At 60.0% G+C, this 83,985-nt stretch carries 69 protein-coding genes (1 of these 69 cut by a window edge); 24 read left to right on the top strand and 45 right to left on the bottom strand.

Annotated elements, in window-relative coordinates:
* Positions 1 to 435: 435 nt before the first annotated feature.
* The 14 genes from groL to ABD819_RS09355 all read right to left on the bottom strand — a co-directional run bounded on the left by groL (position 436) and on the right by ABD819_RS09355 (position 14,383).
* The gene (gene groL, locus ABD819_RS09420) at positions 436 to 2,082 is read right to left on the bottom strand and encodes a chaperonin GroEL (RefSeq protein ID WP_345123474.1); all 1,647 of its coding nucleotides are present in this window, start codon (positions 2,080 to 2,082) and stop codon (positions 436 to 438) included.
* Between the two features lie 51 nt (positions 2,083 to 2,133).
* Positions 2,134 to 2,424, bottom strand: coding sequence for a co-chaperone GroES (gene groES, locus ABD819_RS09415; RefSeq protein WP_345123472.1), 291 nt, complete (start codon positions 2,422 to 2,424; stop codon positions 2,134 to 2,136).
* A gap of 263 nt (positions 2,425 to 2,687) precedes the next feature.
* Entirely contained in the window at positions 2,688 to 3,092 is a 405-nt protein-coding gene (gene secG / locus ABD819_RS09410) for a preprotein translocase subunit SecG (RefSeq protein ID WP_345123470.1), read from the bottom strand.
* Between the two features lie 27 nt (positions 3,093 to 3,119).
* The gene (locus tag ABD819_RS09405; RefSeq protein ID WP_345123468.1) at positions 3,120 to 4,643 is read right to left on the bottom strand and encodes a hypothetical protein; all 1,524 of its coding nucleotides are present in this window, start codon (positions 4,641 to 4,643) and stop codon (positions 3,120 to 3,122) included.
* Between the two features lie 149 nt (positions 4,644 to 4,792).
* Complete coding sequence (locus ABD819_RS09400; protein ID WP_345123466.1) at positions 4,793 to 5,215, bottom strand: LptE family protein; 423 nt, start codon at positions 5,213 to 5,215, stop codon at positions 4,793 to 4,795.
* 91 nt (positions 5,216 to 5,306) lie between these two features.
* Positions 5,307 to 6,599 carry a sigma-54 interaction domain-containing protein gene (locus ABD819_RS09395; RefSeq protein WP_345123464.1) on the bottom strand — a complete coding sequence of 431 codons (1,293 nt, stop codon included), beginning with the start codon at positions 6,597 to 6,599 and terminating at the stop codon, positions 5,307 to 5,309.
* Positions 6,600 to 6,621: 22 nt separating this feature from the next.
* Positions 6,622 to 6,843: a type II toxin-antitoxin system HicB family antitoxin gene (locus tag ABD819_RS09390; RefSeq protein ID WP_345123462.1), complete on the bottom strand. Its 222-nt coding sequence runs from the start codon at positions 6,841 to 6,843 to the stop codon at positions 6,622 to 6,624.
* Between the two features lie 20 nt (positions 6,844 to 6,863).
* On the bottom strand, positions 6,864 to 7,130 hold the full coding sequence (locus ABD819_RS09385; RefSeq protein ID WP_345123460.1) for a hypothetical protein: 267 nt from the start codon (positions 7,128 to 7,130) through the stop codon (positions 6,864 to 6,866).
* Positions 7,127 to 8,563, bottom strand: a complete 1,437-nt coding sequence (gene miaB / locus ABD819_RS09380; RefSeq protein WP_345123457.1) for a tRNA (N6-isopentenyl adenosine(37)-C2)-methylthiotransferase MiaB — start codon at positions 8,561 to 8,563, stop codon at positions 7,127 to 7,129. The genes ABD819_RS09385 and miaB overlap by 4 nt, the downstream gene beginning before the upstream one ends.
* A gap of 200 nt (positions 8,564 to 8,763) precedes the next feature.
* Complete coding sequence (gene pabB, locus ABD819_RS09375) at positions 8,764 to 10,056, bottom strand: aminodeoxychorismate synthase component I (protein ID WP_345123455.1); 1,293 nt, start codon at positions 10,054 to 10,056, stop codon at positions 8,764 to 8,766.
* 69 nt (positions 10,057 to 10,125) lie between these two features.
* Positions 10,126 to 11,706 carry a DUF3808 domain-containing protein gene (locus ABD819_RS09370; protein ID WP_345123452.1) on the bottom strand — a complete coding sequence of 527 codons (1,581 nt, stop codon included), beginning with the start codon at positions 11,704 to 11,706 and terminating at the stop codon, positions 10,126 to 10,128.
* Between the two features lie 97 nt (positions 11,707 to 11,803).
* A complete protein-coding gene (locus ABD819_RS09365; RefSeq protein ID WP_345123450.1) occupies positions 11,804 to 12,565 on the bottom strand; it encodes a zinc ribbon domain-containing protein in 762 nt (253 codons plus the stop codon).
* Positions 12,555 to 13,676 carry a Nif3-like dinuclear metal center hexameric protein gene (locus tag ABD819_RS09360; protein WP_345123448.1) on the bottom strand — a complete coding sequence of 374 codons (1,122 nt, stop codon included), beginning with the start codon at positions 13,674 to 13,676 and terminating at the stop codon, positions 12,555 to 12,557. The genes ABD819_RS09365 and ABD819_RS09360 overlap by 11 nt, the downstream gene beginning before the upstream one ends.
* Positions 13,677 to 13,723: 47 nt before the next feature.
* Complete coding sequence (locus tag ABD819_RS09355) at positions 13,724 to 14,383, bottom strand: DUF6992 family protein (RefSeq protein ID WP_345123446.1); 660 nt, start codon at positions 14,381 to 14,383, stop codon at positions 13,724 to 13,726.
* Between the two features lie 119 nt (positions 14,384 to 14,502).
* On the opposite strand from ABD819_RS09355, the gene lpxK reads away from it, so the two are divergent.
* From lpxK to ABD819_RS09340, 3 genes are read left to right on the top strand one after another with little or no spacing between them, the layout of a single operon-like run.
* Positions 14,503 to 15,579, top strand: coding sequence for a tetraacyldisaccharide 4'-kinase (lpxK, locus tag ABD819_RS09350; RefSeq protein ID WP_345123444.1), 1,077 nt, complete (start codon positions 14,503 to 14,505; stop codon positions 15,577 to 15,579).
* 53 nt (positions 15,580 to 15,632) lie between these two features.
* The gene (locus tag ABD819_RS09345) at positions 15,633 to 17,678 is read left to right on the top strand and encodes a putative porin (protein ID WP_345123442.1); all 2,046 of its coding nucleotides are present in this window, start codon (positions 15,633 to 15,635) and stop codon (positions 17,676 to 17,678) included.
* A 10-nt stretch (positions 17,679 to 17,688) separates the two neighbouring features.
* Entirely contained in the window at positions 17,689 to 18,285 is a 597-nt protein-coding gene (locus ABD819_RS09340; protein WP_345123440.1) for a MiaE family protein, read from the top strand.
* Positions 18,286 to 18,391: 106 nt separating this feature from the next.
* Here the strand turns inward: ABD819_RS09340 and fahA are convergent, their stop codons facing one another.
* The 3 genes from fahA to ABD819_RS09325 all read right to left on the bottom strand — a co-directional run bounded on the left by fahA (position 18,392) and on the right by ABD819_RS09325 (position 21,231).
* A complete protein-coding gene (gene fahA, locus ABD819_RS09335; RefSeq protein WP_345123438.1) occupies positions 18,392 to 19,678 on the bottom strand; it encodes a fumarylacetoacetase in 1,287 nt (428 codons plus the stop codon).
* 182 nt (positions 19,679 to 19,860) lie between these two features.
* The gene (locus tag ABD819_RS09330) at positions 19,861 to 20,076 is read right to left on the bottom strand and encodes a NifU family protein (protein ID WP_345123478.1); all 216 of its coding nucleotides are present in this window, start codon (positions 20,074 to 20,076) and stop codon (positions 19,861 to 19,863) included.
* 51 nt (positions 20,077 to 20,127) lie between these two features.
* Positions 20,128 to 21,231 carry an Mrp/NBP35 family ATP-binding protein gene (locus tag ABD819_RS09325; protein ID WP_345123436.1) on the bottom strand — a complete coding sequence of 368 codons (1,104 nt, stop codon included), beginning with the start codon at positions 21,229 to 21,231 and terminating at the stop codon, positions 20,128 to 20,130.
* 588 nt (positions 21,232 to 21,819) lie between these two features.
* Here ABD819_RS09325 and ABD819_RS09320 point away from each other — a divergent pair.
* Positions 21,820 to 22,122 carry a hypothetical protein gene (locus ABD819_RS09320; RefSeq protein ID WP_345123434.1) on the top strand — a complete coding sequence of 101 codons (303 nt, stop codon included), beginning with the start codon at positions 21,820 to 21,822 and terminating at the stop codon, positions 22,120 to 22,122.
* Positions 22,123 to 22,162: 40 nt separating this feature from the next.
* Here the strand turns inward: ABD819_RS09320 and ABD819_RS09315 are convergent, their stop codons facing one another.
* The 3 genes from ABD819_RS09315 to ABD819_RS09305 form a co-directional block, all read right to left on the bottom strand.
* Positions 22,163 to 23,986 carry a glycoside hydrolase family 2 TIM barrel-domain containing protein gene (locus ABD819_RS09315; protein ID WP_345123432.1) on the bottom strand — a complete coding sequence of 608 codons (1,824 nt, stop codon included), beginning with the start codon at positions 23,984 to 23,986 and terminating at the stop codon, positions 22,163 to 22,165.
* Between the two features lie 191 nt (positions 23,987 to 24,177).
* The gene (locus ABD819_RS09310; RefSeq protein ID WP_345123429.1) at positions 24,178 to 24,945 is read right to left on the bottom strand and encodes a phosphatase PAP2 family protein; all 768 of its coding nucleotides are present in this window, start codon (positions 24,943 to 24,945) and stop codon (positions 24,178 to 24,180) included.
* Between the two features lie 178 nt (positions 24,946 to 25,123).
* On the bottom strand, positions 25,124 to 26,401 hold the full coding sequence (locus tag ABD819_RS09305; protein WP_345123426.1) for an asparagine synthetase B: 1,278 nt from the start codon (positions 26,399 to 26,401) through the stop codon (positions 25,124 to 25,126).
* 174 nt (positions 26,402 to 26,575) lie between these two features.
* On the opposite strand from ABD819_RS09305, the gene ABD819_RS09300 reads away from it, so the two are divergent.
* Both ABD819_RS09300 and ABD819_RS09295 read left to right on the top strand, forming a co-directional pair.
* Positions 26,576 to 27,814: an ABC transporter permease gene (locus ABD819_RS09300; protein ID WP_345123423.1), complete on the top strand. Its 1,239-nt coding sequence runs from the start codon at positions 26,576 to 26,578 to the stop codon at positions 27,812 to 27,814.
* Between the two features lie 261 nt (positions 27,815 to 28,075).
* Entirely contained in the window at positions 28,076 to 28,852 is a 777-nt protein-coding gene (locus tag ABD819_RS09295) for a helix-turn-helix transcriptional regulator (protein WP_345123421.1), read from the top strand.
* On the opposite strand, the gene mtaB is transcribed toward ABD819_RS09295, so the two are convergent.
* On the bottom strand, positions 28,849 to 30,183 hold the full coding sequence (gene mtaB / locus ABD819_RS09290) for a tRNA (N(6)-L-threonylcarbamoyladenosine(37)-C(2))-methylthiotransferase MtaB (protein WP_345123418.1): 1,335 nt from the start codon (positions 30,181 to 30,183) through the stop codon (positions 28,849 to 28,851). The two genes, ABD819_RS09295 and mtaB, sit on opposite strands and share 4 nt — an antisense overlap.
* 31 nt (positions 30,184 to 30,214) lie before the next feature.
* Positions 30,215 to 32,041, bottom strand: a complete 1,827-nt coding sequence (locus ABD819_RS09285; protein WP_345123416.1) for an LTA synthase family protein — start codon at positions 32,039 to 32,041, stop codon at positions 30,215 to 30,217.
* Between the two features lie 422 nt (positions 32,042 to 32,463).
* Here ABD819_RS09285 and ABD819_RS09280 point away from each other — a divergent pair, with 422 nt between their 5' ends.
* Positions 32,464 to 34,653: a glutamine synthetase III family protein gene (locus ABD819_RS09280; protein ID WP_345123414.1), complete on the top strand. Its 2,190-nt coding sequence runs from the start codon at positions 32,464 to 32,466 to the stop codon at positions 34,651 to 34,653.
* A 226-nt stretch (positions 34,654 to 34,879) separates the two neighbouring features.
* On the opposite strand, the gene ABD819_RS09275 is transcribed toward ABD819_RS09280, so the two are convergent.
* Complete coding sequence (locus tag ABD819_RS09275) at positions 34,880 to 35,452, bottom strand: hypothetical protein (RefSeq protein ID WP_345123411.1); 573 nt, start codon at positions 35,450 to 35,452, stop codon at positions 34,880 to 34,882.
* Positions 35,453 to 35,866: 414 nt separating this feature from the next.
* Here ABD819_RS09275 and ABD819_RS09270 point away from each other — a divergent pair, with 414 nt between their 5' ends.
* Entirely contained in the window at positions 35,867 to 36,844 is a 978-nt protein-coding gene (locus ABD819_RS09270; protein WP_345123409.1) for an NAD(P)H-quinone oxidoreductase, read from the top strand.
* Between the two features lie 128 nt (positions 36,845 to 36,972).
* Here ABD819_RS09270 and ABD819_RS09265 read toward each other — a convergent pair whose 3' ends face one another.
* Both ABD819_RS09265 and ABD819_RS09260 read right to left on the bottom strand, forming a co-directional pair.
* Positions 36,973 to 37,581: a thioredoxin family protein gene (locus tag ABD819_RS09265; RefSeq protein WP_345123406.1), complete on the bottom strand. Its 609-nt coding sequence runs from the start codon at positions 37,579 to 37,581 to the stop codon at positions 36,973 to 36,975.
* Positions 37,582 to 37,617: 36 nt separating this feature from the next.
* Complete coding sequence (locus tag ABD819_RS09260; protein ID WP_345123404.1) at positions 37,618 to 38,103, bottom strand: redoxin domain-containing protein; 486 nt, start codon at positions 38,101 to 38,103, stop codon at positions 37,618 to 37,620.
* A 139-nt stretch (positions 38,104 to 38,242) separates the two neighbouring features.
* Here ABD819_RS09260 and ispG point away from each other — a divergent pair, with 139 nt between their 5' ends.
* Both ispG and ABD819_RS09250 read left to right on the top strand, forming a co-directional pair.
* A complete protein-coding gene (ispG, locus tag ABD819_RS09255) occupies positions 38,243 to 40,297 on the top strand; it encodes a (E)-4-hydroxy-3-methylbut-2-enyl-diphosphate synthase (protein ID WP_345123402.1) in 2,055 nt (684 codons plus the stop codon).
* Positions 40,298 to 40,316: 19 nt separating this feature from the next.
* On the top strand, positions 40,317 to 40,607 hold the full coding sequence (locus ABD819_RS09250) for a hypothetical protein (RefSeq protein WP_345123400.1): 291 nt from the start codon (positions 40,317 to 40,319) through the stop codon (positions 40,605 to 40,607).
* A gap of 8 nt (positions 40,608 to 40,615) precedes the next feature.
* Here ABD819_RS09250 and ABD819_RS09245 read toward each other — a convergent pair whose 3' ends face one another.
* A complete protein-coding gene (locus ABD819_RS09245) occupies positions 40,616 to 41,083 on the bottom strand; it encodes a nuclear transport factor 2 family protein (protein WP_345123398.1) in 468 nt (155 codons plus the stop codon).
* Between the two features lie 137 nt (positions 41,084 to 41,220).
* Here ABD819_RS09245 and ABD819_RS09240 point away from each other — a divergent pair, with 137 nt between their 5' ends.
* Together ABD819_RS09240 and ABD819_RS09235 are read left to right on the top strand one after the other, a co-directional pair.
* On the top strand, positions 41,221 to 41,394 hold the full coding sequence (locus ABD819_RS09240; protein WP_216688951.1) for a DUF6728 family protein: 174 nt from the start codon (positions 41,221 to 41,223) through the stop codon (positions 41,392 to 41,394).
* An 11-nt stretch (positions 41,395 to 41,405) separates the two neighbouring features.
* Complete coding sequence (locus ABD819_RS09235) at positions 41,406 to 41,756, top strand: MmcQ/YjbR family DNA-binding protein (protein ID WP_345123395.1); 351 nt, start codon at positions 41,406 to 41,408, stop codon at positions 41,754 to 41,756.
* Between the two features lie 125 nt (positions 41,757 to 41,881).
* On the opposite strand, the gene ABD819_RS09230 is transcribed toward ABD819_RS09235, so the two are convergent.
* Positions 41,882 to 44,497 (bottom strand): M14 family metallopeptidase, encoded by a 2,616-nt coding sequence (locus tag ABD819_RS09230; RefSeq protein ID WP_345123392.1) that lies wholly within the window; start codon positions 44,495 to 44,497, stop codon positions 41,882 to 41,884.
* A gap of 132 nt (positions 44,498 to 44,629) precedes the next feature.
* On the opposite strand from ABD819_RS09230, the gene ABD819_RS09225 reads away from it, so the two are divergent.
* Positions 44,630 to 44,863, top strand: a complete 234-nt coding sequence (locus tag ABD819_RS09225; RefSeq protein ID WP_345123389.1) for a hypothetical protein — start codon at positions 44,630 to 44,632, stop codon at positions 44,861 to 44,863.
* Positions 44,853 to 45,185 carry a type II toxin-antitoxin system RelE/ParE family toxin gene (locus ABD819_RS09220; protein ID WP_345123387.1) on the top strand — a complete coding sequence of 111 codons (333 nt, stop codon included), beginning with the start codon at positions 44,853 to 44,855 and terminating at the stop codon, positions 45,183 to 45,185. The genes ABD819_RS09225 and ABD819_RS09220 overlap by 11 nt, the downstream gene beginning before the upstream one ends.
* Positions 45,186 to 45,255: 70 nt before the next feature.
* On the opposite strand, the gene ABD819_RS09215 is transcribed toward ABD819_RS09220, so the two are convergent.
* Positions 45,256 to 48,219, bottom strand: a complete 2,964-nt coding sequence (locus tag ABD819_RS09215; protein ID WP_345123384.1) for a leucine--tRNA ligase — start codon at positions 48,217 to 48,219, stop codon at positions 45,256 to 45,258.
* Positions 48,220 to 48,473: 254 nt separating this feature from the next.
* Between ABD819_RS09215 and dnaG the strand changes: the two genes are divergently transcribed.
* The 5 genes from dnaG (at position 48,474) to ABD819_RS09190 (ending at position 55,622) form a co-directional block, all read left to right on the top strand.
* Complete coding sequence (gene dnaG / locus ABD819_RS09210; protein WP_345123382.1) at positions 48,474 to 50,579, top strand: DNA primase; 2,106 nt, start codon at positions 48,474 to 48,476, stop codon at positions 50,577 to 50,579.
* A 159-nt stretch (positions 50,580 to 50,738) separates the two neighbouring features.
* On the top strand, positions 50,739 to 51,794 hold the full coding sequence (locus ABD819_RS09205; protein ID WP_345123380.1) for a potassium channel family protein: 1,056 nt from the start codon (positions 50,739 to 50,741) through the stop codon (positions 51,792 to 51,794).
* A 109-nt stretch (positions 51,795 to 51,903) separates the two neighbouring features.
* Positions 51,904 to 53,160 (top strand): glycosyltransferase family 4 protein, encoded by a 1,257-nt coding sequence (locus ABD819_RS09200; protein ID WP_345123377.1) that lies wholly within the window; start codon positions 51,904 to 51,906, stop codon positions 53,158 to 53,160.
* Positions 53,157 to 54,347, top strand: a complete 1,191-nt coding sequence (locus tag ABD819_RS09195) for a glycosyltransferase (RefSeq protein WP_345123374.1) — start codon at positions 53,157 to 53,159, stop codon at positions 54,345 to 54,347. The genes ABD819_RS09200 and ABD819_RS09195 overlap by 4 nt, the downstream gene beginning before the upstream one ends.
* Before the next feature lie 48 nt (positions 54,348 to 54,395).
* Entirely contained in the window at positions 54,396 to 55,622 is a 1,227-nt protein-coding gene (locus tag ABD819_RS09190; RefSeq protein WP_345123371.1) for a bifunctional 3,4-dihydroxy-2-butanone-4-phosphate synthase/GTP cyclohydrolase II, read from the top strand.
* Positions 55,623 to 55,720: 98 nt separating this feature from the next.
* Here the strand turns inward: ABD819_RS09190 and ABD819_RS09185 are convergent, their stop codons facing one another.
* On the bottom strand, positions 55,721 to 57,094 hold the full coding sequence (locus tag ABD819_RS09185; protein ID WP_345123369.1) for a competence/damage-inducible protein A: 1,374 nt from the start codon (positions 57,092 to 57,094) through the stop codon (positions 55,721 to 55,723).
* Positions 57,095 to 57,207: 113 nt separating this feature from the next.
* On the opposite strand from ABD819_RS09185, the gene ABD819_RS09180 reads away from it, so the two are divergent.
* Positions 57,208 to 58,029, top strand: a complete 822-nt coding sequence (locus ABD819_RS09180; protein ID WP_345123366.1) for a DUF4197 domain-containing protein — start codon at positions 57,208 to 57,210, stop codon at positions 58,027 to 58,029.
* A gap of 93 nt (positions 58,030 to 58,122) precedes the next feature.
* Here the strand turns inward: ABD819_RS09180 and ABD819_RS09175 are convergent, their stop codons facing one another.
* From ABD819_RS09175 to ABD819_RS09145, 7 genes are all read right to left on the bottom strand, one after another.
* The gene (locus tag ABD819_RS09175; RefSeq protein ID WP_345123364.1) at positions 58,123 to 58,485 is read right to left on the bottom strand and encodes a hypothetical protein; all 363 of its coding nucleotides are present in this window, start codon (positions 58,483 to 58,485) and stop codon (positions 58,123 to 58,125) included.
* Between the two features lie 156 nt (positions 58,486 to 58,641).
* Positions 58,642 to 59,823, bottom strand: a complete 1,182-nt coding sequence (locus tag ABD819_RS09170; protein ID WP_345123362.1) for a hypothetical protein — start codon at positions 59,821 to 59,823, stop codon at positions 58,642 to 58,644.
* Positions 59,824 to 59,866: 43 nt separating this feature from the next.
* On the bottom strand, positions 59,867 to 60,499 hold the full coding sequence (locus tag ABD819_RS09165; RefSeq protein ID WP_345123359.1) for an ABC transporter ATP-binding protein: 633 nt from the start codon (positions 60,497 to 60,499) through the stop codon (positions 59,867 to 59,869).
* Positions 60,500 to 60,657: 158 nt separating this feature from the next.
* Positions 60,658 to 61,464 carry an acyl-ACP--UDP-N-acetylglucosamine O-acyltransferase gene (lpxA, locus tag ABD819_RS09160; protein WP_345123357.1) on the bottom strand — a complete coding sequence of 269 codons (807 nt, stop codon included), beginning with the start codon at positions 61,462 to 61,464 and terminating at the stop codon, positions 60,658 to 60,660.
* A gap of 123 nt (positions 61,465 to 61,587) precedes the next feature.
* On the bottom strand, positions 61,588 to 62,982 hold the full coding sequence (locus ABD819_RS09155) for a bifunctional UDP-3-O-[3-hydroxymyristoyl] N-acetylglucosamine deacetylase/3-hydroxyacyl-ACP dehydratase (RefSeq protein WP_345123354.1): 1,395 nt from the start codon (positions 62,980 to 62,982) through the stop codon (positions 61,588 to 61,590).
* A 99-nt stretch (positions 62,983 to 63,081) separates the two neighbouring features.
* Positions 63,082 to 64,122, bottom strand: a complete 1,041-nt coding sequence (lpxD, locus tag ABD819_RS09150; RefSeq protein WP_345123352.1) for a UDP-3-O-(3-hydroxymyristoyl)glucosamine N-acyltransferase — start codon at positions 64,120 to 64,122, stop codon at positions 63,082 to 63,084.
* Between the two features lie 92 nt (positions 64,123 to 64,214).
* Entirely contained in the window at positions 64,215 to 65,444 is a 1,230-nt protein-coding gene (locus tag ABD819_RS09145) for an HD domain-containing protein (RefSeq protein ID WP_345123350.1), read from the bottom strand.
* Between the two features lie 261 nt (positions 65,445 to 65,705).
* Between ABD819_RS09145 and porX the strand changes: the two genes are divergently transcribed.
* Positions 65,706 to 67,274, top strand: a complete 1,569-nt coding sequence (gene porX, locus ABD819_RS09140; protein WP_345123348.1) for a T9SS response regulator signal transducer PorX — start codon at positions 65,706 to 65,708, stop codon at positions 67,272 to 67,274.
* A 104-nt stretch (positions 67,275 to 67,378) separates the two neighbouring features.
* On the opposite strand, the gene ABD819_RS09135 is transcribed toward porX, so the two are convergent.
* The 4 genes from ABD819_RS09135 to ABD819_RS09120 form a co-directional block, all read right to left on the bottom strand.
* The gene (locus ABD819_RS09135; protein WP_345123346.1) at positions 67,379 to 67,612 is read right to left on the bottom strand and encodes a hypothetical protein; all 234 of its coding nucleotides are present in this window, start codon (positions 67,610 to 67,612) and stop codon (positions 67,379 to 67,381) included.
* 10 nt (positions 67,613 to 67,622) lie between these two features.
* Entirely contained in the window at positions 67,623 to 67,946 is a 324-nt protein-coding gene (locus ABD819_RS09130; protein WP_345123343.1) for a hypothetical protein, read from the bottom strand.
* Positions 67,947 to 68,002: 56 nt separating this feature from the next.
* The gene (locus ABD819_RS09125) at positions 68,003 to 69,259 is read right to left on the bottom strand and encodes a pyridoxal phosphate-dependent aminotransferase (RefSeq protein ID WP_345123341.1); all 1,257 of its coding nucleotides are present in this window, start codon (positions 69,257 to 69,259) and stop codon (positions 68,003 to 68,005) included.
* A 162-nt stretch (positions 69,260 to 69,421) separates the two neighbouring features.
* On the bottom strand, positions 69,422 to 71,881 hold the full coding sequence (locus ABD819_RS09120) for an outer membrane beta-barrel protein (RefSeq protein WP_345123339.1): 2,460 nt from the start codon (positions 71,879 to 71,881) through the stop codon (positions 69,422 to 69,424).
* Between the two features lie 213 nt (positions 71,882 to 72,094).
* Here ABD819_RS09120 and tsaE point away from each other — a divergent pair, with 213 nt between their 5' ends.
* Both tsaE and ABD819_RS09110 read left to right on the top strand, forming a co-directional pair.
* A complete protein-coding gene (gene tsaE / locus ABD819_RS09115; protein ID WP_345123337.1) occupies positions 72,095 to 72,532 on the top strand; it encodes a tRNA (adenosine(37)-N6)-threonylcarbamoyltransferase complex ATPase subunit type 1 TsaE in 438 nt (145 codons plus the stop codon).
* An 87-nt stretch (positions 72,533 to 72,619) separates the two neighbouring features.
* Positions 72,620 to 73,846: an alanine dehydrogenase gene (locus ABD819_RS09110; protein ID WP_345123333.1), complete on the top strand. Its 1,227-nt coding sequence runs from the start codon at positions 72,620 to 72,622 to the stop codon at positions 73,844 to 73,846.
* 1,232 nt (positions 73,847 to 75,078) lie between these two features.
* On the opposite strand, the gene ABD819_RS21535 is transcribed toward ABD819_RS09110, so the two are convergent.
* The 3 genes from ABD819_RS21535 to ABD819_RS09100 all read right to left on the bottom strand — a co-directional run bounded on the left by ABD819_RS21535 (position 75,079) and on the right by ABD819_RS09100 (position 81,100).
* Complete coding sequence (locus ABD819_RS21535) at positions 75,079 to 75,282, bottom strand: PID-CTERM protein-sorting domain-containing protein (protein ID WP_425553961.1); 204 nt, start codon at positions 75,280 to 75,282, stop codon at positions 75,079 to 75,081.
* Between the two features lie 92 nt (positions 75,283 to 75,374).
* Positions 75,375 to 79,220, bottom strand: a complete 3,846-nt coding sequence (locus ABD819_RS09105) for a DUF4331 family protein (protein WP_345123331.1) — start codon at positions 79,218 to 79,220, stop codon at positions 75,375 to 75,377.
* Between the two features lie 32 nt (positions 79,221 to 79,252).
* Positions 79,253 to 81,100, bottom strand: coding sequence for a DUF4331 domain-containing protein (locus ABD819_RS09100; RefSeq protein WP_345123329.1), 1,848 nt, complete (start codon positions 81,098 to 81,100; stop codon positions 79,253 to 79,255).
* Between the two features lie 14 nt (positions 81,101 to 81,114).
* Between ABD819_RS09100 and ABD819_RS09095 the strand changes: the two genes are divergently transcribed.
* Positions 81,115 to 81,486 (top strand): hypothetical protein, encoded by a 372-nt coding sequence (locus ABD819_RS09095; protein WP_345123327.1) that lies wholly within the window; start codon positions 81,115 to 81,117, stop codon positions 81,484 to 81,486.
* Between the two features lie 347 nt (positions 81,487 to 81,833).
* On the opposite strand, the gene ABD819_RS09090 is transcribed toward ABD819_RS09095, so the two are convergent.
* Positions 81,834 to 83,501, bottom strand: coding sequence for a formate--tetrahydrofolate ligase (locus ABD819_RS09090; RefSeq protein ID WP_345123324.1), 1,668 nt, complete (start codon positions 83,499 to 83,501; stop codon positions 81,834 to 81,836).
* 103 nt (positions 83,502 to 83,604) lie between these two features.
* A protein-coding gene (locus tag ABD819_RS09085; RefSeq protein ID WP_345123322.1) for a flavin reductase family protein crosses the window boundary here: on the bottom strand, positions 83,605 to 83,985 show its 3' end. It continues 552 nt past the right edge of the window; the window shows 381 of its 933 coding nt (coding positions 553–933); the start codon falls outside the window, past its right edge — the gene reads right to left on this strand; its stop codon occupies positions 83,605 to 83,607.

The raw sequence follows: 83,985 nt of genomic DNA, 5'->3' as shown, positions 1-83,985 counted from the left end.
GGAACGGCCCCACCTGGCCCTGAATTACTTAACCCCCAATCAAGTCCATTTGCAAGGAAAAAGCCCCGCCGGAAAATCCGAGCAGGGCCCTTGCCTTATTCCTGTCAACATATAGCCGGACGAGACATAATTACTGGCGTTTAAATTTCTGCACATTAAAGAACGGTCATGCTTCATCTTGCGTCCGCGAAGCCGAGGCATCTCTACCGCTTCGTCAGGATAATTCAACGAAGCGGTAGAGATGCTTCGACAAGCTCAGCATGACGTTCAAGATTGAATGCGCTCACCCCTCCATGACCGCCTGATTAAACTCTTGAAGCGCTGCTCTGGCACGTTCAATGACACAAGAAAGCCCCGCCGGCACTGCCAGCGGGGCTTTCTATTTGAGCTTATATCGAATCTGCGTAATCCGTCAAATCCGATATAATCAGCGGTCTACATCATGCCGCCCATGCCACCCATACCGCCCATGCCGCCGTCGCCGTGGCTATGGCCAGCATCCTTAGGCTCGGGCTCGTCCGAAATCACGGCCTCAGTCGTCAGCAGCAGGCCGGCGATGGAAGCAGCGTTTTCGAGGGCCAGACGGGTCACCTTGGTGGGGTCGATGATACCAGCGGCCACCAGGTTTTCGTAACGGTCCTCGCGGGCGTTGTAACCGAAATCACCGCTGCCTTCGCGCACTTTCTGCACCACTACCGAGCCTTCGCCGCCGGCATTGGCTACGATGGTGCGGAGGGGCGACTCCAGCGCCGTGCGAATGATGTTCACACCCGTCCGCTCGTCGGCGTTGTGGGTATTCACTGCGGCCAAAGCCTCGATGGCACGCACCAGGGCTACGCCGCCGCCGGGTACCACGCCTTCCTCAACGGCGGCGCGGGTGGCGTGCAGGGCATCGTCAACCCGGTCTTTCTTCTCTTTCATCTCCACTTCGGTGCTGGCACCGATGTAGAGAATGGCCACGCCGCCGCTCAGTTTGGCGAGGCGCTCCTGCAATTTCTCCTTGTCGTAGTCCGACGTCGTGGTTTCCATCTGCGCCTTAATCTGGCTGATGCGGCCGGTGATGGCCTCTTTCGAGCCCTTGCCGTTCACGATGGTCGTGTTGTCCTTGTCGATGATGATTTTCTCAGCCGTGCCGAGGTACTCCAACGTCGCGTTTTCGAGCTTGTAGCCCTGCTCTTCGCTGATGACGGTACCGCCCGTGAGGGTGGCAATGTCTTCCAGCATGGCCTTGCGGCGGTCGCCGAAGCCGGGAGCCTTTACGGCCGCGATTTTCAGCGAGCCGCGCAGCTTGTTCACCACCAGCGTAGCAAGGGCTTCACCGTCCACATCTTCCGAGATGATGACGAGGGGCTTGCCAGTCTGCAGTACCTGCTCCAACACGGGCAGCAGCTCCTTCATGGTGCTCACTTTCTTATCGTAGATGAGAACGTAAGGCGATTCGAACTCAACCTCCATTTTCTCGGGGTTGGTCACGAAGTAAGGGGAGAGGTAGCCGCGGTCGAACTGCATGCCTTCCACCGTTTTAACTTCGGTTTCGGTGCCACGCGCTTCTTCTACCGTGATAACGCCTTCTTTGCCCACTTTCTCCATGGCATCGGCAATCATCTGGCCGATTTCGGCGTCGTTGTTAGCCGAAATGGTACCTACCTGAGCAATTTCTGCGGAATTCTCAATCTTCTTCGACTGCGACTTCAGGTTGGCTACCACGGCGATTACCGCCTTATCGATGCCGCGCTTCAAGTCCATTGGGTTGGCCCCGGCGGCCACGTTTTTCGAGCCGGCCGTGTAGATGGCCTGGGCCAGTACGGTAGCCGTGGTGGTGCCGTCGCCAGCCTGGTCGGCCGTTTTCGACGCCACTTCTTTCACGAGCTGAGCGCCCATGTTCTCGATGGGGTCGCGCAGCTCAATTTCCTTGGCTACGGTCACGCCGTCCTTGGTAATCGTGGGGGCACCGAATTTCTTGTCGATGATGACGTTGCGGCCTTTCGGGCCGAGGGTCACCTTCACGGCGTTCGCCAGTTTGTTCACACCGGCCTGCAAGCGGGCACGGCCTTCGGTGTCGAATTGGATGTTCTTAGCCACTTCTGGGGGAATTAAAAATTAAGAATTAGGAATTGAGAATTCTCAACCGGCTTAGAGCACGGCGAAAATGTCCGACTCGCGCATGATGAGCAGGTCTTCGCCGTCAACGGTGATTTCGGTGCCGGCGTACTTGCCGTACAGAACCTGGTCGCCTACGTGCACCTGGGGCTGGATGAGCGAGCCGCTGTCGGCAAATTTGCCATCGCCAACTGCTACTACTTCACCGCGCTGGGGTTTTTCCTTAGCCGTGTCGGGGATGATGATGCCGGATTTGGTTTTCTCCTCGGCGGCGGCAGCGCGGACAATGACGCGGTCGGCCAGCGGTTTCATGCTAAGTGCCATTCTGTGTGTGTTTGGTTTGAATTAGGTGGAAAATCTCAGTGTGCAGCCCTGTCTCATTTCCCGTGCCAGCCCCGCAAACCTGACAAAATGGGCAGTTCCGGGGTGCAAGTGGTGGCAGAAGTGGCGCAATCGCCAATCGAGGTTCTATTAAATCAGTCGGAGTTCACCGTGCCCGCAACTGCCAGCGTAGCCCAGCGAACAACGAAAAAGCCGGTGCCTCCCGAAGGAAGCACCGGCTTTCAAATTCGAATGATTATCCGCAATTACTGAGCGGGCGTCGAAGCCGGGGCTGGCGCGGGAGCAGCGGGCTGAGCCGGAGCCGTATTGGCGGGAGCCGGAGCAGTAGCGCCCGGGGCCGGGGCGCCAGGAGCGGGGGCCGGAGCGGGCAGCCTGGTTTCCAGGGCGCGCTCCTGGTTCACGCTACGCACGGGGCCAGTGGTAGTGCCGGTGAGCATGTGGGTGCTCAGCGACAAGACTACCAGGCCGATGGCGAAACCCCAGGTGAGTTTTTCGAGCAGGTCGCCAGTGCGTTTCACGCCCATCATGCTGGCGGCACCGCCAGCGCTAAACTGGCTGGAGATTCCGCCGCCTTTGGGGTTTTGCGCCAACACCACGAGGGCCAGCAGGAAACACACAACGAGAATGAGGATTATGATAGCAGTGTACATGAGGGGCAAAAAAGCTGAAAAAGCGAATTACGCAGAAGGTTGCAATTGTTGGATTTGGGCCGTAAAGTACGCCATTTTTTCCGGCTGTTTCACTATGAGCTTTTCATAAATCTCAATAGCGCGGGCAGTTTTGCCCTGCCGCACGAAGATTCGGGCCAGGTTTTCAGATACCAAATCAGGCTCGGCCCGGGTGCTGCGCACGCTCAAATCGGCCTGATGGCTGGCGGCCGGGGGCAGCATGGCCGGCCGGGTAAGGCGCGGCTGGCGGCGCAGGAAGTTGTTGATGAGGTCGACCGTCGAAGGCAGGGCCACCACCGGCGGGCAGTGCGCAGCCCAGTGCTCGCACAGCAGCGGGTCGGGCTCGAAGAAGGTGCCGGCCGGGGGCAGCGGGGATGCGGATGGCTGCGCGGCGGCGGCCTGTCGGGCCGCGTTATCAGCGTTTTCGGCCTTGTCGGTGAGCAGGTTAAGCCATTGCAGGGAGAAGCCCAGGCGGCTGCTTTCGCCAAAGCCGTACCCCAATTCCTCGTCGCCGGTGAAAGCGTTGGGCGTGAACACGGCCACGGCCGCAGTTGTGGCCTGAATGGCCAGCGTCAGCGCCTCGGGGGTGCCCATGCTGCGCGTAACGGCCGAGGCGGCCCACTCATCAATAAGGCCCGGCAACTCATACGAGGGCAGCGCCGGGGGAATCGGCTCGGCTAGTCCGAACTCGAAGCGGGCGTCGCCAACTTCCACCGGCGGGCGAATAGCCGGGGCCTGGGCCGGTAAAATCTTCTCGGTTTCGGAGGCAATTAGTTCGGGAATACTTGCTGACACCACCTCCTCGCTGGAGGTCACCGATTCAATAACTACATCTTCCCGGTCAATGAGTAGCGGCGCTGCTTCAGGTTCCACCGGCACCAGGTCAGCTATTGGAGTCGGGGTGGCCAGTTCAGCCGGAGTGGCATCAGATGCTGCGATTTCTGCAGCAGGGATGGTCGCTATTTGGGGCTCTGATGCAGCTTCCCCTTCCATCACCACGGGCGTAGCCTCCGGTTCTGGCTCTGGTAAGGCTGCGTGCGGCGCTGCTGGCACCTCTACTTCTGATACAGGCTCCACCGCAACTACCCGGGCTTGCACGGCTGCTGGTACAACAGGCGTGGCGATTGGCAGAGCTTCGAACTCGGGAGTAGGCGCCAGGAACGCCGGAGCATCCGGAGCAGGAAGCGACAAGGCATCAGGTGCTGCAGCGGCTGGGGAAACCGGTGTTTCGGTGTCGTAGTAAGCCACTGCTGGCTCATCTATTGGCTCTCCCGCCGCCAAAGCGGCAGGTTCAGGGTAGGCAGCGGCCGGGGCGGGCTCCACCTGCTCGATGAGGCGGCGGAGCAGGGTGCGGTCGGCGGCGTAGGTGGCGGCGCGGCGCAGGCGCTGGCCAGCCAGCATGGTGCCCTGGTCGTGAGCCGCTTTGGCTAGTAGCAGGTGGGCGGTTTGGCAGTAGGGAAAGGCCTGGACCAGCTGTTCCAGCTCGCGCACTTCTGCCGGGCCAAGAGCAGTAGGGCGGTCCAGAACGTGCAAAAGCGTGGCGCGGGTCACAGTAGTACTGTTGAGATTAAAATGTGGAGCGTTGAGTCTGTAAAATAACAAGCAACGACGCGATAAACCCGCACCCAAGCATCAGAAACCCGGAAATTACTCAGACTACGTTCCGCAGTCAATAGGTCAACTTACCAGTTGGCCACCGACTTATTAAAGATGTCGGTAATGATTTTATCAGTGGTCGAGCGCACGGCCGTTGGGTCGCTGTTGATGGTGGCAATGTTGCGGTTGGCCTGGTAGTCATCGAAGTTCTGGAATACCTGCTCGAAGCTCTGCTTGTCGTCCTTGGTATTGGTAAACCGGATTTTAACCTGAATTGTCAGCCGGTTGGTGCCCGCCTGCTCCACGCCATTGACCTGCTGCACCGTGGCTGGCGCGAAGTCATAGGCCACAATATTGCCTTCGAACTGCAGGTCGCCATCGCGCGGTACCTGCTTGAGGTTGGTGTTGCGCTGAAAGTAGTCCTTCAGGTCCTCGGTGAAACGCTGGGTGAGGAAGGAAGGCCCGGTGGGCGAATTATTCTGAATGGTGCCAATCGAAATAGTTCGCACCGCAGGGTCGATGTTGGTCCCGCTGAAGGAATATACACCGCAGCCGCTGAGCAAAAAGCTAATAGCCAGTAGCTGAAAGCTGACAGCAATTTTACACTTGCTCCAGGTCATATTGCTTGAGTTTACGATACAGCGTACGTTCCGAAATGCCGAGGTCATGGGCGGCGTATTTACGCTTGTTGTTGTGTTTTTTCAGCGCTTTGAGTATCATTTCCCGCTCCTTCACGTCGAGGGACAGGGTTTCCTCTTCGGTTTCGTGCGAAATGTCCTCCACCGGGGTTTCGTCGTCGTAGCCCGTCGCCGGCTCGTTTTTGTAGGTGCTGGCGGGAGCGGGCAGGAAGTATTCGGCCGTCTGATTGCCCTCAAACGCAGCAGTCGGGGCAGTATTGCTGAACAGGTGGCTGTTCTGGCGCAGCAGCTCCTGAGCTTCGTGCGGGCGCTGGCCGGTGGCCAGCTCCAGCACCATTTTCTTTAGGTCCGTCATGTCGCGGCGCATGTCGAACAGGATTTTGTAGAGCAAATCCCGCTCGGAGTAGCCGGCCGTGGCACCGTCGGCCGCGCCGGGGCCCAGGAGCATTGGCAGGCGGCTGGCCTGGTCCTGCGGCAGGTAGGGCGTGAGGCGGCGGGCGTTTACGTCGCGCTCGGTTTCGAGCACCGACATCTGCTCGGCGATATTCTTGAGCTGGCGAATGTTGCCGGGGAACCGGAAGCGGGTAAGTACCGGCACCGCATCGGGCAGCAGCGTGATGGGCCGGGAGCGGTACCGCTCGGCCGCATCCGAAGCAAACTTGCGGAACAGTAGGTAGATATCCTCGCCCCGCTCGCGCAGCGGCGGCACCGTGATGGGCACCGTATTGAGGCGGTAGTACAGGTCCTCGCGGAAGGTGCCGGACTGCACGCGGTCAAGCAGGTTCACGTTGGTGGCGGCCACCACGCGCACGTCCGTTTTCTGCACCTTGGACGAGCCCACGCGAATGAACTCGCCGTTTTCGAGCACGCGCAACAGACGTGCCTGCGTGCCGAGCGGCATCTCGCCGATTTCGTCCAGGAAAATGGTGCCACCGTTGGTTACTTCGAAGTAGCCCTTGCGGGCTTCATTGGCCCCGGTGAAGGAGCCTTTCTCGTGGCCAAAGAGCTCAGAGTCAATGGTGCCTTCCGGAATTGCGCCGCAGTTGATGGCGATAAACTGCCCATGCTTGCGCGGCGAGAGAGCGTGAATAATCTTGGAAAACGACTCCTTACCCGACCCGCTTTCGCCGGTAATGAGCACCGTCATATCAGTCGGCGCGACCTGCGCGGCTACCTGAATGGCGTAGTTGAGCGCCGGCGCATTGCCGATAATGCCGAACCGGAGCTTGATGGATTGGATTTCCTGGGTGGTCAATTTCTAGTAGGTTAAAGTGCCGTTAAGCAGCGATTTGCAGACGTTCGCGCGGAGCCGGAATCTCACGGCCTAGTTCCTGGGCAAAATCCATCCATTCCTGAATCACAACTATTGCGTTGGCCAGCGCGGCTTCTTGCGTTGGGCCGTCGGCCATGCAGCCCGGTAGGTCGGGCACTTCCACGATAAAGGCCGTGTCCTCGGCACTCCAGGATATGATTACCGGATAATGGTGGGGGTCAAACATGGCTTGCGAAAAAGCTGAAATTAGATAGTTTCTAAGCCAAGTGTCGAGTGGTATTTCAACAATACAGCTCGGACTTGTTTGGCTTGATACGGCTTGACAGAGCTGCCATTTGCAGGCTGGAGGTTGATTATTTCTTCGATTACAGTTTTAGTGAAAAGGTGATGGCTACCACGAATTCGTTGCTCGAAACCGAGAAACAGCAATAGGTTAACCAGCGCAGCAAAATCCAGGTTTGAAGAGTTTTGCGCACTCAACAGCTGCGCCAAAAACTTCTGCCGCTGGCTCATATCACCGTCCCCAGGAGCGTGCTGGCCGATGCGGAATGAACCATCACATCCACGTAATCACCTTTCTTAAAGTTTTGCTTGGGAAAAATAACCACTTGGTTCTGACTGTTGCGGCCGCTGAGGTCGTCCTTCGAGCGTTTAGAGAAATTCTCAACCAGCACCCGGTGCACCCGGCCGATGCCGCGCTTATTGCGCTCGGCGCTGTGAATCTGCTGCAGGTCGATGATTTCCTGGAGGCGGCGCTTCTTGGTTTCCAGCGGAATATCATCGGCCAGCTTGCGGGCGGCCAGCGTGCCGGGGCGCTCCGAGTAGAAGAACATGTAGGCCATGTCGTAGCGCACGTAGTTCATCAGGCTCATCGTGTCCTGGTGCTCCTCCTGGGTTTCAGAGCAGAAGCCCGAAATCATATCGGAGCTGATGGCGCAGTCGTCGCCCAGAATGCGGCGGATGGCCTGCACCCGCTCCTCGTACCAGGCGCGGTCGTAGGTGCGGTTCATGAGGGCCAGCACGCGCGAGTTGCCGCTCTGGGCGGGCAGGTGAATAAACTTGCAGATGTTTTCGTGGCGCGCCATCGTGTGGAGCACCTCGTCGGTGATGTCCTTAGGATGCGAGGTGGAGAAGCGCACGCGCAGCTCGGGGCTGATGAGGGCCACGCGCTCCAGCAGCTGGGCGAAGTTGACATGTTCGGTGCCGTCGGCGCTGGCCCACTTGTAGGAGTCCACGTTCTGGCCTAGCAGGGTCACTTCCTTGTAGCCGGCGGCCACTAGGTCGGCGGCCTCGCGCAGGATGCTGTGGGTATCGCGGCTGCGCTCGCGGCCACGGGTGAAGGGCACCACGCAGAACGAGCACATGTTGTCGCAGCCCCGCATGATGCTGATGAAGGCCGACACGCCATTGGAATTCAGGCGCACCGGCGTGATGTCGGCGTAGGTTTCTTCGCGGCTCAGCAGCACGTTCACGCCCTTCTGGCCGCCATCAACCTGGCTGATGAGCTGGGGTAAATCCCGGTAGGCATCGGGGCCCACTACGAGGTCGACAATCTTTTCTTCTTCCAGAAACTTGCTTTTCAGGCGCTCGGCCATGCAGCCGAGCACGCCTACCAGCATGCCAGGGTTGCGCTTCTTGTGGGAGTTGATTTGCGACAGCCGCATGCGCACCGTCTGCTCGGCCTTTTCGCGGATGGAGCAGGTGTTGAGCAGCACCAAATCGGCACTGGCCAGGTCCTCGGTGGTATCGAAACCCTCGTCAAAGAGAATGCTCGACACGATTTCGGAATCCGAGAAATTCATCTGGCAGCCATAGCTCTCGATGTAGAGCTTGCGTTGCCGGCCCGTGCGGGTAGCGGCGCTCACGCGGACTTCGCCACTCGGCGTAGCCTCCGCAGCGGGCGCTTCTTTGTCTAGAAAATCAAGGGTTAGCAGGGCTTGGGACATAATAAAGTCGCGTTTCGGCGGGGCACAAAGATACGTCGGTAAGGGCAGAAATGACAGAATGGCAGATGTAATCACAACCAAGAAGCCCGTCATGCTGGGCGCAGTCGAAGCATCTCTGTAGCAGTTGTAATCTAATTGCAATGATTAGCTGCCCGGTAGAGATGCTTCGACTGCGCTCAGCATGACGGGCTTTTTGCTCATTACTCATCAATAATTGTCCCCAATACTTCCAGCAACGCCTTGGCTTTCAGTAAGCACTCTTCGTATTCGCGCTCGGGGTCCGAGTCGTAGGTGATGGCCGAGCCGACCTGGAAGCTGAGGTAACCGGTGTCCTGGCGGTATTGCAGGGAGCGGATAACCACGTTGAAATCGAAATCTCCGTTGGGCCACACGTAGCCAATACTGCCGCTGTAGAGGCCCCGTCGGCTGTTTTCGTAGTGCTCGATGAGCTGCATGGCCCGAATTTTCGGGGCCCCAGTCATCGAACCCATCGGGAAGGTGGCGCGCAGCACGGCTGCGAGGTCCGCGTCGGGCCGGAGGTCAGCGGTGACGGTCGAAATCATTTGCCAGAGGTGGCGGAAGGGGTAAAGGCCGAAAAGCTCCGGCACGCGCACGGTGCCGGTTTGGGCCACACGGGCGAGGTCGTTGCGCACCAGGTCCACAATCATCAGGTTTTCGGCGCGCTCTTTTTCGTCATTGAGCAGGGCTTGGCGCTGCTGCTCGTCTTCGCTGGGGGTGGCCCCGCGCCGGATGGTGCCTTTGATGGGTTGGGAAATAATTTGGGGCCCCTGACGCGCCAAAAACCGCTCGGGCGAGGCGCAGAGCAGGAAATGGTCGTGCCAGCGCACAAAACCGGCAAAAGGCGCGGGCGAAGCCTCCATCAAGCGCAAGAACACGTCCACGGGGGCCAGCGTCACGTTCTCGGCGTAGAATTCCTGGCAGAGGTTCAACTCGTACACTTCGCCATTGAGAATGTCTTCGCGAATGGCCGCAACGGCGCTCAAATAATCTGCTTTGGGTAAGCGGGGGCGCATGGTGGGCACCTGCGGGGCCGGCAAGTCCGGTACCGATTGCGCCAGAATCTGGTCCATAACTCCAGCTGTCTGCCCATGGATTTCCACCTGCTCAGCTCGCCAATACAGCCAGGTTTGGGGCGTGAAAAAGTGCAGCGACGGCCAGCTCAGCCCATCGAAATTGTGGCTGGTCAGTGCCTCAATATCGTTTTTAACGTCGTAAGTAAGAAAGCCGCAGCGAGGTCCTTGCTCCGGCGACGACTCGGCTAATCCGGCCAGCGAGTCTACGCCGGCGGCTCCGGCGGGAGCCACCGCCAGCAGTCGGCTAAAGGGATTGTGCGGATATTCCAACCCATTGGGCTCGAAATACGCGCAGTGGGCAAATCCGGCTGCCCACTGCAAGGCCCGCCCCCGGAAATCGGCGGGCAGGTCAGCCAGCGCGATGCTTAGGGAAGGAGCAATGGATGAGGTGATAGTCACAGAAAATCAATCAAAGAATACCCCTCGGGGGCTGCGCTTTCAATCAACAAATAAGTGTTCGGTTCGGCCCTACTTGAGCTCGCGCAGGGCCAGGTTGGCCTTGGCGTCGGTGCTGTTTTTGTATTCGTGCCAGGGGTAGTGCAGCGCTTTCTCGAAATAGAAGCGGGCCTGAACGTTTTTTCCCGCATTCTTAGCCATGTAGCCCTGCTGCAGCGCCGCCTGAGGGGCGAAATAATAGGGAGCCCTGTGGCCGGCCACGGTTTGGGTGCGCTCAAAATAAAACCAGGCCGAATCGAGCCGACCCAGGCCCTGAAAGGCGCGGGCGCGGCGATAGGGCTCCTCAATTCGGTCGCGCCACAGCGTGGTGGGCGTGACGTGGAAGCTGCGCAGCGTACCCAGGGCCTGCTGGTTGTAGCCGCCATCGGATTGCAGGCGGGCGCGGGTGAGAACGGGGTTTAGCGCCTGGGCCTCGTGGTAATAGTGCTGGGCGTAGTTGTCCTCCTCCACATCGGTGGGGCCGGGACGGTTGATTTGTTCGCGGTAGCGGGCAACCGCGGCAGCCGGCTGCCCGTCCAGCCACGCCGCCAGATAGAGCTTGAACGCCGCATCCTTGCGGTAATGCCGGCCTTTGTGGTCACGCAGAAACGCCAGGTTTTCGCGCTCCGAGGCCGCATATTCGCCCTTGTAGAGCAGCAAATCGGCGGCCATGTGGTGCAGGTAAGGCACGGGCAGGTAGCCGGGGGCAGTGGGCCGGGCACGGTAGGCGGCCAGGGCTGCTTCGCCATCGTGCTGGCGTTTATTCACGCTCATTGCCAGGTAGGCAAACAGCAGATTATCGGGTTGTTGGGTTCTTAGGCGCTCCGTGAGGCGCAGACATTCTTCCGGCTTTTTATAGTAGCTCTCCCGAATAAGGGACTGGTAAATTTGGCTTTCGGTTTGGAAGTCGCTGGGCTGGGCAGCGGCCAGGGCCAGGTTTTTCAGGCCGGTATCTACGTTGGCGGTCAGGCCCAGCAGGCGCAGCAGCCAATGGTAGCCTTCGGGTAAGGAGCCCACCGCAAACTCGCATACGCCCAGCGTCTTGCGGGCCGGCGCAAAGGCTGGGTAGTGCCGCACCACATCCTGCATCTGGTGGTAGCCGCTCCGCAAATGGAACCCGCCCATCACCAGATGCCGGAACAGCAGCTGGCTCAGGCCCAGGTGCAGGGTTATTTCGGCGCGGGCATAGTCGCGCATCGCGCTGGCAGGCGCTTTATCGAGCGCCGCCAGACGGGCCTCCTGCGCTTGTTCCAACGCCTCGTAACGGCCGGCATCCTGCGAAACCACGAGTTCGACAAAGTCGGCGCAGTTGGCTACTAACAGGGGAGCGGGGGCCGTTGGGGTACTGGCCAGCTCCAGGCGCAGCAGCTCCCGGGCTGGACTTAGGCGCAGTTTCAGCACTTCCGCGTAGGCGCGGCGGCTATTCGGGGAGAGTTGAACCGCTGCCGGGGCCGGCAAGCTTGTGGAAGCAGTGGCTGGCGTAGTAGCCTGCGGCGGGGCAATAAAGCCCGAAACCAGCGCCCAGCCCACTACGCCCAGCGCCGCTTGCACCCGCCGCACCGGTATTTGGCTAAGCCCCCGCAGATTTCGTAATAATTCGGCCAGCATTGCCATCAGCTACTTGCTTACAATAAAAAAGGAACGGCACCGGGCCGTTCCTTTTCACAACTTCAATCAGCAAATCAGCAGTTGAATTTGCCCAAGCCTGCACTTAAACCGCGCGGGCTTCCACGTCGGCCAGAATGCGGCCGCAGTGCTCACACACGATGATTTTCTTGTGCGAAATGATGTCGGCCTGGCGCTGGGGCGGCACCGTGTTGAAGCAGCCGCCGCAGGCATCGCGCCGCACCAGCACCACGGCCAGGCCGTTGCGCACGTTGCCGCGGATGCGGGTGTAGGCCGTCAGCAGGCGGTCTTCCACCACTTGGGTAGCCTCCTCGCGCTGCACCATGATGCCGCGCTCTTCTTCCTCGTTCTCGCCCACGATGGTGTCGAGCTCGCCTTTCTTGTTGTCCAAGTCCTTGCGGCGCTCGTCCAGCTTCGACTTCGTACCGCTGATTTCGGCGTTTTTCACGTCAATCTGGTACTGCGACTCCTTGATTTTCTTGTCGGCAATCTGGATTTCCAGGCGCTGAAGCTCAATTTCCTTGGCAATAGCTTCGAATTCGCGGTTGTTGCGGACGTTCTGCTGCTGCTCGTCGTACTTTTTAATGAGCGTTTCGGCGTCTTTGCTGGCCTGCTTGCGGCTCTTGATGAAGTCGTTCAGACCCTGAATTTCTTCATCAAATTTCTTCACACGCACCTCATAACCAGCAATTTCGTCTTCCAAATCCCGGACTTCCTCGGGCAAATCACCGCGCACGCGCCGGATTTCATCGAGCTGCGAGTCGAGGTGCTGCAAGGTGAGCAGGGCTTCGAGCTTGGCGGCTACGGGAACGTCGGCGGGGGCCACGGCGGCACTTTTAGCAGTCATACTGAACGGGGTTCGTAGGGGTTTCGGAGATTAAGACCGCAAAAGTACGCCCAAATCCGGCCGTTAGCAAATCTCGGAACACCTCGCTCGTGAACTGTTCGCTCTCGAAATGGCCCACATCGCAGAGCATAAGCTGCCCCTCGGCTCCAAAAAACTCGTGGTATTTCACATCGCCGGTCACGTAAGCATCGGCTCCGGCGGCCCGCGCAGCCCCAATCAGGAAGGCCCCCGCGCCGCCGCAGATGGCCACGGTCCTGATGTCTTTTTCGAAAGCTGTGTGCCGTACCATTGGCACCAGGAGTTGCTGCTTCAGCAGCTGCCGAAACGCGGCCGGTGCCAGTGCGGCGGGCAGCTCGCCTACCAGCCCGGCTCCCACTTCGGGATGCCCGTTTTCCAGCTTAATCAGCTCGTAGGCCACTTCTTCGTAGGGATGCGCGGCGCGCAGGGCCCGCAGCACGGCCGCCTGACGGTGCAGCGGCAGCAGCACTTCGAGGCGCATTTCGGGCACGGTTTCGGGCTGATTTACCGCGCCAATGGCTGGTTGGGTACCCGCGCCGGGCGTGAACGTGCCGGTGCCTTCGGTGCGAAAACTACAGTCGGCATACTGGCCCACCTGGCCGGCTCCGGCAGCGTAGAGCGCGGCCAACACGCGGCTGGCCAGGTCGGCTTGCTGGTCCTCGGGCCGATTGGGGACGTAGGTAATGAGGCGGGCCAGGGTGCCGCTCTGCGGGGCCAGCACGCGGGTTTTTAGCAGGCCCAGCTTCTCGGCCAGCTTGTCGTTCACGCCGCCGCGCACGTTGTCGAGGTTGGTGTGAGCCGCGTAGATGGCCACGTCGTTTTTGAGGGCGGCGATGATGGTTTGCTCCACTTCATTGGCCCCGGTGAGCCGCTTCAGGGGCCGAAAAATAACCGGATGATGCGCCACTACCACGTTGCAGCCGCGCCGCAGGGCCTCGGCCACCACGGCGGGCGTACAGTCCAGCGTTATCAGCACGCCCGTAATTTCAGCTTGAGGGTCACCGCATTGCAGGCCGGCATTGTCGTAGCTTTCCTGATAGGCGAGGGGGGCGGCGGCTTCCAGCAGGCGGGCCAGGTCTTGAACGGCGGGCATTTTTTTCTGTTTTGATTTTTATCCAGCGGATGCAAATTACCGGAGTTTTATCTCCCAACCGGTCCCAGCGGCCAGGTTATAGCCACCGCGCCGGGGCCGAAGCTCACGCGGCTGAGCAGCGGATATAGTTTTTGGCCGTGCCGGTGGTGCGTGGCGTACTGAAACCCGTCAAAAAGCAGCAGAAAGCCGCCTTGCAGCAGCAGCGACTGGCCGTAGCCCCGCCAGTGGTCGGAGGAGCCGGAAGCGGTGGGGTTGCGGCCTTTTTCCAGAAAATACGCCCCCGTGGCCAGGTAAGCCACGTCGAGGCCGGCATTGAAGAGGTACAGCTTTTCGGTGCGGAACTGGGCCCGTACATTGCCGGCGCGGTCGGTGGGTGGCTGATTAGCGGCCCGCCGTGCTGCCCGGTAGCCGGCTCCGGCTAGCACGAGGTTCACCGCGCCCCAGCCGATGTTCATCTGGTGGAAATAGTGGGCCGAACCGTCGGTCTGCCCCATGGCAATGCCGCTCACGAGCAGGTTGCCCACGGCCCATCCGCCCAGTACGGCCAGGCCGCGCTGGTCGAGGCGGGTGCGCTCAGTGGCGAAATTGGCCAGGGCTGGGGGCAATGCCGGGCCCGCTCTACGCACCGTATCGAGGGCGGATTGGGCCCGGACGGACTGCCCGGCCCACAGGCTTAGCAGGGAAAAGAGGAAGAAAGCGGGGCGCATAGGTTGAGGAAAGTGAAAAACGAGCGGCGACAATAAGCAACCACTTCGGGGCAGTTTTGTGCCGCCGGGAACCGGCCTCCGTACTTTTGCAAACCGTTGCTTTGGCTTACTGCCTACCCATGTCGTCCGTATTAGCTTTTTTGTTGCTGCCTTTTTCCTGGCTCTACGCCGCGGTAATGGCGGGGCGCAACTGGCTGTACGACGCGGGCTGGAAACAGTCCGAAACCTTTGCCGTACCGCTGCTCAACGTGGGCAACCTGCGGGTGGGCGGCACCGGCAAAACTCCCCACGTAATGTGGCTCGTGGAGGAATTGCTTCGCCAGGGCCACCGCCCGGCCATACTGAGCCGGGGCTACGGCCGCCGCACTAGTGGCCCTCGCTTGGCTGGCCCCACCGATTCGGCCGCCACCGTCGGCGACGAGCCCTGGCAGTACGTGGAGGCTTTCGCGGCGCAGGGCGTGCCCGTGGCAGTGGCCGAGGAGCGCCGCTTGGGAGCCCAGCTGCTATTGCTGCAACATCCCGAAACCACGGTCATCGTTCTCGACGACGCCTACCAGCACCGCGCCGTGCGCCCCACCCTGAATGTGCTGCTGACCGAGCTGGCCCGGCCGTTTTACGACGATGAGGTGCTGCCGGCCGGCCGCCTGCGCGAAAGCCGAAGTGGCGCGATTCGGGCCGATATTATCATCGTAACCAAGTGCCCGCCCGCCCTGCCGATGGCCGAACAGCAAGCGGTGGTTCAACGCGTTCGGCGGTATAGCCAGCCGGCGGCTCCGGTTATTTTTTCAGCGTATGACTATGGCCAGCCGGTCGCTGTACTGCCCGGAGCGCTGCCGTTAGCGCCATCAGCCGCAGGTTCCGGGCCGGTCCCGGCGCTGCTGCTCACGGGCATCGCGCAGCCTGGCCCACTGCGCGAACACCTCGAACATCGGGGCTATTCCATCCAACACCAGGCTGCTTTTCCCGACCACCACGCCTTCCAGCCCGCCGACCTGGTGGCGGTGCGGGCGCATTGGCAGGCGGGTTGGCCTATTTTTACGACCGAAAAGGACGCCACGCGCCTGCTCGCCCCCGAACTGCGGGCCGCCCTGACCGGGCTACCCTTCTATACCATTCCGGTGCGGGTGGCGTTTTTGGGTGACGGGGCCGCAGTAGTGCGCCAGCTGCTGCCCGGTGTCCTGGCTTCGAAAATCTGATTTCCCTTACGCAGCCGGCTGCTTCTATAAAGCCCGGCGTATTTGTTACCTGCTTGAAGGCACCGCAACGAAACTATCCACTGCTGTGGCCGCTCCGGCGCCTCGTAGCCGCCTGGCCCCTGCTGCTGCTGGCGCTGCTGGCCACCCCCGCCGCCCGGGCCCAGGTGCTCGACGACTCCACCAAAGTCCTCTACGGCCCCAAAACCACGCGCGTCATCTACGAGGCCGAGGTGCTGCGCGACTCCACCGGCGGCACCCTGCTCGATACCACGCTCACCCGGTTTCCGCAGTCGCGGTTCTGGCTGCATGATACCACCTTTCAGCAGGATTTGGGGGCTTTGGGCACCGCTTCGCGGCCGCTGCTCTACCAGCCCAATCTGCAATTGGGAGCCCGCTTCGGGCGCAATGTATTTGACCGGTACGCCCGCAACGCGACCACCGTGCCGTACTACGATTCCCGCTCGCCCTACTCGTTTTTTCGGGTCATCCAGTCGGGCTCGGGCGAGCAGGTGTTTGAGCTCAGCTACAGCCGCAGCCTGCGAAAGAATTTCAGCATTGGCTTTGTCTACGAGCGGATTGCCTCCAACAAAATTCTGGCGGCCCGCTCCTCGCGGGATGCCCTGGTGGAGCACTCCAACCTGCTGCTTTTCGGGCGGCTGCAATCGGATAATGAGCGGTATCACCTGCTCTTTAACTTTAGCAACGTGCGGCACCGGGCCATCGAGCAGGGCGGCATTCGCCCCATTACCCGGCGCGAGAAAAACCCTGACCCTACTAAACGCGACAGCATCACGACGGGCGAAACCTTTCCCCGCGACCTGTTCAACTACGGCCAGCAGCGGGTATACCTTGCTCAGGCCTCCAACACCGAAGCCCGCGACGAGCTGTACTTCACCCAAACCTACCGCCTGCTCGGCCGGGGCCTCACGGTGTATCATACCTTCGATGCCAAACGGCAATACAACAGTTATTTAGACCAGGCCTTGGTTCGATTAAATACACGCGAGATTTATTACCCGCGCGTACTATTTTATCCTAACGTATTGCGCAACACGAATGCCATCCTGGACCGCGCCGAATACCGGCAAGTAGAGAATACCGTAGGCGTGCTTGGTCGTACCGAAGCCGTGGAATACCGCCTCTACGGCCGTCTGCGCAATGCCAATTTAACTACCCAGGCGCTAGCCATCAATCAGTTTTCGGCCACGCCGGCTACCACCGGTCTGGCCCTGGTGGAGGCAGCTCCCACGCGCAATTTTTTGCAGGGATTTGTAGGTGGCACGGCGGCTTTTAATTACCGGAAAGTCTACGCTATTGAAGCGGCGGGCGAATACAAATTCCTTGATGAATACTGGCTGCGGGCATCCGTGCGCACCGGTCCGCTTTCGGCTGAAATACTGCGCTCATCCTATTCCCCCACGCTCACACAGCAGGAGTTTGTGGGTAATAATTACGAATGGCACCACTTGCCCGACAGTAGTAGCGGTTTTGCAAATACATCTACTACTCAACTCACGGGCCGTCTGCGCCTCAAGCTGCCCAATTTCGGCAGTTTCACCCAGCAGCGCTTCGAAGCCAGCGCCAGCCTCATCAATATCACCGACCTCGTGTTCTACAACACGCGGGGCGTGCCGGAGCAGGCCAGCGTTGCCCGCAATTTGCAGGTGGCCCACGCCCGGCATCAGGTGCGGCTGGGCCGGGTTGGGATTGATAACGAGGCCACGTACACCCGGGGTGGCGATGTGGACGGGGTGCGTATTCCCAGCCTGGTTACCAATTCGCGAATTTATTACGAGAGCTATATTTTCCGCAAAGCCATGTTCAGTCAGGTAGGTGCCGAGCTGTATTACCAGTCGCGCCTACGCGCATTCGATTACAGCCCCAGCACGCAGCAGTTTTATCAGCAGGACCATTTCACTATTCGTAATTATCCGGTGGTCAACGTGTTTTTTGTAGCTGACATTAAAGCCGTTTCCATTTTCCTCAAAGCATCCTACGTCAACCAAGGGATATACCGCGACGGCTATTTCACGACGCCTTATTACAGCGGTTATCCGCGGCGTTTTACCCTGGGTTTAAAATGGAACTTCTTTAATTAGAAATCAGCACATGAAAGAAAAAACAATCCTTAAATTAAAGCTGAATACCGACCCGCGCTGGGTAGATATCGCTGAGAAAAATATCGAAGATATTTTGGTCGACCACGCCTGGTGCGAGCAGAAAGCTGCCAGCACGGGCATCAGCATGATTATCCATTATCCCGAGAAAACCCGCCTCGTGGATGAGCTCACCGACCTGGTGGCCGAGGAGTGGAGCCACTTCGAGCGCGTGCTGCTGGAACTGCGAAAACGCGGTTTTGCGCTGGGCCGCCCGCGCAAGGATGAGTACGTGGTGCAGCTATTAGCGCACGTACGGAAGGGCGGGGCCCGCGACCGCCAGCTCATGGACCAGCTCCTGGTTTCGGCCCTGATTGAAGCCCGCAGCTGCGAGCGGTTCAAATTATTATGGCAGAATATCGCCGATAAAGAACTGAGTAAATTCTACTACGAATTAATGGTTTCGGAAGCCGCGCATTTCGTCAGCTACGTTGATTTAGCCAAAGAATACGCCGACCCGCAAGTAGTAGATGAGCGCCTGCAGGAATTGCTGAAAATAGAGGGCGAAATCGTGACTAATTTGCCCGTGCGTGATGACAGAATGCACTGAGCGCAAAGTTTCGCGAAGGTTAAAAATTAAGTCTCGCTAAGTGCAAAGGTGTTTTCCTTACTTAGCGAGACTTAATTTTTAACCTTCGCGAAACTTTGCGCTATGCTTATTCGGCTGGCAGCACCATTCCGCTTACCTCCCCAAAACCGATGCGCACGCCATCCTTTTCGGCGTAGCCGCGCATGGTCACCGTGTCGCCGTCGAGCAGAAACTTTCGCTCGGAGCCATCGGGTAGCGGCAGGGGGCGGGTGCCGCGCCAGGCCAGCTCCAGCATCGAGCCCAGCGAGTCGGGCGTGGGGCCGCTGATGGTGCCGGAGGCGTACAGGTCACCCACTTCCAGATTGCAGCCATTGGAGGCGTGATGGGTGAGCTGCTGCGCCATGCTCCAGTACATCAGGCCGAAATTGGCACGGCTGATAACCGTTTCGGTTCCGTGAGCGGGCGTGAGGGCTACTTCGAGGTTCACGCTGAAGTTGTGCTCTCCCGACTGGGCCAGGTAGGGCAGGGGCGTGGGTTCCTGCACCGGGCCGGCTATCCGGAAGGGCTCCAGCGCATCGAGCGTGACTACCCAGGGCGCGAGGCTGCTGCCGAAATTCTTGCCTAGAAAGGGACCCAGTGGCACGTATTCCCAGCTTTGCAGGTCGCGGGCGCTCCAGTCGTTGAACAGGCACAGGCCGAAAATATGGTCTTCGGCATCGGCCAGCGGCACGGTTTCGCCCAGGGCGGTGCCGGTGCCTACCACGAAGGCCATTTCCAGCTCAAAATCGAGCTGCCGGCTGGGGCCGAAGGTGGGCGTGGCCTCATCCGGGGCCTTGCGTTGGCCATTGGGACGCTTGATGGGCGTGCCCGATACCACGATGCTGCTGCTGCGGCCGTGGTAGCCAATAGGCAGGTGCCGCCAGTTGGGCAGCAGGGCATTGGCCGGGTCGCGGAACATAGTACCCACGTTGGTGGCGTGCTCGATGCTGCTGTAGAAGTCGGTGTAGTTGGCGGGTTTCACGGGGCGCAGCATGCGCACTTCGGTTTGGCGCAGCAGGCAGTCGCGCACGGCTTCTTCGTGGTCGCGCAGGCGGGGCTCGTCGTGGCGCAGCAGCTCACTTACGCGCTGGCGCACGGCCCGCCACGCCGGGCGGCCCAGGCGCAAAAAAGCATTAAGCGAGCGGCGGCGAAACACCTTGGGCTGCGCATCACCCAATTCCGTCAGGTCTTCAAAAAAGCCTAGCTGACTGGCCGCGTACAGGTCGAGCACATAGCCCCCAATAGCAACTGCCAGGCGTGGGCCGCGCTCATCGGTTTCGAACACGCCAAAGGGTAGGTTTTGAATGGGAAAGTCGCTTTCCGGGCGAATGTCAATCCAGGAGCGGAGGGCGGGCGAGTTGAGCGCGTTGGGCATGAAATGCGGATGAGTGTGGGGCAAAAATAGGCAGTAGTGCGAAACCATAAAAAAGAACGTCATGCTGAGCTTGTCGAAGCATCTCTACCGCAGAAGTAAATAGTTACTTATGCGGTAGAGATACTTCAACAAGCTCAGCATGACGTTCCAATTATTCTTCGACCAGAATAGCCGAAAAGCGCTTACCGCGCTTCGACGGCCGTGATTTCGGGTACGGCTTTCTTCACCGTGTCCTCCATGCCGGCGCGGGTCATCGGCGACATGGGGCAGGCCCCGCAGGCCCCTTCCCATTCCAGCTGCAGCACGCCCTCGGGGGTGATGTTGGCCACGCGCACGTTGCCGCCGTCGGTGGCCAAGTAGGGGCGTAGGGTATCCAGTGCCGCCTCAATGCGGGGCATGAGCGGGTGCTCGAAGGCGGGCGCGGTGTTGATGGTCTGTTCCACAGGCATTTAGGAGTTCATCTGCACGATGGCCGTTTTTGGGGCCACGTTGTTACGGATACTTACTTGCCGGGCCACGGCTTCGGCCAGGTTGGCAAACAGCTGGCCCACTACCGAGGTTGGGTCGAGCACGGCCGGTTGGCCCTGGTCGCCGTTTTCCCGGATGCTTTGCACCAGCGGCAGCTGGCCCAGCAGCGGCACGTCGTGCTGCTTGGCCAGGCGCGCGCCGCCATTCTCGCCAAAAATAAAGTACTTATTGTCGGGCAGCTCGGCCGGCGTGAACCAGGCCATATTCTCGACTACACCCAGAATGGGCACGTTGATTTGGGGCTGGCGGAACATCTGCAAGCCCTTCTGCGCATCGGCCAGGGCCACTTTTTGCGGCGTGGTCACGATAACGGCCCCGGTTACGGGCACGGTTTGCACCAGCGTGAGGTGAATGTCGGACGTGCCGGGCGGCAGGTCGAGCAGCAGGTAGTCGAGCTCGCCCCAGTCTACTTCGGTGATAAACTGCTTGAGGGCCGACGAGGCCATCGGCCCCCGCCACACGACGGCGCTTTCGGCCGGGGCCAGAAAGCCGATGCTCATCAGCTTCACCCCGTATTTCTCAATGGGCTGAATCAGATTCTTACCATTCGGGCCCTGAAAGACGTGCGGAGCCTCGTTCTCCACGCCAAACATGACGGGCATGCTGGGTCCGGAAATGTCGGCATCGACCAGGCCCACCTTGGCTCCGGTGGCGGCCAGCGCTACCGCCAGATTGGCCGTAACCGTGCTTTTGCCCACGCCCCCCTTGCCCGAGGCAATGGCGATGATGTTTTTCACGCCGGGCAGCAGGTCGCCGCGGTTATTGCGCAGCGTAGTCACCCGCGAAGTCATGGTAATCACCACGTTGGCATCCTTATCAACCATCGTGTGAATGGCTCGCTCGCAGGCATCATGAATGAGCTGCTTGAGGGGACAGGCGGGCGTGGTGAGCACCACGGTAAACGCGACGGTAAGGCCGTCAATCTCAATGTTCTCAATCATGTTGAGCGTCACGAGGTCCTGACCCAGGTCGGGCTCTTCCACGTAGCTCAGGGCTTTGAGAACGGCTTCTTTGGTGATGGTCATAGGGCTGCGAAGCGCCGGAAAGTGGCGGCCTGCAAAGATAACCCCGGATGTGCCGGACCGGTTCGGGGCGGGGCAAATTGCCTTTTCAAGGTATAGGCAATCGTGAGCTAGAGCGGTTTTCGCTCAGATGTACTTAGAGGCTATCCGAATAGGCCGTCATGCCGAGCGCAGCCGAGGCATCTCGCCCGCTTTGTTGAGGTGACGGCTGATTACTGTTGCACGCGAGATGCCTCGGCTGCGCTCGGCATGACCGTTCTTTTCTCGCCTATTCGGATAGGCTCTTAGTGAAGAGTTAAAAGTGAGGAGTTAAAATACAGTCTGAAAGAATTTTAACTCCTCACTTTTAACCTGCTTAAAAAATTTACAGTAACTTGGAAAGCCCTCTAATGGACCGGGTATGCCAAATCCAGGTGTCCGGTTAGTTAGGCCGCTCAGCGTGCCAGAAAGTGCATAAACAGAGGAAATACAGCTATTGACGAAGTATTAGTCGTATTATTAAAATAATTAGAGGTAAATTTATAAATGAAAATCATGTTTACAAGGCTAGCCTCTGGCCGAGAATACACCGCCCTATCCGCCCTTTTTTGTATGCGAAACCTCGACAAAACCTCCGTCTCCGGCAGCGTAAAAATGCGCTGCTTTGCTGATTGCGAAGAAAACGAGCAATTAGTTGTCTTTGAATTGGTGGTGCCCGTAGCGGCCAAAGTGCCTGCCCTGAGCCAGCCCGTGGCGGTGGCCAAAATAGTGCAGCCGGCCTCCATCACGAGCACCGTGCCCGGCCAAATCCTCACGCGGCTCCGGGCCAACAATACGGCCCTGAACGCGGCCTGGTGCATCACGGCTACCCTGGCCGCTACCCGCGACCCGGCCCGACTACCGTCCAGGTACTGAGCGGCCGCGTCGGTCCCGTAACCTGAGTTCTTTCGATTAGCTACTTCCCCGAAGCAAGCAGCCCCGCCGGCACGCTGAGAGCCCCGGTGTGCGGGTCAATCAGGCCGTTGCGCTCGTCTTCGATGTTGGTGGCCTGGGTATACACGTCGCCCGCGATGGGTCGGCGGCGGAGCTCCTGCTTGAATGCGCTGATGCTGGCCGTGCGCGCTCCCGCGTCCTGCGGCCCGCCGTAGTCCGAAAAGCCAAAGCCGCCCCATTCGCTCACAATCAGCGGTACCTGGTGGCGGTAGAAAAATGGGTCGCCCACGACCAGCGGGTAGGCTGCCGTGCCGTTTAGCTCGCCCCGCACCAGCCGGTCGAGTAACTCCTGCCAACGCCCCAAATCCGGGGTGTAGAGGTGGGCCGTGAGCAGGTCCGATTTCAGCCGGCCGGTGTAGGAGACGTGGTGCCAGCCGTCGTTGTCCACCACCAGAAACTGCGGGAAGGCAATCTGCATGAAGTGGTAGGTGTCGATGATGTACTGGCGGGTGTCGGCGTTGGTGGCGATGTCCTGCACGCCCCAGTCCTCGTTGTAGAGGCTCCAGATGATGATGGACGGGTGCGTTTCGCTCAGCGTGAGCATGCGTAGCAGCTCGGCGCTGTGGTTGATGCGGCTGCGCACGGTGGAGCTATGCGGGCTGGGTACTTCCACCCACAGCAGCAGCCCGAGCTCATCGGCCAGGTTGTAGATGCGGGGGTCGATGCCGGCAATGTGCACCCGCACCAGGTTGCAGCCCAGCGCCTTCATGGCGTGCATGTGGCGCTGCATCTCCTCGTAGGTGGCCTCGCCGGGCTGGTAGAGAATGCCGTCGAGGTACACGGGCTGGTTGTTGAGGTAGACGTGGCGGCCCCGGGCCTCAATCTTGCGCAGGCCAAACAGCGTTTCGATGCGGGCGGCGTAGCCATTGGCATCAATGAGTTGGGCCACCAGCCGGTAGCGGTTCGGCGATTCGGGGGCCCAGAGGCGGGCCTCGGGCACCTCCAGCACCAGGCGCTGCTGCCACTGGCCCGCGGCCATGTACAGCGGGAAGTCGGACGCGGCCAGCGGGGGCGCATCGCCCGGCAGGGTGGGGTCGAACACCTGCAACCGGATGACGTAGTCCCCGGCGTCGTGCAGGCGCAGCGTCAGGTTGAAGCGCACCAGCTGGTCTTCCACTTCGCTCACCACGCCCACCCGCGAACGCAGGCGGTTCTGCTCCACGGTTTCCAGCCACACGCTGCGTACGGCCCCGGTGTAGGTCTGGTACCAGATGCCGCCGCGCTTGTATACGTGCGATTCCTGCTTGCCCCGGGGCAAGTCGGCGTCCATCGTGTCGGCAATGCGCACGGTGAGGCGGTTCACGGGGAGCAGGGCGGCGGCGTCCAGCTCATAGGTGAAGGACGTGTACTCGCCGTAATGCACCTCTTCGCCCTCAATGGTTTTTAGGAGCTGCCCGTTCAGCCAGACCCGCGTCTCGTGCCCGCAGGCCCCAAACGTGAGCTGAAGCATGGACCGGGCCGCCGGCACGTCCATGGTGGGCCGGTCGAATTCGCGCTCGTACCACACCACCACCTTGTCTTGCCAGGTACTGCCTTCCTGTTGGCCGCGGGCCTCGCGCAAATGCGTTTCGACCGAGCCCGGCCATTGGGCCAGGTGCTCGTAGCGGTGGCCCTGGGCCCAGTTATGAATCAGTCCCTGGTCGTCGACATCATGCGCGAAATGCCAGGAGCCATCGAGCAACAGGTAGCTATTGGGCCGCAGCACGGCGCGGGGCAGGAGGTTGGCCGGCGCGGGCTGGTCTGCGCGGCTGGTTGAAGTGCTGTAGTTGGTGGGGTGGGGCTGCATGCAGGGGCTGAAATGGGTTTCGGCGGCCCCGGCTTATGCCGCAAGCCGCATCCGGACTCCGTTATACGCCATACGTCGGACACCCGGTCAACGGTACCGCGAACCCTGAGCGCTTGATTGCTGCCCGCCAAAGAGGTTGGGGTGAACTTCAACAGGGCTGGTGCTGCCCGGCGCGATGCTGCCGGCCGTGCTCAAGGCTGATACGCCAGCGCGAACCCCGCGCCACCGCCCGGCACGTAGGTGGGCACCAGCAGCAGTTTTTGCGCGACTCCTTTGGGCAGCAGGCGGGTGAGGGTCGGGTAAAGGTGCCATACCGTTTCGGCCGACAGGAAGCCAATGCCCGCGCCCGCCAGCACATCGGTGGCCCAGTGCTTGTTGCTGAGCACGCGCATGGTGCCCGTGGCCGCCGCCACGGCGTAGCCGCTCACGCTCAGCCAGGGGTATTGGCGGCCGTACTGCTCGTGCAGCAGCGTGGCGGTGAGAAAAGCCTGCGACGTGTGCGACGATGGAAAAGAGGTCAGGTCGGTGGCGTTATTGGGCCGGGCCTCGGCCGTAATGCGCTTGAGATTGCTGACTACGGCCTGGTCGAGCTCGTGCGCGGCCAGGTAAATGAGTGTGAAACCCAACGCTGTGCGCTCGCCGCGGTGGCCGGTCGCCATCAGGCCGTAGGCCACGGCCAGCGGCGCATGGCGGGTATAGTCGTCGATGCCATGCGAATTGAAGTCGCCAAAAACCTCCTGGGTTTCTTCCTGCATTTCCCGCTTCACCTCATACAAGGTTTGGTTGTAGCGGGGGCTGTGGGCCAGCACGCCCACGCCCACCAGCACCGAGGGCACGGCAATGCGCAGCGCCACCGCCCGGAAGGGGCGCTGCGGCACCGGGCGCGCGACCACCGCACTATCGGCAACTGGAATCTGGGCCTGGGCCCGCAGGCCTATGCATAAAATTAACAGAGACAAAACGAGGCGTAAACGCATAAATTTTGGCTAAACTGTATTTGGGGCCCTGAAATTTACGTGCTTAAAGTCCATAATAAAAGCCTTTTAGCACCAGGCCCTAATCTTTTAGCTGCAGCGCACAAAAAAGCCCGCAACGGCACTTGTTGCGGGCTTCTCTGGGTGCAAAGTCAACTGACGCTCAGGTCTTCTGCTTCTTCTTCTTGGCGGCCGGGAATAGGATATTGTTCAATATCAGACGGTAGCCGGGCGAGTTGGGATGCAGGGCCAGGTCGGTGGGCTCTTCCCCCACCAGATGTTGGTAGTCCTCGGGGTCGTGGCCGCCATAAAACGTCCAGGTGCCCTTGCCCAGCGTGCCATGGATGTAGCGGGCCTCGCCGGTCTGCTTGGTCTCGCCCATCGAAATGACGTCGGACTTGATAAGGTTTTTGCGGAAAGCCGTGGTCTGGCCCATGAAGCCGTGAATGGTTTTCTCGTGGTTCTGGCAGAGCATGGTGGGCACCGGGTCGTACTTAGCCGAGAAGGTGAAGAGCGAGAAATAGTCGTTCTGTTCGCCCAGGCCGCGCTCGTTGGGCTGCATGTCGATGTTGGAGTACTCGTACTCGTAGGGGTTGCGGGTCAGCTGAAAGTTCTGGAAGGCCAGGCAGCGGTTGTAGTTGAGCTTGGACTGGGCCTGGGGGTCGGCCGGGTCGCCGTCGTACATGGTTTCCACCAGGTCCACGCCCAGGCCGGCCAGGGCGATGTCGTACGAGTCGGTGGCCGAGCACATGGCAAACAGGAAGCCGCCGCCGGCAATAAATTCCTGCATTTTTACGGCCACGGTGGCCTTCATCTGGCTTACTTTGGCGAAGCCGTTGCGCTTGGCGGCCGCTTCGGCGTCGCGCACCTGCTGCTGGTACCAGGGGTAGGAGCGGTACACGGAGTAGAACTTGCCGTATTCGCCGGTGAAATCTTCGTGGTGCAGGTGCAGCCAGTCGTACTTGGGCAGAGCACCGGCCAGCACTTCATCATCGTAAATCTGGGTGTAGGGAATTTCGGCGTAGGCCAGCACCATGGTCACGGCATCGTCCCAGGGCTGCTTGCCCTTGGGCGTGTACACCGCAATTTTGGGCACCTTTTCCAGCTTCATCACGTCCATGTTGGCGTTCGGGTCGGCTATTTCCTGCAAAATGCCGGTGTACTGGGCTTCGCTGATAACCTGAAACGTGACGCCGCGCACGGCCAGCTCATTTTCGGCCCCGGCCGTGACTTCGAAGGCGAAGGAGCCGCCCCGGTAGTTCAGCAGCCAATCGACGGGCACCTCCCGCTGGAGCAGCCAAAAGGCCACGCCGTAGGCCTTGAGGCATTCTTTTTGGGTGTTATCCATCGGGATGAACACATGGTTGGCGCGGGCCGCCAGGGGCGCGGCCACGCCGGCTACGGCCAGCAGCAGAAAGAGCAGAAGACGCTTGAGCAGCATGTTTTTTGGGGAAATAAATGCACCGAACCAACGAGGTTTGCCGGGCGGTGGTTCAAGTTAAGCGCCGCCCGACGAACTTTGGGCACTTGCTCGGGCCCGCCGCCAGAGCAGAGCCGGCACTGCCGGCGGTTTTCCCTTCCACGATTTCCCGGCTCCCGGCCGGAATCATCGACTATGAGCCCCTTCGAAAACGTTCGTGAAGCCTTCCGTTCCATCCGCACCAACCTGCTGCGCACCATTCTCACGGCGCTTATTCTCAGCATTGGCCTGTTTGCGCTGGTCGGCATCCTCACCGGTATTGATGCCATGAAGAATTCGCTGTCGGAAACCTTCGCCAGCCTCGGGGCCAACTCGTTCGAGCTGCACGCCAAGGGCTATAGCAACCGCGGCCGGCGCGGCGGCGTGCAGGCCAAGCAGTACGCGCCCATCAGCTTTTTTCAGGCCAAGCAATACAAAAAAGCCATGGGCGACGAGGCCCAGGTGGGCGTGTCGGCCTTCATTGCCGGAGCCGTGGAAATGAAAGCCAACGGCATCAAAACCAACCCCAATATGCAGGTTGTGGCAGGCGACGAGAACTACCTGAAAATCCAGGGCTACAACCTGGCCGAGGGCCGCATCTTCTCGCAGGCCGAGCTCAACAGCGGGGCCAATGTGCTGATTGTGGGCGACGAAATCCGCCTCAAGCTGTTTCCCAAGCAAAGCCCGGTGGGGAAATACGTGGCCGCCCTGGGCCGCCGCTTCCTGATTGTGGGCTTACTGGAGAAAAGCGGTGCCAGCATGGGCGGCGGCGGGGCCGACCGCCTGGCGCTGCTTCCCCTCGAAGCCGGCAACCAGATGCCCCGCCAGCGTGCCCTTAGCTTCGACATCAAAACTGCCACCGACCAGTCCGGCACCCTCAATTTTGTGATGGGCCAGGCCACCGGCATCATGCGGGCCGTGCGGCAGGACAAGCTGGGCCAGGAAGACAGCTTCGTGGTCGAAAGCAGCGAGTCGCTGGCTTCATCGCTCGATTCTATTTCGGGCAAAGTGCGGGTAGGGGGCAGCATCATGGCCTTTATCACGCTGCTCGGGGCCAGTATCGCCCTTATGAACATCATGCTGGTTTCGGTGACGGAACGCACCCGCGAAATCGGGATTCGCAAGGCGCTGGGGGCCACGGCCAAGCAAATCCGCCTGCAGTTTCTGATTGAGGCCATCGTTATCTGCCTGCTGGGCGGCTCGCTGGGCATCGTTCTGGGCGTGCTGGGCGGCAACGGCGTGGCCAAATTCGTGGGCTCCGGTACCTTCCTCGTGCCGTGGGTCTGGATGATTGTGGGCCTCGTAATCTGCGTGGGCGTGGGGCTGGCCTCGGGCTACTACCCCGCCAGCAAAGCCGCCGCCCTGGACCCGATTGATTCGCTGCGCTACGAGTAAGGACCACAGATTTTAGCGGATTTGACTGATTACGTAGATTCAGGTGCCCGCTGACCCGAGGTTACTGCTGACCCGCTGACCCGCTGACCCGAGGATGCTTTCTCTTTTTTTCTTAACTCGCTCTGCTCTTAGCGTGGCTCATGGCAGAGCACTCTTCGGATTTGGCAAAGCAGCCAGTGGGCACCTGAATCTGCGTAATCAGTCAAATCTGTTAAAATCTGCGGTCCTACATTTGCACAACTACTCATTTGTGCAAATACTATGGTTGCCTCCGCTTCTGTTCCCATCGACCAGCGCTTTGCGCAGCTTATCAAGCAGTTCGGGCTAACCAAAAACAGCTTTGCTATCTCGTTGGGCAAAACGGCCAGCGTCGTTCAGCACCTCATCGACGGCCGGAATAAACCCGGCTACGACCTGCTGTGTAAGGTTTTTGAGATTTATCCAAATGTGTCGCGCGACTGGTTGCTGCTCGGCCGCGGCCCCATGCTGGTAAGTGGCGAGCCCGCGCCGAGAGCAGTTGCCCCCGTTCCAGCCGCCGCCGCAGAACCCCCGCTCGAACCCATCGATTTATCGGATGTGGAAGTGCCGGTCCCGCGTCGGGCCGTGACCGGCGTTGCGGGCTCCCGCCTCCAACCTGCCGAAATAACGGCCACGCTGGCCCTGGCTGCCGCCGCTAACCAGCCCGTCCGCGCCGCCGCGCCAGTGCCCGTCGAAGTGCCGCAGGTTGCCCCAGTACCAGAGGTGCTCGCCACGCCGCCCGCGCCAACTCAGCCCGCCACGCCGCCCGCGCCAACTCAGCCCCTGCCGCTTCCTGAAGTAGCTCCGGCTGCCTCGGCCGCACCAGCTGCCCCGGCCCCGGCCGCACCAGCACCGGCCGCGCCTGCTGGCTTTTCTCCCGAACTTTACGTGACGGCCGCCCTGCATGCCCAGCACCTGCAGCACCAGCTGGCCCTGGCCGAAATGCGCAACCAACACCTAGTGGAGCAGCAGCAAATGCTGCGCGAAATGCTGGCTATGGCCCGGCAGGCCATGGTTTAGGCAAATACGCCCATCTCTTCGGCTTCCATCAGCCCGAAGGCATTTACGGCACTTAGGCGCAGCATTTTCATCTCGCCTACCAGCAAAGGGTCGTATTTGGCCACCACGCGGATGTAGTTGGGCGTGAATCCTTCCATTTGGCCATCGGTCACATCGTCTTCGAATAGCACTTCGGTTTCCAGGCCCAAGTGCTGCTCGTAGAAAAACCGCTTTTTCTTCTCCGATAAGCTGCGGAGCTGGGTGGTGCGCTCGTGCCGCACCCGGTCCTGCACCCGGCCGGGCAGGGTGGGGGCCAGCGTATCGGGCCGTTCCGAGTAGGGAAAAACGTGCAGGTAGCTGATGGGCAGCTCGTTCAGAAAGTTATACGTGTCCAGAAAGTCGGCATCCGTTTCGCCCGGAAACCCCACAATCACATCAACCCCGATGCAGGCATGGGGCATCAGCTCCTTGATGCGGGCTACCCGGCTGGCGTAGAGCGCCCGCTTGTAGCGGCGGCGCATCAACCCCAGAATCTTGTCGGAGCCACTTTGCAGTGGGATGTGGAAGTGCGGCATGAAGCGCGCTGAGGCGGCCACGGTGTCCAGAATATCGTCGGTGAGCAGGTTGGGCTCGCAGCTGCTGATGCGGAAGCGGCGGATGCCGGCCACCTCGTCCAGGGCCCGCACCAGCTGGGTGAAGTCCTCGCGGCGCTCGCGCTCGGGGCCTTGCAGGCCGAAATCGCCCAGGTTCACGCCGGTGAGTACGATTTCCTTCACGCCGGTTTCGGCCAGTTTCCCCACGCGCTCTACCACGCTGGCCACGCTGCCCGAGCGGCTGCCACCCCGCGCCAGCGGAATGGTGCAGAACGAGCAGGAGTAGTCGCAGCCGTCCTGCACCTTGAGGAAGGTGCGGGTGCGGTCGCCGAACGAGTGCGCGGCATGAAATTCGGTGGCCGCGGAAATGGGCGAGGCGTGAACCTGCCCCGGCTGCCCGGCGGCGGGCTTCTTGAAATCAGCCAGAATATCGACCAGCATGAACTTCTCGGCCGCGCCCAGCACGGCGCTCACGCCGGGAATGTTGGCAATTTCTTGGGGTTTGAGCTGGGCGTAGCAGCCCACAATGGCCACAAAAGCCTCCGGATTGTGCTTCAGAGCCTGCTGCACCACTTTCCGGCACTTGCGGTCGGCGTGGTCGGTAACGGAGCAGGTATTGATAACGTAGAGGTCGGCTCCGGCTTCGAAAGGGATTTTCTGGAAGCCTTTTTCCTCAAACTGCCGGCCAATGGCCGACGTTTCGGAAAAGTTGAGCTTGCAGCCGAGAGTGTAAAAAGCGACGGATTGGGGGGTAGGCATAGTCTCACAAAGGTACGGCTGGCCCGCAGACCTATTTGCGGGCGAAATCCTCCTGCGAAATCTGCTGCATGGCCTGGCTGAGCTGCAGCTGCGCATCGGTCACGCCGGGGTCGCGCTCCCACACCTGGCGGCTCACGTTGTCGAAGGTAATCGTGCCTTGGGGCGAAACGGAGCCAAAGCCGTTATTAAAGCAGTAGTAGGCAAACGGCACCGGGTGGGCCGCGAGCAGGTTACGGCTCCATTCAAAGGCGGCGGCGGGCAGGTGCAGCTGGTGGAGCAGCGTGGCGGCCACATCGGTTTGCGAGCCCAGGGTTGAAACCACCCGGCCCCGGGCCTCGGGCCGCAGCGCGCCGCCCGCCAGCAACAGCGGAATTCTGAACTTGGACGGGCTTTGATTGGCGGAGTTGCCAGGCTGGACGTGGCCGTGGTCAGCTACCAATACCAGCAGCGTATGCGCGTACCAGGGCTGCTGGCGGGCCTGGCGCAGAAACTGGCCCAGCGTGGCATCGGTGTAGGCCACCGAGCTCCGGAACTGGTCAGCTTCGGTCGGGCCGGGGTAGCGGGGCTTCATGGGCACCTCAAAGGGCTCGTGGCTGCTCAGGGTGAAAGCGGTGACGAAAAACGGCTGTTGCTGTTGCTGCAGGTCGCTCAGCACACGGGTGAACAGAATGCCATCGTGCGCGCCCCATTTGGAGTTTTGGTCGGCCGTAGCAAAGTCGCTGCGCTCGGTGAGCTGGTCGTAGCCGGCCGTTTGCAGGTAGCTTTTCATGTTGGCAAACGCCAGCTCGCCCCCGTAGTAGTAGCGCGAGCTGTAGCCGGCCGCGGCCAGCGAGCGGCACAGGTGCGGCAGGTGCTCGTTTTTGCGCGGAAACTTAATAATGCTGGTCGTGGGCTGGTTGGGGTAGCCCGAGAGCAGCGCAACCAGGCCTTTCTGGCTGCGGTCGCCGGCCGCGTATATATTGTTGAATAATACCCCCGTCCGGGCCAGGCTGTCCAGGTTCGGCGTCACGCCCACCTCGCCCCCCACGCTGCCCACCAGCTTGGCCGTGAAACTTTCCAGGATGATGAACAGGACATTGGGCCGGGCCTCGGTGAGGATGGAGGCCGACGAATCGGCCGGGGCCGGAGCCCCCACCGCGCGCGGGTACACGCTGGCCACCAGCCGCCGGGCCGTACTATCGGCCATAAACGGCTGCGGGGGGCGCTCGGCCGCCCGCAGCACCAGCGCACTCATCAGGTTCCAGGGGGCGTTGATGGCGGCATGGTTGGCAAAAGCAATGCGCGAAAAATACACGTCACTCTGGTTCACCGGAATTTGCTGCGTGCCCCCGCGCAAGGGCACCACCAGCAGGGCGGCATAGAGCAGAGCCGCGAACGCGGCCCGGCCGCGCCCGAACCAGCCGGGCAGTGGTGCGAGGCGTCCGGCTATACTCCGGTAAAGCCACCAGCCACCGGCCAGTAGCGTCAGCAGGGCCAAAGCCAGCAGCAGCAGCGGGGCGCTGCCCGCCGAAGCGGCCATTTCGGTGGGCGAATTGAGGTATTGCAGGGGCGTGTCATCCAGCCGAAAGCCCCAGGCGCGGTATAATTCGAGGTCGGCCGTTATCAGGATTGTCAGCACGATGCCTATTGCCGCCGTGTAGCCGCTCAGCAACCGCTGCACCGGAAACCGGGGAAACCCATTCCCTATTATAAGGAGTAAGAACGGCACCACACTCACGTAAGCCGCCGCCGAAGCATCGAGGCGCAGCCCATAACCAAAAGTCCTCAGAACGGTAAGCGCCGAAAGTTGAGCAGTCAGGCCATGCTGGTAACCCAGAAAAAGCGCCCGGGCCAAGCCAAAAAACAGCAACCAGAACAAAAAATAGCGCGGTTGAAACGCAAATCGGTTTTTCACCCTGCAAAGGTAACCTGTAGGGAGGCCTGCATAAATGAGGGGTCAGCGCCTGATTTTTTGAATAATGCTTGTTGAATGGATGAGTTCGAAGAAAGGCAGGATGGAAACGACCCGGCTTCAATCTGCAATTACCAGCTACGAACAAAAGGTGGAAGCTATTGCAAACGATTGGGGCCGGGCTTTTACTGCCGTTTTTGTAACAGATAAGTTAATATTGGGCAGAATGAGGGTGTGAAAAAAGGGGGTAGGGTTAGAAAAAGATGATTTTTGTCAAAAAAGACCTTTTATTCGAAGGCATTTTGATTAAAAGTTCTATTTACGAATTATCTTTGCCCCAGCAATTACAAAAAGTTACCCATACTCTTAGCCCCGCCGGTTTCCATTACATGGCCATTCTCCGTTTTAAAGCCCTAGAACTCGTCAATCAGCGTCGTCCCATTACGGTGGTGCCGGTTGCCGCGCGTCGCTCCGACAGCTTTGGGCAAAATGTATTCAACCTGGAAGCCATGCGGGCTACGATGCCCGGTGATTACTTTAAGAAACTACAGGCGGCCATCAAGCAAGGCGCCACCGTGGAGCACAACGTGGCCGACGCCGTGGCTTCGGCCATGAAAACCTGGGCCATGGCCAAGGGCGCTACCCACTACACGCACTGGTTTCAGCCCCTCACGGGCTCAACCGCCGAAAAGCACGACTCGTTCTTCGACCTGAACTCCGACGGTCGGCCAATCGAAAACTTCAAAGGCTCGGCGCTGGTGCAGCAGGAGCCCGATGCCTCGTCGTTCCCGAACGGCGGCATCCGCAATACCTTCGAGGCCCGCGGCTACACCGCATGGGACCCCACCTCGCCCGCTTTCATCATCGAAACGGTAGGGGCCAAAACGCTTTGCATCCCCACCATTTTCGTGGCCTACACCGGCGAAGCGCTCGATTACAAAGCGCCATTGCTGAAGTCGCTGGCCGTGCTCGAAAAGGCTGCGCTGGAAGTGTGCCAGTATTTCGATAAGGACGTGAGCCGCGTGAACACCACGCTCGGCATTGAGCAGGAATACTTCCTGGTCGACAAGGCGTTGTATGACGCCCGTCCCGACCTCGTGATGACCGGCCGCACCTTGTTTGGCCACGCGCCGGCCAAGGGCCAGCAGCTCGACGACCATTACTTCGGCTCGATTCCGGCCCGCGTTCACGGCTTTATGCTGGAATTCGAAGAGGAAGCTAACCTGCTCGGTATTCCCCTGCGCACCCGGCACAACGAAGTGGCTCCTAATCAGTTCGAGTGTGCTCCGACCTTTGAGGATGCCAACCTGGCCGTGGACCACAACCAGCTGCTGATGGATGTGATGGACCGCGTGGCCGAGCGGCACAACTTCAAAGTGCTGCTTCATGAGAAGCCCTTTGCCGGCGTGAACGGCAGCGGCAAGCACAACAACTGGGCAATGAGCACCGACACCGGCGTGAATCTGCTCGCGCCCGGCCGTCGGCCCAAGGAAAACCTGCAATTCCTGGCCTTCCTCATCACCACCATCCAGGCCGTGCATCGCCACGCCGATTTGCTGCGCGCCAGCATTGCCTCGGCCAGCAACGACCACCGCCTTGGGGCCAACGAAGCGCCGCCGGCCATCATGTCGGTGTTCCTGGGCTCGATGCTGGACTCCGTGCTCGATGAGCTGGAACGCACGGCCAAGCTGCCGCTTGACAAGGGTGATAATATTTACCTGAAGCTAGGCATCGATAAAATCCCCGCGATTCTCCTCGATAACACGGACCGTAACCGGACTTCACCCTTTGCCTTCACCGGCAACAAGTTCGAGCTGCGCGCCGTGGGCTCGTCGGCCAACTGCTCTTCGGCCATGACGGTGCTCAACACCATCGTAGCCGACCAGCTCATCGACTTCAAAACGTCGGTGGATGCGCTCATTGAGCAGGGCAAAAAGAAGGAAGTGGCCATTGTGGAAGTCCTGCGCGAGTACGTGATTTCCTCCAAAGCCATTCGCTTCGAAGGCAATGGCTACTCTGATGAGTGGAAGGATGAAGCGGCCCAGCGCGGCCTGAGCAACATCGCGACTACGCCCCAGGCGCTCGATGCCATTGTGAACGCCAATTCGGCGGCGCTGTTTGCCCGCCACGGGATTTTCTCGGAAGTGGAGCTGCACGCCCGCCACGAGATTTTGCTGGAAGATTACCAGAAGAAAATTCAGATTGAAAGCCGCGTAATGGGTGATTTGGCTATCAACCACATTATTCCAACCGCGCTGGCTTACCAGACGAAGCTGGTGAACAACGTGCGTGGCCTGCGCGAGCTGGGCCTCGACGACGAGCATAGTGAGGTAACGGTGGAAATGATTAAAGCCATTTCCCGCTACGTATCGACCATTAAAACCACCGCCGACGCCATGACCGAGGCGCGCAAGCAAGCCAACAAGATTGGCGATGCCCGTGCCATCGCCGTCGCGTACTGCGAAGAAGTGAAACCAAAATTCGACACCATCCGCCGCGCCGTTGATAAGCTGGAGCAGATGGTGGCCGACGAGGACTGGCCTCTGGTGAAATACCGCGAACTATTGTTCAGCCGGTAAATTCGTCAGCGGACGGAATCGGGTCCGGTGTTGGGTGGGAATTCTCGCCGCGCCCCGGTTTTGAAAGAGCCATCTCGGCTGAGGTGGTTTTTTTTGGAGCGCGGCAACAATCGTTTGCGGTATCGATTGTTTAAGTTGTCAGGCATTAATTGTCAGTTGTTAGTTGGTCGATAAACAGTTGACCAACAACTAACAACTAACAACCCGTTTGCTTTTGAACGACTACTTAAGTCCCTTTCCTGGTGGTAGGTTCTTTGGGCTTTGTGGGTTTGCCGGGGGCATTCTTTGGTGCCGCCAGCAGTAGCGGCAGGCGTGGGGTGGCATCGTCGTCCCCTTCGTCGACAACCTGCGCACTGCTGCCGGGGTCGGGTACCAGCATTTTCCAGGTAGCGCGGCGCAGCTCATCCAGCCGGTCCAGCGATTCGCTGACGGTAGCATTGGCTAGCAGTTTGTCGAAAAGGCCGCTCTTTTTGCCCGCGCTGATGAGTTTCTCAACCACGAAAGGCAATACCCAGCCCACCACATTAGAGGCCAAGGCCCCGCGCAAGCCCAGGCGAAGCAGCAGGCGCACGGTCATTTGCTCGATGAGCAGAACGCGGGCGGCGGGCAGGGCTTTGTCGGCCAGGAAATCAGCCACCAGCCGGAGGTTGCCTTTTTCTACTTCCGCCCGGAGCACCTCCTGCACCGAATCGAGGGCACGGGCTGCTAGTTGGCGAAAGAGCCGGCCGGTCTGCCAGGCGGCTAAGCCGGTGAAGCGGGCGGCCCCGAGAAGCGAGGGAATAAAGCGGGGCGTTTTCATGAATACAATTTCAAAATCGGGTTTTTGCGCGTCGGATAGGGAACGTGACGAGCAGGAGTTGGGTTAGGCCGTGCCTGCAAATTGAGTTGAAGGGTTTGCCATAAAAACGACTTTTGGGGCTGGCGCGCGTCCCAGACGCGCTGCCGCCTGGCTTCGAGCCTTCGGCTCGGACGTGCGGACGATTTTGCCGGCCCGGCCGCGAGTTGTTCACCCGCGAGCCGGAGGCTCAGAACCAACAGGCAGCGCGTCGCAGACGCGCGCCAGCTCCGACTGCGTAACATCAGTAAATAAAATTGGCCGGCGACATTCTGGAAAGTTAAAGCGGCCCTTCGGGGCCGTTTTGCGTTAGCAACGGTAGTGTTTTGCTTTCCGGATTGAGCCTGTGTTAGTGGCTCGCACCATCCCATGATTTTTATGAATTCCATTGTTATTCAGCACCCCGGTGGTCCGGCCGTGCTCAAGCTCCAGCCTCAGCCGATGCCTCAGCCAGCCGGCCACGAAGTGCTGATTCGGGTGCGGGCTGCCGGCGTGAACCGCCCCGATGTGCTGATGCGCCAGGGCAAATACGCGGGCACCGGCGATGTATCGGGCCTGGTGCCCGGCCTGGAAATAGCCGGAATTGTGGAGCAGTGCGGCGCGGAAGTGACGCGCTGGCAGCCCAACGATGCGGTGTGCGCCCTGCTGCCGGCCGGCGGCTACGCCGAATACGCGGTGGTGGATGCCCGGCATTGCCTGCCCATCCCAGCCGGTTTGAGCATGATGGAGGCCGCCGCGCTGCCCGAAACCGTGTTCACGGTGTGGCACAACGTGTTTCAGCGGGGTGCTTTGCGGGCTAGCGAAACGCTGCTGGTACACGGGGGCAGCAGCGGCATTGGCACCACGGCCATTCAGCTGGCCAAGGCGCTGGGCAGCCGCGTCGCCATCACGGCCGGGGACGCGGCCAAGTGCGCCGCCTGCCGGGAGTTGGGCGCCGAGTGGGCCATTAACTACAAAACGGAGGATTTTGAGGAAGTCCTCAAAGCCGAAGGCGTGGATGTCGTCCTCGACATGGTGGGCGGCGAGTACATCGCCAAAAATCTGCGCCTGCTGAAAGATGACGGCCGCCTGGTTTTCGTGAATGCGATGCAGGGCAGCAAGGGCGAATTCAACGCCTTGGAGGTGATGCGCCGCCGTATCAGCATCACGGGCAGCACGTTGCGGCCCCGCTCCGCCGATTTCAAAGCCGCCCTGGCGGTGGAGGTGGAAAAGCACGTCTGGCCGCTGGTTGAGGCCGGTGCCTTTCGGCCGGTTATCTATAAAACCTTTGCGCTGGCTGATGCAGCCGCGGCCCATGAGCTGATGGAAAGCAGTGCGCACATCGGCAAAATTGTGCTGGAAGTGGGCGCGGAATGAGCTAAAAAGCAGAACGTCATGCTGAGCTTGCCGAAGCATCTCTGCCGCGCAAGTAATTTATTTACTATTGCGGTAGAGATGCTTCGACTTCGCTCAGCATGACGTTCGTTTTTATGGCTATCAGCGCTTTACGCCTGCTTCCACTTAATGGTGCAGCCGATGGCTTTGGTCGAATTAGTAGCGGGCGCTTTGCCGGCCATAATTTCAGTCAGGGCATTTTCCACGTATTTCGTCTTCACCAGCTTGGCGTCTTCAGAGTTGTCATCGATGGCACCGATGTAGGAAACCACGAAATCTGAACCTTGGCGCGTGAGTATGTACAGGTGCGGCGTGCGGGTAGCGCCGAAGGTTTTGGCTACTTGCTGCGATTCGTCGTGCAAATAGGGGAAGGCATATTTCTTGGTTTGCATGGCGGAGTAGGAGTCGCCGGGGACTTTGCTGGCATCGTTGGGATTGATGGCCACCACCGGGTAGCCAAGCGGCGCATACTTGGTATTGAGGTCCACGATGCGGCTTTCGTAGGCTTTGGCGTAGGGGCAGGTGTTGCAGGTGAACACCACGATGTAGCCTTTGGCCGCCTTGTTATCGGCCAGGGATACCATCTTGCCGTTGGTGTTTTTCAGCTTGAAATCGGCGGCTTTATCGCCCACTTTGTAACCATCGGCGTTGGGACGCATGATGAAGCTGCTCAGCAGCAGGGCGAAGCAGAGAGCGAGCAGGGGCAGGGCTTTTTTCATAGTGCAGGTTGATTGAGGGTTGATGAAAAAGGATGATTACAGAAACTTTCGCAGCGCGGCAGTCAGCTCCGCTTGCGATAATTCTTTTTCGAACGCAGCACGCTGCTTGGTTCTGTTGTTGATGATGAGGGTGAAGGGCAGGGCCCCCGACCATTTGGCATCCACTTTAGCGAGCCAGTCGTTAGGGTCGGGCTCGTTGAGCACCAGCACTTCCGATTTCAGCCCGCGCTTCCGCACGAAGGGCTTGATTTTCTTGTCGACCTGCGAGGCATAGTCCAGGCTCACCAGCAGCACCTTTACTTTTTTGCCGGCATTGGCGGCACGGACATGCTCGAAATTGGGCAGCTCCTTCACGCAGGGCGCGCACCAGGTGGCCCAGAAATTCACCACGTACGTGGTGTCAGTGGGGCGCGTCAGGCGCTTTTGCAGCTCCGGAAACTTCACGACAGTCACATGCTGGGCGAAGCCGGGGGAGGCCAGCAGCAAGCCGACAACGAAAAGAATAGGGGTTAGACGGGGCATCTTAAAATAGGCGGACATTGTGCTCATAGACAGTGAAGCCGGGGTAGAAGTTGCGGCGCTGGAAAGCTCACGCCACCGCGTACAGCTTTACCTTTGCACTACGGCGCAACTTTCGCCTGCCTCCCCTAGTTTTTGGCTCATGAACAAAACGTATTGCCCCAGCCTGACCGAGTATAAGCGCCGCGTGGCCCGCGTGGTAAACATTGGCGGCGTGCCGATGGGGGGAGATTTCCCCATCCGCGTGCAGAGTATGACCACCGTGGATACGATGGACACCCTCGGCTCGGTGGAGCAGACGCTGCGCATGGTGGCGGCCGGCTGCGAGTACGTGCGCATCACCGCGCCCAGCATCAAGGAGGCTCAAAATCTGCTGGAAATCAAGAAAGAGCTGCGCAAGCGCGGCTGCAACGTACCGCTCATCGCCGACATCCACTTCACGCCCAATGCCGCCGAGCTGGCCGCCCGCATCGTGGAGAAAGTGCGCGTGAACCCCGGCAACTACGCCGACAAGAAGAAATTCGAGGAAATAGAATATACCGATATTACTTACGCGGCCGAGGTGGAGCGCATCCGCGAGCGGTTCCGGCCGCTGGTCCAGATTTGCAAGCAGTACGGCACGGTCATGCGCATCGGCACCAACCACGGCTCGCTGAGCGACCGCATTCTGAGCCGGTATGGTGATACGCCATTGGGCATGGTGGAGTCGGCGCTGGAGTTCCTGCGCCTGTGCGAGGAGGAAAACTACTACGACGTGGTGCTGAGCATGAAAGCCAGCAACACTCAGGTGATGGTGCAGGCCTACCGCCTGCTGGTGCAGAAGCTCGACGAAGAAGGCCTGCAACCCTACCCGCTGCACCTGGGCGTGACCGAAGCCGGCGAGGCCGAAGACGGCCGCATCAAGAGCGCCGTGGGCATCGGTACGCTGCTCGAAGATGGCCTGGGCGACACCGTGCGCGTGAGCCTCACCGAAGCGCCCGAGGCCGAAGCGCCCGTGGCCCGCATGCTGATTGACCGCTACACGAATCGGGCGGCTCAGGCCCGGCCCATCCGCCCGCTGGGCCAGTTAAAAGTTAAAAGTGAAGAGTTGAAAAACGATGACGCGCTTTTGACGGCCGAAGGCGAAGCCTCGCCCATTAACCCGTTCCAGTATTTTCGCCGTAGTACCCACGAGGTGGCTAATTTCGGGGGGCAGAACGTGCCGCGGGTGGTGGCCGACTTGTCGCGGCTGCCGCGTCTGGAGTATGGCGACCTGCGCGCTGCGGGCCACCTGTACTCGCCCTTCCTCGATAAATTTCAGATGGGCGACCTGGGGGCCGACTACATCTACACCGGCGAGCGGCCCGTGCCCTACATGCTGCCCAACGGCCTGAAGGAAATCGTGACTTTCACGGCCTGGCGCCATGCCGGCCGCCGGGTCGAGCACTACCCGCTGATGACGCCCGACGCCTACCTGGCCACCACGCCCGAGCAGCGCCACCCGCAGCTCAACTTCCTGATGGCCGACCTGGCGGCCCTCACGCCCGAGCTGCTTCAGCACCTGCACGTCGACCAAGCGGTGGTGCTCACCCTCGAAACCAGCAATGCCCACGCCATGCCGGAGTTGCGCCGGGCCTTCTTCGAGCTCATCAATGCCGGCATCACCTGCCCGGTGGTGGTGCGCCGCTGCTACACGGTCGAAAACCCTGCCCAAACCCAGCTCGATGCCGCTACCGACGTGGGCGGCCTGCTCATCGACGGCCTCGGCGATGGTATCTCGCTCTGCGCCGACCTGCTGCCCAATCAGGAGCAGGAAGCCTGGCTGCGCGATATTGACGCGCTCAACCAGCTCTCGTTCGGCATCCTGCAGGCGGCTCGCACCCGCATGAGCAAAACCGAATACATCAGCTGCCCCAGCTGCGGCCGCACCCTGTTCGATTTGCAGGAAACCACGGCCATGATTCGCAAGCGCACTGACCACCTCAAGGGCATCAAAATCGGCATCATGGGCTGCATCGTGAACGGCCCCGGCGAAATGGCCGACGCCGACTACGGCTACGTGGGCGTGGGCAAGGGCAAAATTGCCCTCTACCGCGGCCAGGAAGTCATCAAGAAATCGGTGCCCGAAGAAAGAGCGGTTGATGAGCTGATTGAGCTCATGCGCGAGGATGGCCGCTGGATTGAGAAGGAAGTAGTGGAGGAGCCGGTGGGAGTTTAATACTTGCGCATACAATGCTATGATGGATTTACATTTAATGCCTGACCAACAAGATGATAATTCTGAAGCATACGATTGGAAATCTGCTTACTTAGGCGGAATCGGTTTGCAAGAATTCCATGATGCGCAAGAGGGCAACATACTAGCTCATGAATTAGACTATTATGAAGATTTCAGATGGTCAAGTGAGTTTGTCAAGAAAATTCTGAGCGAATTAATAGATGCAAATAATCACTCATTTTTTAACTTAATTAAAATTTTAGAACGGGCTGCTAAACTTGACTGTGGAGTGTATGCTGTTGCAGATTAACAGCAATATTACTTGCACTTCTCCTTGCGCCGCGTGTCGATGACGTGCGCTATTTTCCAGCCGTCGGCCAGTTTCACCAGTTGAAACGAGTCGTAGCCGCAGTGGCTGAATTTGCTGCCCAGGTAGAACTCATACGGGGCCCACACGCTGGCCAGGTTGGCGTCAATTAAGACGCGTTCGAATTCCACCCGCTCGTCCCAAACCTGGGCGTGGGGTGTTCCAACGGCTTTCAGAAACCCGTTGATGCTTTCTACTTCCAGAGTCGGCGTTTGGCCGGGTTTGCCGCCGAAGCCGTGGAATACGGCCGCCGGGGCCAGGGTGCGCCGTACCATCGTGCTGTCGCCGCGCCGCATGCCGTCGAAAAACGTGGTGATGACATTTTTCACTGCTTCGGTATCGGATGATGGTTTTTGGGCCTGGGCGGGGCTGGGTGCGGAAGCGGCCAGCAGGAGCAGGGTTGCGGAAACGGGTTTCAAGGCGAGGGGAGTTGGTTCGTAAAACGACACGGCAAATAACGCGGCATTGCAGGGTAGATTATGCGTAAGTATTCAGCTTTGACCAAATCATTCTGCCCCGCCAGGTGTTACCTTACTGAACCCAAACCTGCCCCGCCATGAACGGTAAAAACCTCTTCAACTTCGGCCCCGTCCTCGGTTACTATTTCCGCGGCAAAGACCCGAGCCGTAAGAACAACTTCAACATGAAGACGATGCACTTCATCAATAAGCTCAGCCTGGCGATGTTCTTGGTGTGCCTGGTGGTGATGCTGTTCCGCTACGTGCTGTAGGAAAACGCGGGATGAATATTGAGGAATTTCGCGATTATTGCCTGCTGAAAGCCGGCGTGACCGAAGAAACGCCCTTCGGTCCCGAAACCCTGGTGTTTAAAGTGGGCGGTAAGATTTTCGCCCTCACTGATATCGACACCTTCGGCAGCATCAACCTGAAATGCGACCCCGAGCGGGCCATCGAATTGCGCGAAGCCCACGACTACGTGCTGCCCGGCTACCACATGAGCAAGGTGCATTGGAACACGGTGCTTATCGGTACGGGTGCTCCGGAAAGCCAGCTGCGCGAGCTGATTGACCATTCGTATGAGTTGGTGCGGGCCTCGCTGCCGAAAGTGGTGAAGGCGACGCTGGAACTGTAGAGCAATTTTACAGGAACATATTTGAACGTCATGCTGAGCTTGCCGAAGCATCTCTACCGCAGCAGTAATTAGTTACTCTGGCGGTAGAGGTGCTTCGGCAAGCTCAGCATGACGTTTTGCTTTGCCTATTGCCCGACCAGGAAAACAGCGTTGCCAAAGAGCAGCTTGCCGCCCTGCCAGAAGGCGCGGAACAGCGGGTTGTCGCCCAGATACACGACTTCGCCGCGCCCCAGATTCTGGGTGCCGACTACGAAGGTATCGGCCAGCTCCTTGCGGGCCTTGGTGCCGATGAAGCCAGCCGAATAGCTGTTTTTCTTGATGACACCCACGTTCCAGCCGCCTTTGTCGAGGAAGCGGTAGTTGAGCGGGTTGCGGACGAGGGCGAAGTAGGTGTCGCCGTAGCCGAAGGCCAGCGGGTGGGTATTATCGAGCTGCACGCGGTAAACGCTGCCCTGCACCACGTCTTCGGCCTCTTCGCGCTCCGAGTCGCCGTAGCGGCGCAGGAGTTTGTAGGGGTTGGCCTTGTTTTCCTTTTTAATGGCAACGGAGTCGACGGGTTTGGTTTTGAGCAGGAAGTCTTTTTTGTTAGCCAGGAATTTGGCCGCGCCTTCCATGGCAATGAGGCGGCCGCCGTCGCGCACCCAGGCTTTGAGGCTTTCGAGGTTGCGGTCGGTATAAACGTCGTTGTAGCTGCCGTTGGGCAGGATGAGGACATCGTATTTATTCATCGAAACGCGGCTGAGGTAATCGGTACCGAGCACCGTGAGCGGGTAGCCGAGCTGCTGCTCGAAGAAGTGCCAGACCTCGCCAAAAGCCGTGGCATCGACGCCGGGACCGGCCACTACGGCCACGGTGGGCTGTTTCACAAAGTGCACGGTGCTGGAGCCCAGGTCGCGTCCCGAGGTAGAAAATCCGGATTTCACGGCCGTAACCACGGTGCCGGCCGAGTCGGCCTGGGCCCGTACCAGCTGGTCGAACCGGGCCCCGAGGCCCTCATTGCCGGTGCGGGTGATGACGAGCGTGCCGGGCGCGTACTTCTGGCCTTCCGATTCAAATTCCTTTTCGGCGTAGCGCACCTTCACTTTCTGCTGGAGTAGGCGGCTGAGGAAGCGCACGTCCTGCAGGTTGTTCCAGCGGGCGAGGTAGGCGTAGGGGCGCTCGGTAGTGGCGGCGGCGCTGCCGCGTACCACTGCCTGGCTGGGGGCATTGCCCGAGGCGTCGAGGCGGCCGGGCAGGGCGTAGGCTTTCACCCCGAAAGCGTAGGGCAGGGCCCAGGAAGTGATGTCGTAGGTGAGCGAATCTTCGAGCTGCGGGCGGGGCTCAAACAGCACTTTCACCAGCGTGGATTTGGGCTGGTACATGCTCACCACCACATCGTGGGGCTCTATCTGCACGGTTTCGCTTTTGCCGGAGGTGTAGTTGAAGCCCTTGGTTTTCGTGCGCTTGGTGGCAAAGCCGTATTCGATTTGGTTGCGGTTGAGGTACTGGGTGAGGGCGCGAAGCTGGCCGGGGTCGTTGCCGGCCGACAGCACGTAGGTTTTAAACTCGCCCTGCGGCTTGGTTTTGGCCGTGGCGAAGTAGTTCTGAAACTCGCGCAGCAGGTCGTCGTGCCGCTCGGCGGTGGCCTGGATGGTGGCCCGGCTGGCCGCATGGTGGTGGGCAATGCGCTGGGCCAGGGTCAGGGTGTCACCGTCGAGGCGGGCGTAGCCCACGCCGGCGGGGCCGCCGCCGCCCTGCTCATAAGTCATGCCGATGGCCCCGTTGAAGCTGGGCCAGGTGTCACCGTAGGTGGGCGCGTACAGGTCGTAGACTTCGCGGGTGAAATACAGCCAGTTGTTCTTATCAAACGCCACCTTGTTGTAATCACCCAGAATGCCCTGGAACTTGCGCTGCCAGGCCGTGAGGTCGGCGTGGTAGGGCTTGGCGGCAGGCGAGAAATAGTAGGTGTTGTTCGGGCCCATTTCGTGGAAATCGGCGTGTACTTCCGGCAGCCACTGGTTGTAGAGTTCGATGCGCTGGCGGGTTTCCTGCTGGGTTTGCCAGGCCCAGTCGCGGTTCAGGTCGAAGTAATAGTGGTTGTAGCGGCCGCCGGGCCAGGGCTCGTGGTGCTCCCAGGAGTCGGGGTTGGCGTTCACGGCCTGGTTGCGCACGCGGTTGTACCAGTTGGCGTACCGGTCGCGGCCGTCGGGGTTCACGCAGGGGTCCACGATAACGACGGTGTTTTTGAGCCAGTCCTGCATCTGCTGGTCCTGCGGGTTGGCCAGGTCATATAGTACCTGCATCACGGCTTCCGATGACACGGCCTCGTTGCCATGCACGTTGTAGCTCAGCCAGCACACGGCCGGCTGCTGGCGCTGGCCGGTGCCGCTTTCCAGCCCGGCCAGCTTCAAATTGTTGTGGCGTACCTCTTCGAGCCGGCCGAAGGTTTCGGCGCTGGCAATTTGCACCACTTCCAGCGGGCGGCGCTCGTAAGTTTTGCCGTAGGGCACCAGTTTCATGCGGCCGGGCGTATGGGCCGTTACGTGGGCCACGTAGCGCAGAATTTCGGCGTGCGTGGTGAACTGCGCGCCCAGCTTGTAGCCCAGAAATTGCTCGGGCGTGAGCAGCGGGCCGGCGGCATCGGTGGTTTGGGCGCGGCTGGTGAAGCTGAATAAGGCGGCGACAATTAGTATCGTCAGCCGTGAAAAGGATTGAGAACAAGAAGCCGTAAATGGCTTGTGGCGTAAGATGCGTTGTAGCATAGAAGGTCAGAAAATGGCTTTATTGGCCACAAGGTAGGGCACAAATCCAACGTAAACTGAGTTTGAATACAATACAGAAAGCCCCTGCAAGCAGCCGGTTGCTTCTGCGCTACTCCCGCTTAACTTTGAGTTATGGACCTGATTGTAACCGTGCCCGATGACCGGGTGAATTTCGTGAAGAAGCTTCTGCGTGAGCTCAACCTCTCTGTCAAACCCGCGAAAGCCGTGAAGCAGCCGCATTCTGTGCTATCGGCAGCGCAACAACAACTGGCTAATGAATTAGCGCACTCATTGCGCCAAGTTGAACTTCATCAACAAGGAAAAATAACTTTACCTTCAGCTTACGATTTGCTCGATGAAGTATAGCATTGTTTTTACTGATGATTTCAATCGGCAATTCAAGGAGCTGAAGAAAAAATATATGTCAGCGGTAGCAGATTTATCCTTTCTGCTGGCAGAGTTGCAGAATAATCCGCAAGCGGGTGAATCATTAGGGCGCAACTGTTACAAAGTCCGTGTAAAGATAAAAGCGAAGAACACCGGAAAAAGCGGCGGAGCCCGAGCAATTACTTGTGTAAAGCTCGTTGATGACGTAATTTATCTGCTCGCTATTTATGATAAATCTGACCAGCCAACAATTTCAGATAAATCAATAGATGCCATCCTGGCGAGTAGTGGAATTAAATAAAAAAGACCCGCTGCAATCGCAGCGGGTCTTTTACTTGTGTAGTGCCAGATAAAGCGTACCGTACAACCCGCTACACCACCACGTTCACCATCCGGCCCGGCACCACAATCACCTTTTTCGCCGATTTTCCTTCGCCAAACCGCGCCAGAAAATCCGAGGCCAGCACGGCGGTTTCAATTTCCGAAGCAGTGGCGGTGGCGGCGAATTGCATTTGCTCGCGCACCTTGCCGTTGATGGCCAGCGGGTAGGTCACGTTGTCCTCCACCAGATATTCCTCGCGGAACTCGGGGTAGCCGGCGGTGCTGATGCTGCCGGGCTCGTGGCCCAGTTCCTGCCACAGCTCCTCGGCGAGGTGCGGCGCATACGGGGACAGCAGCAGCACGAGCGGCTCCAGGATGGCGCGCTTGTGGCATTTGAGGGCCGTGAGCTCGTTCACGGTAATCATAAACAGGCTGACGGAGGTGTTGAAGCTGAACCGCTCGATGTCTTCCTGCACCTTCTGGATGGCGCGGTGCAGGACCTTGAGCTCGGCGGGCGTGGCCGGCTCATCGGTTACGGCGAGGTCGCCGTCTTCAGGGTGGAAGAGCCGCCAGAGCTTCTTGAGGAAGCCGCTCACGCCGCTGATGCCGTTGGTGTTCCAGGGCTTGTACTGCTCCAGCGGGCCGAGGAACATTTCGTAGAGGCGCAAGGCGTCCGCGCCGTATTTGCTAATTAGTACGTCGGGATTGACAACATTTAATTTTGATTTGGACATCTTTTCGATTTCCCAACCGCATAAATATCTTCCATCATCTTCGGTAATAAACTCTGCAAGTCGATAGTCATGCCTTGATTTTCTAAATGCATTAATATCAAGCACGTCGTTTTCAACTAACATTACATCAACGTGTAAATCAGAAATGCTCGTACCGTGAGGGTCTATTATTTTAACCCCTAGTTCCTTATTGTTGAAATCAGCAATGTAATTCTGAACAAATACTAAAATTTCCTTAGTTACTGCTTCATCGCCAGCTTGATATTTAATGACTTTATCTTTCGAAATGAAAAATGTCGCTGGATAAATTTTGGCAAGTTCAGGGCCCTCGATTTTGATTTCGGTAATAGGTAGCGACACATTTAAACGATACACGAAATTCGACCGCCCCAGAATCATCCCCTGATTAATCAGTTTCTGGAACGGCTCATTGCTACTCACGAGGTCTAAGTCTTTCAAAAACAAATACCAGAAGCGCGCATACAGCAAGTGGCCGGTGGCGTGCTCGGCGCCGCCCATGTAGAGGTCCACGGTGCCCCAGTACTGCTCGGCTTCCTCTGAGACGAAGCGGGCTTCGTTGGTGGGGTCCATGTAGCGGAGGTAGTACCACGACGAGCCCGCCCAGCCGGGCATGGTGCTCAGCTCGTAGGGGTACTGGTTGCGGTAGAGCCAGTTTTGGGCGCGTCCCAGGGGCGGCTCGCCGGTTTCGGTGGGCTTATACTCGTTGATTTCGGGCAGCACCAGCGGCAAGTCGCTTTCGGCGATGCCGTAGGCGGTGCCGTCCTTGTAGTAAATCGGGATGGGTTCGCCCCAGTAGCGCTGGCGGCCGAAGATGGAGTCGCGCAGGCGGAAATTGACCTTGCCGCGGCCCAGGCCTTTCTCTTCGAGATAGGCAATGAGCTTGGTGGTGGCCTCCTTGTAGGTGAGGCCGTTGATGATGCCCGAGTTGATGTAGCGGCCTTCCTTGGTGGGGTCGGCCTGCTGGTCGAGGCCCTGCTGGGCGTCGGAAATGGCCGGGATGGGCAGCCCGAAATGCTGGGCAAACACGTAGTCGCGCTGGTCGCCGCTGGGTACGGCCATCACTGCGCCGGTGCCGTAGCCGGCCAATACATAGTCGGCCAGCCAGATTTGCACGGGCTCCTGGTTCACCGGATTCAGCGCATACGCGCCGGTGAAGACACCCGACACGGTTTTGGTGTCGGCCATGCGGTCGCGCTCCGAGCGGCGCTTGGTGGCGGCGATGTACTCGTCCACGGCGGCGCGCTGGCCGGGCGTGGTGATTTTATCAACAAGTTCATGCTCAGGAGCTAAAACCAGGAACGTGGCTCCATAAATCGTGTCAACCCGCGTCGTATAAACCTTGATTTCTAAGTTCTCCGTTCTAAGCTCTGAGCTCTCAACAGGGAACGTGACCTCGGCCCCGATGCTCTTGCCAATCCAATTCCGTTGCATTTCTTTCACCGCGTCGGGCCAGTCGAGCGTGTCGAGGCCGGCCAGGAGGCGGTCGGCGTAGGCGGTGATGCGCAGGTTCCACTGGGGCATGAGGCGGCGCTCGACGGGATAGCCGCCGCGCTCGCTCAGGCCGTCCTTTACTTCGTCGTTGCTCAGCACCGTGCCCAGGCCGGGGCACCAGTTCACGTAGGTGTCCTGCTGGTAGGCGAGGCGGTAGGAGTGGACGGCGGCCAGCTTTTGGTGTTCGGTAAAGAGTTGCCACTGCCCGGCGGTGAACACCTGGCGGTCGCCTTCGTCGCCGGCCGCGCGGATGCCCTCGCTGCCGCGCTCGGCAAAGCGGGCGGTGAGGTCCGTCAGCGGCTCAGCCTTGTTGGTGTCGAGGTTGTACCAGGAATTAAACAGCTTGAGGAAAATCCACTGCGTCCACTTGTAATAGCTGGCGTCGGAAGTGCGGATTTCGCGGCTCCAGTCGTAGCTGAACCCCAGGCTGCTGAGCTGCTTGATGTAGGTTTCAATGTTCTGGTCGGTGGTCAGGGCCGGGTGCTGGCCGGTCTGAATGGCGTACTGCTCGGCGGGCAGGCCGAAAGAGTCGAACCCCATGGGATGCAGCACGTTGAAGCCCCGCAGGCGCTTGTAGCGCGACACGATATCGGAGGCAATGTAGCCCAGCGGGTGCCCCACGTGCAGGCCCGCCCCGGACGGGTAGGGGAACATGTCGAGCACGTAGTACTTGGGCTTCTCGGAGTGGTTGTGGGCCTGGAAGGTATTGTGGGCTTTCCAGTGGGCCTGCCACTTCTTTTCGATTTCTTCGGGGCGGTATGCGGGCATCTTGCGCGGAGTTTATTCCGGGCAAAGGTAGGACGTAGGAGAAAGTAGGGCGAAATTTGTTGTGTCACTTACTGCCGCAGTCATAGAACGTCATGCTGAGCGCAGCCGAAGCATCTCGCGTGTGGAAGTAATCAAAACCGCAGAACCGAAGGTCGGCGTAGCCAACGATTGAGTTAGTGACGGCCCGCGAGATGCTTCGGCTACGCTCAGCATGACGTCCTTCCCTGCCCTCATTTGCATCCGAATAACCCCCGATGGCCCGCATCCCCAAAGAATTAGTTGACCAGATTATCCAGACCGCCGACATCGTGGAAGTCGTCGGCGACTTCGTGCAGCTCAAGCGCAAGGGCCAGAATCTGTGGGCCCCGTGCCCGTTTCATAACGAGAAGTCTCCGTCGTTTTCGGTAAATCCGGCCAAGTCACTCTACAAGTGCTTCGGCTGCGGCAAGGCCGGCGGCGTGGTGCAGTTCGTGATGGACGTGGAGGGCACCAGCTACGTGGAGGCCCTGAAATACCTGGCCAAGAAGTACGCCATCACCATTGAGGAGGAGGAACGCACGCCCCAGCAGCAGCTGGAGCAGAACGAGCGCGACTCCCAGTTCATCGTTTCCGACTTCGCCAAAAACCACTTTCACCGCCTCCTGCAGAACTCCGAGGAGGGCATGAGCATCGGCTACGGCTACCTTAAGGAGCGCGGCCTTAACCTGAGCACCATCCAGACCTTCGAGCTGGGCTACTCGCTCGACAGCTGGGACGACCTGATGAAAGCCGCCGAAACGGCCGGCTACGACAAGAAATACTTGGAAAAAACGGGCCTGACGGTCATCAAAACCGACGACCAGGGCAAAGACACCGGCCGGCGCTACGACCGGTTCCGGGGCCGCGTCATGTTCCCGATTCACAACATCAGCGGCCGGGTAGTGGGCTTCGGGGCGCGCACGCTGAAGCGCGACGACAAGATGGCGAAGTACCTGAATTCGCCGGAATCGGAGATTTACCACAAGTCGGATGTGCTCTACGGGCTGTTCCAGGCCCGGCAGGCCATCAGGACGGAGGAAGTGTGCTATTTGGTGGAAGGCTATCTGGACGTGCTTTCGTTGTATCAGGGCGGTATTAAAAACGTGGTGGCCTCATCGGGTACCTCGCTCACCGAGGGCCAGATTCGGCTCATCAAGCGGTATTCCGATAACGTGACGGTGCTGTATGACGGCGACGCGGCGGGCATAAAAGCCAGTTTGCGCGGCACCGATTTGCTGCTCGAAGGCGGTCTGAACGTGCGCGTGGTGCTCTTCCCCGACGGCGACGACCCCGATAGCTACATCCGCAAAGTCGGCGACCAGCGTTTCGCCGAGTACATTGAAACCAAGAGCCAGGACTTCATCTCCTTCAAAACCACGCTCGTGGCCCGCGAGGCCAGCAACGACCCGGTGAAGAAGGCCGAAGCCATCCGCGACGTGCTGCACAGCATCGCCAAAGTGCCCGATGCCATCAAGCGTCAGGTATTTTTGCAGCAGACCTCGGCCACGTTCGGCATTGATGAGCAGGTGCTTATCACCGAATACAACAAGCTGGTGAAAGCGCCCGCGCCGAAAGGTGGCGACCAGCGCGGCAGCGGTGGGAGCGGCGGCTATGGCAATAGCGGCGGCAACAGCTACGGCGGCAATGCCGGCGGCCAGGGCCAGCGCCCCGGCCCGGCCCCCGCCTCGCGCCCGCTGTCGGATGAGGAAGAAGCCGAAATGCTCATGTACGGCGGCGCGGAGGCCACCGTGGAAATCCTGGGCGCGGGGGCTTCTTTCCAGTCCGCGAAGTCTAAAGCCGACGATGACGACGACACGCCCGACATGCTCCAGGTGTGCGAGCGCGAGGTGCTGCGCCTGCTGGTGCTCTATTCCGGCCGCGAAATCGAGCCGGAAATGAGCGTGGCCGCCTACCTGATGGGCCAGCTCGGCGAAAACCCGCTCAACGTGCCGCTCTACGCCGAAATGTGGGAAATCTGCCGGCAGGAGCTGTTGGCCGGCCGCTTTCCCGATGCCCGCCTGCTGGCCCAGAACGAGCGCGAAGACATCCGCAGCCTCATCACGGACCTGGCCACCGAGCGCTACGAAATCAGCCCCAACTGGCGCACCAAGGAAATCTACGTATTCAACGAAGTGGACCTGCCCCAGCTGGCCTGCGACAATGCCGTACTGCGCCTCAATAAAGTGCACGTCCAGCGCGAGCTGGACCAGTGCCTCGAAAAGCTCCGGCACCCGCTGGAAGACGCCGAGATGTTCGAAATTCTCGGCGACATCAAGCGCCTCAAGGAGCTTGATAATGAGCTGGCCGGTTTGCTGGGTACCGTAGTGGCGCGGGGCGCGTGAGCTGGGGCCAGCCTGTAATTTCGAACGTCATGCCCATCTGGCGTCCGCGCAGCCGAAGCATCTCTACCTCGGAAGTATTCATTGCGGTCGAAACGAAGCGGTAAAGATGCTTCGCTGCGCTCTGCATGACGTTCTTTGGGCCTTGTTTACTACAACGCAATGCTTAGACGCCTCAACATCAACCGCCTGATACTGGCCATCATCCTCACGGTATTGAGCCTGGTGATTGGCATAACGGGCTTCATGGTCATCGAGCACTATGGGCCGATTGACGCGTTTTACATGACGGTGACCACCTTCGCCACGGTGGGCTTCGGCGAAGTTCAACCGTTTTCGCAGGCCGGGCGGCTGTTTGTCTCGTTTTATATTCTCTACAACCTCGTAGTGGTGGCGTACCTCGTGTCGGTCCTGTCCGCGTTTATCTTTGACGGCGAGCTGCGCAAAATTTATAAGATGATTCGAACCGACCAGGAGATTAAACGATTCAGCGGCCATGTAATCGTGTGCGGATTTGGGCGCAACGGCCGCCGGGCCTACCAGGAGCTGCGCGCCAACGGCGCCCGGGTGGTGGTCATCGAGTCGGACCAGGGGTTGATGAAAAGCATCACCGAAGGCCGTACCGGCGAAGACTACGACGAGGATGGCGTGGCGGGCGGCAAAATTTTCACCGTATTCGGCGATGCCACCACCGACCTTGTGCTCAAGCAGGCGGGCGTGGAGCGGGCCTCGGCCCTGATTACCTCACTGCCCAAAGATGCCGACAACGTATTCGTGGCGCTTTCCGCCCGCGCCCTCAACCCGCGCCTGAAAATCATCGCCCGGGCCTCGCTCAAAACCTCCGAAAGTAAACTGATTTTTGCCGGGGCCGACTCGGTGGTCATGCCCGACGAAATCGGCGGCTCGCACATGGCCAAGCTAATTGTACGCCCCGAAGTCATTCGTTTCCTGGACCTTATTTCGGGCCTCAGCCCCGATAAGCTACGCCTCGAAGAAATGAGCTACGAGCAGCTGCGGCGCGATTTGCGCGGCCTCACCATCCGGGAGCTCGACGTGCGCTCCATCACCGGAGCCACCATCATCGGTCTGCGCCAGGCCAGCGGCGAGCTGCTCGTGAGTCCGCCCGTGGACTACGCGCCCGCCCCCGGCGACGTACTACTCGTCCTCGGCAGCGAAGACCAGATTCAGAGCTTCGAGGTGCATTTCCGGCAACTTTAATTCATTTAACAATTAACATCTATCATTTAACACTCCTGCGGCCCGACTTCGCGCCCCGGTACCAGCAGAACGGCTGTTAAATGTTAATTGATAGATGTTAAATGACCACATGCACATTCTGCAACTTTGTCCGCGCGTCCCGTACCCGCCCCACGACGGTGGGGCCATTGCCATGTACGACGTGGCCGCCGGCCTCGTCGGGGCCGGGCACCGGGTCACGCTGCTGGCCATCAACACGCCCAAGCACCGCCAGCCGGCCGATGCCCTGGCCCACCTGGGCCCCAACCTGCGCCTGGAGCTGGTGGACGTGGATACGGATATTTCAGCCGCTAAAGCCCTGAAAAACCTGCTTTTCAGCCGCCAGCCCTACAACGTGGAGCGGTTCATTAGCCCGGCGGTAGGGGAGCGGCTGCTCGGAATTCTTCGGACTGAGCAAGTCGATATTGTGCAGATGGAAGGCACTTTTGTGGCTTGGTACGCCGAGCTGCTGGGACGCCAGCATGGCGCTGATTTCCGGGTGCCGCCCTTGGTGTTGCGTGCCCACAACGTGGAAAACACTATCTGGCATATGCTGGCCCGCCGCGAGACTAACCCGCTCAAGCGCGTTTTCCTGCAAACCATGACTAGCCGCCTCGAAGCGTTCGAGCGGCGCTACCTGCGGCAGTTCGACGCCGTGGCCGCCATCACCGAAGCCGATGCCGACCGCCTGCGCGCCCTGCATTGCCCCGAGCCGGTGGTATTCATCCCGGCCGGGGTGGAGCTCAGTCGCGTGCAGGCCAACCCGGCCGCGCAGCCCAGGCCGCGCACGCTGTTTATGATTGGCTCGCTCGATTGGCTGCCCAACCAGGAAGGGGTGGAGTGGCTGCTGCGCGAAGTGTGGCCCACGCTGCACGCCGAAATGCCCGATGTGGAGCTGCACATCGCCGGCCGCAACGCCCCCGCCCACCTGTTGGCCCCGCGCACCGACAACGTATTCCTGCACGGCTTCGTGGAGTCGGCCGCCGAATTCATGCAGCAGTACGACCTGATGCTGGTGCCGCTGCTCAGCGGCGGCGGCATGCGCGTCAAAATCATCGAGGGCCTGGCCCTGGGCAAAGCTATTCTCAGCACCCGGCTGGGGGCCGAAGGCATTGCCGTGCGCGACGGCCACGACATCGTGCTGCGCGACTCGCCCGCCGACTGGCTGGCCGCCCTGCGCACCTGGGCCCGGGGCGAGCTGCCCGTGCGCGAGCTCGGTACCGAGGCCGCCCTCACCGCCGCCACGCTCTACGACAACCGCCAGGTGGTGCAGCGTTTTATTGATTTGTACGAGCAATTGCTGCTGCCCGCGCCCGCCGGCACCCCCGCTCATTCGCCGCCCGCATGAAGCTATTCGTTCTGCTTTCGCGCTTCCCATATCCGCTTGATAAAGGCGACAAGCTGCGCGCCTACCACCAGCTGCGCTACTTGGCCGAGCGCCACGAAATCTGCCTGTTTACCATCACCGACGAGGAGGTTTCGGCCGAAGCCAAGGCCCAGGTGCGGCCCCTGTGCCGAGGCGGGCTGGTGATTCACCACCTGCGCCGGCCGGGCATTGCCCGCAACATGGCGCGGGCCCTGGCCACGGGCCTGCCCTTGCAGGTGGGCTATTTTTATGATTCCAAAGCGCAGCGGCAGGTGGATGGATTGCTGCGCGATTTCCGGCCCGACCACGTGTACTGCCAGCTCATTCGCATGGCGGAGTACCTGCAGGCCCACGCCGGCCAGGTGCCCATGACCCTGGACTATATGGATGTGTTTTCGGCCGGCATGGCGCGGCGGGCCACCCAGGCCCCGCTGTGGCAGCGCCCCGTGTGGGCCCTCGAAGCCCACCGCCTGCGGGCCTACGAAGCGGCCGCGTTCGGCTGGTTCCGGCACCACACCATCATCAGCGACCAGGACCGGCAGCTGATTGACCACCCCGGCCGCGACCAGATTCAGCTTGTGCTTAATGGCATTGATTCCGACTTTTTCCGGCCCCGGCCCGAGGCCGCCAAGGAGTACGACGTGCTGTTTTGCGGCAATATGAGCTACCACCCGAATGTGGATGCCGCCTGCTTTCTGGCCGAAGAAATAATGCCGCTGGTGCGCCAGCGCCACCCGGCGGCCCGGCTATTGGTGGCCGGTACCACGCCCGCGCCCCGGGTGCAGGCCCTGGCCTCGGCGCACGTCACGGTAAGCGGCTGGGTGCCGGATATCCGGGTGGCCTACGCGTCGGCGCGGGTATTTGCGGCTCCCATGCGCGTGGGTACGGGCCTGCAAAACAAGCTGCTCGAAGCCATGGCCATGCAGCTGCCCTGCGTAACCACGCCGCTGGCCAACAACGCCCTCGGCGGTACCCACGGGCAGGAGCTGCGCGTGGCCGACTCCGCTACGGCGCTGGCCGAAGCCATTTCCCAGCTGCTGAGCAATCCGAATGCGGCCGACGAGCTGGCGGGCCGGGGGCATCGGTTTGTGCAAACGCACTTCGATTGGGCCGGGGCTACTTCCCGCCTCGAAGTGCTGCTGGAAGCAGGGGGCGGCCTACGGGGCTAACTTTGCGGCGGCCCTTGTTGTTGTGGCCCGAAATACCACCCCCACCCCATGCTTGATTCCATCGAATCCGCCATCGCCGATATTCGCGCCGGCAAAGTGGTCATCGTTGTCGACGACGAAGACCGTGAAAACGAAGGCGACTTTATCTGCGCCGCCGAGTGCGCCACTCCCGAAATTATTAATTTCATGGCCACCCACGGCCGGGGGCTGGTGTGCGCCTCCCTGCCCGAGCAGCGCTGCGAAGAGCTGGGCCTCGACCTGATGGTGGGCACCAATACGGCCCTGCACGCCACCCCATTCACGGTATCGGTCGATTTGCTGAAGAACGGCGTGACCACCGGCATCTCGGCCTCCGACCGCAGCAAGACCATTCTGGCCCTCATCGACCCCGCCACCAAGCCCGATGAGCTGGGCAAGCCCGGCCATATTTTCCCCCTCAAGGCCCGCAAGGAAGGGGTATTGCGCCGCGCCGGCCACACCGAAGCAGCCGTGGACCTGGCCCGCCTCGCCGGTCTGGCTCCGGCCGGGGTGCTGGTCGAAATTTTGAAGGAAGACGGCGAGATGGCCCGCCTGCCCGACCTCGAAATCGTGGCTAAAAAGTGGGACCTGAAGCTGGTTTCAGTGCAGGACCTCATTAAGTACCGTCTGGCTACGGAGAGCCTTATTCATCGCGAGATTTCGGTGAAAATGCCCACCGAGGATGGTGAATTCGACCTGTACGCCTACACCCAGCGCTCCAACGAGGTGAAGCATCTGGCCCTGGTGAAAGGCGATATCAGCGGCCCTGAGCCGGTGCTGGTGCGCGTGCACAGCTCCTGCGTGACGGGCGACATCTTCGGCTCGTGCCGCTGCGACTGCGGCCCGCAGCTCCGCCAGGCCATGCGCCAGATTGAGCGCGAAGGCCGGGGCGTTATCGTCTACATGAACCAGGAAGGGCGCGGCATCGGCCTGCTCAACAAACTCAAAGCCTACAAGCTGCAGGAGCAGGGCCGTGACACCGTGCAGGCCAACGAGGACCTGGGCTTCAAGGGCGACGAGCGGGATTACGGCGTGGGGGCGTCCATTCTGCGCGACCTGGGCGTGACCAAGATGCGCCTGCTCACCAACAATCCCAAGAAGCGCACCGGCCTTGTCGGCTACGGCCTCGAAATCGTGGACACGCTGCCCATCGAAATCGACCCGAACCCGCATAACGAGGCTTACCTCGCCACCAAGCGCGACAAAATGGGCCACGATATCATGCGTGCCGTACCGGTGGAAACGCCGGCGGCGTAGGGTCTGTCATTGCGAGGCAGAGCCGAAGCAACCCGTCCTGTCAAACCCACACACTCTCCTTCGTGACAACCCCCGGTACTGCCCAGTATCGGGGGTTATCACATTATAGGGTTAGGCGCTGAGAACAGGACAGATTGCTTCGCTTCGCTCGCAATGACAACACCTGATTTATTTTCCTGCGCCAGCTGCTGCCGGAGCAGCGTGAGCACCGATTGCGCGGCGTATTCCACGTTCAGGGCGCGGCCCCGGTCCAGCACGTATTCGCGGCTGATGGTTTGGGTGCCGTCGGCGTAGGCGAGGCATACTGTTCCTACTTGCTTGGTGTCGGTAGCGCCGGTGGGGCCGGCGATGCCGCTGGTGGCCACGGCCACATCCACGCCCAAGCGGCGGCGGGCTCCTTCGGCCATTTCGCGCACGGTGGCCTCGCTCACGGCTCCGAACTGGGCCAGGGTGGCGGCCTGCACCCCCAGCTCTTCCTGCTTGATATCGTTGTGGTAGGCCACGATGCTGCCCCGGAAATACGCCGAGCTGCCCGCGACGCTGGTGAGGCGGTGCGCCACCAGCCCGCCCGTGCAGCTTTCGGCGGTGCCGATGGTGAGGTTCCTGGCCAGCAATAACCGGCCGATGGCGGCTTCCAGCGTGGTTTCCTCTTCGGCGAAAATGTACTCGCCGATGCGCTCGCGCAGGACTGGCAGCAGGGCCAGCATCCGGCCGCGCAGGTTGGGTTGGCCATCATCGGAACCGGTCAGGCGCAGGCGCACGGCCCCGAAGCTGGGCAGGTAGGCCAGCTTGATGTTGGCAGGCAGGGCATCTTCCCAGTCCTCGATTTTCTGGGCCAGAAACGACTCGCCGAGGCCGGCCGTCATCACCACCAGGTGCTCGATGGGGGCGATGTGGAACAGCGCCTGCAGGCGCGGCAGCACGTGGTCCGTCATCAGGCGCTTCATCTCAAAAGGTACGCCGGGCATGCTCACGAAGATGGTACCCTGGTCCGAAAACCACATGCCGGGGGCCGTACCCACCGCGTTGTGCAGCACTTCGCAGTTGGCTGGCACCAGCGCCTGCTGGCGGTTCACGTCGAGCATGGGCCGGTTGAAACGCTGAAATATTTCTTCGACGTGGCGCAGCGTGGGCTCGTGCAGCACCAGCTCGGTGCCAAAGTAGCGGGCCAGCACGTGCTTGGTCAGGTCGTCTTTGGTGGGGCCCAGGCCACCAGTGATGAGCACCACCTGGGCGCGCTGCCGGGCCTGGTCCAGGGCCGCCACAATCTCATCGGCCCGGTCCGAGACCGATGAAATCTGCCGCACCCGTAAGCCGATTTTGCCCAGCTCCTGGCCCATGAAAGCCGAATTGGTATCGATAACCTGCCCGTAGAGCAGCTCGTCGCCAATGGTCATGATTTCAACATCGGGCGGGGCGGCAGGGCCAGTATGCGGGGTGTTGGAAGCGGAAAGTGGGCGAGCGAGGGGCATGGATTGTCGGGGTAAAATAGGTTTGGCCGCAAATTTGTCTTCAATTTGCATAAGCGGCGGTCCAAGGACAGCCATAGGGGCCATCCGGTTTTCCCGTCGCAGCTGTTTGTTCCATGTTTACTCGCATTGCCAGTGCCTTGCTCGTAGCCGGCCTGCTGGCCACTGCGGCCCCTGCCGCCCACGCCCAAACTACCGCCGCTAAAAAAGCGGCTGCCGCCAAGGCCGCCGCTGCTAAAACTGCCGCCGCCAAAAAAGCTGCTGCCGCCAAAGCGGCGGCTGCCAAGGCCGCCACCACCAAAGCCCCCGTCGTGGTCCCGCCCGCGCCTCTCACCGAAGCCCAGGCCAGTGCTGGCGTCAAGGAAGCCCTCAATAAAGGCATCATTAAAGCCGTACAATTCGCCTCGGAACCCGACGGTTTCAACCTCAACGACGACATTCACATTCCGACCCCGCCCGACCTGGAAATCGTGAAATCGACCGTGGGCCGCCTCCCGGGCATGACCATGCTCTTCACGCAGCTCGAAACCCAGCTCAACCGCGCCGCCGAGGCTGCCGCGCCCAAGGCCAAGGATATTTTCCTTAATGCCCTGGCCAACATCAGCATCACCGATGCCCTCACGCTGGTGACCAGCGGCTCGACCGATGCGGCCACCCAGTTCCTGCGCAGGTCCACCCAGTCGCAGTTGATTACGGCTTTCCACCCCGACATTGAGGCGGCTATCGACCAGGTTGGAGCGGGCCGGGCTTACGCCACCATCACCAGCAAGTACAACAAGATTCCGCTCATGACTCCCGTAAACCTCAGCCTGGCCGACTACACCACCCAGAAAGCCGTGGACGGTCTGTTCATCCTGCTGGCCAACGAGGAAGCTAAAATCCGCAAGAACCCGGCCGCCCGCACCAGCGACATTCTCAAGACGGTATTCGGCCGGTAATCTGGGCGCAAGATTTGAGTAGCAAGTAGCAAGACAAGGCCCCGTCTGGAAATTCCGGATGGGGCCTTGTCTTGCTACTTACTACTCAAATCCCTAATAGTCGTCGCTGTCAGTGCTACTGCTGCGGCTGCTGCCCCGGCCGCTGCTGTAGCCTTCGTCGTTATCGTCGTCGTCGTCCGCAAACTCATCGTCCTCATCGTCGAGGCTGGTGAAGCCGCCGCGGTCGGAATTTTCGGCGCGCTCGGCTTCCACAAACTCTTCTTCGGTCATGTTGGCCAGGTCCAGGGCTTCGTCGTGCGACGAGCCCGTGTCGGTCCACATCAGGTAGTCGGCGTACTTGGCCGAGAGGCGGTCTTCGGTATTGCCGAGGGTTGCCGCGCCGCCTTTGGCCGCGTAGGAATCCAGGTTATCGTCGTCGTCGAGCAGGTCGTCGTCCAGGTCGTCGTTGTCAATCATGGCCGGGGCGTTAAATAAGTTGGGATGAACAAAAGGGTTTAAACGGGTTGCAAAGATACAGAAGGAGCCGATTCCTGGTTGAATAACAAACCCATTTTATCATTTGAAAAGCTAGAATAAGCGCACCGGAAGCCATTTTTGGCGTGCGGTACCGGTCTATTTCAACTCAGTGGGCCGGTACTTGATTAAGACCGGCCGGCCGGGCTTAAGCCCCCAAAGCCGAACTCTTTGCTGATGACCATCGGTGAGGTACTGGTCGAGGGGAACAGCTTTGGTGCCGTATTGCTGGAATTCCTTTTGGTCGTAGAGCTGTGCCAGGCAGCGCCGGTCGGCATAAGGTGCCGGAATCGGGGCCGTAATGGGCTTGGTTGCCGCGGTGGCGGCCAGCCAATCCGGCCGACCCTGGACCAGCCTTACGGCGGGGTGAATCACCTGCATATCGACGTAGCCCTGCCGCTCGCCGATGGTGGCGAGGTGGCCCTTCGCAGTTACCAGGGCCATGGGCTTGGTAGCCGGTGTGCCGTGGGAGGGCAGGTAGGCCAGCGTCTGGTCGATGGTAAAAGGGTCGAGGTGGCCCAGCTCACGCAGGTAGGTAGCGAGCCGTTTCACGCCGTCGCGCTCTTTTTCCAGCACGTGGTCGTAGCCTACCAAAGCAACGATTTTAGCTTTTGGGTTTTTCCGCAGCCTGGCCAGAATATTTACCGCTTGCATGGAATCACGGTAGTTGCTGCTCCTTCTCCAGTCGCTAAATTCCTTGTTCTGCGCCCGGGATACCTCGTGGCTGAAGACGTGGAAACCACTTGCGCAGGCCGTGCGCAACAGGTTGCCCATGTTGGGTTCCCGGATATAAAAGCCGGACGTGGCCAAGGGGAATTTCCGTTCGTTGATGGCTGTATCGCTCGGGGAAAGGGCCTCGACGGCGAAAATGGTGTAGCCCAGCGGGGCCAATTGCCGAAGCAGCTGCCGGCAGTAGGCCCGGTGGGCGGGCTGGTTGTGCGCCTCATTGATGAGGATGACCGACGTAGTGCGCGCTCGCGCCGCCAGCAACGGCCCCACCTCCACCAGGCCATAAGGCGTGGCCGAACGGATGGGGACCGTCGGCGTAAGCTTTCCCACGAAAGAATTGTACGTTTCCAGCGCCTGGCTGTACATGTCGGAATCGAACGTCGTCTTATCGGCAGCGGCCAGGCCGCGTAGTGGAGCCACGTAGTCCAGATTACCCTTGTGGTCGAGCATGAGTTGCTCTGCCAGCCGAAATGGATTTCGCTGAGCAGAGGCTGTGCCCGGGTTGGCCAAACCCATCAGGCAGGCAATTACCGCTGGTATCCAGTCACGCATAGGTATCGGCTTGGTGAGGATGATGAATGCAAATAAAGCCGCGTTATTTCTTCGGCACCGATTGAAAATCCGTTACCAGCAGCTGCTCATCGCAAAAGGCATATTCGGCCGGCACGTTGGAGCTGAGCAGCAGTGTGCGGCCGGCTCGGGTGGCCTGCGCATGTTCGTGGTACCAGGCCACGCCGGCCGCGTCGAGGTTGGTGGTGGGCTCGTCGAGCAGGAGCAGGGGCGCATCGGCATAAAGGGCCAACGCCAGCTTGAGGCGCTGCTTCATACCCGATGAAAACTCGCGTATCAGCTGCTGACGGGACTTTTCCAGGTACATCAGCTCAATGAGCTTATCGGCATTGATACCCGGGCGCAGGGGCTTGAACTGCGTATGAAACTGGAGCATTTCCAGCAGCGTCAGCTCTTCCAGCAGCTCCAGGTAGGGCGCGGCGTAGGCCAGGTGCCGGGGCACATCTTCCACGGCTAAGGAGCGGCCAGCCAGCGAGTAGGCCAGCGTGCCCTCGGTGGGCAGCAATTGGCCCGAAAAAGTGTTCAGCAGCGTGCTTTTGCCGGCTCCGTTGGGGCCCAGCACGGCCGTGGCGCTGCCAGGGTGGAAAACGTGCGTCAGCCCCCGAAAAATCCAGTCGCGCTGAAAGCGCTTACCCAGGCCGGTGGCGGTAATTTGCAATTGTGTGATGTTATGGATTAATGAAAAAAACGTCATGCTGAGCTTGCCGAAGCATCTCTACCGCAATAGTAAATGAATTACTCACACGGTAGAGATGCTTCGGCAAGCTCAGCATGACGTGCTGAATGACGTTCTTATTTTAAGTTGTTGCTAAAGACCTACTCGGCCTCGCTGCCATCGGGCCGGCCGCGCTTGGGGCCTTTGATGATGCCCCGCGTGGCCGCCCGCACGAAGCTGATGGCGATGTCCCGTTCGTCCGAGGCCGGGAGCTCGGCTTCAATCTGGGCCAGGGCATCCTGGGTGTTGAGGCCGCCGAGAAACAACGTACGGTAGAGCTGCTGCACCATGTTGATGGACGTTTCGGAAAAGCCCCGGCGGCGCAGGCCCACCGAATTGGCCCCGGCGTAGGAGAGCGGCTCGCGGCCGGCTTTCACGTACGGCGGTACGTCTTTGCGCACCAGAGAGCCTCCCGAAACCATGGCGTGAGCTCCGATTTTAACGAACTGATGCACGGCCGATGAGCCGCCCACGATGGCGTAATCACCGATTTCAACGTGGCCCGCAACCTGCACCGTATTAGCCAGAATGCAGTGATTGCCAATGATGCAGTCGTGGGCGACGTGAACGTAAGCCATCAGCAGGCAGTGGCTGCCCACGCGGGTTTCGCCGCGGTCCACGGTGCCCCGGTTCACCGTCACGCACTCCCGAATCACGGTGTGGTCGCCGATGACGGCGGTGGTCTGCTCGCCGGCAAACTTCAGGTCTTGGGGTACGGCCCCAATCACGGCCCCCGGAAACACCTGGCACTGCTGCCCGATTCGGGCCCCGTTCATGATGGTCACGTTCGGTCCAATCCAGGTGCCCTCCCCAATTTCGACGTCCGCCGCGATGGTCGTAAACGGTTCAACGGTTACGCCCGGCGCGAGGCGAGCAGCAGGGTGGATATAGGCGAGGGGGGAAAGCATTCTTGTTTTTTGAATTAAGAATTAAGAATTAAGAATTAGGAATTAGGGCATCCAACCAGGCCGGTCAATCGGGTAAGCTGTGTTGAATTATTAATTATTAATTATTAATTTTTAATTAAAAAATTAAGCGTCTTTGCGGACAATGGCGGCACTCATTTCGGCGTCGCACACCACCTTGCCGTTCACGAAGGCCTGGCCGCGCATCTTGGCAATGCCTCGTTTGATGGGGGCCAGCAGCTGACAATGAAAAATAATGGTGTCGCCGGGCAATACTTTTTTGCGGAAGCGGCAGTTTTCAATTCCCAGGAAATACTGCCAGTAGTTTTCGGGGTCAGGCACGGTGTTCATCACCAGAATGCCGCCGGTTTGCGCCAGGGCTTCGATTTGCATCACGCCGGGCATGATGGGGTTGCCCGGAAAATGGCCCTGGAAGAAGGGCTCGTTGATGGTCACATTCTTCACAGCCGTCACCATCTGGTCGTCGAGGTGAATGACCTTGTCAATCATCAGGAACGGGTAGCGGTGGGGCAGCACCTGCATGATGCGGTTCACGTCCATCACCGGCTCGCGGTTGGGGTCGTATACCGGCACGGGGTTGGAGTGCGCCTCCAGCATCTTCTTCTTGATTTTTTTGGCAAAAGCCACGTTGGCGGCGTGGCCGGGGCGGGCGGCCAGAATCTGACCTTTCAGCGGGCGGCCTACCAGGGCGAGGTCGCCCACGAGGTCGAGCAGCTTGTGGCGGGCGGGCTCGTTTTTGTGGCGCAGGTCCACGTTGTTGAGAATGCCTTCTTTCTTGACGGCCACGCGAGGCTTGCCCAGCATTTTGGCCAGGTCATTGAGTTCGTCGTCGCTCACCACGCGGTCCACCACCACAATGGCATTGCTGAGGTCACCGCCGCGAATCAGGTTGTTTTTGTAGAGCATTTCCAGCTCGTGCAAAAAGCAAAAGGTGCGCGACGACGCAATTTCAGCCCCAAACTGGCCGATATCGGCCAGCGTGGCGTGCTGCGAGCCCAGCACCGGCGAGTTGTAGTCCACCATCACCGTGAGGCGGTAGTCGGACAGGGGCAGGGCCGCGATTTCCACGCCGCGTGCATTGTCGACGTAGCGAATGCTCTCCGGGATTTCGTAGTAGTTGCGCAGCGCGTTCTGCTCCTGCAGGCCCACGCTTTCGAGCGCGGTCATGAAATCGGCCGAGGAGCCGTCCATGATAGGCGGCTCGGGGCCGGAGAGCTGGATGAGGACGTTATCGAGCTGCATGCCCACCAGGGCCGCCAGGGTATGTTCCACGGTGTTTACGCGGGCTCCGTTCTGCTCAATGGTGGTACCGCGACTGAGGTCGACCACGTTGTCCACGTCGGCATCCACGATGGGCTGGCCGGGCAAATCTACCCGCTGAAACTTGTAGCCGTGGCCCACCGGCGCGGGGCAAAACGTCATGGTGGCCTCAACGCCGGTGTGCAGTCCGATGCCGCGCACCGTCACGGGTGCCTGAATGGTGTGTTGCTTATCGTTCATCTGATTGGTTGTCAGTTGCTAATTGTTAGTTGTCAGGCTGAAAAGGTCTTTGAACCTGACAACTGACAACTAGCCACCGACAACTACTAGGGCGCAAAGCTAGGGCTTTTCCGTCGTGTTTTGGCCCTTCTCCAGCTGGGCTACGCGCTGTTCGAGCTCGGGCAAACGGCGAAATACGATTTGGGCCCGCTGGTTCTGCTTGAAGTCGAAGGCCGTGGAGCCCTGCAGAATCAGGCCTTCCTGCTTCACGTTTTTGCCCACGCCCGACTGCGCGGTGACGGTGGTTTTGTTGGCCAGCGTGACGTGGCCGGCCATGCCCACCTGGCCCGCCAGCACGCAGTGGTCGCCGATTTTGGCCGAGCCGGCAATGCCGGTTTGCGAGGCAATGACCGTGTGCTGGCCGATTTCGACGTTGTGGGCCAGCTGCACGAGGTTGTCGATTTTGCTGCCCCGGCCGATGCGGGTGGAGCCCAGCGTAGCGCAGTCGATGGTGGCGTTGGCCCCGATGCTCACGTAGTCTTCCAGCACCACGTTGCCGATTTGCGGAATGGCCTTGTAGGAGCCATCGGGCTGCGGCGCGAAACCGAAGCCGTCGCTCCCCACCACGGCCCCGGCCTTGACCACGCAAAACTGCCCAATAATGGTATCGGAATAGATTTTGGCTCCCGCGTGAATGATGCTGCCTGCGCCAATCGTGACCCGGTCGCCGATGTAGGCTTGCGGGAAAATCAGCACGTTCTCGCCCAGCCTGCAGTTCTCACCAATGTAAGAGAAAGCGCCCCGGTAGTGCCCGGGCCCAATCTCCGAGCTCTCGCCGATGAAGGAAGGCTGCTCCACGCCGCGCTTGCCGGTGCGGGTGGCTTGCGCGTAAAACTCCAGCAGCTGGCTAAAAGCGGTGTAGGGATTCTCAACCCGAATAAGTGCGGGCGTGATGGCCTGGCGCAGCTCCAGCGTGTTGGCCACGATGACGGCCGAAGCGCCCGTTTCGTAGAGAAAGGGCTCGTATTTGGCATTCGACAGAAAGGTGAGCGAGCCGGCTTGGGCCTCTTCAATCTTGGCCAGGCTGGAAATGCGCTGGGCCGCGTCGCCCTCCACGGTGCCGCCGAGCACCTCGGCAATTTGCTGAACGGTAAATTCCATAGGCGGCAAAAATAGTGGTTAATGGTTAGTGGTTAATGGTCAATTAGTGGCAGAAAATCCATTAATCATTAACCGTTAAGCACTAACCGTTATTAAACAATCTCCTTCGGGTAGCAGATGTAGAACTTCTCCACCCGCTGGCTCAAGGCCCGGATGTTGGGCAGGTCGGAGGCTTCCATGACATTTACTACGTCGCCTTTTTTGGTCAGAATCTCTATCGGTTCCTGGCTTTCGGCGTTGTAAGCGCTGTTGCTGAGGCGGCCGGAAATCAGGAGCAGCTCGGCTTCGGCGGGCGGGAGGTTGAATTTGTCCTCAATCAGCTCGCGGATGCCGAGGCGGAATTCTTCGTCGAACGGCTCGGGGGCGAGCACGATTTTGAGCAGGTTGCGGTGCAGGATGCTTTTGGCCAGGTAGCTGAGGACTTTATCGGGATGCCCGGCCCAGGCTTTAATGGCCGACCAGATATCGAAATCGTCGAGCTCCACGAAGTGGCTGAGGATTTTGTCGTCGTGCTCAAACTCAGTCAGGCTCACGGCGCGGCCCAGGAAGTAGCCCAGGCAGCTGTTGGCGGGCACTTCCACCCCTTGACGGGCCAGGTCGCGGGCGCGCTGCACGGTGCGGATGACCATTTGCTCGGCCGACGTTACGGTTTTGTGCAGGTACACCTGCCAGTACATCAGGCGGCGGCTCACCAGAAAGTTCTCGACCGAGTACACGGCTTTTTCTTCCAGTACCAGCCGCTCCTCGTGCACGCGCAGCATTTTGATGAGACGGTCGGCACCGGGGCGGCCTTCCTCCACGCCGGTGTAGAAGGAGTCGCGGTTGAGGTAATCGAGCCGGTCCATGTCGAGCTGGCTGCTCACGAGCTGATGAAAAAACGGCCGGGCATACGTGCCCTTAAACATTTCAATGGCTAAATCGAGCCTGCCGCCGAATTCCTTATTCAGCCGCTGCATCAAAAAGAGGGAAAGCTGCTCGTGCGGCACATCCTGAAAAATAGCGGTTTCGAGGGCGTGGGAGAGCGGGCCGTGGCCGACATCGTGCAGCAGAATGGCGGCCAGCGCGGCCTCGCCCTCGGCGGCCGAAATCTTCACGCCCTTGTCTTTGAGCGTGCGCAGGGCCAGCGACATGAGGTGCATGGCCCCCAGCGCGTGATGAAAGCGGGTGTGCAGCGCCCCCGGATACACAAAACCCGTGAGGCCGAGCTGCTGAATACGCCGCAGCCGCTGGAAATACGGGTGTTCGATGAGGTCAAACAGAAACTCCGTCGGGATGGTAACGAAACCATAAACCGGGTCGTTGAAAATCTTCTTTTTATTCACTGAGCGAGTGGGGGAGGGAATGACGGGCAGAACACAGAACGGAGAAATACGGCGCGGCCGGGCAGAAATAGGCAACATTTGCAGCCGCCGCCCGTCAATGACTGAACGCGAAGCTACGGCCCATCGTTTGGGCAAGCTCAACACGTTAATAGGACCTCGGCCGGGCGAATGCCGCTGAGGTGCTATATATCCATTCGGGACATCTTACGTTACCTATGGTAGCCAAGTCGCTAAAGTCCCCAAGACCCTAATTCCTTACCTATGCAACAAACCACCATTCTCTGGGCCGACGACGAAATCGATTTGCTCAAGCCGCACTTGCTGTTTCTGAAGGAAAAAGGCTACGACGTAACGCCCGTCAACAGCGGGGCCGATGCCATTGAGGAGATTCAGGAAAAGAGCTACGACCTCGTGTTTCTCGACGAGAACATGCCCGGCCTCACCGGCCTGCAAACCCTCACCGAAATCAAGGCCATCCGGCCCACCGTGCCCGTGGTGATGATTACCAAGAGCGAGGAAGAGCACATCATGGAGTCGGCCATCGGGGCCAAAATCGCTGATTACCTCATCAAGCCGGTGAACCCGAGCCAGATTTTGCTGGCCGTGAAAAAGGTGCTCGACAACAAGCGCCTCGTGAGCGAAGCCACCAATAGCGGCTACCAGCGCGACTTCCGCCAGCTCGGCATGCAGCTTTCCGACCGCCTCTCGCCGGCCGAGTGGGCCGACGTGTACAAGAAGCTGGTGTACTGGGAGCTCGAAATCAACGAAACCGAAGGCAAGAGCATGGCCGAGGTGTTCAACATGCAGAAGGACGAGGCCAACAACTACTTCGGCCGCTTCATCACGGAGAACTACGAGGACTGGGTGGACGGCAGCGACAAGGACGCGCCCCTCATGTCGCACCAGCTGTTCAAAGACCGGGTGTTTCCCACGCTGAAGGCCACCGGCGACACGCCCGTGTACTTCGTGCTGATTGACAACCTGCGCTACGACCAGTGGAAGGTGCTGGAGCCCATCATCACCGAAATGTTCACCGTGGACAGCGAGGAGATGTACTACGCCATCCTGCCGACCACCACGGCGTATGCGCGGAATGCTATTTTTTCGGGCATGATGCCGAGCGAGATTCAGAAGAAGTACCCCAATCTGTGGGTGGACGACCAGGACGACGAAGGCAAAAACCTGCACGAGGCGGAGTTCATGGAAATTAATTTCCAGAAGAACAACCAGAAGGTGAAGCACAGCTACCACAAGGTGACTAACCTGCAGGCCGGCAAGGATTTGCTGGGCAAGATGAGCAACCTGCACAACAACTATAAGTGCAACGTCATCGTGTACAACTTCGTGGACATGCTCTCGCACGCCCGCACCGACATGGCCATGATTCGCGAGCTGGCGGCCGATGAATCGGCCTACCGCAGCATCACCCGCTCGTGGTTTCTGCACTCGCCGCTGTATGAGATGATGCAGCAGATTGCCGAGAAAAAGGGCAAGCTCATCATCACCACCGACCACGGCACCATTCGCTGCAAGCGCCCCTACAAGATTGTAGGCGACCGCAACACCAACACCAACCTGCGCTACAAGCACGGCAAAAATCTGGGCTTCGAGGACTCGCGCGACGTGTACGTGGTGCGCAAGCCGGAATCAATTTTCCTGCCGCGTGAGAACGTGAGTACGGCCTATGTCTTCACCATTGGCGACTACTTTTTCGCCTACCCCAACAACTACAACTACTACGTGAACTACTATAAGGACACGTTCCAGCACGGCGGTATCTCACTGGAGGAATGCATTATTCCGTATGTGACGTTGACGGCTAAGGGCTAGCGCGCAAGGTTTCGCAAAGGGAAAAAAGGGAAGTCCCGCAAAGTTTGACGTTCAGCCAGACTTTGCGGGACTTCCCTTTTTCACTTTGCGAAACCTTGCGCGAATTATTCCAGCATTTTCAAAAGCTCCTCCAACTCGCCGGGGCGTAAGTCAGCACGGTCGGCCTTGTCGTAGATAGTGAGCAATACAATTTCTTTGTCAAGGATGGCAACATAAGTGATGATTCTTGCGCCACCGGAACTGCCTTTTCCCTTGCTGCCAATTGCTAACCGGATTTTATAGCAGCTCTTTCCAAGTGCGGTACCAATCGTTGGATTTTTAAGCAACTGTTGTTGCAAAAGGCCCAACTCATTTTTTAGCGAAGGATACTTGTTGATGAGAGGTTTGGCTGCCCGCTTGAATTTTGCCAAGAGCTTGATGCTTTAGCTCATTCAAAAAATCATCTAAAGTCTGCAGTTGCTTTTCACCGCGCTGATACTGCTTTAGCTCGATGAATGCTTCCCGCAAGTCGTCGGCGACCGAAGGCAATTGCTTTTTTGGTCGCTTCGCGTTAGGCTTTGGTATCTCCATCAATTCAACAAGCTGCTGCCGCTCTTTCGCCGAAAACTGCTGATGCAGCATTTCGGCCAGTTGCGGAATGGTGAGGGGAATAGTCAGCTTCAGCGTGTTCATGTCTGAAAGATAAAAACGGAGAACCAATAACGCACAAGCTCAGCAAAAAGTGACGGTTACCTCAACTTATCCAACGCCGCCCGCAGCCGTGGCAACGCCGCCGCAATAGATTCTACTGTTTCGGCCCCTACCGAGGCGCGGAACCATGGCTCGGTGGCCGGCGAGCCGAAGGCGCTGAATGGCACCAGCGCCAACTGGGCTTCGGAAATGAGGTAGGAGGTGAGCTCGGCGGTGGTGGCGAGCACGGTTCCGTCGGGCGCGGTGCGGCCTAGCACGTCGATTTTGATGGTGAGGTAGATGGCTCCGGCGGGCGCTACGGCATCGACGGGGTAGCCGGCGGCCTTCATCTCTTGTAAGCCTTTGAAAAGACCTTCCAGGGAGCTGTCCAGGCGGCTTTTCATGCTGGCCAGGAATTCGTCGACGGCGGTGGTTTTGGGCAGGAAGTGGGCGGTGGCTACCTGCTCGGCTTTGGGAGCCCAGGCCCCGACGTGGCCCAGGATGGACTTCATCTTTTCAATGATGGAGGCCGGCCCGAAGCCGTAGCCCACGCGCACGCCGGTGGCAGCAAAGCACTTGGAAATACCGTCGATATAGATGACGTAGTCGCGGAGTTCCGGCCGCAGGCTCACCGGGTCAAAATGCTGCGTGTCGCCGAAGGTAAGCAGCCAATAAATCTGGTCGTAGAGGATGTAGAGCGGCTTTTCGTCGGGGCCACGACGCTGGTTTTCGGCTACCACCAGGTCGCAGATTTCTTCCAGGCCGGCTTTGGTGAAAACCGTGCCCGTGGGGTTTAGCGGGGAGCACAACGCCAGGAGCGTGGCCCCGGCCAGGTGGGGAGCCAGGTCGGCGGCGGCGGGCATGAAGTTATTTTCGGAATAGGTGGGCACCGTCACGGGCGTTGCTCCCACCAAGTGGCAATAGTGGTTGTTGTTCCAGCTTGGGAGCGGGAAAATCACCCGGTCGCCGGGGTCCACCAGGGCCCGGTAGGTGGCATAAATGAGCGGGCGCGAGCCGCCGGCCACCAAAATGTCGTTGGGGCCGTAGGTGAGGCCCTGGCGGGTTTGGAGGAAATCGGAGACGGCCTGCCGCAGCTCAGCTACCCCGGCGGCGGGCGGGTAGCTGGTGATGCCCGCCTGATAAGCCTGCACGATGCCCGCATTGAGCCCCGCCGGAATGGGAAAAATGCTGGAGTCAAAGTCGCCGATGGTCAGGTTGCAAATGTTGGCACCCTGCCGCACCTGCTCACTTACCTGGTTGCCGATGCGGATGATTTCGGAGCCGCTCAGGCCGGCTGCCATTTTGGATACTTGCATGGAAGTTGGGACAGAAGAATAAACGCCGTTGCGGCCCACGAAGGTAAAAGACGCTGCGCTTAAGTTGTTAGTCATTAGTCGTCAGTTGTTAGTAGGATGGCATTCGGCTGACTGACAACTACCAACGAGTAACTAATAACCCGTTTGCTTTTGAACGACTGCTTACTGGCCGGCCGCGCGGCGCAACTCCTCCTCCGCGCCGACGGTGCGCTTGCGGGCCGCCGCCACTTTGCTGCTGCCAAAACGGTAGGTAAGGGCCGCCGTAAGCACCCTGGTGTCCTGCCCCGAAACGAAGGACTCGGTGAAGTTGTCGTAGGTAGAAGTCGTGCGGATGGGCGTGGTATAGAGCACATCGGCCACGTTCACCCGCAGGGTTCCTTGCTTGTTCCAGAGGCTTTTTTGCAGGCCGGCCGACAGTTGGCCCCGGTTTCGGATTACTTCAAACCCGTACACTTCCCGCGATTCGTACAGCGCGTTGATGTCCGCCGACCAGCCGTGGGGCATGATGAAGCTGCTGTTGGCCGAAAGCGTGCAGGCGGCGCGGCCGCGGTCGAGCGCCGTGCCGGCCAGGTTGCCCCGGTAGCGAGTGTAGTAAAATACGCCGTTGGCGTACAGCGTCCACCATTTGGCTAGCTCCAGGGGCGCAGTCAGGGTGAGGGCGTAGTACTGCTGGGTGGTCAGGTTCACGTCGCGGTTCACCACGAGGCGGCCACCGTCGGGCGCGGGCTGCACCACGTTCACAAACGGCAGGTTGGTGTAGGCGAAGGCCAGCGCGGTGCTGAATTTCTGGCGGTAGGTGTGCGATACCTCAAAATTATAGCTGGTTTGGGCCACCAAATCCGGGTTGCCGGCCCGATACGACGTCGCATCCAGGTAATTACGCAATGGATTGACCTGGCCGTAGCTGGGCCGGTCGATGCGCCGGGCCAGCGAAAAGCCCAGCGTGTGCCGCGCATTAATGGTGCGTTGCACCGTGGCGCTGGGGAAAAGCTGGAGGTAATGCCGCTCGCGGGTGGTTTCCCCCGCCAGGTCGGCCAGGGTATTGGTCTGCTCGGCGCGCAGGCCGGCTTGCAGCGTGGTATTGGCAGTGGCCCCGCGCACACTTGCATACGCGGCATTCACATTTTCATTGTACTGAAACCCGTTTGATATCAACGGGTTGAAGAAGCCGTTAGTCAGAAAAAGAACATTGTTGACGGAGCGCACCCGCGTAACTTTCACCCCGGTTTCGAGGCGGGCGCGGTGGGGTAGGGGCTGGCCGTAGTCGGCCTTAAACGTTCCAATGCTGAGGGTGCTGCGCTGGTCACCGCTGACCAGGTCATTGGGCTGGGCCGGCGTTTCAAAATACTTGGCCAGGGTCAGCAAGCGGGTGGTGCGGTAGCGGGCAAAGTCGGCGTCGGCGGTGAGCGTGGCGGCGGTGGCAGAGTCAGCAAAGCTGTGGCGCAGGTTCAGGTTGGCGCTGCCGTTGGGCCGGCTCACATCCTGCAAAGCCGTGGAAGTGTACCGCGCCATGGGTTCGCCCAGCGGGCCAAATTCCTGCGTGCGGTTGGAGGCATCGTTGGTGGTGTTACTTACTAGCCCGGTTGTGGCCACCCCCAGCAGCGTGCGCTTCGAGAGAGTGAGGTCGAGCCCCAACTTGCCGCTGTGCGACTGCAGGTGCGAGAGTTGCTCCGTAGCCAGCACGCTGCTGCCGGCCGGGTGCTGCGGCGTGGCCAAAAACCGCCGATTGAAATCGAGCCGTACAAAGCCCCGGCGGTCGGTGTAGGCGTAGCTGCCGTAAAAATTGAGGTTTTTGCGGCGGTGGTTGAGGGCCCCGCCGCCCGTGAATTTGCCGTACTCGCCCCGGCCGTAGCTGGCGTTGGCGCTGCCGTTGGTGCCCAGGCGCTGGTCTTTTTTGAGGTTGATGGCGATTACGCCGGCCCCGCCCTGGGCATCGTACTGCGCCGGCGGGTTGGTAATCAGCTCGATGCTTTCCAGCTGCTCGGCGGGCAGCGCCTTGAGGTAGCTGGCCAGCTCGACCCCCGTGAGGGGCACGCGCTTGCCATCGATAACCACCAGCAGGCCCTGGCGGCCGCGCAGCACCAGGTTGTCGCTGGCGTCAACGGTCATGCCTGGCGAGCGGCCCAGCACGTCCATAGTAGTGGCGCCGGCCGTGAGTGGGCTGTCGGCCACATTCACCACCGTGCGGTCGGCCCGGTGCTCAAACAAGGGCTTGCGCGCCGCCACGGTTACTTCCTTCAGGGCGGTGGCCTGGCTGGCGGCCAGCTGAATAGCCGGCAGCGTGAGCCCCGCGGCGGGCAGCTCGAACGCCGGACTCCAATACCGCGCAAACCCCACCTGCGCCACCGACACCAGGTAGCGCCTGCCCGAACCCGCATCTAGCCGAAAAGCACCCTGGGAGTCGCTAAATTCAGTTTTAATAACCACTGAATCGGCCGCCCGGTGCAGCGTGACGGTGGCGAACTCCAGGGGTGCGCCCGCTCCGCCGGCTACGGTGCCGCGCACGGCCGCCGGGGCCTGGGCCCGGGCCGGCGATGAAACTACGACAGCAAAGCTGCTGAAAAGGATGGCAAAGGCTTTGGCGAGCGCAAAGCCCTGCCGGCCCGGATAAAGGTGTGGCATGCAGTAAGATTGGGTAGAAATCGAAGAGGAAGCCGGTGGTAAATGGGCTGGAAGTGCCAGTTGCCACCGTTCCCAAAAGAGAATAGAAATATACACCTAGGCCCTTTAAAATGAATATTTTACCAGGGCTGGTAAAGTGTAAAGGTGTGGCATCGGGGTGAATATTCCAATACCAGGCATCAGGGTCTGCCCCGGAGCCGGTAAATTTGCCTCATGCTACCATTCGAGATTTCTGCGCCAACCCTTGCCGATTTGCCCGCCGCCGCCCGTCAGGTGCAGGCCGCTATTGCCGAATCGGGCTGCCGCGTGGTGGCTTTTGAAGGCGAGATGGGCGCGGGTAAAACCACGTTAATCAACGCGCTGGCGGCGGCTATGGGCATCGACGACGATGTGAGCAGCCCCACGTTTGCCCTGGTCAACGAGTACCAGACGGCCAGCGGGCAGCCCGTCTACCATTTCGATTTCTACCGCATTGATTCCATCGATGAGGCCGTGCGAATAGGCGCGACCGAGTACCTCGATTCCGGGTATCTTTGCCTGGTAGAGTGGCCTGCCCGCGTGGAGGCGCTTTTGCCCGTGCCCCGCCTGGAAGTGCGTCTGGAGGTAACGGTCAATGAAACCCGAATAATTAAAGTAAGAATTATAAATTAAGAAGTAGAAATGATGGGCTAACGATTGGGAAGAAGCATTTGGGCTGATTTTTAATTCTTGACTTATAATTTTTAGTTCTATTTCCTTATGGCCGAACAGCTCCCTTCCGGTTTCGAGTCCCTGGCCACGAGCCGCGCCTATTTCACCCAGGAATCGATGCTGGCCGTGGAAACGCGCAAGCGCAAGCTGTTCATCGGCATGCCGCGCGAAACCTCGCTCCAGGAAAACCGCCTCGGCCTTACGCCGGAAGCCGTGCAGCACCTCGTATCGGCCGGCCATGAAGTGGTGATGGAAGCCGGGGCCGGCGAGCCCAGCAAGTACGCCGACCACGCCTATTCCGAAGCCGGGGCCCAGATTGCGTACTCCAGCGAGGAGGTTTTCAAGGCCGATATCCTGCTGAAAGTGGCCCCGCCTACGCTGGAGGAAATCGAGCTGCTGCACCCCAACCAAACCCTGATTTCGGCCCTGCAAATGGGCTCCATGACCCAGGAATACATTGCGGCCCTGTCGCGCAAAAAAATCAACGCCATCGGCTACGAGCTGATGAAAGACCCTAGCGGGGCCCGCCCCGTGGTGCGCGCCATGAGCGAAATCGCGGGCTCAACCGTGATGCTGATTGCGGCCGAATACCTGGCCCGCTCCAACGAGGGCAAGGGCATTATTCTGGGCGGCATCACGGGCGTGCCGCCGTCGCAGGTAGTCATTCTCGGGGCTGGCACGGTGGCCGAGTACGCCGCCCGTGCCGCCACCGGCCTCGGGGCCGAAGTGAAGGTGTTCGACAACCACCTTTACAAGCTGCGCCGCCTCAAGCACAACCTGGGCATGCAGCTCTACACCAGCACGCTGGACACGTTTGCCCTCAGCCAGCAAATCCGTCGGGCCGACGTCGTTATCGGCGCGCTGGCGGTCGAGGACGGCCGTATTCCCTTCATGGTGAGCGAGGAAATGGTAGCCAGCATGGCCCCCGGCTCCATCATTATCGACGTGAGCATCGACCAGGGCGGCTGCTTCGAAACCAGCGAGATGACCAGCCACAGCAAGCCCGTATTCCGCAAATACGACGTGGTGCATTACTGCGTGCCCAACATCGCCTCCCGCGTGCCCCGCACCGCCACCAACGCGCTGAGCAACATCTTCACGCCCATCCTCCAGGAAATCAGCCAGCACGGCGGCATCAACGAAGTGCTGTTCACTAATGAGCATTTCCGCAGCGGCGTGTACATCTACCGTGGCTCGCTAACCAATGCGATGATTGCGAAGAAATTCAATATGCGGTACAAGGAATTGGGGCTGCTGATTGCGGTGCGGAATTAGGGAAACAGAGCAATGCTTTTTGCAGGAGTTAAGTTTTCAGTATAGGGCTTCCGCACCAAATTTCGCGGTTTTTAGCCCTGTTTGACGGGTTGCTGGTTTCTGTCGATGACAAAATCCGCTCTTCGTTTTGCTCCCTCGGTAAATAACCGCTGGAAGTTCCTCCTAAAGCAGCTTAGCCAAGGCAAAAATGTCTCAAAAACCGCGAAATTTGGTGCGGAAGCCCTATTTTCAGTATGACTCTAGCTTAGGTTGGCTCGTTGAATGAGTACTTCTACGCCGGCAATATATTATTATTAGGTTTCGTCTTAAATTAACACTATTTGTTGTTTTAAAGTACGATATTAATTGAAAACCAATGCGTTAAAACACCACATTTATAGCATTGCAGCAGCGCTACAAGAAATAATAACGAAGTATATATAACATATTATTAATTTGGAGTTGTGACAAAATTCAGCAAACTCCTCATTTAAATAAAGGGAGGTGTACAATTTTCGGTCAGGGAAAAGCTGCGCAGGTGCCAGAAATGACGTATACTTTTTTAACAAAGTTGAAAATTGCTTTTCATCCAGCAGGGTGCCTCTGAAAAACGAAATATAATTTAACAGCCTTCTTATTCGGTACTTGTTGTAGATGGAACCTGCCGCTGTATGAACAAGCGCAATCAAAAACATTGTGATTTTAAAATTGCTCATAAGTATATTATTATAAATATTATACTTTAACGTCAAAGCTTGTGTAAGCTTCCCCTAAAAGTAGGCCAATAAAAAGTAGAGAAGGATACAATCTTCCCGCCGGCACTTTACAAGCTCCTCTTTAAATTAGGTTATGATTAATATGTAAATAACTAAATTTTATATTGATAAAATAGTAGCTCAATTATAGAATCTTTCACGCTTCCACCAGCCACCTTTCCACCAGCCACCTTTCCACCAGCTACCTTTCCACCAGCTACCTTTCCACCAGCTACCTTTCCACCAGCTACCTTTCCACCAGCAACTGCCGGCCCAGCAGTAGCAACTGCTTCTTTAGCTCCAGTGCACCGTTGCGGTGTTTGTTGGGATTGTAAGCGAACGGAAGTTCGGAGTTAGTATACATTATTTATATATAAATAATTATATTTTAATAATACCTGACACGAAGTATCTGGATTTGATACTTACAGTTGCTGAGAATTTAAAAAAGGCGACCTACTGGAAAGTAGGTCGCCTTTTTTCATTGCTAAAACCAAGTTACCGCGCCTTGCGGCGGTCCCGTAGCTTTTTCAAGCCGAGGGCGACGCCGCTGGCTAGTAGCAGGGATGCACCGCCATCGATGGGCACGGCAGTAGGGTTAACAGTTGGGCCGGGAGTGGGGCCGCCGGACCCGGGCTGGGCCAAGGTCGTGACAGCGCTAAACAGGACGCATAATGCGCTCAAGAGAGCATACTTTTTCATGTGAAAGAAGCTTGGGTGAACGTATGACCGACAAGTAGGGCGGCGACAGCCCAGACTGAAAGACCCAGCCTGGGCTGTTTACCACCAATTATTTATTCTATTACTACGCGCTTCACCACTTTGCCCGCCTCGGACGAGAGCTGCAGCGAGTAGATGCCGAAGGCAAGGTTCGACACGTCGAACTGGGCCGTGGCCCCGGCGGCGGTCATGGTCAGCTCGCGCTGGGCCACTACCTGGCCGAGCTGGTTGTAGAGCACGGCCGTGACGGTGGTGCGGCCCATCTCAGCGGGCACAATCAGCGTGAAGCTGCCGCGGGCCGGGTTGGGGAACAGTTGGACCTGCTTGGCCAAGGCGGCGTTGTTGGTAGCCAGCGGGCCAGCGGCCGGGCCGAAGTACAGGCTGAAGCGACCGGGCAGCGACGACGTAGCGGCCGTGAAGGTGTACTGTGGCTGCTGAGCCAGGTCGATGCGCGCGCCGGTCTGGGCATCAAGCAGGAATACTTTCGTATTACCGCCGAAGTTGAGCAGGGTCGTGGCGTTCAGCGTGTAGGTGCCCTGGGCGGGTACGCTCACGTTCAGCGGCACGGTGGTGCTGGCGGTGGGCGTGGGCAGCAGTGGTAGGCCGTTCACCGACAGCTCGTCGCCGGCAATGATGCTGCCTACGCTCATGCCCGAAGAGTTAGGCAGCTTGTAGGCATCGTAGCGGGCATCGAAGCCAGCCGTAGCGCCTTGCTCGAAGTAGACGAAGGTTTCATCGGCCAGGGTGGCCGAAGTGCCCTGCAGGCGCATGCCCACCAGCGGCCGGGTTTCGGCCGTGCCCCGGTTGAAGCTCGGCATGGTCGAGAACGTGGTGACGCGGACGGCGTTGTTCAGGGCGAAGCTGCCCGTGGTTTGCCCGGCACTCACGCGGGTGAAGAAGCCCTGCATGGACGATACCAGCGGGTTGCCGCCCACGCCATTCACGTAGCTGCGGTACTGGCCCACGTACTGGCCGGTGCTCTGGTACACGTAGATGGCGTCATCCACGTTGGTGCGCGTCACGCCGGCCGTCTGGCTGAAGTCGATGGGCGAGGGGTAAGGGTTGCCCAGCAGCTGCCAGCCACTCTGCGCCTGCGCGCCCCGGGTGAGGTTGCTGCGGGTCACGGTCCCGTTGTTGAGCGTGCCCATCACGTCTACCACGGCCGTGGCCGGAATGTTCACGGTGTAACCCGTCAGCAGGCCCATGATGTCGCCGGGCGAGGGTACGAAGAAGCCCTGGTCGAACGCCGGTACCGAATTGGCGGCCAGAGTCACGCGGGTCTGGTCGTAGCCAAACACGTTGGGGAAGGGCGTGGTCGTGTTCGGGGCGGTAGCGGTGTTGTAGGCCTGGTTGTAAATCGGGGTGAAGCCCGGCGTCGTGGTCAGGTCGGAAAGCGGCGTGCTGGTCACCGCCGAGCTGTAGTGGCGGTAGCCCGGGCCGGAATTGAAGGCCGGGTCGATGGCGCGCTGCACGGTGGCCGGGCCCACTACGGCCCCGGCGGTGTTCACCACGAGGGCGGTACCGGCGGTGGGCGTCGAGAGCAGGGTCAGCATCTGGCCGGCGCTGGTGGTCAGGTTGCCGCTGGTCAGGGCCAGGGTCTGAGCAATGCGGATGCCGCCGTTGTTCACGGTGAGGCCGGCGGCGTTGCTCACGGTCAGGCTGCGTACCTGGCTGGGCAAGCCCGCGCCGGTGGTCTGGGCCTCCAAGCCGTTGTATACGAAGTTGGCATCCGAAGCAAACGTGCGGGTGCCGGTGAGCTGGATAGCGCCGGTTGCGCCCGAAGCGCTGATGCCGTCGGGGCTGCAAATACGCAGCGTGGAGCCAGCCTGCATCACGAAGCTACCAGGGCCGGTAATGGGCAGGCAACTCGTAGCTAACACGCCCTGGGTGCTCAGCGTGCCGCCCGTTTGCAGGGTCAGCGTGCCGTTCACCCGGATGGGACCATTGAAGGAAGCCACGCCGGTGCTGGTGATGGTGATGTTGTTATACGTGCCGGCATCTACGCCCGTGGCCGTGCTCACGGTCAGGTCGGGGTTGACCACCATATTGGTGGGGCCGCTGGCCGAACCAGTACCGCTCCAAGGCGTCTGGATGTAGGGGAAGGCGCTCCGAAAAGTGGTGTCGTTGGCTTCAACGCCCGTCGTGAAAGTGACTTCAGCTAAAAGCTTGGGAGTAATACCCAATGTGCTGCCGGGCATAAAATCGTCGAAATACAGCCCAATGGCGGCCAGTACTTCACCGCCCACGGCTTTGAGCTCAATCTGGTCCACGGCGTCTTCCAAGCGGCGACCGTTGGGGAAGCCGTCCATGTTCGGAATGAATTGCAGGCTGGCATTCGTATTAAAGCGCGCATCGGTGAGGCCCAGCACGGCGGCTTGCAGCAGGCCCTGGTTGCTGAAATCGGGCGAGTTGCGCGGGGTGGCAGGCACGGCCATGTTCAGGCGGAGCATGTCGCCGCCGGGGTTGGTGCGGCCCCCGAAGGTGAGGGGCAGAAAGTTGTTCACGAACGGCTTGCCGGCCGAGAGCGGGTTAACGGCTGCGTTGCCGGCCGAAAGCGGCGTTTTGCCGGTAGCCAGCTGGTACGGGGGCAAATTCGGTACGCCGGTGTGGAAAATGGGCTTAATATCCGCCGACCGAGGCTTGTCGGCCACCAGCAGGTACGGGCCAAATAGCGTCGGGTCGAAGGCCGTGCCGGTTACCAAAGGGCTGCCGACCAGAATTTGCAGGCCGTCGGCCTGGTTGCGGAAGTCGAAGCCCGCGGCCGGAATGCCCGGCTGGCCCGCCAACGATTTGGTCTGCATCCGCAGGGCGTTGAGGGCAGGAATTGCCTCCCCAAAGAAGGTCTGACCAGCCGTTTTGGGCGCGGCCGGCGCTACGGGGGCGTTATCGGCCGTGTACAGGCCCAGCTCCGGGTTGGAGAGGTAGTCGTCGGTGATGGCCGCCTCCGCATAGGGGGAAGCGGCATTCCAGGCATCCTTACTGCCAATGGGGTTAATTACCTCGTTGGTGAGCGGCATGCCCAGGCGCGAAACCTGCACGAAGGCGCCGCTGGCACCTTCACCGGTGGCAGTGCTGAAAGTGCGAAGCTGCGGGCGGCTGGCCGAGGCCCACACGCCAATCACGTAGTTGGGGTCCAGAATGTTGGCTGCCGCCGTTACCGGCTGCCCGTTCTTCTGGAGCGTGGCAATCGGGATGCTCAGGGCGATGGCGTGGCAGTTTTTGCGCCCCAGGCCGTCAGTAGCAGAGGTAGGCCGTATGCCGGCCAGGTCAAATATTGCCCCCAGGTCGGCAAAGAACGGGTCATCCGTCGGGCCGCAGAGGATGCGCTCGCCGCCGCCGCCCATGGCGTTGGTAATGGCATTCGTGCGCAGCGTCTCATAAGGCGCAGGCTGGTTGAGGCCGGCTCCGCCGTTGATGGAGCGCGGCCCGATGTTGTTCGGGGGCACCACGCCGCCGGTTACGATGGCCGTGAAAGCCCCGCCGTTCACACTCTTCTCGCAGGTGTAAGTCGTCTTCAGGTTTTGCTGGCCCAGCCGGATATTGAAAAACGTGCTGGGGTCCTGGTTCACGCGGGTGAAGGTGAAGCGGTAGGTGATGTCGTCACCGGCCGTGGAGCCATCGTTTTTCACGTGCACTTCGTAGCGCACGCCCTCGCCAAAGGTGCTGTAGTTGGGGCCGCCGTGGGGCAGCTCAAACGGGATGTAGTTGGCGATAACGACCACGCGGTTGGCGTCGTTGGGGTCCACGAAGGCGTAGAGGTCGGTGTTGTCGGCCACTGGGTCATCGGCGATGAGCGGGGCTTCGCGGTGGCTACTGGCTTCGAGGGGCGTGTGTTGGGTGCTGCTCCACATGGAGAGGCCAACCGCCGCCGCTGCCACGGCGGGCAGCATTAAGTATTTATGTATCAGTTTGGAAGTCATTTTCTTCGAACGAATCAATGATGAGAAATGAGTTAGCGACGGTTGGCAAAGCCTTCCCATGGCGCGGCCACGTAGGGGAACGTGGTGGTGAAGGGGGCGTCGTTGCTCTCCACCCCGGCCGAGAAGTTCAGCACCCCGCGGAGCCTGGGCGTGACGGGGGAGGGGCTGGTGGGCGTGTAGTCGTCGTACCACAGGCCGATGGCGGCCAGGGCCGCGCCACTCACGGCCTGTAACTCAATCTTCACTACTTCATCTTCCAGACGGCGGCCGTTGGGGAAGCCGTCCATGTTCGGAATCATTTGCAGGGCGGCGCTGCCGTTGAAGCGCGCATCGGTCAGGCCCAGCACGGCGGCGGCAAATAGCCCTTCGTTGCTGAAATCGGGCGAGTTGCGCGGGGTGGCGGGCACGGCCATGTTCAGGCGGAGCATGTCGCCGCCGGGGTTGGTGCGGCCCCCGAACGTGAGGGGCAGGAAGTTGTTGACGAACGGCTTGCCGGGGGCCAGCGGGTTGCCCGCTTTGCCGGTGGCCAGCTGGTAGGGGGGCAGATTCGGTACGCCGGTGTGGAAAATGGGCTTGATGTCGACCGAGCGGGGCTTGCCCGACACGAGCAGGTAGTTGCCAAAAGCAGCGTCATCTAGCGCAGTGCCGGCCACCGCTGCGCTGCCTTTCAGCGGGAACAGCCCGGCGGCCTGGTTGCGGAAGTCGAAGCCGTTGGCGGGCAGACCCGCGAAACCGGCCAGTGATTTGGTCTGGATGCGCAGGGCGTTCAGCGCCGGCACGGCTTCACCGAAATAGGTAGCCGTCACGGTTTTGGGGGCCGCCGGGGCCACGGGCACATTGTCGGCCATATACAGGCCCAGCTCGGGGTTCGAGAGGTAGTCGTCGGTGATGGCGGCCTCGGCGTAGGGCGTGGTGCGGTTCCAGGCATCCTTGCTGCCGATGGGGTTAATCACCTCGTTGGTGAGCGGCATGCCCAGGCGCGAAACCTGCACGTACGTGGCGTTATCCGTGGTGGGGCCGCCGGTGGCGCTCAGGGTGCGCAGGGTGGGGCGGCTGGCCGAAGCCCACACGCCAATCACGTAGTTGGGGTCCAGGATACTAGTGCGTGCCGCTACGGGCTGGCCGTTCTTCTGGAGCGTGGCAATGGGCACGCTGATGGCAATGGAATGCACGTTGTACTTGGCCAGGCCGTCGCGGGCTCCCTGGTTCACGCGCACACCGGCCAAATCAAATACGGCCCCCAGGTCGACGAAAAACGGGTCGTCGGAGGGGCCGCAGAATATTTGTTCGCCGGCGCTGTTGCCACCGGAGGCGTTCGTCACCGCGTTCTGGCGAAGGGTGGCGTAAGGGGCGGGTTGGTTGAGGCCGGCCCCGCCGTTTATGGAGCGCGGCCCGATGTTATTAACCGGAACGACGCCGTTGGTAACGATGGCCGTAAAAGCCCCCCCGTTCACACTCTTTTCGCAGGTGTAGGTGGTTTTGATGTTTTGCTGGCCCAGGCGCACGTTGAAGAACGTGCTGGGGTCCTGGTTCACGCGGCTGAAGGTGAAGCGGTAAGTCACGTTGTCGCCGGCCGTGGAGCCGTCGTTCTTCACGTGAATCTCATACCGTATATTTTCCCCAAATGTGTAGTAGGTAGGCCCGCCCTGGGGCAGCTGGAACGGGATGTAGTCGGCGATGAGCACCACCCGGTTTGGGTCGTTCGGCGCCACGAAGGCGTAGACGTCCGTATTGTCGGCCAGCGGGTCATCGGCGATGAGCGGGGCTTCGCGGTGGCTGCTGGCTTCCAGCGGCGTGTGGCGGGTGGCGCTCCAGACGGACAGCGACGTGATGGCACACGCCCCGACCAGCCACTGGAGGGGTTTAGTAAAGCTCTTCATAGAGAAAGCGACAAGTGAAAAAGTGGAACAAAAAAATCAACGAGTTAAACGGTTTGGAAAGCAATTTCATTGACAGTCAGATAATTGTGAAAAATAATGGACGCAACGAAGCAGGCATTGAAAAATGCTGGCAGGTTATCGGGTTAAAAAAATCAGTCGGAAACTGCCCGAAAAAGGAGGCAGTAAAGGGGCATTGCAACAAAAGCAGACCACCGAACCATGAGGTGCGGGTGCCCAACGCACTGCTAAAAGAGGCGGGCGCGAAGGCGAAAATCCAGTCCAGTCGACGGTTTTCGCTGCCCGGCAAGGGAGCTAACCGGCAGCCACGCAAACGACTGCGTAGCTCCCGTCAAATACTACGGGAATCGCGGGGCGTTTGGATTTAACTAATCGCGGGATTTACTGAATAAATTATTCGGGAATATTTTTGATAAAGCCGGGAAGTCGCAACGACTGGCCAGGGGCCCGTTTTTAGCCGCAAACACCCAAAAAAAAGGCAGCCCCGCAGGGGGCTGCCTAATCGTCTGACCGCGTAATCGCATTTACGCAGTGCCTTTGTTGAAGCGCCGCCGGAGGTGTAGCGCGGACTTTGTAGTCCGCGCTCCCGCGCCGTTACGAGCACTAAACGGAGCAGACCCGCGGACTACAAAGTCCGCGCTACAACCTGCTGCTTGTCGGGCTTGCTGCGCTTCCGCGTGGCTCGGAGAGCATGCCCAACCGGCCACCGTTGGGGCTACGACAACCCCGTAATCACGCCGTCGTCGTCGATGTCCATGCCGGCGGAGGCGGGCACGGGCGGCAGGCCCGGCATCCGCAGCAGCGTGCCGAGGATGGGGATGAGGAAGCCCGCGCCGGCCGCCAGCTCGCATTCGCGCACGGTGACGCGGAAGCCTTCGGGCCGGCCGATGAGCTTCTCGTTGTCGGAAAATGACTTTTGGGTTTTGGCCATGCAAATGGGCAGCCCGGCCAGGCCCAGGCGATTGATGCGGCGCAGGTCGGCTTCGGCCTGCGCGGTGTAGTCGACGCCGACCGCGCCGTAAATCTCGCGGGCAATGGTTTCGATTTTGGCTTTCACCGGCTGGTCCCAGGCGTAGAGTGGGCGGAGCTGGTTGGTACCCGTGGCGATGTTGGCCAGCACGGCTTCGGCCAGGGCGGTAGCGCCCGCACCGCCCTCGGCCCAGCTGGTGCTCAGCACGGCTTCCACGCCCTGGGCGCGGCACAGCTGCTGCACCAGGGCCACTTCTTCGGGCGTATCGGTCACGAAATGGTTGATGGCGACCACGGGCTGATAGCCGAATTTCCGGGCGTTTTCGATGTGCCGGGCCAGGTTCGCGAAGCCCCGCTCGCAGCGGGCCAGGTCGGGGGTGTTGAGCTCGGCGGGAGTGGCGCCGCCGTGGTGGCGCAGGGCCCGCACGGTGGCCACAATCACCACCGCGGCGGGGGCCAGGCCGGCGTAGCCGCACTTGATGTTCAGAAACTTCTCGGCTCCCAGGTCAGCCCCGAAGCCGGCTTCTGTTACCACGTAGTCGCCCAGCGAAAGGCCCAGGCGGGTGGCCAGCACGGTGTTGGTGCCCTGGGCAATGTTGGCAAAGGGCCCGCCGTGCACGATGGCGGGGTTCTGTTCCAGGGTTTGCACCAGGTTGGGCTTCAGCGCATCGCGCAGCAGAATGGCCATGGCCGCTTCGGCCTGCAGCTGGCGGGCGTAAACAGGCTTGTTGGCGTAGCTGAACGCCACGAGAATATTGCCGAGCTTGGCCTTGAGGTCGGGCAGGCTGGTGGCCAGGCACAGGATGGCCATGACCTCGGACGCCGCCGTGATGTTGAAGCCGTCGCTGCGCATCACCCCGTTGGCTTTGCCGCCGAGCCCGATGATGGTTTGGCGCAGGCTGCGGTCGTTCAGGTCGAGGCAGCGCTTCCAGAGCACGGTGCGCGGGTCGATGTTGAGCGGGTGGTTGGGCGTCTGGATGGCGTTATCGAGCAGCGCGGCCAGCAGGTTGTTGGCCTTTTCCACGGCGTTGAAGTCGCCGGTGAAGTGCAGGTTGATGTCGGCCATCGGGCTCACCTGCGAGCGGCCGCCGCCGGTAGCGCCGCCCTTCGCCCCAAACACGGGCCCGAGCGACGGCTCGCGCAGCACCACCACCGCCTTTTTGCCAATCTTATTCAGGCCGTCGCCCAGGCCGATGGACACCGTGGTTTTGCCTTCGCCCGCCGGGGTGGGGGTGATGGCCGTCACCAGAATCAGCTGGGCCGCGGCCACTTTTTCCGCGTCAATCAGGTGCAGGGGCAGCTTGGCTTTGAAGCGGCCGTATTGTTCGAGGTCGTCCTCGGCAATGCCCAGACGGGCGGCCACTTCCCTGATGGGCGGCAGAACTACGGATTGGGCAATAGAAATGTCGGTCATACGGTGGGGCTAAACGGTTGAAATAGCGCAACAGGAAACTTGCCATTTTGTGCACAGGCGGCCCAGGCAACCCTGTCGCATCGTGCGCCGGAATCGCTCAGTTTTACGCGCCCCGGCTAAGCAACAGCGTTTTCCAGGCCTCCAGCAGGCGGCCCTCGGCCAGAAACTGCCGGCCCAAATGAGTCAATTGCTGCTGCAGGGCCTCGGGCTCGGTCTCGTGCTTATTGAGCAGATAAGCCACCATCGGTTCCGCTCTGAATTCCGTAACCTGCTCCGACGTGGGCAGGGCCTCGTGCTCGATGTTGGCCAGGCGGCCCAGCTCGTTGCCGGTGAGCACGTCGGAAGTGCGGATGTGCTCCGGTAGCTGGTCGATGCCGATGCCGATGTGGCGGTTGGGCTTGGCGACTTCGAAGAGGCTGCTGCCACTGGCGCGGCAGTACCAGTCGCCCCCGAGCCGGGCCACGGCGTCGAGCTTGAACGGGTC

The sequence above is a fragment of the Hymenobacter antarcticus genome (assembly GCF_039539545.1).
GTDB classification, from domain to species: Bacteria; Bacteroidota; Bacteroidia; order Cytophagales; family Hymenobacteraceae; genus Hymenobacter; species Hymenobacter antarcticus.
The sequence above is the reverse complement of the archived record's forward strand: the minus strand, read 5'-3'. Positions and strand labels throughout refer to the sequence as shown.

Coding starts and splice junctions, on each gene's coding strand:
- groES (WP_345123472.1), bottom strand. CDS start 2,424: ATGGCACTTAGCATGAAACCGCTGGCCGACCGCGTCATTGTCCGCGCT.
- secG (WP_345123470.1), bottom strand. CDS start 3,092: ATGTACACTGCTATCATAATCCTCATTCTCGTTGTGTGTTTCCTGCTG.
- ABD819_RS09390 (WP_345123462.1), bottom strand. CDS start 6,843: ATGTTTGACCCCCACCATTATCCGGTAATCATATCCTGGAGTGCCGAG.
- ABD819_RS09385 (WP_345123460.1), bottom strand. CDS start 7,130: ATGAGCCAGCGGCAGAAGTTTTTGGCGCAGCTGTTGAGTGCGCAAAAC.
- miaB (WP_345123457.1), bottom strand. CDS start 8,563: ATGTCCCAAGCCCTGCTAACCCTTGATTTTCTAGACAAAGAAGCGCCC.
- ABD819_RS09370 (WP_345123452.1), bottom strand. CDS start 11,706: ATGGCAATGCTGGCCGAATTATTACGAAATCTGCGGGGGCTTAGCCAA.
- ABD819_RS09365 (WP_345123450.1), bottom strand. CDS start 12,565: ATGACTGCTAAAAGTGCCGCCGTGGCCCCCGCCGACGTTCCCGTAGCC.
- ABD819_RS09360 (WP_345123448.1), bottom strand. CDS start 13,676: ATGCCCGCCGTTCAAGACCTGGCCCGCCTGCTGGAAGCCGCCGCCCCC.
- ABD819_RS09355 (WP_345123446.1), bottom strand. CDS start 14,383: ATGCGCCCCGCTTTCTTCCTCTTTTCCCTGCTAAGCCTGTGGGCCGGG.
- lpxK (WP_345123444.1), top strand. CDS start 14,503: ATGTCGTCCGTATTAGCTTTTTTGTTGCTGCCTTTTTCCTGGCTCTAC.
- ABD819_RS09340 (WP_345123440.1), top strand. CDS start 17,689: ATGAAAGAAAAAACAATCCTTAAATTAAAGCTGAATACCGACCCGCGC.
- fahA (WP_345123438.1), bottom strand. CDS start 19,678: ATGCCCAACGCGCTCAACTCGCCCGCCCTCCGCTCCTGGATTGACATT.
- ABD819_RS09330 (WP_345123478.1), bottom strand. CDS start 20,076: ATGCCCCGCATTGAGGCGGCACTGGATACCCTACGCCCCTACTTGGCC.
- ABD819_RS09325 (WP_345123436.1), bottom strand. CDS start 21,231: ATGACCATCACCAAAGAAGCCGTTCTCAAAGCCCTGAGCTACGTGGAA.
- ABD819_RS09320 (WP_345123434.1), top strand. CDS start 21,820: ATGCGAAACCTCGACAAAACCTCCGTCTCCGGCAGCGTAAAAATGCGC.
- ABD819_RS09315 (WP_345123432.1), bottom strand. CDS start 23,986: ATGCAGCCCCACCCCACCAACTACAGCACTTCAACCAGCCGCGCAGAC.
- ABD819_RS09305 (WP_345123426.1), bottom strand. CDS start 26,401: ATGCTGCTCAAGCGTCTTCTGCTCTTTCTGCTGCTGGCCGTAGCCGGC.
- ABD819_RS09300 (WP_345123423.1), top strand. CDS start 26,576: ATGAGCCCCTTCGAAAACGTTCGTGAAGCCTTCCGTTCCATCCGCACC.
- ABD819_RS09295 (WP_345123421.1), top strand. CDS start 28,076: ATGGTTGCCTCCGCTTCTGTTCCCATCGACCAGCGCTTTGCGCAGCTT.
- mtaB (WP_345123418.1), bottom strand. CDS start 30,183: ATGCCTACCCCCCAATCCGTCGCTTTTTACACTCTCGGCTGCAAGCTC.
- ABD819_RS09280 (WP_345123414.1), top strand. CDS start 32,464: ATGGCCATTCTCCGTTTTAAAGCCCTAGAACTCGTCAATCAGCGTCGT.
- ABD819_RS09275 (WP_345123411.1), bottom strand. CDS start 35,452: ATGAAAACGCCCCGCTTTATTCCCTCGCTTCTCGGGGCCGCCCGCTTC.
- ABD819_RS09270 (WP_345123409.1), top strand. CDS start 35,867: ATGAATTCCATTGTTATTCAGCACCCCGGTGGTCCGGCCGTGCTCAAG.
- ABD819_RS09265 (WP_345123406.1), bottom strand. CDS start 37,581: ATGAAAAAAGCCCTGCCCCTGCTCGCTCTCTGCTTCGCCCTGCTGCTG.
- ABD819_RS09260 (WP_345123404.1), bottom strand. CDS start 38,103: ATGCCCCGTCTAACCCCTATTCTTTTCGTTGTCGGCTTGCTGCTGGCC.
- ispG (WP_345123402.1), top strand. CDS start 38,243: ATGAACAAAACGTATTGCCCCAGCCTGACCGAGTATAAGCGCCGCGTG.
- ABD819_RS09250 (WP_345123400.1), top strand. CDS start 40,317: ATGATGGATTTACATTTAATGCCTGACCAACAAGATGATAATTCTGAA.
- ABD819_RS09240 (WP_216688951.1), top strand. CDS start 41,221: ATGAACGGTAAAAACCTCTTCAACTTCGGCCCCGTCCTCGGTTACTAT.
- ABD819_RS09235 (WP_345123395.1), top strand. CDS start 41,406: ATGAATATTGAGGAATTTCGCGATTATTGCCTGCTGAAAGCCGGCGTG.
- ABD819_RS09230 (WP_345123392.1), bottom strand. CDS start 44,497: ATGCTACAACGCATCTTACGCCACAAGCCATTTACGGCTTCTTGTTCT.
- ABD819_RS09225 (WP_345123389.1), top strand. CDS start 44,630: ATGGACCTGATTGTAACCGTGCCCGATGACCGGGTGAATTTCGTGAAG.
- ABD819_RS09220 (WP_345123387.1), top strand. CDS start 44,853: ATGAAGTATAGCATTGTTTTTACTGATGATTTCAATCGGCAATTCAAG.
- ABD819_RS09215 (WP_345123384.1), bottom strand. CDS start 48,219: ATGCCCGCATACCGCCCCGAAGAAATCGAAAAGAAGTGGCAGGCCCAC.
- dnaG (WP_345123382.1), top strand. CDS start 48,474: ATGGCCCGCATCCCCAAAGAATTAGTTGACCAGATTATCCAGACCGCC.
- ABD819_RS09205 (WP_345123380.1), top strand. CDS start 50,739: ATGCTTAGACGCCTCAACATCAACCGCCTGATACTGGCCATCATCCTC.
- ABD819_RS09200 (WP_345123377.1), top strand. CDS start 51,904: ATGCACATTCTGCAACTTTGTCCGCGCGTCCCGTACCCGCCCCACGAC.
- ABD819_RS09195 (WP_345123374.1), top strand. CDS start 53,157: ATGAAGCTATTCGTTCTGCTTTCGCGCTTCCCATATCCGCTTGATAAA.
- ABD819_RS09190 (WP_345123371.1), top strand. CDS start 54,396: ATGCTTGATTCCATCGAATCCGCCATCGCCGATATTCGCGCCGGCAAA.
- ABD819_RS09185 (WP_345123369.1), bottom strand. CDS start 57,094: ATGCCCCTCGCTCGCCCACTTTCCGCTTCCAACACCCCGCATACTGGC.
- ABD819_RS09180 (WP_345123366.1), top strand. CDS start 57,208: ATGTTTACTCGCATTGCCAGTGCCTTGCTCGTAGCCGGCCTGCTGGCC.
- ABD819_RS09175 (WP_345123364.1), bottom strand. CDS start 58,485: ATGATTGACAACGACGACCTGGACGACGACCTGCTCGACGACGACGAT.
- ABD819_RS09170 (WP_345123362.1), bottom strand. CDS start 59,823: ATGCGTGACTGGATACCAGCGGTAATTGCCTGCCTGATGGGTTTGGCC.
- lpxA (WP_345123357.1), bottom strand. CDS start 61,464: ATGCTTTCCCCCCTCGCCTATATCCACCCTGCTGCTCGCCTCGCGCCG.
- ABD819_RS09155 (WP_345123354.1), bottom strand. CDS start 62,982: ATGAACGATAAGCAACACACCATTCAGGCACCCGTGACGGTGCGCGGC.
- lpxD (WP_345123352.1), bottom strand. CDS start 64,122: ATGGAATTTACCGTTCAGCAAATTGCCGAGGTGCTCGGCGGCACCGTG.
- porX (WP_345123348.1), top strand. CDS start 65,706: ATGCAACAAACCACCATTCTCTGGGCCGACGACGAAATCGATTTGCTC.
- ABD819_RS09130 (WP_345123343.1), bottom strand. CDS start 67,946: ATGAACACGCTGAAGCTGACTATTCCCCTCACCATTCCGCAACTGGCC.
- ABD819_RS09125 (WP_345123341.1), bottom strand. CDS start 69,259: ATGCAAGTATCCAAAATGGCAGCCGGCCTGAGCGGCTCCGAAATCATC.
- ABD819_RS09120 (WP_345123339.1), bottom strand. CDS start 71,881: ATGCCACACCTTTATCCGGGCCGGCAGGGCTTTGCGCTCGCCAAAGCC.
- tsaE (WP_345123337.1), top strand. CDS start 72,095: ATGCTACCATTCGAGATTTCTGCGCCAACCCTTGCCGATTTGCCCGCC.
- ABD819_RS09110 (WP_345123333.1), top strand. CDS start 72,620: ATGGCCGAACAGCTCCCTTCCGGTTTCGAGTCCCTGGCCACGAGCCGC.
- ABD819_RS21535 (WP_425553961.1), bottom strand. CDS start 75,282: ATGAAAAAGTATGCTCTCTTGAGCGCATTATGCGTCCTGTTTAGCGCT.
- ABD819_RS09105 (WP_345123331.1), bottom strand. CDS start 79,220: ATGACTTCCAAACTGATACATAAATACTTAATGCTGCCCGCCGTGGCA.
- ABD819_RS09100 (WP_345123329.1), bottom strand. CDS start 81,100: ATGAAGAGCTTTACTAAACCCCTCCAGTGGCTGGTCGGGGCGTGTGCC.
- ABD819_RS09090 (WP_345123324.1), bottom strand. CDS start 83,501: ATGACCGACATTTCTATTGCCCAATCCGTAGTTCTGCCGCCCATCAGG.